We start from the raw sequence: 82,114 nt of genomic DNA, 5'->3' as shown, positions 1-82,114 counted from the left end.
GGCCCGCTTCACCTGGTCCGCCGCCGCCCGCCGCACCGCCGCGGCCTACCGCGCGGCCATCGCCGCCGGGCCGCGCCCGTACCGCATCGCCCCCTCTCCGCAGTCCCCCACGCAGGAGTCCTGAGTGCTGACCGTCGACTTCACCCGCTTCCCCCTCGCCCCGGGCGACCGCGTGCTCGACCTGGGCTGCGGGGCCGGACGGCACGCCTTCGAGTGCTACCGGCGCGGCGCCCGCGTCGTCGCGCTCGACCGCAACGGTGAGGAGATCCGCGAGGTCGCCAAGTGGTTCGCCGCCATGAAGGAGGCCGGTGAGGCCCCCGAGGGCGCCACCGCCACCGCGATGGAGGGCGACGCGCTCGCGCTGCCCTTCCCCGACGACAGCTTCGACGTCGTGATCATCTCCGAGGTGATGGAGCACATCCCCGACGACAAGGGCGTCCTGGCCGAGATGGTCCGCGTCCTCAAGCCCGGCGGGCGCATCGCGATCACCGTCCCGCGCTACGGGCCCGAGAAGGTCTGCTGGGCGCTCTCCGACGCCTACCACGAGGTCGAGGGCGGCCACATCCGCATCTACAAGGCCGAGCAGCTGCTGGCCCGCATGCGCGGGGCGGGACTGCGTCCGTACGGTACGCACCACGCCCACGCCCTGCACTCCCCGTACTGGTGGATCAAGTGCGCGGTCGGCGTCGACAACGACCAGGCGCTGCCCGTGCGGGCGTACCACAAGCTGCTGGTCTGGGACATCATGAAGAAGCCGGTGGCCACGCGGGCCGTGGAGCGGCTGCTCAACCCGCTCATCGGCAAGAGCTTCGTCGCCTACGCCACCAAGCCCCACCTGCCGAGCATCGACGGCGACGACACCCCCGCGAAGGCCGGCCGCGCGTGAGCCTCTCCGGTCCGGGCCGTACCGAGCGCCTCGTGCTGCCCGGCGTGCTCACCGCCGCGCAGGCCGCCGCCACCGTGGCGTCCATCGCCGCCGTCCAGCGCTCCGACGGCGCCATCCCCTGGTTCCGCGGGCACCACCTCGACCCCTGGGACCACACCGAGGCCGCCATGGCCCTGGACGCGGCCGGCGAGCACGAGCGCGCCGAGCGGGCCTACGAGTGGCTGCGCCGCCACCAGTTGGCGGACGGCTCCTGGTACGCCGCCTACGACGACGGCGTCGCCGCCGCGCCCACCGACCGGGGCCGCGAGAGCAACTTCTGCGCCTACCCGGCCGTCGGCGTCTGGCACCACGTGCTGTCCACCGGCGACGAGGTCTTCGCCGAGCGGATGTGGCCGATGGTGCACGCCGCCACCGAGTTCGTCCTCGGGCTGCAGCAGCCCGGCGGGCAGATCGGCTGGAAGCGCGAGGACGACGGTCGCGCCGTCACCGACGGCCTCCTCACCGGCAGTTCCTCCGTCCACCAGGCGCTGCGCTGCGCGCTGGCCCTGGCGGACGCTGTCGGCGAGCCGCAGCCCGGCTGGGAGGCGGCGCTCGGCAGGCTGGGCCATGCCGTCCGCCACCACCCCGAGCGCTTCCTCGACAAGAACCGCTTCTCGATGGACTGGTACTACCCCGTCCTGGGTGGCGCGCTCACCGGGGCCGCCGCCAAGGAGCGCATCGAGGACGGCTGGGACCGCTTCGTCGTCCCCGGCCTCGGTGTGCGCTGCGTCGACGACCGCCCCTGGGTGACCGGCGGCGAGAGCGCCGAACTGGCGCTCGCCCTGTGGGTGATGGGGGAGTCCGACCGCGCGGTGGAGATCCTGCGCTCGATCCGCCACCTGCGCGCCGAGGAGCAGGGCGGCATGTACTGGACGGGCTACGTCTTCGAGGACGACGCCGTCTGGCCCGTCGAGCTGACCACCTGGACGGCCGGCTCCATCCTGCTGGCCGTGGCCGCGCTCGGGGGGGACGAGGCGACCACGGCGGTCTTCGGGGGCGAGTCGCTGCCGGTGGGGGCGGCGTCCGACTGCTGCTGAGGGACGGGTGGTCGGGTCGGGGTGGTACCGGATCCTCAGCCGATCTTCCGTACGGAGCGCGCCAGTGCGTGCCCGACGAACAGGTACACCACCGCCGCGATGCCGTAGTTGAGCAGGACCCGCCACCAGTCCGGATCGACCGTGAACATGTCGCGCGACCAGCCGGCCAGCCAGTTCGCGCTGTCGCGGACGAACTCGACGAAGTCGTTGGTCCGGTTGGCGTCCAAGGCGTACATCATGATCCACAGGCCGATGACGAACGCGGCCAGATCGGCGACGACGGCGATGGCGGTCGACGCGGGGTTGCCTCCATAACGTATGGCCATAAGAGTCGGCTTACCGGAAAAACCCTGGCCAAACACGTGACCCCCGGCCCACTGCGGGCCGGGGGTCACGTCGGGTCCTGCGGGGGCGTCAGCCGCGCTGGATTCCGTTGGTGTCCTGCAGGAGGCCGCGGCGGCCGTCCTGGGTCTGGGCGATCAGGCCGTCGCCGCGCTGCTCCAGCGCCAGGTACCAGGTCCCCGGCGCCAGATCGGCCACCCGGGTCGGGCTGCCGTCCTCCGCGTAGAGGGGGCGCTGGGCCGGCACCGCGAACCAGAACGGGGCGAAGGCCGCACCGCCCGCACCCGAGGCCGCCTGGTGGGGCAGCGGCGTCTGCTGCACCGGGGGCTGCTGCACCGTCGGCGGCAGGGGCGAGGGCTGGCCGTAACCGGCCGGGGCCTGCTGGCCGTAGGGCTGCGGGGCGCCCGGGTAGCCGTAACCCTGCTGCGGCTGACCGCCGTACGGCTGGGGCTGCGCGGGGCGCGGCTCCGGCAGCAGGGGCGCCTTGAACGCCGGCGCCACGGAGCCCAGGACCGCGCCGGCGACCAGGAGCAGCGTGGAGAGCAGGGCGAGGTACAGGCCCATACCCGGGCTGAAGTCGCCCTCCGGGGTGTTGATCAGACCGGCCAGCGTGCTCAGCAGCGCGCTCGCCGCGAGGCCGACGCCGACCTGGTCCAGCGCCAGACCGGCCGGCTTGCGGCCCTCCGGCAGCAGCCGGCCGACGACGAGGAGGACGGCCGCGATGAGACCGGACAGGTAGATCGCCGTCACGGCGGTGAAGAGGTCGCCCGACCAGCCGCTGGGCGCCTTGTCGTTGAGGTTTGCGCACTGGTCGCCGGACATGCCGGAGGGGCAGTCGGCGACGTAGAAGTTGAGGAGCGAGGCGACGAACAGCAGCAACGCTGCTCCGATCACTACGCCGTCGCCCCGAGTGAGTGAGCGGATGTTCACTGATGGTCCTTTACAGGTCGTCGTGGTGCGGACACTGTTCGTGTGCCGGTCGCCGGGTGGGGGCGCCGCGGAGCGCGTCCATCGTACGGGCCGCTGCTGACACCGGTGTCACTGTCCCCCCAGGAAGGCCGCCACCCCGGCGGCCACCCCCTGGGCCGCCCGCTGCCGCCAGTCGGCATCCTTCAGGCGCGCGGCGTCCTGCCTGTCGCGCATATTGCCGCATTCGATGAACACTTTGGGCACGGTCGACAGATTCAGCCCGCCCAGATCCGAGCGCACCGTGAACCCGCTCCCCCCGCCGGTGTAGTTGCTCACCGGGCTGCCCGTCCGCCGGGCGAAGGCCGCCTTCAGCGCCTCGCCCAACTCCCGTGAGATCCCCACGACCGCCCGGTTGTCGGCGCCTCCCTCGTGCACCGGGGCGGGGAGGATCACGTGGAAACCGCGGTCGCCGGCGCCCGCGCCGTCCGCGTGGATGGAGACCACCGCGTCCGCGTGCGCCCGGTTGCCGATCGCCGCGCGCTCGTCGATGCACGGCCCCCAGGCCCGCTCGCCGTCCTGGGTGAGCCGCACCACGGCGCCCTGCGCGCGCAGCAACTCGCGGGCCCGGCGGGCGACATCGAGGGTGAACGCCGCCTCGCTGTAGCCGTCGTTCGTCGCCGTGCCCGTGGTGTCGCACTCCTTGGCGTGGGTGCCCACGTCGACCCTGCGGTTGATCTCCGCCGGGTGCCGCCGGTTGCCCGGGTTGTGGCCCGGGTCCAGGACGACGACCCTGCCGGTGAGGGGTTTGGCGTCGACTTGGGGGCGCTTGGCGTCGGGGGAGGGGCCGGGGCTTGTGGCACGCGGGGCATTCGGGGCACTCGGGGCAGGGGTACGGGCCGACGCGGCGCCCCGCGGCTCCTGCGCCGACGTGCTGCCCTGGCACCCCGCCAGCGCGGCGGCGGCACACAGCGCCGCGCCCAGACGCAGGGCCCGTATCCGACCGTTCGACTCCGACACGCCTGTGATCGTAGACCCGCCGATCAGAGCGCCGCTCCCGTACCGCGGCGCAGCACCCGCAGCGAGCCGGTGGCGGAGACCTCCTCGAAGGCCCCGGACTCCAGTGCGCGCAGGTAGATCCGGTACGGGGCCTGGCCGCCGTCCGCCGGATCGGGGAAGACGTCGTGGATGACCAGCAGCCCGCCGGGCGCCAGGTGCGGCGCCCAGCCCTCGTAGTCGCCGCTCGCGTGCTCGTCGGTGTGGCCGCCGTCGACGAAGACCAGCCCCAGCGGCGTCCCCCACAGCGCGGCGGCCTGCGGGGAGCGGCCGACCAGGGCGAGGACGTGCTCCTCCAGACCGGCGCGGTGCAGGGTGCGGCGGAAGGCGGGCAGGGTGTCCATCACGCCCAGCTCGGCGTCGACCACCGTCGGGTCGTGGTACTCCCAGCCCGGCTGCTGCTCCTCGCTGCCCCGGTGGTGGTCGACCGTGACGGCGCTCACCCCGGCGCCGCGCGCGGCGTCCGCGAGCAGGATCGTGGAGCGCCCGCAATACGTGCCGACCTCCAGCAGCGGCAGCCCGAGCCGCCCGGCCCCGACGGCCGCCGCGTACAGGGCGAGCCCCTCGTCGACGGGCATGAAGCCCTTGGCTTCGGTGAAGGCGGCCAGGATCCCGGGTGCGGGGACGGCGGCGGGTGCGGGGGCGGTGCGCTGCGACATGCGCGCCACCCTATGCGGCGGCCTCGGGGGGTCCTAGGTCGGAGGTCACAGGGGCCTACGCCGATATCCCGATGCGCACGCCGTACGCGCCTTGGTTGGATGGCCCCCATGGTCGACTCCTCCCACGCCCCAGCCGCCCCACCCCGCCCCGCGCTCCGTGCCGTCCGCGGGGGGACGCCCCCGCTGTGGGCGGTGGCGGCGGTGGCCTGCGCGGGGCAGTTCCTGATCGTCCTGGACGTGTCGGTCATGAACGTCGCGCTGCCGCAGATCCGCGCCGACCTGGGCATGTCCACCACCGGACTGCAGTGGGTGCTCAACGCCTACACCCTCACCTTCGCCGGGCTGCAGCTCCTCGGCGGGCGGGCCGGCGACCTCTTCGGCCGCAAGCGCGTCTTCCTCCTCGGGCTCGCGGTCTTCGTCCTGGCCAGCCTGGCCGGCGGGCTGGCGCAGCAGCCCTGGCAGCTCGTCGCCGCCCGCGCCGTGCAGGGCCTGGGCGCCGCCGTGCTCTCCCCGGCCACGCTCACCCTGCTCACCGCCGCCGTCCCCGAGGGGCCCGCCCGCTCGCGGGCGATCGGCACCTGGGTCGCGGTGGGCGCGGGCGGCGGCGCGGCCGGCAGCCTGGTGGGCGGGCTGCTCACCGAGGCGCTCTCCTGGCGCTGGGTGCTGCTGATCAACGTGCCGGTGGGCGCGCTGGTCCTGCTGGCCGCGGCGCTGTGGGTGCGCGAGAGCCGCGGCGAGCGGCGCCGGCTCGACGTGCCCGGCGCGGTGCTGGCGACCGGCGGGCTGGCGGCGCTGGCCTACGGCGTGGTGCAGACGGAGGCGGTCGGCTGGGGCTCGTACCAGGCACTGGCGCCGATCGGCGGCGGGCTGGCGCTGCTGGCGGTCTTCTGCCTGGTGGAGTCGCGGACCGCGGCGCCGCTGGTGCCGCTGGCCCTCTTCCGGCTGCGCCCGCTGGCCACGGCGAACGCGGCGATGTTCGGCATCGGGGCGGCGACCTTCTCCTCCTGGTACTTCTTCACCCTCTACATGCAGAACGTGCTGCACTACTCGCCGATCCGGGCCGGGCTGGTCTTCCTGCCCATGTCGCTGATCATCGTGGCCGGCTCCAAGCTGGCGCCCCGGCTGATGCTGCGCCTGGGCGCCAAGCGCACCGCGCTGGCGGGCTGCGCGCTGACCTTCTGCGGCTACCTCTGGCAGAGCTTCGCGCTGACCGAGCACGGCAGTTACGCCGCGACGCTGCTGGGCCCCGGCCTGCTGATGATGTTCGGCGCCGGCGTCCTCACCACCCCGCTGGTCAACGCCGCCACCTCCGGCGTCCCCGCCGCCGAGGCCGGACTGGTCTCCGGGATCTCCAACACCTCGCGGATGATGGGCGGTTCGCTCGGGCTCTCCGTGCTGGCGACCGTCGCCGCGGCCCGCACCGGAGCGGCCGAGACGGAGGCCGCGCTCGCCGAGGGCTACGCGCTTGCCTTCCGTACCGGCTCGATCCTGCTCGCGGTGGCGCTGGTGGGGATGGCGCTGCTGCTTCCGGGCGACCGGCGTCCGGTGCGTACGTCCGCGTGATCAGCGCCCCATGACCAGGCCGTCCTCCGCCGCGCCCCGGCTGAGGACGATGTCGGCGATGCGGTCGCGGATCTCCCCGTAGTACGCGGGGCCGTCCCCGGCCGCCGCCGCCAGGTTCACCACGCGCGGGCTCGGGCCGTCGAGGTCCATCAGCTGCGGCAGGAACTCCGCCCGGGACACCGGCCAGCGCCCGCCCCCGCGCTCGGGCGGGGCGAAGGTGAAGCGGGCCAGGGTGCCCCAGTTGCCGCGCGGGTCGGGCAGCCCCTCGTGGTTGACCATCCGGCCGGCGATCTGGTCGCCCATGCCGTAGACCACCCAGGTGCCGTTGACCTTCTCGTACGGCTGGGGCACGTGTGCGTGCGTGCCCAGGATCAGGTCGATGTCGGGGCGCCCCTTCGTGCGGGCGGCGGTGAGTCGGCGGGCGGTGCGCAGCTGCAGCTCGTCGGGGGCCTCCTGCCACTCCGAGCCCCAGTGCACCGAGACGACCACCACGTCCGCGCCCGCGCGGCGGGCCCGGCGGGCGTCGGCGATGATCCGTTCGGGCTCCAGGAGGTTGACCGCCCAGGGGCGGCCGGCGGGCAGCGGGATCTCGTTCGTGCCGTAGGTGTAGGCGAGTTGGGCCACGCGCGCGCCGGTGGGCGTCCGCAGCAGGGCGGGCTCGCGGGCCTCGGCGGCGGTGCGCGCCGAGCCGGTGTGCCGCAGCCCGGCCGCGTCCATGGCCTCCAGGGTCCAGCGGATGCCGTCGGTGCCGGCGTCGAGGGTGTGGTTGGAGGCGGTGGAGCAGGAGTCGTAGCCGGTGGCGCGCAGCCCGGCGGAGACCTGGGGCGGGGACGTGAAGGCCGGGTAGCCGGTGTACGGGCCGTCGGGGCCGCCGGAGACGGTCTCCAGATGGCAGATCGCGAGGTCGGCGGCGGTGACGGTGTCCCGGACGCCGGAGAGCATCGGCGCGAAGTCGTAGCCCTCGCCGCTGCCGCTGCCGGCGGCGTCGGCGGCGGCCTGGTCGATGATCGAGTCGTGGGGGAGGACGTCGCCGGTACCGAGGAGGGTGAAGGGGGCGGCGGGGTGGCCGTGACCGGCCGACACGCCCTTCCCCGCGGTGTCGGGGCCGTCGCCCGCGGCCGTAGGCAGGCCGCCGCAGGACGCGGTGGCGGCGGTGGCGAGGAGCAGGGCGGCGGCCAGGGCGAGGCGGGCGGGGGCCGGGCGGAGGCCGGGGGTGGGGGCGCGCATGGCGCCAATTCACTACAAACCGAAAATATGACCAAGCGACCGGCCGGGAGGGTCGCCCGTTCGGCGGCGGCACGCGCACGGGGCGCGGCTGCCGACCCGCGGCCACCGCGCCCCGTACCCGGGCGACGGGGGTTCGGCAACAGCCTCTCAGCCCCCCGCCGTGCTCTCCCGCGCCATCGGCGCCTTCCCCAGCGGCACCGGGCGGGCCGCCTTCTTGCGCAGGCTCAGCCCCCGTCTGCGCGCCGGGCGGCGGTCGGGGTCGGGGGCCTGCGCCGGCTCACCCGGCGCAGGCCCCGTCCACGCTGCCCGCTCGGGCGGGGCGGGCAGCGTCACTGCGGACCGGGGGCCCGGATCAGGCAGGGTGATCCTCGCCAGTCCGCAGAGCTGGTCGTCGGTGGCGCACGGCAGGCGCAGCTCGCCGGAGCCGGTCCACAGACCCGTCCCGGTGATCCAGCCCAACGGCGGCGCCAGATGGTGCAGTCCGCGCTCGCCCGGCCGCCAGACGCCCAGCCAGCTGCCCGCCGGGCCGTCCAGCCGCAGCGCCACCCCGCACCGCTCCGGCGTCAGCACCTGGCCGGGCTGGACGGCGAACGGCGTGAGCGCGGTGTCCGGCACCGTCAGCGAGAAGCGCACCGGGCGCGTACTGCCCAGCACCCCCCAGCCGAGCCGGTCGCCCACGCCGGGCGCGTCGGAGCGTACGAGCAGCAGACCGCTGTCCGGGTCGGCCAGCACCAGGTGGTCGTTGCTCTCGGCGGTGATCTGCAGCAGCGGGCTCACCTCGCCGCCGCGCCCCAGGTCCACCGCGACCGTCTTGGTGCGCCCGTCCACCTCGCGGTCCACGGCGAGCAGCCGCCCGTCGCGGTCCAGCCAGTGCCCGCCGGTGCAGCGGCCGGGCAGCTCCGCCGCCAGCGCGGGCCCCGGACCGCCCCCGGAGGAGTCGTGGACCAGCCACAGCCGCGTCGACTCCCCGGCGGGGACGAGCGCGAAGACCTCCGCGCAGCCGGGGGCCGGGGCGATCAGCTCGATCTCCCCCTCCGCGCCCGCACCGGGCGCCTCCAGCGCCCCGCAGGGCTGCTCGCCGGTGGCCGGGCCCGAGGGGTAGAGCAGCGAGAACCGGTGCCGCCCATCGACCCGCCGGCGGATCAGCACCCGGCCGTCGGTCAGCGGCAGCACCGTGCTGTCCGGCTCCTCGGGCTGCCGGCAGGGCAGCGGCACCGCGTACGGCTCGGGGCCGGCCAGGGTCCAGCGCTCCGGGTACCAGTTCTCCGCGCGGTCCGTCGCCAGACAGGCCGCGTACGAGCCGTCCGCGGCGACGGTGAATCCCGTCCGCCGGGCCGCCGTGCCCACGCCCGCTGTGTCCGCTGCATCCGCTGTGCCTTCATCGGCCGCTTCTGCTTCCACGGCTGCTGTCGTCGTCATGTTCGGCTCACCTCCCGGAGCCAGAACGTAGGCTTCGTACTTCCACACGAACAACGCGAGTCGGTGACCTTCACACATAAGGGTGGCCGTTTCGGCGTTTCGCTGAGCGAAATCGCGGGCTTGTGCATCGGTCGAGTACCAGTCGCGCTCGGGAGGGGAGCGCCCCCCGGGTGGCAGTACCCTTGGCCCGTGCCCGCTCTGCAAGAAGTCATCGCCGCCCTCGACGGGCTCTGGCCCGCCGACCGCGCGGAGTCCTGGGACGCCGTCGGCACCGTCTGCGGTGATCCGCAGGCGCCCGTGACGCGCGTCCTGTTCGCCGTCGACCCCGTCGGGGACGTCGTCGAGGAGGCCGTGAAGCTGGGCGCCGACCTGCTGGTCACGCACCACCCCCTCTATCTGCGCGGCACCTCCACCGTCGCGGCGGACACCTTCAAGGGCCGCGTCGTGCACACGCTGATCAAGAACGACATCGCGCTGCACGTCGCCCACACCAACGCCGACCGCGCCGACCCGGGCGTCTCCGACGCCCTCGCCGGGGCACTCGGCCTGCGCGTCACCGCCCCCCTCGTACCGGACGCGACCGACCCGGCCGGACGCCGGGGCCTGGGGCGCGTCTGCGAGCTGGACGCCCCCATGACCCTGCGCGCCTTCGCCGAGCTGGCCGCCGCCCGGCTGCCGCACACCGCCCAGGGCGTGCGCACCGCCGGCGACCCGGAGCGCGAGGTGCGCACCGTCGCCGTCTGCGGCGGCTCCGGCGACAGCCTCTTCGCCGAGGTGCGCGCGGCGGGCGTGGACGTCTTCGTCACCGCCGACCTGCGCCACCACCCGGTCTCCGAGGCCGTGCAGTCCGGCGGCCCCGCCTTCGTGGACGCCGCGCACTGGGCCACCGAGCGGCCCTGGTGCGACATGGCCGCAGCCCAGCTCGACCAGATCTCCGACCGGAAGGGCTGGGGCCTGCGCGTGCACGTCTCCTCCCTGGTCACCGACCCCTGGACGCAGCTCTCCCTTCCCTCCCCCGTCCCCACTCACTCCACGGAGCGATCAGTTTGAACGCCGCGCCCGCCGACCAGATCCGGCTTCTCGACCTCCAGGCCCTCGACGTACGGCTCACCCAGCTCGCGCACAAGCGCAAGAACCTCCCCGAGCACGCCGAGATCGCCGGGCTGGAAGCCGAGCTGAAGCAGCAGCGCGACCTGCTGGTCGCCGCCCGCACCCGCGACTCCGACACCGCGCGCGAGCAGGTCAAGGCCGAGCAGGACGTCGACCAGGTGCGCCAGCGCACCACCCGCGACCAGCAGCGCCTCGACTCCGGCGCCGTGACCTCCCCCAAGGACCTGGAGAACCTCCAGCGCGAGATCGTCTCCCTCGGCCGCCGCCAGAGCGACCTGGAGGACATCGTCCTGGAGGTCATGGAGCGCCGCGAGGCAGCCCAGGCCCGCCTGACCGAACTGACCGCGCGTGTCGGCGAGTTCGAGGCGAAGGCCGCCGATGCCGTCGCGCGCCGCGACGCGGCCGTCGCCGAACTCGACAGCGAGGCCGCCGCAGTGGACAAGGAGCGCGAGATCGTCGCCGCCTCCGTGCCGGCCGACCTGATCAAGCTCTACGACAAGCTGCGCGCCCAGCAGGGCGGCGTGGGCGCCGCGCGGCTCTACCAGAAGCGCTGCGAGGGCTGCCGGCAGGAGCTGGCCATCACCGAGCTGAACGAGATCCGCTCCGCCGCCCCCGACACGGTGGCGCGCTGCGAGAACTGCCGCCGCATCCTGATCCGTACGCCCGAATCCGGCATCTGAGGTCGGCGGTACGGGAGCAGGGGCAGGAGCAGGGGCGATGGGCATGCGGCTGGTGATGGAGGCCGACGGAGGCTCCCGGGGCAATCCGGGGCCCGCCGGCTACGGGGCGGTGGTCATGGACGCCGCGAGCGGCGGCGTGCTGGCGGAGGCCGCCGAGTACATCGGGGTGGCGACGAACAACGTCGCGGAGTACCGCGGCCTGGTCGCCGGGCTGCGGGCGGCGTACGCGCTCGACCCCGGCGCGCAGGTGCGGGTGCGGATGGACTCCAAGCTCGTCGTGGAGCAGATGTCGGGGCGCTGGAAGATCAAGCACCCCGACATGAAGCCGCTGGCCGCCGAGGCCAAGGCGGTCTTCCCCGCCGGGCAGGTCACCTACGAGTGGATCCCGCGCGAGCGGAACAAGCACGCCGACCGGCTCGCCAACGAGGCGATGGACGCGGGCAAGCGCGGCGAGCAGTGGTCGGCGCGCAACTCGGCGGCGGAGCTGGGGACTTCGGCGTCGGCATCGGCATCGGCTTCAGTCTCGGCTGGGTCCGCGGCTGCGGCTGCGATTCCGATGGAGGACGAGGACGAGACCGCGCCCCCCGCCGCCGGCTGGGGCGCCGACCTCGGGACGCCCACCACGCTCGTCCTGCTGCGCCACGGCGAGACGCCGCTGACGCCGCAGAAGCGCTTCTCCGGCACGGGCGACGTCTCCCTGTCCGACACCGGCCGCCGCCAGGCCGCGGCCGCCGCCGCGCTGCTCGGCGAGCGCGGCAGCGTCCAGGCCGTCGTCAGCTCGCCGCTGGCGCGCGCCCGCGAGACCGCCGAGGCGGTCGCCGGGCGGCTGGGTCTGGACGTACGGGTCGAGGAGGCCCTGCGCGAGACGGACTTCGGCGCCTGGGAGGGGCTGACCTTCGCCGAGGTCCAGGAGCGCCACCCCGACGAGCTGGCCGCCTGGCTGAAGTCCGCGCAGGCCGCGCCCAGCGGTGGCGGGGAGTCCTTCGCGGCGATCGCCCGCCGGGTGGCCGTGGCCCGCGACAAGCTGCTGGCCCGCTATGCGGGCAAGACGGTCCTCGTCGTCAGCCACGTCACGCCGATCAAGACGCTGGTACGGCTGGCGCTCCAGGCGCCGCCCGAGTCGATGTTCCGGATGGAGCTGTCGGCGGCGTCCCTCTCGGCGGTGGCCTACTACGCCGACGGAAACGCCTCCGTGCGGCTGCTCAACGACACCTCGCACCTGCGGTAGTCCAGCGGGGGCGGCCGTCAAGCCGCCCCCGTTCACCGCGAGTCGCGCAGCCCCAGCCGGGTCTGCACGTCGTTGTTCTGCGAGACGGCGTACGAGCACACGGCGTTGAAGCCGCCCACGCTGTGCCGCCGCGCGGTCAGCAGCAGCGTGACGGCCTGCTGGATCTGCGGGCGCCGCCCGCGCATCAGCTGCGGGGGGAAGGGGTCGGCCCTGTGCAGGTACCCCGCGGCCAGCGTCACCGCCCGGCCCCGCTCGAACTTGATCACGATCGACTCGTTGCCGTGCGCCTCCTGCAGCATCCGGCAGGCGTCCAGGCAGTCGTAGGCGCGGCGGGTGAACTCCGCCGCCTCCAGGGCCGTCGGCGAGGCGGGGCCCGGTGCGCTGCCCTCCACCTCTTCATGTCGGGTGACCAGGTGGCGGGCGCGGTCCAGGTAGAGCTTCCCCAGTCCGTTGAGCAGCTGCACGCTGGTGAAGTCCGCCAGCAGCAGCTCGCCGAGGAACTCCGAGGTGAACTGCCCCGGTTCCTGGTCGGCCGCCGTCGCCGCGGCCGGCGCGGGGACCGCCGCCGGCGGCTCGTCCCCGCCGGCCGCCTCCTCGTCCGCCAGGTACGTACGGAACAGGCCCCCCGCCGCCTCTGCGTCCTGGCCGTCCCGGCCGCCCCGCCCCCGTTTGACCGTGATGCGCGCCAGGTCCCCCAGCCGGGAGGGGGTGCGCTCGCCCCCGTAGTGGCGGCGGTCCAGGAAGCGGCCGACCGTGCCGGCGTAGTCGCCGCCGACCACCGACTCGAAGGCGGCGTCGATCGGCTCCCAGTGCACCGGCTCCCGCAGCCGGATGGCGACCCGTGCGCGCAGCACCGCCGCCAGCCCGACCCGGCTGTCGCGGCTGTCGATCGAGCCCAGCAACTCCCGCGCCCCCATGAGCCGTTCGTGCCAGTTGGGGCGGCGGTCGGCGGAGGTGTACTCCACCTCCGCCAGCATCGCCTCCGCCGCGGAGAGCTTCGCCACCCGCCGCACCTCGCCGTTGGGCGCCGTGCGCGCCAGGTGCTCGTACAGCTCGATGGACTTGCCGTAGCGCCACACGTAGCGGTGGAAGGCGGCCTCGGCGGCGATCAGCCGCGGGTCGCCCGGCCAGTGCCGGCGGGCGTCGGCGAAGAGGTCGAAGACGGGGTTGTTGTTGACCTGCGGGGCCCGGCTCACCGGGCCGGGACCGCCCTTCTCCTTCTTCTCCCGCAGGGCGATGTTGAACTCGAGCATCCCCGACCAGCGGCAGTGCTCGCGCTCCAACCGCGTCTCCAGCGCGCACAGTTCGATCGAGGGGCCGTAGCGGTAGCGGTGCTCCTTCAGCTTCTGGTGGCGCTCGCGGTAGATCGCGTCGATCTCCCGCTTCTGCACCACCGGGTGGATCGTGAGGAAGTCCGTGCCCGGCTGCTGGGCCGCGCCGCGCAGACTGCCCTGCGAGATCCAGTCCGACTCCAGGCAGGTGAGGTCGAGCAGCGCGTGGTGGTGGGAGTGCTCGTTCTCCTGCGAGAGCCAGGAGCGCACCGCCCGCACCGAGGTCCTGCGCCGCCGCTCGGCCGCCTCACCGGCCTCGCCCGTGCGCGCGGTGGTGCGCCAGATGTCCAGCACCTGCCGCAGCCACACCGAGTAGGCGAAGGTGCCCGGCGCCAACTCGATGGCCGCACGGGCCCGTTCGGCGGCCTTCGCCAGCCGGGCGCGGGCCGCGCCGTGGCGCTGGCTGTCCCGCAGCGCGCGGGCCTGGAAGCCCAGCGACTGGGCCAGGGCGCTCAGCACGTTCGCCGTCTCCTGGTGGGCGAGCGGGGGCGGCTGCGCCTCGGCGGCGGTGCGGGGCGCGGGGATCAGGTGCGGGGTGTCGCCCTGGGCCGCCTCCGCGACGCACGGCAGCTTCTCCAGCAGCTCCACCGCCTCGTGCGCGCCGCGCAGCACCGCCTCCGGGTCGGAGCTGCGGGCGTAGACCCGGCGCAGGAAGCGCGCCACCGCCACGCAGAGCGTCGCCGGCCAGCCGCGCCGCTCGCCCCAGCAGCGGTCCAGCGCGTCCATCACCAGCGAGCGCGCCTCCTCCAACTCCTCGGCGCTGGCGCTCTGCTGGATCAGCAGGACGGCCGACTCCAGCAGCCGCATCGACCACAGGGAGAGCGGCTCGTGGTTGTCGTACGTGATCTCCAGGCCGGCGACCGCGCCCCGTACCACCCCCAGCAGCTCCCGCCGGCTCTCCGCCGGGTCGGTCAGCAGCCGGCTGCGCACGCGCGAGACCCGGCCGTTGAGCTGCAGGCGGGCCTGGCGGTTGCGCGGGCTGTCGTCGTGGCGCAGGGTGTCGCCGACCAGGGAGGCGGCCTTGTCGGCGAACTCGCCCGCCTCGGGGAGGCGGTTGGCGTCGATGAGGCTCTCGGCGGTGTTGAGCAGCCACGACACGGCGAGCGTGATCCGCGAGGCCTGGCCGGGGCCGCGCCACAGCGCGCCCTCGTGGACCAGGTCCGCCGCCGCCAGCCGTACGTCCAGCAGGCGCACGCTCAGACCCAGCCGCTTGCCGGTGAGCGCGAGGGAGGTGTCGGCGGAGCGCAGCAGGGCGTGCGGGACCTGCTCGGGCCGGCAGTCGGCCAGCGCGGCGGCGAAGTCCGCGGCGGCGGCGGTGAACCCGTCCCCGCTCTCGGCCACGGCGCCGTCGACGCGGGCGGCGAAGGTCAGGGTGGCGACGGCGTGGTAGAGGCGGAAGAGGGAGTGGGTGAGGAGGGCGGGCTCGGGCACCGGCACGGGGGTGAGGACCGGCTCCTGGTCCTCCAACGGCTCCTCGGCGGCGGGGACTTGCGCCGGCTCCTCCTCCCGCCGCGCCGCCGCCCGCTCCTCGCGGGCCGCCCGCTCCTCCTCCGCCGCCCGCCTCCCCTCCGCCGAGCCGGAGAGGTACGGCACGTCGCCCTCCGGGGCGACCACGAGCGAGCAGACCACCTCGTGCAGCGCGGGCAGCCAGGCGGCGCCGTCGTCCTCGATCCAGCCGAGCGCCGAGAGCAGCTGCGCCTGGAAGGCGCCGACTGCCCGCTCGTCGTCGCTGTCCAGCGACCCGTCGGCGACGACGAAGAGGGTGCTGGCCGCCGCGGCGAGCCGGCTGTCGATGCCGTCGGGGCCCAGACCGGCGGGGAAGAGGGCGTCCAGGGCGGCGCGGGGTGGGACGAAGGGGTCGTCGTCGTCCGGCTCGTCCTCCGGGTCCGCCCGCCGCTTCAGCGCGGCCAGCAGCAGGGTGCGCAGCGCGTGCTCGCTGGCCCGGCCCAGCAGCAGCCGGCCGGACTCGTCGGTCGTCAGGACCCGGGCGTCCCCCAGCCGGCCGATGAGGCGGGAAGGGAAGCCGACCGCGGGGTCCTCCAGTACGGACTGGGGCAGCGCCAGCCGGTCGGCGAGGCTCCACACGGCGAGCAGCGCCAGCGGCTCCGGCAGGGCGGGCGACGTACCGGCGCTGGCGAGGGAGCAGCCCAACTCGCCCAGGATCCGGGCCAGGTTGGGCGCCGTGCCCTCCACCAGGGCGGCCGCCACCGCGCCCGGATCGGGTGCCCCGGCCGCCCCCGGGCCCTCCGCCCGGCTGATGAACCCCTGGGCGCTGCGGATCAGTTCGCCCGGGAGGCGCAGCCGGCCGTCCTGGACGCGGTCCAGCACCTGCGCGCCCTCGACGGTGATGTGCTCCGCCGCCAGCAGCCGGGTCAGCAGCTCGGCGGCCTCCTCGTCGCGCAGCTCCGCCAGCCGCACCGGCGCCTTCTGGACGAGCTGCTGGTCGCCCTCCACCTGGACGGGCACGCGGGAGATGACGATGTTCGCCGTGTCGCGGAAGTAGGGGTGGGCGAGCAGCTCCTCCAGCTCATCGCGGATGTGCCGGGAGTCGTAGCCGAGCCGGCCGCAGTCGATGACCAGCAGCAGCGTGCGCCCTTGGGCCAGCTCCCGCAGCCGGTCGACGACCAGCTCGCGGCGCGGGTCGCCGATGCCGCCGCCCGACTGGTCGACGTCGTGCAGGCGCACCTTGAGCGCGGAGGCCAGGGTGCCCAGGACCGGGGCCTCGCCGCTGCGGTTGCGGATGATCATCTCCATCAGCAGCCAGGGCTGCTCGGGCGGGGAGGCCGCCTGGATGTCCGCGGAGGCGAGCAGCTGGCGGATGAAGGCCGACTTGCCCGCGTAGCTCGGCCCGTAGACGGGCAGCACGGCGCGCTGGCCGAACCGGCGCGCGGCGGCCTCGAGTTCCTCCGTGCGGCCGGTGAAGCCGGGCTCCGGCTGGGGGAGACGGGAGAAGCCGTCGGGGATGGGCAGGGGGGCGGGGGAGTGCTCGGGGGTGGGCGCGGGCCCGTAGACGTGCGGCCGGGGCGGGGGGTCCTCGTGGAGCGCGTTGCGCACCCACGGGCGGTCCGCCCACAGGGCGGCGGACTGCTGGGGCTTGAGCAGCGCGCCGTCGGCGTCGGGGGACCGGGCGATGGCGTGGTGGACGGTCTCGAAGACCCAGCGCGGCGACAGGCCGGGCCTGTTCTCCTTCACCCCCTCCAGCGCGCCCAGGAGCGCGCCGGTGAAGAAGGTGTGCTCGCGGTCGGACTCGCCCAGCGCCGTGCGGTTCCTGGCGGCGGCGGCCATGATGTACCAGCCGCTCTCGTCGTCGATCGCCGAGGCCTCGGTGGGGGCGCTCTCCATCGCGCCGCCGGCGAAGCAGCAGTCGAGGATCAGCAGCTTCCTCGCCGCGGCGGGGGCCTGCTCCTCGATCGCGCGGACCGTGTCGAAGATGTCGGCGAGGGCCACCATGGAGTTCTGCGGGGAGCTGAGGCTGCGGGTGTCGGAGGAGGCCAGATAGAGCTTCCGCTCCCGCTTGTCGTAGTGGGCGTGGCCGGCGAAGTACAGGACGAACAGCCCCTTGGGGTCGCTCATCTTGTAGACGGCGGCGAGGGAGCTGAGGAAGGCGGCCCGGGTCAGGTTCTCCGCGCACTGCAGCCGGATGAAGTCCAGCCCCCACAGCCCGGGGTCCGCGAACCGCTCGCGCAGGCGGGCCAGGTTGCGCGCGGCGGCGGGCACGTCGGCCAGCTCGCTGCCGGGATAGGAGGTGCCGCCGACGAGCAGCGCGGTGGACAGGGCGGGGGAGACCCGGTTGTCGTCCCCGGGCCCCGGCTCCTGGCTCACTGCAGCTCCTTCAGCACCGCGGCCACGTCCTGCGCCTCCCCCTCCGCGGTCAGCTCGATACGGCGGGTTCCGTCCGGCAGGTCGGTCCGTACGAGGTGGAAGCGCAGCCCGGCGTGCTGGGGGCCGCGCAGCCGGGCCTTGACGTAGTCGTAGAGCGCGGTGAGGGTCACCGGCAGCAGCACGTTCGTCCCCACGAAGAGCAGGATCTCCTCGGCGCCCAGGGCGCCCGGCTCGACCTCGCCGGTGGAGCGCGCGGTGCGCACGCCCTCCTCGCGCAGCTCCTCCGCGACGGCCAGCTCCAGGGCCTCCAGCTCGTCGTCCCGGCCGCCCTCGACACTCAGCGCGATACGCATGAGCCCCCCTGTGATGATCCCGGGCGGGCCCCCGCCCCGCGACGGACCGGCGCCCGCATATGCAAGAACCTTGCCCCACAGCGTAGTTGACGGATGGTCATATCGGGGAGGATGCGGAGGGACGGGGGTCGGTTGGCCGGGTGGGGGTGGGCTGGTCGGGGCGGGGGAGCGGCCGGTGCCGGACGGGGCCCGTCAACCCGCCGGGAGCCTGCCGCCCTCCGCGCGCAGCCCCGCGCGGTCGGCCGCCGCCCGGCCGCTGGTCCAGCCCTCCCAGTCGGAGACGGCCGAGGCGCGCGAGCGGGTCACGGCCGGGAAGATCCGGTCGGCCTCCTCCTCGACGGCCCGGTGGCGGGCGGCCAGGACGGGCAGCAGCGGGGACCCGGCGGCCCCGGCGCCCTCGATGGCCGTCCCGTCGGCCGCCGCGCCGTCCGTCGTACCGTCCGCGCCCGCCGCCCGCGCGGTCGCCGCCGCGGTCGTCTCGCCGAGGCGCTCGCCGATCCGCGCCGCGTACGCGCTCAGGAACGAGGCGCGGAAGGCACGGCGGCGGCTGCCGCCACCCGCGCGGGCGCCCTCAGCCCCCAGCGCGGCCGTCGCCTGCACCAGCAGCGAGGTGTACAGCAGCTCCACCGCGTCCAGATCGGCCTCGAAGCCGACGACGGTCGAGAAGCCCAGCTCCTTGGACCACACCGCCCGGCAGCGGTTGGCCTCCGCCACCTCGTGCAGCAGCGCCGCCTTGGGCTGCTCGTACGGGCTCTCCACCCCCAGCCGGATCCCGGCCGGTGCGTCGTGCGCCGCTCCCCGCGCCGCCAACAGCGCCTCGCCGATGCTGTGTTCGGCCATCAGCTGCTGCGCCTTGGCCGTCAGCGCCTCGGCCTCCTCGGGGAACTCCGTCGACTCCGCCTTGGCCAGCAGCGCCCGGATCCGCCCCAGCGTCCGCGCCGCCCCGGGGGAGGCGGGACGGGCGGCGTGCACGGCGGCGCCAGTGCCGGGCGGCGTGCAGAGCACCTCCAGCGCGGGCAGCCGGAACAGCAGCCGCAGCAGCTCGAACACGGCGACCGCCAGCAGGAAGCGGTCGCTCCGCTGCCGGCCCGGCAGCGCCGGCAGCCACTCCTCGTCCGCGCCCCACCACGGCTCGGCGCCCGCCTCCGCGAGCTGCGCCGCCCAGCGGCGGTCCAGCCCGGCCGCCGGATAGCGCCGGGCCTCCGCGGCGATCAGGTCCACGGCCACCCGGGTGTGCACCGGCCCCAGCTCCCTGCGCGCGACGCGTACGACGTCGGCGGGCTGCCAGCCGCGCCGCCACAGCGCCTCCAGCCGCCGTTCGCCGTCGGCCAGCACCGCCCGGCCGAGCGGGCCGACCTGCTCCTCGGCGGCGAACAGCCAGGAGGCGGCGGCGGTGGTCTCGCGCTCGGCGCACTCCTCGGGGGCCTGGGCCACGGCGGCGATCCGGTACGCCAGCTCCTCGGCGAGGGAGCGGGTGCGCGGCGGCGCGGCGTCCTGGGGCGGCTGCCCGTGCGAACCGCGCGACCCGTGCGCCGCCGGTCCGCCGTGCTGCCCCTGCCGCGCCCTGCGGCGCTCCTGGCTGCGCTTGCCCATGGCTCCTCGGCCCGTCCTTCCCCCGCGTGATCCCTTCCAGTGTGGCAGGGGCGCGGGAATGCCCCGGACGGGCCCGGGGCGCGTACCCCCGGGCCCGTCCAGAGCCGCCCTGACGTGCGGGGCGCCGTGCTCAGGACTTGCTGACGCCGACGGCCTCCTCCTCGCCGGGCGGGGTGTCGGCGGGGAGCCCGGCGGGGGCCGCCTCCTGGGGGGCGGGGAGCCGGTTCGGCAGCTTCGCCGCGACGGCGACCGTCAGCACGGCGAGGGCCGCCGCGACGCCGAAGGCCAGCTTCATGCCGCTCACCTGCGCGGGCAGGGCGGCGACGCCCTCGGAGACCAGCCCGCTGGTGCGCGCGGACATCACGGTCACCACCAGCGCGGTACCGAAGGCCGCGGCGACCTGCTGCAGCGTGCCGAGGATGGAGCTGCCGTGCGAGTACAGGTGCGGGGGAAGCGCGCCCATGCCCAGCGTGAACACCGGCGTGAACGTCGCCGCCAGGCTCACCATCAGCAGCACGTGCAGGCCCAGGATCTGCCAGTACGGGGTCGCCATCGACAGCTGCGTGTACCCGGCGAGGGCCAGGGCGATGCCGGCGGTGCCGGGCAGCACCAGCGGCCGGCTGCCGAGGCGGTCGAAGAGCCGGCCGACGGTCGGCCCCAGCAGGCCCATCGCCAGACCGCCCGGCATGACCAGCAGCCCGGTCTCCAGCGGGCTGAGGCCGCGGACGTTCTGCAGGTAGATCGGCAGCAGGATCATCGAGCCGAGCATCGTCAGGAAGGCGATGGCCATCAGGAGCAGGGACAGGGTGAAGGTGCCCTGCCGCAGGGTGCGCAGGTCCATCAGCGGCTCGCCGGTGCGCTGCAGGCGCAGCTGGCGGAACACGAAGACGGCGATGGCCGCGATCCCCGCGGCGGTGATGCCCACGCCCAGCGTCCTGCGGTCGCTCTCGGCGAACAGGCTCAGGCCGTACACCAGGCTGCCGAAGCCGAGCGCGGCCACGCAGACGCTGAACCAGTCGATGGAACCCGCCTGCTTCTCCCCGATGTTCTCCAGCTTGCGCAGTCCGAAGAAGGTCGTCGCGGCCGCGATCGGCAGCATGACCGCGAACAGCAGCCGCCAGGAGCCGGCCTGCAGCACGACCCCGGACACGGCCGGGCCGAGCGCGGGCGCCACCGACATCGCCAGGGTGACGTTGCCCATGACCCGGCCGCGGTCCTGCTCCGGAACCATGATCATCAGGGTGGTCATCAGCAGCGGCATCATCACGGCGGTACCCGCGGCCTGGACGACCCGCCCCGCCAGCAGCACCCCGAAGGACGGCGCGACGGCCGACAGCACGGTGCCCGCGAGGAAGACGCCCATCGCGATCCCGTACGCCTGCCGGGTGGTGACCCGCTGCAGGAACCAGCCGGTGACGGGGATCACGGCGGCCATGGTGAGCATGAACGCCGTGGAGACCCACTGCGCCGCCTGCTCGGTGACGTCCATCGACTCCATCAGCCGCGGGATGGCGTTGATCATGATGGTCTCGTTGAGGATCACCACGAAGGTGGCCAGCACGAGCAGCCGCACCACCAAGGGGGTGCGGCCCTTCGGCGCGGCCGTGGGTTCGGGAATCGCAGCTGACACGTCGGTACCTCGCTGGGGAGTTCTGGTCGCGGCCGCCGCGCGGGCGGGGGCGTCGGTGGGTTGTACCGGTGGAGACCGGCCCTCCGGCGGTAACTCATCGGTCCCGGGGGATGTTTCCGCAACAGTGCGCGGATCTCCACGGGTTTTTCGGGTACGGCGGGGAGGGCGCCGGCCGCGGGTTACCGCCCGGGGCGCCCCCGAAGCATCGGAGAGACGTGGGCGGAACATCCACCATCGGGTGAAATACGGCAACTCGACTTGTGTGGACTTGGGTTGTGTTATGACGCTTGGCACATGGTTGTGCGTAAGAGATCGTTCGTCGTCCCGCAGCGGCTTCCCTACCTGCTGCCCGACCTGCGCAAGAAGATGGCCACGCTCGGCGACCTCCTCCACGAGTTGTGGGACGGCGCCCACGCGCTGCAGTTCGAGGCGCTGGCCGACGAGTTGTACGTGGCGTTCAGGCTCGCGAGCGACATCGCGCCCGACCGGAGCTACACCGGCTGCCCGGACCACCCCAACGGCGCGGTCGACCCCGAGGCCCCGGCGGACTGGGGGCTGTGCCTGCTGTGCAACGACCGCCGCCGGTTCGGCAGGCAGGTGCCCGCCCCGCGCCGGTCCGAGCCCCCGCGCCGGCTCGGCTATCCGCTGCCCGCGCCGCCGTACACGTTCACCTCGCTGTGCCGCCGCATGTACCTCGTCAACGAACGGGTCCACCTGCTGGAACTCACCTCCCCCGAGGAGGACTTCGCGGTGGTCGCGGACCTCCTCCACGAGGCGTTCATCGAGGCCCGCGAACTCTCCCGCGCCACCCCCGCCACCCACTGCGCGCGCCACCCGGGCACGTCGATGACCGCGATCGACGAGGGCCCGCCCCGCTGCCTGCTCTGCGAGGCGGAGTCGAGACGCGCCCGCCGCACGACCGCCCCCGCCCTACCCCCCGCCGCCCGCCTGGCCCGCGAGGGCCTGCGCCGCCGCCTACCCCGCCAGCTGCCACCGGCGGGATCTGCGGGGTCATCGACGGGCCCCTGATCCGAGCCGCCCGCACTCACGGACCCGCGCGGCCCGGCGGACACAAAGGGATGGACCGAATCCCGCCCGGTCACCACCTGGCCTTCATGGAGACAACCCCGATCACCGAAGCGAAAGCCCGACCCCCTGCTCTTCCAACCCCACACCAACGGGCGCAACCACCCAGTTCGCCACCCCCGGCAATGAGGCCCCGCCCCGGAAGACGAACTCCCCACGCACCCCGAGCGCACCCGCACCCGGCAGCCCGTGTGAGGGGCCCGGAGCGACGACTCCGAAAAGACGCACCGCAACGCAGGCCCCCGGCAGAGCAGCAAATCGACCGATGGCCAGTGAATCCCTATGGCTTTTCGGAGTTGTCGCGGAGAGGCCCCGCCCCAGACGAAGCAACCCCCGCAAACACCCGCAAACCCGGGGCGAAGCCCCACGTGCACCCCCCGCACCCCCACCGTACGGTGGACCCCGTGCCCCACCGCCGCATCCACCACCCCGCCCCCGCGGACACCCCCCTGACCCGCGCCCTACGCGACCTGCGGATCGAGTCGCACGTCCCCCCCGACTTCCCCCCGGACGTGGCAGCGGAGGCGGAGGCGGCAGCCAAAACCCCCACCCTTCCCGACCGCGACGCCACCGACATCCCCTTCTTCACCCTCGACCCCCCGGCCTCACTGGACCTGGACCAGGCGATGTACCTGACCAGAGCCTCGGCCGGCGGCTACCGCGTCCTGTACGCGATCGCGGACGTATCGGCCTGGGTGCACCCGCACAGCGCCCTGGACGAGGAGGCGCACCGCCGCCGCACCACCCTCTACTTCCCCGACACGAGGGTCCCCCTCTACCCCCCGCAGCTCTCCGAGGCCGCCGCCAGCCTCCTCCCCGACCAGCCGGTCCCCGCCCTCCTCTGGCAGATCGACCTGGACTCCACCGGCACGGTGAAGACCGCCTCCGTGGAGCGCGCCCTGATCCGCAGCCGGGCCCGCCTGGACTACGAGACGGCCCAGCGCCGGATCGACGAGAACACGGCGGAGGAGCCGCTCGCCCTCCTGCGCGACATCGGCCTGCTGCGCGAGGAGCAGGAGCGCACCCGCGGCGGCCTCTCCCTGGGCGTACCGGAGCAGGAGATCATCCGCCGAAACGGCCGCTACGAGCTGGAGTACCGCGCGCAGCTCCCCGCCGAGGGCTGGAACGCGCAGATCTCGCTCCTCACCGGGACGGTCGCCGCGGAGCTGATGCTCCAGTCCGGCACGGGCCTGCTGCGCACGCTGCCCACCGCCACCCCCGCCGCGGTGGACGCCCTGCGCCGTACGGCCCGCGCGCTGGACGTGGAGTGGCCGAGGGACAGCGAGTACGCCGACGTCGTACGCTCCCTCAACCCGCAGCGCGCCAACCACGCCGCCTTCCTCCAGCAGTGCACGACGGTCCTGCGCGGCGCCGGCTACACGGCCTTCGAGGGCGGCGCCCCGGCCGACCGCCTGCACGCCGCCGTGGCCGACGAGTACGCGCACGTCACCGCCCCCCTGCGCCGCCTGGCCGACCGCTACGCCGGCGAGCTGGCCCTGGCCGCCTGCGCGGGCACCGAGCCGCCCGGGTGGGTGCTGGAGGCGCTGCCCGCGCTGCCGGAGGAGATGGCGGCGGGCGCGAGGGAGGCGGCGCGGCTGGAGCGGCAGTGCGTGGACCTGGTGGAGGCGGCGCTGATGAGCGACCGGATCGGCGAGGTCTTCGAGGGCCAGGTCGTCGACGTCGCCAAGAACGGCCGCGGCACGGTCCAGCTGTACGAGCCCGCGGTCATCGGCCGCCTGGACCCGGCCGGCGGCGGCGCGCCGCCGCTGGGTCAGCGGGTGGAGGTGCGGCTGACGGCGGCGGAGCCCGGCGTCTCCCCGGTGCGCTTCGAGAGCGCGGCGACCACGGCGGCCGGCCGCTCGGCGTAGAAGCGGAACCCGCGTGCCTGCGCCCGGCCGCCCAGCGCCCGTACGAAGGCCAGCGGCTCGGTCAGCTCGACCGTGACGGTCGTCTGGCTCGCGACCGCCAGGTCCGCGACGCCGTTCTCGCCGACGCGCCCGAGCCTGCCCTCGGGGTAGGCGCGCTCGACCCGGGCGGAGGCGATGAGGCCGGCCGGGACGCGGATGTCGAGCAGCGCCCCGTAGCGCAGCCGCAGGGAGCCGTCGGCGCCCAGGACGTGCGGGCGTACGACGCAGGAGGCGTGCAGGGCGACGATGAAGTAGACGCCCCAGACGTCGAGCACGGTGACGACGAGGTGCACGGCCGGCCAGGGGATCAGGAAGAAGAGCGCGACGGTCTCCACCACGGAGACGAACAGGAAACCGAAGACGACAACCGTCTGCCCGGAGGCGTACGCCACCGCGGTGTCCCCCTCACCGACCCCGTGCGCCCCCCGGCGCGAGACCCAGCGCAGAAAGCTGGTGGAGAGGGTGACCTCGTGGACGGTGAGCTTGACCACCGAGGGCGGCAGGGTGTCCCCGAGGGCGGCGAGGAAGGCGGCGCGCGGGGGGAGCCCGGCGCGGTGGCGGCGGTAGTCGGAGACGAGCAGACCCACCGCGGCGGAAAGCACGACCGCCACAGCGGCCTCGACCACCACCCGTACCACCCCCGGAAGCGGCACGCCCCCCAGCAGGCAGACGAAGAGAACCACCTCGCCGGGAAGAAGAGCGAGGCATCCCCACCGGACGATTCTGCGGATGGCAGTCATCGGTCACGCTCCCTGAGCAGCTCGATCACACGGCGGACAGCGGCCTCCTGCGCGGGCGCGAAGTCGGCGAAGAAGGCGTCGGCGAAGGCTCCCGCCCCGGCCCCGTCGCCCTGCGGTACGGGCAGCGCGCCGGCGGGGACGGCCGCGACGACGGCGCGGGCGGTCTCCTCGACGCGGGGGTCGTCAAGAGCGGCGTTCTGGAGCTCGTCGAGCCGGTGGTAGACGTCGTAGGCGCGCTCCATCGCCTCGGGCCCGCTGTCGAAGGAGGCCAGCATTCCGGACAGCCAGCCGCTGTCGTTGCCGGCCGTCTCCAGGAGGGCGAGGAGCTCGCGCTCCTTGGCGGCCATGGCGGGCTCGGGGCCGGGCCGGGTGGCGCTGGTGCGGGCCATGTCGGCGAAGAGGGCGGCGAGTTGGGGCGAGACCGGCGACTCGGCGGGCAGCCGCTCGCCGGCCCCGGCCTGCGCCAGGAGCTGGGCGAGGCGGGCGCGGCGCTCGCGCAGGGCGGCCTCCTGGCGGGCCAGGTCGGCGTCCAGTTCGCCGAGCACCTCCACGAGGTCCTTGCCGGCGTCGTCGGCGAGCACCTCGCGGACCTCGTCCAGGCTCAGCCCCAGCTCGCTGAGGCGCCGCACCCGGGCCAGCTCGACGGCGTCGCGCAGGGTGTACTCGCGGTAGCCGTTGGGCAGGCGCTCGGGCTCGGGCAGCAGCCCGATGCGGTGGTAGTGCCGCACGGCGCGGGGGGTGATGCCGGCCAGGGCGGCCAGCTCTCCGATTCGCATGGCACCAGTAGAAACGTTGTCGCTGCGACAAGGTCAAGCGGTGGCGCCCGGCCTGCTCGTGACGTGGGGCTCGACTCGTACGGGAAAGCGCACGGAGTGGACGGCGAAGGACTGCTCCAGAGCCTGTTCATGCAGGTCATGGGCTTGCGCAAGGGTCTGGGAGTCGGCGACGACCACGCGGGGGCGCAGGACGACCTCCCGGAAGTGATCCGCCTCACCGCCCTCGGTGAGGACGCCGGTGGCGCGGTCCTCGTAGGACAGCACGGTGACGCCGTGCGCGGCACACAGGTGCAGGTACCACAGCAGGTGGGCCTGGGCGACGGCGGCGGTGAGCAGCTGCTCGGGGTTCCACCGCGCCCGGTCCCCGCGGAAGGTGCCGGTGTCCGCGCTGCCGGCCAGCGGCGGCGGTCTGGCGGCGCGGACCTCGTGGTCGCGCGAGTAGGCCGCGTGGGCGCTGGTGCCCGTGCCGAGGTCACCGGTCCAGGTGACGCGGATGTCGTACGGATACTCGTCAAAGGCCACGGGACCCGAGCGTAGGGCAGGTGCGGGGCGGGAAGGGGGAGAACGGACCTGGCGGCCGCCCCCGTGACGGCGGGTAGCATGGATCTACGGCGGACGAGTCGGCCGGGCGGTCGCGTCAGCCCCTCACGGGGCTGCCGAGGAACGTCCGGGCTCCACAGGGCATGGTGGTGGCTAACGGCCACCCGGGGCGACCCGCGGGACAGTGCCACAGAAAACAGACCGCCGGAGGCTTCGGCCCCCGGTAAGGGTGAAACGGTGGTGTAAGAGACCACCAGCGTCTGAGGTGACTCAGGCGGCTAGGTAAACCCCACCTGGAGCAAGGTCAAGAAGGGCGTTCGACAGAGCGCCTGCGCGAGCGATCGAGGGCGGCCCGCCCGAGTTCGCGGGTAGACCGCTGGAGGCCGTCGGCAACGGCGGCCGTAGATGGATGACCGCCTCCCCCGGGGCCGCGAGACCCCGGGGAGACAGAACCCGGCGTACAGGCCGGCTCGTCCGCCGCCAGTTGCGCTTCAAGCCGTGAAAGGGCCCCCGACCTGCGTCGGGGGCCCTTTCACGGCTTCCAGAGGCTTCCTGCTGCGCGGGGGGCCGCTCCTTACGGGGCGGGGAGGTGCCGTCGCGCTCGTGGCCTCCCTGTGCCCGGGGACGGGGATGGGTGGGGGAGACTCACAGGTGTGCTGGTGAGCGGAGGTTTGTGTGCTGGTGATGTTGCCGCCCTCTGAGGGCAAGGCCGGAGGGGTCCGGGGGGCCGCGCTGGAGCTGGGGGCGTTGGCGCTGCCCGGGTTGAGGGGCGCTCGGGAGGGGGTGCTGGGCGCTCTGGTCGCGCTCTGCGAGGGGGATGAGGGCAAGGCGCGCGAGACGCTGGGGCTCAGTGAGGGGCTGCGGGGGGAGGTCGCGCGCAACGCGGGGCTGCTGCGGGCGCCCGCACGGGCGGCGGGGCAGGTTTATACGGGGGTGCTGTACGACGCGCTTGATCTGGCGTCGCTGTCCGCTGCCGCCAAGCGGCGGGCGGGGGCGCAGCTGCTGATCTTCTCCGGGCTCTGGGGCGCGGTACGGGTGGGGGACCGGATTCCCGCCTACCGCTGCTCGATGGGCGTCAGCCTGCCGGGGATCGGTGCGCTGGGCGCGTACTGGCGTGCGGCCATGGCGGATGTCCTGCCCGAGGTCGCGGGGGAGGGGCTGGTGCTGGACCTGCGCTCCTCGGCCTACGCGGCGGCCTGGAAGCCGCAGGGGGAGGTCGCCGGGCGCACCGCCACCGTGCGGGTGCTGCACGCGCGGGTGGTCGACGGGGTGGAACGCCGTTCTGTGGTCAGCCACTTCAACAAGGCCACCAAGGGGCGCATCGTGCGGGCGCTGCTGTCCGAGGGGATCCGGCCGCGGGGGCCCGGTGAGCTGGTGGAGGCGCTGCGGGAGCTGGGGTACGTGGTGGAGGCCCGGCCGCCGGCGAAGGCCGGGCAGCCGTGGCAGCTGGATGTGGTGGTGGCGGAGCTTTGAGGTGGCTGCGGCGGCGGGGGCGGGCTGATCTGGAAGCCTGTGCCCAGGTGCTGCGTGCGGTCCACGAACGGGACGGCTATCCCGTCGACTTCCCTGCGGATCCTGTCGGCTGGCTGACTCCTGAGGGGGTGGTCGACGTGTGGGTCGCGGGGGAGGGGGATGTGCTGGGCGGGCATGTGGCGTTGACGCGGGCCGGGGCCGGGGACGTCGCGCCGGGGCTGCTGGGCGGGGGCGCGGTGCTGGTGGTCGGGCGGCTGTTCGTCGCGCCGCGGGCGCGGGGGCTGGGCCTGGGCGCGTGGCTGCTGCGGACCGCGTCCAGGGCGGCGCGGGAGCGGGGCGCGCGGGCCGTGCTGGACGTGGTGGCGTCGGATACGGCCGCCGTGGCGCTGTACGAGCGGGCCGGGTGGCAGGCGCTGGGCGGGGTGGAGCAGGACTGGGGCGGGCGGCGGGTGGCACTGCGGTGCTTCGCGGCGCCGCTTGATCCCGTTACTCCCGGTGTCCCGTCACCGCCACCGTCAGGCCGAGGCCGATCATCGTGACGCCGCCCGCGCCGCCCACCGTGGCGAGGCGGCGGGGGGAGCGGGCGAACCAGGTGCGGGCGGCGGAGGCCGCCAGGCCCCAGGCGCTGTCCATGGCCAGGGCGATGGCGTTGAAGACCAGCCCCAGCAGGAGCATCTGGCCGATCACGTGGCCGGCCCCGCGGTCGACGAACTGGGGGAGGACGGCCGCGTAGAAGACGATCGTCTTCGGGTTCGTCGCACCTACGGCGAAGCCCTCCCACAGGGTGCGCGCGGTGCTGTGCGCGGGCCCCTCGCCGGCGAACGCGGCCCGCAGGGCGCCTCGTTCGCGCACCGCCTTGACGCCCAGGTGGACGAGGTACGCGGCGCCGATCAGCTTCAGCGCCGTGAACACCACCACCGAGCGCTCCACCACCGTCCCGACACCCAGCGCCACTCCTGCCACCAGCACGTACGAGCCCAACGTGTTGCCCACCACCGTCACCAGCGCCGCCCGGCGGCCCTGCGCGAGCGCCCGGCCGACGACGAACAGCACGCTCGGGCCGGGGATGACGATCAGCAGGAACGACATGGCGGCGAAGGCGAGAAGCCGGTCGGTGGAGGTCATGAGGGGGAGGCTAGCGGGGGGTTGGGAGCGGGTGCGCGGGGTTTTTCGCCCGGTACGGGCGTCAAGGCGCCGCGTCGTGCGTCCTCCGGGCGTGTGAACAGGCGCGGTGGCGGGCGTGCGGGGCGCGCGGACGGGGGACGTGCCGCCGCATGACGGCGGTGAAGACCCCTGGCGGGCTGGTGGAGTTGACGCGCACGATGGCCGAGGCCGTGGCGCGTACGGGCGGCGCGGGCGTGCTGACCGGGCCCGCCGTGCTGGCGCTGCGGCGCTTCGCGGCGGTGCCGGCCGCGGCGTCCTTCCGCTCCGCGCACGTGCTGGTCCCCGGCGGCTGTGCGTACGGGGCGCACGGGACCCCGACGCGCCGGATGCCCCCCGCCGCGCCGCTGTACGGGCTGCCCACCGCGCCGGTGGGCCGCGCCGTGGCCGACACGGTGCCGCTGCTGGCGGACGCGGAGTGCCGGGCGCTGCTCACCGAGGCGGTGCGCACCCGGCGGGTGACCCGGCCGGCGCTCGTGCGGGAGCTGCGCGCGGGCGGGCACTACGCGCGTCCCGTCGTACGGCGGACGATGCGCGCCCTGCTGGACGGCGGGCGCGGCTGGTTCCCGCCCGAGGCGCGGCTGCGGCGGGTCACGGCGCTGCCCGGGCCGGTGGTGTGGGACGTGGAGCTGTGGGTGGCGGACGACCTGCTCGGCGTGGCGGACGCGTACTGGCCGCTGCGCGGCGTCGCGGTCGAGGCCGCCCCGCAGCCCGGCGAATCGCGCCAGCGCGACGCGCTGCGGGCGCTGGGGCTGTTCACGCTGCGGCTGGACCCCGGCTGTGCCCAGGCCCTCCACACCCTCAACGCCACGCTGGAGGGCGCGACGTATGGGACGGCCGCGGTGCGGGAGGCGGTGCGGGTGGTGTGGTGCTGACGCCCTAACCCAGGGGTTCGCAGGTCGCAAGTCTGGCTGCGGGACAGGGGCTTCCCGCTCGGGGGTTTGAGTCATGTGCATCGCGCTGACCTGCGCTTATGCGGCATAAGTGGCAGCTTGGGCCCATCGGGTCTTTCCTGGATTGGACATCCCAATCGGAGGGAGCTCGATCGTGGACATCTCGATACGCCGCTCTGCGGCCTCGCTGCTCGCGGCGGGCGTGTTCGCCGGCGGCGGCCTGCTGGGCCTCGCCGGCGGCGCGAGCGCCACGCCGCGGGAGGCGCCGGCCGCCGCGCAGTCGCCGCGCGGCGACTGGAACTGGAACTGGAACTGGAACACCGGCTCCGCGCCGCTGCCCGACGCGCAGCCGCCGACGTCGGGCTGGTCCCCCCAGGACTGGGCGCAGGGCGTGGTCGTCTCCGACTCCCGCCTCTACGTCCGCCAGCGCCCCTCGACCCACAGCCCGATCACCGGCGCCCTGCGCCCCGGTGACACGGGACCGGTCTACTGCGCGGTCAAGGGCGAACTCGTCAACGGCAACCCGTGGTGGCTGTGGATCGGCGAGGGCTGGGCCAGCTCCGAGTACATCGACGCCACGCGCGACGTCGACGACTGCTCGATCAGCTGACGCCGCCTGCCGGGGGCCGCGGGCCGGGGGGAGGCCTTATTGACGTGAGGTCGCCCCCCTAGGAACATCATGGGCACGTCAATTCCGACATCAGGAGTGCCCATGCCCCCACGTCGTGCGCACAGGCTCCGTACCGCGGCCGGAACGGTGACCGTTCTGGCCGCGGCCCTGCTTGTCCCCACCGCCGACGCCTCCGTCGCCGCGGCACCCGCCGCGCTCGCGGTGCCCGCCCCCGACATCCCGCTCGCCAACGTCAAGGCCCATCTCGCCGACCTCCAGGCGATCGCCAACGCCAACGGGGGCAACAGGGCGCACGGCAAGCCCGGTTACAAGGCGTCGATCGACCACATCAAGGCCAAGCTGGACGCCGCCGGGTACACCACCGCCGTCCAGCAGTTCACGTACAACGGCCTCACCGGCTACAACCTCATAGCCGACTGGCCCGGCGGCGACCCGGGCCAGGTCCTCATGTCCGGCGCCCACCTCGACTCGGTCGCCTCCGGGGCCGGCATCAACGACAACGGCTCCGGCTCGGCGGCCGTACTGGAGACCGCCCTGGCCGTCTCCCGGGCCGCGCTGCAGCCCACGAAGCACCTGCGCTTCGGCTGGTGGGGCGCGGAGGAGCTGGGCCTCGTCGGCTCCAAGCACTACGTCAACACCCTCCCGACCACCGAACGCGCCAAGATCGCCGGCTATGTCAACCTCGACATGGTCGCCTCCCCCAACCCCGGCTACTTCGTCTACGACGACGACCCCGCGCTGGAGAAGGTCTTCAAGGACTACTACGCCGGCCTCGGCGTCCCGACCGAGATCGAGACGGAGGGCGACGGGCGCTCCGACCACGCCTCGTTCAAGAACGCCGGCATTCCGGTGGGCGGCCTCTTCACCGGCGCCAGCCGGCTCAAGACCTCGGCCCAGGCGCAGAAGTGGGGCGGTACGGCCGGCATCGCCTTCGACCGCTGCTACCACTCCTCCTGCGACACGAGCGCGAACATCAGCGACACGGCCCTGGACCGCAACAGCGACGCCCTCGCCCACGCAGTCTGGACGATCGGCACCGAGGTGGCCCTCCCGCCGGGGCCGAGCTTCGAGAACACCACCGACGTCACCGTCCCGGACAACACCACCGTCACCTCCCCGATCACCGTCAGCGGCGTGGGCGGCAGCGCGCCGGCCACGCTCAAGGCCGCCGTGGACATCAAGCACACCTGGCGCGGCGACCTGGTGATCGACCTGCTCGCCCCGGACGGGACGGCGTACCGGCTGAAGAACTCCAGCTCCAGCGACTCGGCCGACAACGTCCTGGCGACCTACACCGTCAACGCCTCCTCGGAGGCCGCCGACGGGGTGTGGAAGCTGCGGGTGCAGGACGTGGCGACGTACGACACGGGCTACATCGACAGCTGGAAGCTGACGTTCTGAGCGGAAGGGGGGCGCGGGCCGCGCCCCCCTCTCCGTGCGGGTACGGGTACGGGCGCGGGCGGGGCTGTCCGCTTGCGGACGATGGGTCCCCATCCCGCACCCGACCTCACCACCGCGTTACCGGAATGTGGCGCACACGTCGGGTAGACGTTTTCCGCCGCCACTCCACTGGTCGCATGACGCATTCGCCGCACGACTCCGAACTCCGCGCCGCCGCCCGCCACATAGGCCGCCGCAGGTTCCTCACCGCCACCTCGGCCGCGGCGGCCCTGGCCTTCGCGACCAACCTGCCCACCGCGCAGGCCGCCGAGGGCGACCCCAGGTCGATCACCCGGGACCCCTTCACCCTGGGCGTCGCCTCCGGCGACCCGCGGCCCGGGAGCGTGGTGCTGTGGACCCGCCTCGCCCCCGCCCTGTTCGAGCCCGGCAACGGCCTGCCCGACCTCGCCCTCCCCGTCTCCTGGGAGGTCGCCCACGACGAGCGCTTCAGCCGGATAGCCGCCCGCGGTACGACCCTCGCGCACCCGGAGTTCAACCACAGCGTCCACGTGGACGCCGACCAACTGGACGCCGACCGCCGCTACTTCTACCGCTTCCGCACCGGCGGCTGGATCAGCCCCGTCGGCCGCACCCGCACCGCGCCGGCCACCGCCGCCGACAACGGCAGCCTCAGCTTCGGCGTCGTCGGCTGCCAGCGCTACGACCAGGGCCACTGGACCGCGTACCGCCACCTCGCCGACGAGGACCTGCACGCCGTCTTCCACACCGGCGACTACCAGTACGAGTACGCGGTGAACTCCACCGCCGGCGCCCGCGCCTACCCCGCAGGCACCCTGCCGCCGATCCTCAACCGCGAGACCGTCACCCTCGACGACTACCGCCTGCGCTACGCCCTCTACCACTCCGACCCCGATATGCGGGCGGCGCACGCGGCCCACCCGTTCATCGTCACCTGGGACGACCACGAGACCGAGAACAACTATGCCGGCGACCACTCGGAGAACAACGACCCGCCGGAGGAGTTCCTGATCCGCCGGGCCGCCGCCTACCGCGCGTACTGGGAGAACATGCCGCTGCGCGCCCCGCAGCAGCCCACCGGCCCCGACATGCGCCTCTACCGGCGCCTGCACTTCGGGCGCCTCGCGCAGTTCGACGTCCTGGACACCCGCCAGTACCGCTCCGTGCAGGCCCCCGGCCCCAACTGGCAGGCCCCGCACCCCGCTTCGGCCGACCCCGCGCGCACCATGCTCGGCGCCGGGCAGGAGCGCTGGCTGCAGGACGGCTGGCAGCGCTCGCGGGCGCTGTGGAACGTCCTGCCCCAGCAGGTCGTCCTCTCCGAGCGGCGCGACCAGCCCACCCCCGACTACCTGGTCAGCCACGACTCCTGGGACGGCTACGCGGCCCCCCGCGAGCGCCTCCTCGCGGGCGCCGAGGCCGCCGGGATCGAGAACCTGGTGGTCCTCACCGGCGACGTGCACGTGCACTACGGCTTCGACATCAAGCGCGACTTCGCCGACCCCGCCTCGCGCACGGTGGGCGTGGAGCTGGTCGGCACGTCCATCTCCAGCGGCGGCAACGGCTCCGACCGCCCCGCCAACCACGACCGCCTCCTCGCCTCCAACCCGCACCTGAGGTTCTACACGGCCCGGCGCGGCTATCTGAAGGTCACCCTCGACCGCGAGCAGGCCCGCGCGGACTACCGCACCATCCCGTACGTCAACGCCCCGGGCGCCCCGCTCGCCACGGCGGCCTCGTTTATCTCCCCGGTCGGCAACCCCGGCCTGCGCCCGGCCTGACGCACCTGCCCGCATCCGGCCCCGACCCGGCACGCGCGCCACGCGTGCCGGGTCGCCCGTAAACTCACCCCGGTGAGCGAGACCGAGGACGCACTGCGTACGACCCTGGCCCAAGCGCTGGCCGGGATGCCGCCCCGGCAGGCGGCGCAGGCCGTGGAGCGGCTGATCGAGAACTACCGGGGCGCCACCCCGACCACCGCCCCCGTCCTGCGCAACCCCGCCGACGTGGCGGCCTACGCGGCCTACCGGATGCCCGCGACCTTCGAGGCGGTACGCGACGCCCTCGAAGCCCTGCGCGCGGCCACCCCCGGCTGGACCCCGCTGAGCCACACCGACATCGGCGGCGGTACGGGCGCCGCGACCTGGGCCGTCCACGACGTCTGGCCCGCCGGCGCCCCGGAGCGCGCCACCACGGTCCTGGACTGGGCCGAGCCCGCCCTCGACCTCGGCAGCCGACTCGCCGCCGCCTCCGGCCTCCCGGCGCTGGCCGCCGCCCGCTGGAAGCGCCAAGTCCTCGGCGCCGCACTGGCGTTGGACCCCGTCGACCTGGTCACCGTCTCCTACGTGCTCGGCGAGCTGACCCCCGCCGACCGCACCGCCGTGGTCGCCGCCGCGGCCGCCGCCGCGCAGGCCGTCGTGGTGGTCGAGCCCGGCACCCCCGAGGGCTACCGGCGCGTCATCGAGGCCCGTACCCGGCTGGTGGAGGCCGGCTTCACCATCGCCGCGCCCTGCCCGCAGAGCGGCCCCTGCCCGATCCTGGCCGAGGAGGCGGCCGAGCCGGGGACGCCCGCCCGCGACTGGTGCCACTTCGCCGCCCGGGTCCAGCGCAGCTCCCTGCACCGGCAGGTCAAGGGCGGGGCGCTGAGCCACGAGGACGAGAAGTACAGCTACGTCGCCGCCGTCCGCCTCCCCGCCGACCCGGCCGCCGCGCGAGTCGTACGGCATCCGCAGATCCGCAAGGGCCTGGTGATGCTGCGGCTGTGCACGACCGACGAGGCGGGCGCCGGCGAGCTGGTCCAGGAGAACGTCTCCAAGCGCCACGGGCCGCTCTACCGGGCGGCCCGTGACGTGGAGTGGGGCGACCCCTGGCCGCCCGGGGGTCTGCCCGGGGACCCTACGCCCTGATCTCCAGCGTGCAGCACTTCACACTGCCGCCGCCCTTGAGCAGCTCGTCCAGGTCCAGCCCCACCGGCTCGTAGCCCCGCTCCCGCAGCGGCGCGAACAGGCCCGTCGCGGCCTGCGGCAGCAGCACGTTGCGGCCGTCGCTGACCGCGTTGAGGCCGAAGGCCAGCGCGTCCGCCTCGGTCGCGACGAGCGCCTCGGGGAAGAGGCGGGCCAGCACCTTGCGGCTGCCGGGGGAGAAGGCGCCGGGGTAGTACATGACCCCGGCGTCGGCGCCGTCGACCGCGTCGTCCAGCACGCACAGCGCCGTGTCCAGGTGGTAGAAGCGCGGATCCACCAGGTCCAGGCCGACCACCGGCCGGCCGAAGAACTCCTGGGCCTCGGCGTGCGACTCGGGGCTGGCGCGGAAGCCCCGCCCCGCCAGGACGAGGTTCGCGGTGACGGCGAAGTCCCCCTCGCCCTCGTTGACGTGCTCGGGCAGCCGGATGTCGGGGAAGCCGTGCGCGGCGAACCACTCGCGCGCGGCCGCCGCCTCGGGGGCGCGCTGCGGGTGGGCGAAACGGGCGCCGAGCACCCGGCCGTCGACGACGGTGGCGCCGTTGGCCGCGAAGACCATGTCCGGCAGCCCGGCGCGCGGCTCCAGCAGCTCGACGTCGTGGCCGAGGGAGAGGTACGTGCGCCGCAGCTCCTCCCACTGGGTGAGGGCGAGCCGGCGGTCGACCGGCTTCGCCGGGTCCATCCACGGGTTGATGGAGTAGGTGACCTCGAAGTGCGTGGGTGGGCACATCAGGTACCGGCGGGGCGAGGCAGTGCGCAATGAGGGCTCCTTACTGTGTCCGGTTGCTGCGTCCGGTTGCTGCGTCCGGTCACCGGGTCCGGTCCGCAGTCGCCTGCGGGTACGAGCATGGTCACCCGGCGGGGCCCGCGCGCACAGAGGCGGGGCGGCGGTTTCCCGGCGGTTCATCCCGAGGAGCGCCCCCGCGCGCTACCCGAAGAGGGCAAGAGTGGTCAAGGGCACCCGAAAAGCGTGGCAGCATGGGCCTATCTACCGGCTCCCCGGGGACGGGTCGGCCGCCGGTACGGGTAGAGCGCGTGTGAGGGGAGCCGGAACCTAGATGGCACGAGCGAGCAGACTCCCGCAGTGGTGGCAGCGACGGAGCAGGGCCCAGGATGCCCTGTCCGCCGAAGCGGCGGCGGCTGCCCGTGCCGAATCGGTTCTCTCGGCAGCCCGCTCCGGACTGCCGCTGGCGCCCGCCGCGCACCCGGAGGGCTACGGCTGCTCCTGCGACCGGGTGGGCTGCCCCACCCCCGGCCGCCACCCCGTCTCCTTCGCCTGGCACAGCCAGGCCAGCACCGACCCCGAGCGGGTGGAGCGCTGGCTCCTCGCGCAGCCCGAGGCCAACTTCGTCGTCGCCACCGGCGTCACCGCGGACGTACTGGACGTACCGCTGGAGGCGGGACTCGCCGCGCTGGAGCGGCTGGAGGCGGCCGGCGTCGAGGCCGGGCCCGTCGCCGTGGACGGCTCGCGGATGCTCTTCTTCACCGCGACGCGCGGCACCCCGCAGGACGAGGACGAGTGGTGGCCGTGCGAGCTGGACTGCCATCCCGAGACCATGGCCGAGCATCCGGGCCTGCGCTGGCACTGCCGCGGCAGCTACGTACTGCTGCCGCCCGCCCGGCTGCCCAGCGGTGGCACGGTGGGCTGGCACCCCTCGGGGCGCTACGGCCCCGAGCGCCCGCTGCCCGACGCGCTGACGCTGCTGGAGCCGCTGACGGACGCCTGCGCGGTGTACGCCGGCTCGCGCTCCGAGGACGACGCACCCGCGGCGGCCTGGTACTGAGGCCGCCCGACGACGGACGCGAGGCCGGGGCCCGTACACCGATTCGGTGTACGGGCCCCGGCCTTCGTCGGTCGTCGCGTACCGGCTACGCGCTCTCGGCCGCGACCGCCGGCGCCGGGGCGTCCTGCGCGGGCTTCCCCGGGGAGCCGGCCGGGCGCAGGAAGAAGAACAGCGTCGGCACCAGGTACAGCGCCCAGGCGCCGGTCTGCAGCCACGTCGGGTCGGGCTGGAAGTTGAACACGCCCTTCAGCAGGGTGCCGTACCAGCTGCCGACGTCGTACCAGCCGCTGATGTCGAACGCCTTGTCCGCCAGCCCCGGCAGGAAGCGGGCCTCCTGCAGATCGTGCACGCCGTAGGCCAGCACGCCCGCGGCGACGGCCACCAGCAGGCCGCCGGTCCAGGTGAAGAACTTCGCCAGGTTGATCCGCAGCGCGCCCCGGTAGAACAGCCAGCCCATCGCCACCGCCGTGACGATGCCCGCCACCGCGCCCAGCATCGGCTCGGTGGTGCCCTCGGTGCCGGTGCGCACGGAGGACCAGATGAACAGCGAGGTCTCCATGCCCTCGCGGCCCACCGCCAGGAAGGCGGTCAGCACCAGCGCGCCGCTGCCCAGTCGCAGCGCCGAGTCCAGCCGCCCCTGCAGCTCGGCCTTGAGGTGGCGGGCGGTGCGCCGCATCCAGAAGATCATCCAGGTGACCAGGCCGACCGCGACGATCGACAGGGTGCCGCCGAGGAGTTCGGTCGCCTCGAAGGTCAGCTCGTTGTCGCTGAGCTGCAGCGCCGCCTGGAAGAGCGCCGAGAGGGCGACCGCCAGCGCGATGCCGGCCCACACCGGGCGCAGCGCTTCGCGCCGGCCGGTCTTCACCAGGTAGGCGACCAGGATGCACACGACGAGGCTGGCCTCCAGGCCCTCGCGCAGGCCGATCAGATAGCTTCCGAGGAACATCGGTTACGCACCCTTCCCGTCCGTCTGGTCCGCCGCCTTCTCGAAGAGCCCGCGGCCCCACCAGTCGCCCGTGTCCACCACGCCGGGCGGCATGGCGAACACACCCGAGCCGACGTGCTGGAGGTACTCCATCAGCGCGTCCTTGCGGGCAAGTCGACCCTGGACGGGGATGAAGGCGTCGCGCACGTCGCGCTGGTAGGCGAGGAAGAACAGCCCCGCGTCCAGGCGGCCCAGGCCGTCGGTGCCGTCGGTGAAGGAGTAGCCGCGGCGCAGCATCATCGCGCCGCCGTTGGTGTCCGGGTGCGCCAGGCGTACGTGGGAGTCCGGCAGCATCGCCTTCAGCAGCGGCTCGTCGTGCTCCTTCTGCTTGCCGAAGGGCGCGCCCTCGCCCTTGTCGCGGCCGATGACGTCCTCCTGCTCGCGCAGCGAGGTGCGGTCCCAGGTCTCGATGTGCATCCGGATGCGGCGGGCGACGAGGTACGAGCCGCCCGCCATCCACGCCGCGGCGCCCTTCTCGTCGCGCCCGTCCACCCACACGTGCTTGCGCAGCTTCGCGGTGTCGGTGCCGGCGATGTTCCGGGTGCCGTCCTTGAAGCCCATCATGTTGCGCGGGGTCTGCGCGTCGGGCGTGGTGGAGGAGGTCTTGCCGAAGCCGAGCTGCGACCAGCGCACGGTGACCTTGCCGAAGCCGATCCTGGCCAGGTTGCGGATGGCGTGCACGGCGACCTGCGGGTCGTCGGCGCACGCCTGGACGCACAGGTCGCCGCCGGAGCGGGCCGGATCGAGGTTGTCGCCGGGGAAGTGCGGCAGTTCCACCAGCGCCTCGGGCCGCGCGGCGCGCAGGCCGAAGCGGTCCTCGCCGTCGCGCTCGAAGAGGGTGGGGCCGAAGCCGATGGTGAGGGTGAGCCGGGAGGGCTTCAGGCCCAGGGCCTCGCCGGTGTCGTCCGGGGGTGCGGCGTCGAGCGCGCTGATGGCGCCCTCGCCGACCTCGCGGCCGGCGCACATCCGCTCGGCGGCGCGGGTCCAGTCCTTCAGCAGCCGCACCAGCTCCGCGCGGTCCTTCGTCTTCACGTCGAAGGCGGCGAAGTGCAGCCGGTCCTGCACGGGGGTGGCGATGCCGGCCTGGTGGCCGCCGTGGAAGGCCACGGCCGCCCCGGACCCGGCGGCGTTGACCGTACGGTCCTCGCCGCCGCCGGTGGCCAGCGCGGCGCCGCCGGCCGCGGCGGCGCCCAGGGCCAGGCCCGCGCCGCCCCAGCCCAGGACGGCGCGGCGGCTCGGGGCCGTACCGGCCGACTCCTCCTGCGCGGGTGCCGGGGTGTCCTGCGTGCTGTCGTCGCTCATCGCGCCGCCGCCTCCTTCCGTGCCCTGCCGGCTACTTGACGACCGCGGCCGCGAGCTGCGACAGCGGCTCGGCGAGCGCGTTGACACCGTCGGACAGCTCCTTGCGGTCCGCCTTGCCGACGGTGTCGTAGGAGACGAAGGAGTCGCCCTTCCGGTACTTCTCCAGCAGCGTGAAGAGCGCCTCGAACTGCTTGTCCAGCTCGGCGGCGAGCGCCGGGTCGTTCTTCGCGGCGACCGGCTTGAGCAGCTCGTAGGACCTGAAGGCGCCCTCGACGTTGGCCTGGAAGTCGACCAGGTCGGTGTGGCTGTAGCGCTCCTCCTCGCCGGTGACCTTGCCGGTGGCGACCTCGTCCAGCAGCTCCTTGGCGCCGTTGGCCATGGAGGTGGGGTTGATGTCGGCCTTGCCGACCCGCTGCTGCCAGTCCTTCAGGTCCTTGACCAGCAGGTCGGCCAGCTTCCTGTCGGCGTCGGTGATCTTCTTGTCCTGCCAGAGGGACTTCTCCAGCCTGTGCCAGCCGGTCCACTCCTGGCCGTCCTCCAGGCCGTCCTCGCGGACGTCGACCTTCGGGTCGATGTCGCCGAAGGACTCCGCGACGGGCTCGGTGCGCTCCCAGCCGATGCGCGAGACGGCGTACGCCTTCCTCGCCGCTTCCAGGTCGCCGTCCTTGACCGCCTGGGCGAACGTCTCGGCGAGCGGCAGCGTCTCGTCGGCCTGCTGCTGGACGTAGGTGCGGTAGGCGGCGACGGCCTCGGCGAGCCTGGGGTCGAGCGCCTTGACGGCGCCCTTGCCGGTGGCCTTGACGCTCTGGCGGATGCCGTCGCCCTTCATGCCGGGCTTGCAGGCGATCTCGTACGAACCGGGCTTGACCTCGGCGGTGACCTCGGCCCTGGTGCCGGGGCCGATGTTCTCCCGCTCGGTGACGATGCGGTCGCCGGGCATCAGGAGGTAGACCTCGGTGACCTGGGAGCCCTTGTTCTCGATGTCCAGGCGTACGTGCCCGGCCTTGAACTCCTTGGGCGAGACCTCGCAGCTGTTGTCGCCGGCCGCGACCGTGACGGCGCCGTCGCCGCCGCCGCTCTTGCCGTCGCTCTTCTCGGCGCAGCCGGTGAGCCCGACGGTGGCGGTGAGCGCCGCGGCGGCGGCTATGCAGGCGGTGAGACGGGCGGGACGCATGGGGTCTCCAGGCTGGACGGGACATCAGAGATAAGGCGGCCCTAACTTAACTTAGCCTTGCCTGACTGGGTCTCCGATAATCCAGTGATTCCGCTCTCATTCGCGAAATCCCCTGTTCCGCACGCGCTTGCCCGATCATCATGCGCCTATGACCGTGGGGGAAGCACTGCAGGAACTACGTACAGCCCAGAAGTCGGCCAAGGGGGTCTCGCTCTACTCGCGTTACGTCAACCGCCCGCTCGGCCGCCTCCTGGCGGCCCTGTGCTACGGGCTGGGGCTGCGGCCCAACCAGGTCACCCTGATCTCCGCCGCCTTCAGCGCCGCCGCGCTCGCCCTGGTGGCGACGGTGCGGCCCGGCTGGGGGCTCGGACTGGGGGTGTACGCGCTGCTGGCGCTCGGCTTCGCCTTCGACTCCGCGGACGGCCAACTCGCCCGCCTGCGGCGCGAGAGCAGCCCGGCGGGGGAGTGGCTGGACCATGTGGTGGACGCGGGGAAGATCGTCGCGGTCCACGCCGCGGTGCTGGTCTCCTGGTACCGCTTCTTCGACCTGCCCTCGCACGCCTGGCTGCTGGTCCCGCTGGGCTTCCAGCTCTCGGCGGTGCTGATCTTCTGCGGCGGGCTGCTGGCGGACAAGCTGAAGCCCCGCCCGCCGGCCGGGACTTCCCCCCCTGCCGCCGCCCCCGTCTCGCGGGTGCGGGCGGTGGCGCTGCTGCCCGCCGACTACGGGGTCTTCTGCGCGGTGTTCCTGCTGCTGGGCGGCCAGAGCGCCTTCCGCGCCGGCTACACGCTGCTCTTCGCGGTGAACGTGCTCTTCCTCTGCGCGTTCCTGGCGAAGTGGTTCCGCGAGCTGAGCGCGCCGGCGACGGCCTGAGCAGCGGGCCGCGCGCGGACACGCAGGTCCGCGCGCGGGGCCCGTACCGCTACTGGAGTCCCGCCTCGTGCAGCCGGCCCGCGTCGCCCTCCAACAGGGACAGCGCACGGCGCAGTTGGGTGCTGGAGGTGTGGACCGTGTAGGGGAAGTAGACCACCTCCACGCCCACCTCCCGGAAGTCCCGCTCCAGCTTCTCGCCCTTGGCCGTGCCCCGCCAGTCGTCGCCCTTGAAGATCACGTCGAAGCGGACCTGCTTCCAGGTCTCCACCTTGTCCGGCACGGTCTCGACGAAGGCGGCGTCCACGAAACTGATGGACCGCACGATCTCCAGGCGCTCGACCAGCGGGATCACCGGCCGGCGGCCCTTGGCGAGCTCGGCCATCTCGTCCGAGACGACGCCCGCCACCAGGTAGTCGCACTGACTGCGGGCGTGGCGCAGGATGTTGAGATGGCCGACGTGGAAGAGGTCGTAGACCCCCGGCGCGTAGCCGACGACATGCGGCATGGATGAAATCCCCCCAAACTTCGGCGCAACCCCCAGCGCGCCACGAGTGTCAACCATAGCGGGCGCGCCCGGATAGGGTGCAAGCCGATCGGGTGGGGACAAGGGGGATGATGTCGGTGACAAGGCTGCTGCTTGTTTCGACCAACTACGCGCCGGAGCAGGCGGGAATCGGTCCGTACGCGACGCAGATCGCCGAGCACTGGGCGCACACCGGCCGGGGCGAGGTGCACGTACTGGCCGGCATGCCGCACTACCCGCAGTGGGAGACGGCGCCGGAGTACCGGGGCCGCTGGCGGCTGACGGAGGACCGCGCCGGCGTCTCGGTGCACCGCCGCCGCCACACCGTCCCGCGCCGCCAGAGTGCGCTCAAGCGCGCGCTGTACGAGGCGTCCGTCCTCGGCCACGGACTGATAGCCGGCCCCCGCATGGGGGCGCCGGATCTGGTGACGGCCCAACTCCCCAGCCTCGCCGGGGGAGTCCTCGGCGCCCGGCTGGCCAAGCGCTACGGGGTCCCGTACGTGCCCGTCGTCCAGGACCTGATGGGCGCCGCCGCCGCGCAGAGCGGCATCCGCGGCGGCGACCGGGCCGCGAAGGGCGCGGCCGCCGTGGAGGCGTGGGTGCTGGGGCGGGCCACGCTGGTCGGCGTGATCCACGAGAGCTTCGTCGAGCGCGTCGCCGCGATGGGCGTCCCCGAGTCGAGGATCCGCCTCGTCCCCAACTGGTCGCACGTCGCCCGCCCCGTTTGCCCGCGCGCCGGGACGCGCGAGCGCCTGGGCTGGCCCGAGGACCAGACGGTCGTCCTGCACTCCGGGAACATGGGCCTGAAGCAGGGCCTGGAGGTGCTGGTGGAGACCGCCCGCCTGGCGCCCGAGGTGCGGATCGTGCTGATGGGCGACGGCAACCAGCGCGAGCTGCTCCAGGAGGCGGGCCGCGACCTGCCCAACCTGGACTTCCTGCCGCCCGCCGACGACGCCGACTTCACCGATGTGCTGGCCGCCGCCGACGTGCTGGCCGTCACCCAGCGCGCCACGGTCAAGGACATGAGCGTGCCCTCCAAGCTCACCTCCTACTTCGCCACCGGCCGCCCCGTGGTCGCCTCCATCGCCGACGAGGGCGGCACGGCCGAGGAGATGCGCCGCGCGGGCGCGGGCGTCATCGTCCCGCCCGAGGACCCCGAGGCCCTCCTGGCGGCCGTCCGCGAACTGGCCGCGGACCCCGGGCGGGCCGACGGCCTCGGCGCGAGGGGCCCGGCGTACGTCGAGGCGCACCTCGGCCGGGGGGCCGGGCTGGCGCGGATCGAAGCGCTGCTGGACGAGGCGATGGGGATGGCGGAGGGGATGTCGGAGGGGACGGCGGAGGGACCGGGGGCGGGGAAAGCGTTTGTCCCCAGGCCCAGGTCCGTTCCGGAAGGTGTCGTTCATACTGGTGGCACGAACGGGGCGGACGCGGGGGAGCGGACCGGCACCGGCGAGGCCGAGGGGGCGCATTAGGCATGGCGGGTACGGGACAGGACGTCGTCGTCCAACAGCTTGACCAGGATGAGCCGGATCTGCTGCGGGACCAGTTCCGGCAGCTGCTGCGGTATCGGGGGATGCTCGCCCTGGGCGTCGCCCTCGGGCTGCTCGGCGGCCTGTGGACGGGGCTGGTCGGCGGTGAGTCGTATGTCGCCAGCAGTGAGCTCTCGGTCCGCCAGGTGACGTTGGACCCCTTCTCCACCGGCAGCTCGCAGCTCAACCGCGACGTGATGGGCACCGAGCGCCAGACCGCCGGCAGCAACTCGGTGGCGGACCTGGCGCAGCAGAAGCTGGGCGGCGGCCAGACCGAGGAGCAGCTCCTCAGCGGCCTGCAGGTCACCAACCCGCCCAACACCCTCGTGCTGCGCTTCACCTACACCTCCACCGACCCCGAGACGGCCGCCGAGCGCGCCAACGGCTTCGCCCAGGCGTACCTCGACTACCGCTACGCCCAGAACAAGAAGATCGTCGACAACACGGCCAAGAGCTACGACTCCCAGCTCCAGCCCCTGCGCGACCGGCGCGACTCCCTCCTCAAGGACATCGAGGGCGGCCGGCTGGCGGGCCGCGCCCTCGACCAGGCGCTCTCCGACAAGTCCTCGCTGGAGATCACCATGTCGCAGATCTCCGCCAAGAAGGCGGAGGTCGTCTCCATCGACCCCACCTCCGGCCGGATCTTCCGCGCCGCGACCGCGCCCAGTGAGCCCTCCGGCCCCGGTCTGCTGATGGTGCTCTTCCTGGGCGCCGCCGTCGGGCTCGGCTTCGGACTGGTCATCGCCTGGGTGCGGCTGATCTTCGACCCGACCGCCCGCTCCACCGCGGACGTGGTGCGCGCCCTGCGCGCCCCCGTCCTGGGCACGCTGCCCGGCCAGCGCCGGCAGGGGCCGCTGCTGGCCGAGGGGCGCACGGCCGAGGAGTACCGCTCGATGGCCTTCCGCCTCGCCTACGACCAGCGCTTCGCCGACCGGCGCCGGCTGCTGGTGGTGGCGCCGCGCGGGCGCAACGACGTGCCGGCCGCCGTCTCCGTCAACCTCGCCGCCTCCTTCGCGGAGATGGGCCACGAGGTGCTGCTCATCGAGGCCGACCTGCGCCAGCCCACCCTCTCCGCCCGGCTGAGCACCGCCGACGGCGTACGTCCGGGCTGGGCCCGTACCCCTGCGCGGGGCGACGGCGGCTGGCCGACCGGGCTGCAGATACCCATCGACGCGGGGGAGTCCGGCGCCTTCGACCTGGTGCCCGGCACCCGGGTGCGCAATGCCGCCCGTGCGCTGACCTCCGCCTCCGCCACCCAGCTCATCGCCGAGGCGGACGCGCCGGGTTCGGTCGTCGTGGTGGTCGCGCCGCCCGTCCTGTCCTACGCCGACGCGATCGCGCTCACCGACCGGGTGGACGGCGTGCTGGTCGTCTGCGACCCGCACGAGGTGCGCCGCGAGGACCTGGAGCGCATCCGCGAGCTGATCCGCGGCGCCGGAGGCACGGTGCTGGGCGCGGTCCTGCACTCCTTCGGCGGTGCGAAGGACGAGGAGAAGAGCGGCGGCAGCGGCGGCAACGGCCGCAAGAAGAACGGCCGGGGCAGGCAGCAGGACCGCAGGACTCCCGTGAGCGAGCCCTACGGACCCCCGCCCGCCCCCCGGTCGGGCGGGGACGACGGCCAGGGCCGCCAGCCGGGCAGCCGCGCGGGCGGGCGGTCCGCCAGCCGCTCGTCCAGCCAGTGACGGCCCGGTCGGCGCGCCGATGACCAGTCCGATACCGCCGGCCGCTCCGGCCCCCAAGGCCCGAGCGGCCATCGTCTGCTCCGTCGCGGACCAGGGGGTGGCCGCGCTCACCAACATCGCGGTGCTCGTCGTCGCCGCCCGGCTCTCCTCCGCGGCGGACTTCGCCGTCTTCTCCATCGTCTACCTGGTCTTCACGGTGCTGCTCGGCATCGAGACCAGCTATGTGGGCCAGGCGCTGGTGCTGGAGCGCGGGTCGGCCCAGCGCGACGGCTGCCGCTCGGCGCTGGCCTTCACCGCCCTGGCCGCCACCGCGCTCGGCGCCACCGGCGCGCTGGTCTTCGCGCTGCTGCCCGGCGAGACGGCCCGCGGGCTGCTCGCGCTGGGGCTGGTGCTGCCCGTCGCCCTGGTGCAGGACGCGACCCGCTACTGCTTCTCCACCCTGCGGCTGCCGCAGTACGCCCTGGCGAGCGACGCCCTGCGCTGCGCCGCGGTGGTCCCCGCTCTCGCCCTGCAGCCCGAAGGCGCCTCCGCCGCCCGGCTGATCGCCGTCTGGGGGCTCTCCGCACTGCCGGCGCTGCTGCTGGGACTGGCGCTGCTGGCGCCCCGGCTGCGCGGCGGGCGCACCGACTGGCGCCGCTACCTGCGCCGGGGCCATCTCGGGCGGCGCTTCGTCGTGGAGTTCGCCGTCGGCAACGGCTCCAGCCAACTCGCCGTCATGGGGCTGGGGTTGTTCGCCAGCCCGCTCGCCGTGGGCGCCCTGCGCGGCGCGGTGACGCTCTTCGGCCCTATGAACGTCCTCTACAACTCCGCCACCGCCTTCGGCCCCCCGCTGCTGAACAGGGTCGCGGGGACCCGGGCGAAGGTCCGTACGACCGCCGTACTCGCCGGCGCCCTCGCCGCCACCGCCGGTATCTGGGCGACCGTGCTGGCGCTGCTGCCCGACCGGGTGGGGCGCGAGATCCTCGGCGAGACCTGGACGGCGGCGGCGCGGCTGCTGCCCGCGACCGGCAGCCAGTACGCCGCCATCGCGCTGGGCACCAGCGCCCTGCTCACCCTGCGGGTGCTGCGTCCCAGGGCCACGATGCCGATCCAGCTCGTCTTCTCGACGGCCTCCGTCGCCCTGATGCTCGGCGGCTACGCCCTGGGCGGCGTCCTGGGCGCGGCCTGGGGCCTGGTCGCCGGCTCGGGCCTGAAGGCGCTGGCCCTGTGGCTGCGCATCCGCACGGAGTCGCGCGCGGCGCCGGCCGATCCCCTGCCGGCGCGCTGAACGCCTTCCCGGACCCTTCGGGTAGGGAACGCCCCCTCCCGCCGCACGGGAGAGGGCCCCCTCAGTACAGCCGGTGCTTCCGGTCCGTACGGAAGGTCGCCACCAGCAGCACGCACACCGCCGCGATGCCGATACGGCCCGTCGCCTGGAGCAGCGGGCCGCGCAGCATGATGAAGGTGTAGCCCGCGATGCAGGGGACCACGATCGCCAGCAGGTTGCCCGGCTCGCGCGAGACATGGCCGGACTCGGCGAAGCGGCGGTCCGTACGCGCCACCCAGTAGCCGACGCCGAGGAAGCCCACCGCCATCCCCAGCGGGCCGAAGTCCAGCCACAGCTCCGCCCACAGCGGGGAGGAGAGGTTGACGTTGGTGGTGCCCATCCACTGGCCCACCCGCACCCCCGAGTCCAGCGTCTTGGAGGTCCACACCGCGCGCGGGACGAAGAAGAAGGTCGAGGAGGCCAGTTGGCGGCCGTAGGTGTGGCCGGCGCCGGACTCCACCCAGGAGATGGTGTTGGCCAGCATCACCGTCTGGTCGTAGTCCTTGGTGACCAGCGGCTCCAGCATCGAGGTCTGCTCCTGCTCGTGGCGCCCGCCCTCGTCGTAGCGGAACTTGTCCGCGAAGGGGAAGACCAGCACGGCCGCGGCCACCCCGCCCGCCAGCGCGGTGCGGTAGACGGCGGGGCTGCGCGGGAAGACGGTGAAGAGCAGCGAGAAGGCCACCGTCAGGAACCAGTAGCGCGGATTGGAGACGGGGTTGTTGACCACGGCGTTGACGCCCACCAGCCCCAGCCACGGCAGCCAGACGGCCGGCGTGCGCCGGGCCCGGCGCGAGAGCCGCATCCAGCGCGTCAGCATCAGCAGGGCCAGCAGCGCCGGCATCGTGCCGAAGCCGCGCAGGAAGGCCGAGCCCACCTGCGAGCTGGAGGTGCCGCCCGCCGTGAGGTGGTCGCTGATCGCCTGGCGGCTGTTGAAGAACACCGCCGGGCCGCCCAGGCTGGCCACGAAGACCGCACTGGCCACGTAGGCGAGGGCCACCAGCAGGTACAGCCGGCGGCGGCTGACCGTCGCCGTGCGGCGCATCCGGTAGCGGCGCGGCGCCGGGCGGTGGCGCGCCAGCAGGGCGCCCACGTCGAAGGCGACGAAGCCCAGCAGCACCAGCGCCACCGCGTACGTCATGTCGCCGCTGGGACCCACCAGCGGTGTCGGGGTGCGGCCGAGCGAGATCTGTGCCAGCACCGCGACGCCCATCGCCACGTAGCAGAACAGCCAGATGGAGCCGGCGATCAGCCGCCGCCGGGCGGTGAGGATCATCGCCGAGAGCCGCGACCCCGCGTACACGGTCACCGCCAGCTGCAGCCAGAACGCGGTGCCCCGGGTGGCCGGCGGCGCCATGCCGGCCACCACCGCCGGGATCAGCACCGCCAGGGCGAGCACCAGCGGCACGGAGAGCGCGCGCGAGAGGACGGCACGGGGGGTGGAGTGCGCGGGGACCTCGAAGGGGAGGAACGGGCGCGGCGCGGTCAGCGTGCCCCGGCGGCGCGCGGAGGCGGCGGCCAGCGGCGCCAGGCGCATCTGGACGGTCTCGTCCGGCCGCGGGGCGCGCAGGGCGACCGTGTCCTGGGAGGTCCCCGGAGTGCCGGCCCCGCCCGGCGCCCCCGCCCTGCTCCTGCCCGGGGTGGCGCGCCGCAACTGGACGGTCTCGTCCGCGGGACGCTCCCCGCTGCCCCCGCTGCTGACGTCGTCGCTCATGGTGCCCCCGCCTTCCCCCGGCACAGTGTATGACCAGCGTGGGGGCGCGTTGGTTGTGCGGGCCGGTACGCTGATGCCTCACGCGCCGGGGGGCGCGTGGGGGGGAGTTTCCATGAGAGTTCTGCACGCCGTCACGCTCCATACGCCGACCAGCGACTTCGGCGGCCCGACCCGGGTGGCGCTCAACCTGTCGCGCGGACTGCGCGAACGGGGCGTCGACGCCCGGCTGGTGACGCTCGGCGACGGCTTCGAAGGGGGGCTGCCCGACGAGGTCGAGGGCGTGCCGTCCTTCGTCTTCCAGGCGCAGCACCTGCTGCCGAAGTTCGAGGTCAGCGGCATCACCTCGCTGCCGATGCTGGCGAAGGCGCGGGCGCTGGTGAGGTCCGCCGACGTGGTGCACGTCCATCTGATGCGCGATCTGGTGACGCTGCCGTTCGCGCTGATCGCCCTGCAGTGCGGCAAACCCTTGGTGCTCCAGACCCACGGCATGATCGACCCGACCGAGAAGCGGGTGGCGCGGCTGGTGGACGTGCTGGGGCTGCGCCGGGTGCTGCGGCGGGCCGACACCGTGCTGTACCTGACCGAGGTGGAGCGCGAGGGCGTCCAGGCGGTCGTCCCCGAGACGCCGCTGCGCTCGGCGCACCGCCTCGTCAACGGCGTATCCCCGCAGGAGCGCCGCCCGCAGCGCACCGAGGGGCCGCCGACGGTGGTCTTCATGTCCCGGGTGCAGGAGCGCAAGCGGCCGGAGGAGTTCATCCGCGCCATGCCCGCGGTGCTCGCCGAGTACCCCGACGCGCGCTTCGTGCTGGCCGGCCCGGACACCGGGGCGCTGGCGGCGCCGATGATGGAGCTGGCCCGCGAGCTGGGGGTGGGGGACTCCGTCACGTACATCGGCGCCGTGGAGCGCGAGGACGTGCTGGACTTCCTGCGCACCGCCGACGTGTACGTGCTGTCCGCGACCTACGAGCCCTTCCCGGTCTCCGTGCTGGAGGCCATGTCGGTCGGCGTGCCCGTGGTGATCACGAAGTTCTGCGGGCAGGCGCCCGAGGTCGCCGAATACGGCGCGGGGGTGGTGACCGACAGCCGGATCGACGCCGACAACAGCGCGCTGGTGGCGCGCGGCATCCTGGAGCTGCTGGAGCCGCAGGCAGGCGAGCGGGCCTCGCAGGCGGCCCGGCAGCTGGTGCGCGACCGCTTCTCGATCGACGCCGTGGTGGAGGAGCTGCACGGGGTCTACGAGTCGGTGCTGAAGGGGAGTTGACACCCCGCCGCCCGCCCGGGCGGCGCAGCCGTGGGGCCCGTACGCGCAGTGCGTACGGGCCCCACGGCTGTGTTCTCCCTCAGCGCCCCGGGACCCCTTCGCGGGTCTTCAGCGCGATCTGCCAGCGGTAGAAGGACATGGCCAGGGCGTAGTCCAGCCCCGCCCGGCCGTCCAGGAAGCCCCGCTTGAGGACGTAGGCGTAGGCGAAGGACACCAGCGGCTTGAACGGCGCCTTGTGGAAGAGCTGCCCCTGCCGCGTCTTCGCCACCCGGATCTCCTCGCGGACCTGCGGGTGGTGCTCCAGCCACGCCTCCCAGTCCGAGTACCGGTTGTGCCGGTCGAACCAGGTGCGCACCGGATCCAGGTCCTCGTGCTCGATGGGCGCCTTCAGCCGGACCACCGGGCCGTCCGCGAGCGGCTGGTAGTGCCCCTCCTGCTCACCCATGCCCGGCGCGTCCAGATCGCCCAGCTCCGGGAAGCGGCAGCGGCGGCGGTCCAGCAGGACGCGCTTGACGATGGTGTAGCCGTGCCGCAGCCGCCGGCCGGCGAACCAGTACCCGAGCGGGATGTCGAAGGCCGCCGGGGCCACCGTGCGGCCTTCCTCCCCGAAGATCCGGTGCAGTTCGGCCAGCAGCTCCGGGCTGGGCGTCTCGTCCCCGTCGAGGAAGAGCAGCCACGGCACGTCCGGGCGGACGTGGTCCAGGCACCACTGCTTCTTCTTGGGGTACTTGCCGTCCCACTCGTACGGCACGACCTCCGCGCCCTCCGCGGCCGCGAGGTCCTGCGTGCCGTCCGTGCTGTCGGAGTCGACCACGACGACGTACGCGACGTGGTCGATCACCGAGCGCACGGTGCGCACGATGTTCTCCGCCTCGTTCTTCGTCGGGATCGCGACGACTATCGGCAGCTTTTCCAGCGGCTTTTCCAACGGTGGCGCTCCTTGGCTTCGCGGGGGTTTCAGAGGAGGTCCCCGAACTTCGGGCAGAGGTGCTCGATCGCGTCCGCGGCGTTGGCGATCTCACCGGAGGCGATGGCCTCGCGCGCGCTGTCCTTGTCGACGGCGGCCACCGCCTCGATCTTGCGGCACGCCTCCTCGCCGGCCTCCAGGATCGCCGCGGGCTCCACGCCCTTGGGCACCCGGTCCTTGAGGTACTCCTTCTCCTTCGTGCCGAACGTGCCCGTCGCCGGGGTCAGCTCGGCCTCCGGCAGCTTGGGGCCCTCACTGACCGCGTCCTGCGGCCCCGGGTCCTTCGCCGCGCCCTGCGGGCCGGACGCCGCCGGGGTCTTCCCGCCGGCCGCCTCGGGCCCGTCCCCCTCGCTGCCGCATCCGCTCACCAGGAGCACGGCCGCGGCGAGGAGCGCCGCAGCCGTGCCCGTGACGCGGGCCTTGCGCCCGGTCACGGCTTTCCAAAGGTGAGAGTGAGCTTGGGGTCGAAGGAGGTCTCCCGCGACCAGAGCCACAGGGCGTCCGTCCCGGTGCTGGTGATCGCCAGGTTGGCGGTCGAACCGGGGGTGATCCCGGAGTTCAGCGTGACGGTCTTGTCGGTCTCGGTGGTCGCCGGGCCGGTGAAGGTGCCCAGCACGGTCGCGGAGAGCGCCGGCCGGTTGGCGTAGTTCGTCGTGGCCTCCGCCCAGCTGCCGGTCACCGGCACCACCGAGAAGGAGTCGGCCGAGCCGGCGCTGCTGGTGCTGCTGGTGCGCACCGTCAGCTTGGCGCTCTTGAGCACCATGCCGGAGGGCGCCGCCGGGACGGTGAACCGCAGGTAGCCCAGGTAGGCGGAGGTGCCGCGCACCGCGAGCTGCTGGTGGGTGCCGTAGAGGGTCGTCGGCGCGCCCGCGTTGACGTAGGTGTCCGCGCTCGCCGTCGCCTCCAAAGTGGTCTGCGTCGGCGTGCCCGGGGTGGTCACCGTGACCGTGGCCGAGCGGGCGGTGCAGTTGTTCGCCGCGTCGCAGGCCGCCACCTGGTAGTTGTACGTCGTCCCGGCCTCGGTCGTGGTGTCGTTGAAGGTGACCGTCGGGCGGGTCCAGAACTTCGAGTCGCCCTGCGCGGTCGCCGCCAGCTGGGTGCCGTTGCGGTAGACGCGGTAGGTGAGCCTGCTGTCGTCGCGGTCCCAGCTGGAACGCCAGGTCAGCTTCACGCCGCCGGTGACGTTGGAGCCGGCGAAGGTGTCCGGGACCGCCACGGGACTGCGGGTGTCGGGGCCGGCCGGCATCCGCACCAGGCCCTGCTGGAGGCGGTTGCCGTTGGAGGCGATCCGGGTGAACTCGCCCGCCACCCACATGTAGTCCTGGCCGCCGCCGGTGGCCGCGACGATCGCGCGCGGGCCGATCTGCTCGGTGCCGGAGGGGCCGTCGTCGGTGTCCGGGAACCAGGAGAGCAGCGGGCGGTCACTGCCCGTCGACTCGGCCAGCAGGTGCTGGCGCTCGTTCAGCTCGGGGAACTGGCTCTCGCTGCTGCAGTTGTGCGCGTGGCTGACGCTGTAGAGCACCGACTTGTAGACCGTCACGTCCTGGGTGGCACCCAGGCAGGTGTCCTTCCAGCGCACGGTGAAACCGGCGTCCAGGTTGAGCGCCATCCGGCCGTCGAAGACCCCGCCGCCCGTCCCCTCGTTGGCGGTGTAGATACCGGAGGAGTCCACGTACAGGTTCTGCACGGTGGACGTGGACGCCATCGCCGTGCCGCCGCTGCCGGCCGGCATCTGGCGCACCACGCTGCCACTGGCCGCGGTGACGACGGAGAAGGCGCGGGTGGCCTTGCCGTTGACGTTGTTGAAGTCGCCGCCCAGGACCACGTGCTGCCCGTCCGGGGTGGTCTCCACCGCCTTGCCGCGCTGGTCGGCGTTGGCCGTCCACGACGTCAGCGCACCGGTGGGGCTGACGGCGGCGAAGCGCTGGCGGCTCTGGCCGTTGACGGTGAGGAAGTCGCCGGCCAGGTACACCGTGCCGCCGTCGGGGGAGACCCCGATGCCGCGCACCATCGCGGAGACCGTCCCGGCGTTGAAGCCGGCCTTCACCGTGCAGGTCGGGATGTCGATCGCGGCCACCCGGCTGCGGCTGACGCCGTTGACCGTGCCGAAGTTGCCGCCCGCGTAGAGGGTGCTGCCGTCGGGGGAGACCGCCAGCGCCCGCACCGTGGCGACCCCGCTGCCGATGGTGAAGCTGAGCTTGCAGCTCGTCGGGGCGCCGGTCGCGGCGTCCAGCGCCACGAAGTTCACCGCCGGCGACTCACTCGTCCCGGCCGCGGCCCCGGGGGGTCGTACGGCCGAGAAGGTGCCGCCCGCGAAGACCTGCCCGCCGGACTGGGCGAGCGCCCAGACCACGCCGTTGGTCTGGTGCGTGGGCAGGTCGTCCGCCGTCATCGCCACCGGCGCGGTCAGCGCCTCGGCCTCGGGGGTGTTCCAGGACAGGCCCGCGGCCACGGCCCCGGTCGCGGCCAGAGCCAGCGCCGCGAGGCCCGCTCCCCACTTCTTCTTACGTCTGTGCTTCATGAGCCCCCCAAGGCTCTACCGTCCCCCTGCGGTGAACACCGCCGGTACGGGGGAAGGTGAGTGATCGATCCGATATGCGCGGTATGCGCCCCGTCGGCTCTGCGGCAGCCCTGTCACAGAGCCTGCCGCAGGGCCTTCGCCGGGAACTGTCCCGGGCGCCCCCCGACTTGGACCGTCGGGGGGCACCGTGGGTTGTACTGCGTCCCTGCTTTTCCTGTCTTCTCTTCCCCGGTGCCTCGGCCGGTGTCTCAGCCCGCCGAGCCGAGGGTGTGGTGCGCGGCGACCTTCGTCGCGTCCAGCACGGTCGGGTAGACGGCGGTCTCGTCCAGCTGCCCGTTGAAGTAGTCGCTCGCCGGGCGGTTCGGCCAGTTCGCCAGGTTGTCGCCGCCGGTGTGCCAGTACCCCAGGTAGTCCTGGCTGCCGGTGTAGAAGATGTTCGACGCCTTCTGCACCCCGTCCACGTACAGCCGCATGCCGCCGGAGCCCTGGGTGGCGACCACGTGGTGCCACTGGCCGTCGTTGTACGCGCCGGAGGCCGTGATCGTACGGGTATTGCCGCTGTTGACGCCGAAGACCAGCGAACCGCTGTTGGTCATGTAGATGTGCTTGTCGTAGCTGCTGCTCTTCTCCAGCCGGCGGTTGCCGAAGCCGACCAGCTTGCCGCCCGAGGTCGTGGTGGTCTTGAACCACGTCTCGACCGAGTACTGCGCGGGCCGCGGGTGGCGCCTGTCGCTGAAGCTGTACTTGGCGCTGGTGCCGTCGTAGCCGATGGCCTTGCTGCCACCCGGGACCGCGCCCGGGGTGACGCCCCGCTGCGGACCGCCGCGGTGCACCCCGTTGTTGAGGGTGCCGCTCGCGTCCGCCGCGAAGGTGCCGTCGGTCTCGTCGTAGCGCCAGTAGAGCGTGGCGCCGTCGGCCAGCACCTTCGCCGGATACGCCTCCTGCGCCGAGGCCGCCACGACGGTGGCCGTCGCCGACTTGGCGCTGGCGGTGGTGCCGTCGCCCGCCGTCACCCGGTAGGTGTACGTCTCGCCGGGCACCACGTCGGTGTCGGTGAAGGTCAGCTGCGGGCGGATCCACGGGATGGAGTCGCCCTCCACCGTGTACACCGGGGTGGCGCCGCCGTCGCGGTAGACCTGGTACGTCAGACGGCTGTCGTCGAGGTCCAGGGCGGACTGCCAGCTGAACGTCACCTTGCCCGGCTCGACGCTGGACGCCGAGGCCCACGGCACCGACGGCGCACCCGTGTCCGGGGCGTCGGCGAAGCGGGTGAGGCCCTGCTGGGGCTTGGTGTTGACGGTGGTGAACTCGCCGCCGACCCACATGTAGTCCACGCCGCCCACACTGGCCGTGGTGACGACGCGCGGGCCGATCTTCTCCCCGATGCCGTCGTTGGTGTCGGGGAACCAGCCCAGCTTCGCCGGATTGTCCACCGACTGCGCCAGCAGGTGCATCCGCGGCTGGTTGGGGAACTCGCCCATCGAGGAGCAGTCGTGCGCGTGGCTGCCGCTGTAGAGCACCGAGTGGTACTCCTCGACGAACTGGGTGGCCCCCAGGCAGGTGTCGCGCCAACGCTGGTTCAGATCACTGAGGTTGATCGCGATCCGGCCGTCGAAGCCGCCGGTGCCCTCGTTGGCGGTGAAGAACGCCGAGCCGTCCACCGTGAGGTCCTTGACCACGGAGGACTCCTGGATGAAGCCGCTGCCGTACGCCCTGAGGACCGCGCCGGAGGTGGGGTCCACCACCGCCAGAGCGTGCGAGGACTGGCCGTTGACCGCGTCGAACTCGCCGCCCAGCGCCAGCTTCGTCCCGTCGGGGGAGAGCGCGAGCGCCCGCCCCGAGCGGTAGTCGGCGGCGCTGGTGAGATCGGTGCCGTCGGCGGTGAAGTCCGTCACCTGCCCGGTGGTCGTCACCGCGGCGAAGCTTTTGCGCTCCTGACCGCCGACGGTGGCGAAGCCGCCGCCCAGATACACCGTGTCCGAGGTGGCCAGCAGTGCGTGCACGGTGGCGGAGACCGACACCGCGAAGTCGTCGCGCACCGTGCAGGTGGCGATGTCGATCGCCGCCACGTTGGAGCGCCCGACGCCGTTCACCGCGCCGAACGTACCGCCCGCGTACAGCGTCTGCTTGTCCGGCGAGACCGCCAGCGCCCGCACCGTCGCCGTGCCGCTGCCGACGGTGAAGGACAGCTGGCAGGAGGTCGGCGCGCCCGTGGCGGCGTCGAACGCGGCGAAGTTCACCGCCGGCTGCTCATCGGTGCCGGCCGCGGCGCCGGAGGGGCGGATCGCGGAGAACGTCCCTCCGGTGAACACCACCCCGTCCGCCTGGGCCAGCGCCCAGACGACACCGTTGGTCTGCCAGGTCGACAGCGCGTCCGCCGTCATCGCCACCGGCGGTGTGAGCGCCGCCGCCGGCGGGGCGAGCACCAGGCTCGCCGATCCGATCGCGAAGGCAGCGGTCACTGCCCCGAGTCGAGTACGCATAAAGCCCCCCAGGCCATGGAAGACGGCCCCCCGGCCATCTGTTGCGCGCAGCGTACCGCCCCCCACCGACACCCTGCGCGCGGGTCTCCCTTTCCGGGTTTTTCGCGCTACGGGTGCGGGAATGCGGATCATCCCGTGATGCCCGCACTCCCGCACCCGGCCGGCTCAGCGGTCTATCCGCACCCGCGCGCCCGACAGCTCCGCCGCCAGCTGCTCGATGTCGGCCGCGACCATGATCTGGGCCAGCTCCCGCCAGGTCGTCGCCGGCTTCCAGCCCAGCCGCGCCTCCGCCTTGCCGGCATCCCCGATCAGGGCGTCGACCTCGCTGGGGCGCTCGTACTTCGGGTCGAAGCGCACGTACTGCGACCAGTCCAGCCCCGCCGCCGCGAAGGACGTCTCCACGAAGTCCCGCACCGTCGCCGCCACCCCGGTCGCCACCACGTAGTCGTCCGGGGCGTCCTGCTGCAGCATCCGCCACATCGCCTCGACGTACTCGGGCGCGTAGCCCCAGTCGCGGACGGCGTCCAGGTTGCCCAGGTAGAGGCGGTCCTGCAGACCGGCCTGGATCCGCGCCACCGCCCGGGTGATCTTGCGGGTCACGAAGGTCTCGCCGCGGCGCGGGGACTCGTGGTTGAACAGGATGCCGTTGACGGCGAACATGTCGTACGCCTCGCGGTAGTTGACCGTCGACCAGTACGCGAAGACCTTGGCGCAGCCGTACGGACTGCGCGGGTGGAAGGGCGTGCGCTCGTTCTGCGGCGGCGGGGTGGCGCCGAACATCTCCGAGGACGAGGCCTGGTAGATGCGGGTGTCCACCCCGCTGGCCCGGATCGCCTCCAGCAGCCGCATCGAGCCCAGCCCCGTCACGTCACCGGTGTACAGCGGCGCGTCGAAGGAGACGCGCACATGCGACTGCGCGCCCAGGTTGTACACCTCGTCGGGGCGCAGGTCGCGCAGCAGGTTCACCAGCGCCACCCCGTCGGAGAGGTCGGCGTGGTGCAGGATCAGCCGCCGCTCGGCCTCCTGCGGCTCCTGGTAGATGTGGTCGATCCGCTCGGTGTTGAAGGAGGAGGAGCGGCGCACCAGCCCGTGCACCGTGTACCCCTTCTCCAGCAGCAGCTCCGCCAGGTACGAGCCGTCCTGGCCGGTGACGCCGGTGATCAGCGCGCTCTTCGAAGTACCCGTGGTCATTGGGTCGTTCCCCCCATTGCATGGTGATGGATGATGATTCTCATGTGTCTGTGTACTTATGCGGTGTACCTACGGGACCTGGCAGAATGCACGCCCATGACGGCATCCATAACGCCAGCGATCCCTTCCGGCGATCTCCTGCGGCCCGGCGCCCGGGTCTTCGTCGCCGGTCACCGCGGCCTGGTCGGCTCCGCGATCACCCGGCGGCTGCGCGCCGACGGCTACGAGGTACTCACCCGCACCCGGGCGGAGCTGGACCTGCGCGAGGCGCCGGCCACGGCCGCCTTCCTCGACCGGGAGCGGCCCGACGCGGTGGTGCTGGCCGCCGCGAAGGTCGGCGGGATCATGGCCAACAGCACCTGTCCCGTGCAGTTCCTCGAGGACAACCTGCGCATCCAGCTCAGCGTGATCGCGGGCAGCCACGCCGCCGGCGTGGACCGGCTGCTCTTCCTCGGCTCCTCCTGCATCTACCCCAAGCTCGCCCCGCAGCCGATCCGGGAGGACTCGCTGCTCACCGGTCCGCTGGAGCCCACCAACTCGGCCTACGCGATCGCCAAGATCGCCGGCATCGAGCAGGTGCAGTCCTACCGCCGCCAGTACGGGGCGTCCTACATCTCCGCGATGCCGACCAACCTCTACGGCCCCGGCGACAACTTCGACCTGGCCACCTCGCACGTGCTGCCCGCCCTCATCCGCCGCTTCCACGAGGCGAAGCTGCGCGACCCCGAGGGCGGCGGCGAGGTGGTGCTCTGGGGTACGGGCACGCCCCGCCGGGAGTTCCTGCACGTGGACGACCTGGCCGCCGCCTGCGAGCTGCTGCTGCGCACCTTCGACGGCGACGGCCCGGTGAACATCGGCTGCGGCGAGGACCTGACGATCAGCGAACTCGCCGCAACCGTACGGGACGTGACCGGCTACACCGGCCGCATCGCCTACGACGCCGGCAAGCCGGACGGCACCCCGCGCAAGCTGCTGGACGTCTCCCGCATGACGTCCCTCGGCTGGCAGCCGAAGATCGCCCTGCGGGACGGCATCGCCTCGGTGTACGCCGCCTGGCAGGCGGAGGAGGAGCGGGAGCAGGCGCGGAACTGAGTCGGCGGGCGGCCCCGGGGGGCGGCTCAATACGCCCCCCGGCCGTCCACGACCGCCCGCACCGTCCGGGCCATGACGCCCATGTCGTAGCCGATCGACCAGTTGTCCACATAGCGCAGGTCCAGGGCGACGGTCTCGTCCCAGGACAGGTCGGAGCGGCCGCTCACCTGCCACAGACCGGTCATCCCGGGCCGTACGTCCAGTCGGCGCAGCTCCGTCTCCGTGTAGCGCACGGCCTCCTCCGGCAGTGGCGGACGCGGGCCCACCAGGGCCATCTCACCGCACAGCACGTTGATCAGCTGCGGCAGTTCGTCCAGCGAGGTGCGGCGCAGCACCTCGCCGACCCGGGTCACCCGCGGATCCCTGCGGATCTTGAACAGCGGCCCTTCGTGCTCGTTGACCGCGTTCAGCTCGGCGCGCCGCTCCTCGGCGTCCACCACCATGCTGCGGAACTTCCACATGGTGAACTGCTCGCCGTGCCGCCCCAGCCGGGTCTGCCGGTGGAACACCGGACCCGGCGAGGTCGACCTGATGGCCACCGCGATCACCGCGAAGAGCGGTGAGAGCAGCAGCAGCCCGAGCGCGGCGCCGACCCGGTCGAGCGCCGCCTTCGCCACCAGCTGCGGACCGCGCCGCAGCGGCGGCGCGATGTGCAGCAGGGTCAGCCCGGCCGTGACCGACAGCCGCATCCGGCGCTCGGCGACCTCCGTGACCCCCGGCAGCACGGCCAGCGGCAGCCCGGCCTCGTGCAGCGACCAGCTGAGCTGGCGCAGCCGGACCCCGGCCAGCAGCGGGCCCGGCGCTATCAGCACCAGCTCCGCGCCGTGCTCCCGGGCGGCGCCCAGCACGGCGCCGGCGTCCCAGCTCGGGGAGTCCGCGGCGAGCGCGCCCAGGCGCGCCACCTCCGGCACTCCGCACAGGGAGCGGGCCTCACCGACGGGGACGACGCCCACGGCGACGTACGCATGGTCGGTGCGCGCCGCCAGTTGACCCACGACCACGTCGGCGGCGCCCGGCTCCCCGACCACCAGCACCCGGCGCACGGCGTGCGCCTCGCGCCGCGAGGCCACCAGGTGCCGGTGGAGCAGCAGCCGGCCCGCGTACGCCACGACCGGCGCGCTCAGCAGTGCCAGCAGCGCCGTGCGCGGATCGGAGGACTCGCCGGTGACCGTGCGCGTCACCGCCAGCAGCCCCAGCAGGATCAGCCAGTCCTGGAGGACCGGGGTGGGCGCGCGGGACTCGCCCAGGTTGCGCTGGTCGAAGCGGTGCCGGCCGGCCTGCACCAGCAGCCAGCCCAGCGTGGCTATCACCGCGCAGAGGAACGGATGCGCCTCCTGCGCGGCGGAGTAGACGAGGACGACGGGCAGTGCCACCCCCGCGGCGGACAGGCCCGTGGCCACGGGCAGGTACCAGACGGGCTTGTACCCGTTACGGCGTGGCCGGCCGGGCTGCCGCCGGCGTCTTACCTCAGTACGGTCAGGCGCCGCTGGCGCAGCGCTGGTCGTATCGGCGATTCCGATACGTCGCATGTTCCCCCCTGGACACATCGCGACTGTGTGGAGACGCAGCCGACCTCCCCGGTCAACACCCCTGTCAGGGCTGCGTCACAATGCCCGGAACTGTACGCCCATCCCATGATTTCTGCTGTCGTTTCCACACGGTCTCACCCTGGCTGTAGCCGGATTCACATGCGTGCGCGACGGCGCAAGGTCATGGCGTACGACCGTTCACCCCCCTTGACGGTTGTGCGAAATCCACAAGATTCTTTCACAAACCGCTCACATGGCGGCCTCCCCCGGTTCGCCCTCCGCTCTTGTCGCCGACACGAATTACCAGCGTGCCACCGCCGTGTGGATGCGCAAGTGCACGATCGGACAGGCTCTGTTAACACCTGGTCAGCTCATGCCCCATCCGTCCCACCCAGCTCCTCGAACACCGCCGTGTTGAGCGCGAAGGCCGCCCGGCACTCCTCGATCACCCGCTCCTCCTGCGCTGCGTCCAGCGGCAGCGCGTCCAGCAGCTTGCGGTAATCCCGCTTGTAGGCCGCCGGGTTGGCGATCCGCTCGAAGACGTAGAAGCGGACCCCGTCGCCCCCGGACGGGAAACCCCACAGCCGCTCGGCCCGCGAGCGGATGGCCTGCCCCCCGGAGAGGTCCCCGAGATAACGGGTGTAGTGGTGCGCCACCCAGCCCGCCGGCCAGTCGCGCGCGCACTCCTCGATCCGGGCGGCGTACGCCGCGGTGGCGGGCAGCGGTGCCAGCTCGCCGCGCCAGGAGCCGCCCCCGTGCAGGTGGTCGAGATCACGCTCCAGCTCCGGGGTGCGGGCCAGCTCCGGCCGGACGAAGGGCCCGGCCACCGGATCCTCCGCGAGCCGCTCCCCGCAGGCCTCCAGCGCCCGGTAGACGAACCAGAGCTGGCCGGTGTAGCGCGTGTAGTCCTCGACGCCCAGCCCGCCCCCGAGCAGGGCGGCCATGAACGCGGACCGCTCCGCCTCCTCGTGCCGCTCCCGCGTCCCCGCCCGCAGCCGCGCCGAGAACGGCGGTGAGGACGGTGGTGAAGACGTCCCTGAAGACAAGGCGCACCCCCCTTGGTCCGGCGCCCGGCCCGCTGCCTGGGCGACCGCGATCATTCTCACGCAGAAGATCGCGGCACGCAGAGCGGCGGGGCTCCGCTGTGGACAACCCGGCCCCTGTGCACAAACCGCTCACCCGATCGGCGGACGCGGGCCGGGAAAGCGCACCGGGACCGCGGGCCGGAAATGACCGAAACCCAACCCCGCCCCGGCTCAGGGCAGCGTCAGGACCTCCGCGCCCGACTCGGTGACGACGAGCGTGTGCTCGAACTGCGCCGTGCGCCGCCGGTCCTTGGTGACGACCGTCCAGCCGTCGTCCCACATGTCGTACTCGTGCGTCCCCAGCGTGAGCATCGGCTCGATCGTGAACGTCATCCCCGGCCGCATCACCGTGGCGTGGTGCGGGCTGTCGTAGTGCGGGATGATCAGGCCGCTGTGGAAGGCGGAGTTGATGCCGTGCCCGGTGAAGTCGCGCACCACGCCGTAGCCGAAGCGCTTGGCGTAGGACTCGATCACCCGGCCCAGGACGTTGACCGCCCGGCCCGGCTTGACGGCCTTGATCGCCCGGCTGAGCGCCTCGCGGGTGCGCTCCACCAGCAGCCGGGACTCCTCGTCCACGTCGCCGCAGAGGTAGGTCGCGTTGTTGTCGCCGTGCACGCCGCCGATGAAGGCCGTGACGTCGAGGTTCACGATGTCGCCGTCGCGCAGCACCGTGGAGTCGGGGATGCCGTGGCAGATCACCTCGTTCACCGAGGCGCACAGCGACTTGGGAAAGCCCCGGTAGCCCAGCGTGGAGGGGTAGGCGCCGTGGTCGCAGAGGAACTCGTGGGCGACGCGGTCCAGCTCGTCGGTCGTCACCCCGGGCGCGATGTGCTTGGCGGCCTCCGCCATCGCGCGGGCGGCGAGCGAGCCGGCGAGGCGCATCCGCTCGACGGTCTCCGCGTCCTGCACCTCCGGTCCCTCGTACGGCGAGGGTCCCGGCCGCCCCACGTACTCGGGGCGCGGGATGGAGCGGGGGACGGCGCGGGCGGGGGTGAGCGTCCCGGGGACGAGCAGTGACTGGCCAGACATGGCAGCGAGTGTATCGGGGCGACTTCGGGCACGATGGCGGCAGACGGCTGTCCCGACCATCACAGGGAGCGCTTGTGGCTCTGTTCAAGAAGAAGACCCCCGACGAGTCCGACGAGGGCTGGTACTACTGCATCGAGCACCGCGCGGTCGAGCAGGGCCCGCAGTGCCCGGCCCGCGACCGCCTCGGCCCGTACCCCACCCGCGAGGCCGCCGAGCACGCCATCCAGATCGCCGAGGCGCGCAACGAGAAGTGGGACTCCGACGACGACCGGTGGAGGGACGGGGACGACAAGTCCTGACCCCGTCCCCCGCCAGCCCCTCAGGCCGTCGCGGCGGCGGCCTCCCGTTGCGTACGCAGCCGCGTCGCGTGCTCGTTCGTACGCACGTCGTACGACATCAGAGCCGGGAGGCACGCCGCCAGCAGGCCCACGGAGGCCACGCACAGCAGCCCGCCCGACCAGATCGAGCCGCGCACGCCGATCAGCGCCGCCGTGCCGCCCGAGCGCAGCTGCCCGCTCATCGGGCCCACCGAGTACGACAGCAGCTCGATCCCGGCCAGGCGTCCGCGCAGCTCGTCGGGGATGGTCTGGTTCCAGATGGCGCCGCGGAAGATGCCGCTGACCATGTCCGCGGCCCCGCCCAGCACCAGGAAGAGCAGCACCAGCCACACGTGGTGCACGAGCCCCGCCGCCGCCGTGCAGACGCCGAAGCCCACCGCGGCCAGCACCACCATCCGCCCGTGCCGGTGCACCCGCGAGGTCCAGCCGCTGGTGAGGCTCACCAGCATCGCGCCGGCCGGCAGCGCCGCGTACATCAGCCCCAGCGACCAGGGCGCGTCCAGCTCGTCGGCGAGGAAGGGGAAGACGGCCAGGCAGAAGGCGAAGAACATCGCGGACAGGTCCACGGCGTAGGTGCCCAGCAGCTCCTTGCGGCTCCAGGCGTAGCGGGCGCCCTCGGCGATGGAGCGCAGCGAGGGCTTCGCGGCCTCGTGCGAGGCCGGCGAGGCGGCCAGCCCCACCGTCAGCGCGACGGACACCGCGTAGGTCACCGCGTCCGCCCCGTACGCCCACTCCGCCCCCGCGTACGCCACCACGAACCCGGCCAGCGCCGGACCCGCGACGCCGCCGACCTGCCAGCGCACGGAGTTCAGCGCGGTCGCGGCGGGCAGGTGGTCGTGCGCGACGATGCGCGGCACGAGGGAGGTCATCGCGGGCTGCTGGATGGCGGTCATGGTGGCCGAACCGGCGGCGATGACGTACAGCGGCCAGACCATCGGCTCCGGCAGCAGCGTGTTGGCCAGCAGCGCCGCGGCCAGGACGCCGCTGCCGACCTCCGTCCACAGGATCAGCCTGCGCTTGTCGAAGGCGTCCGCCATCGCCCCGCCGTACAGCCCGAAGACGAGCAGCGGGATCAGCTCGGCGGCCCCGATCGCGCCCACGGCGGCGACGGAGCCGGTCAGCTCCTTCATCTGCACCGGCAGCGCGACGAAGGTCAGGAAGCTGCCGAAGGTGGAGATCAGCCCGGCGACCCACAGCCGCCGGAAGTCCGCGGAGCTGTGCCAGGGCGCGAGGTCGGGCAGCAGGGCGCGCAGGCCGCGCGGTGGTGGGGGAGTGGGGGCGTCGGTCACGAGGAGCCATGCTGAGGCGCGTGCGTGTAGATGGCAACAGCTTTTCGCGGGAGTACGGGCCCGGCGCCCATACGGCCCCGGGGCTACCAGCGCGGCGGCGGCGGGACCGCCAGCTGCTCCGCCAGCCGCGCCAGCCGGTCGGTGAAGCGGCGGCGCCCGGAGCGTGCCGGGGCCGCGCCGGCGGGGGCGCCGGTCTCCCCGGCGGCGGCGCCGACCAGGTGCTGGAGGGTGTCGAGGTCCACGCCGCCCGCCGGGTCGGGGGCCAGCGCGTCGTGGGCGAGCGCGGCCAGCTCCCGCGAGCCGCCCGGCGGGCTGCCTCCCGGACCGGCCCCCGGACCGCCTCCCGGACCGACCAGCGCCAGCACCGTCGCACCGCCGCGCCGCGCGTCGCTGACCCGCTCCAGCAGCCCCGCCCCCGGCTCGCCCGGCGCCACCACCAGCACCGTCTCCCCGCGCCCGGCCGCCTCCAGCCGGCTGAGGTCGACGGCCAGATGCGCGGGCGCGGCGGGCGGCACCCGGTAGCGCACCAGCGTCGGGCACAGCTCCGGCTGCCCCGACCAGGCCGCCTCGTCGTCCAGATGCGCGGCGAGATGCCAGGGTTCGTACTCCCGCGTGCCCACCAGCAGCAGCCCGCCGCCCCGGCCGTGGGCGGCGGCGCGGGCCGCACCGCGCAGCGACATCCGCAGCGAGCCCGCGAACCGCCGGGTGGCCGGCAGCCACTCCGAACCGGCCAGCACTTCCCTCAGCAACGCCACCCGTACCGCGTCCATGGCGCCCGATCCTGCACGACCGGCGGCCCGGTCCGCAGCCGGTCGCGGAACTGTCCCCCGTACGATGCGGCCTATGACTTCGGACACCCCCGCCGCGGCGAAGCCCGCCCGCAAGGACCCCTTCGACCTGCCGGACGTCTCCGGCCTCACCGTCGGCGTCCTGGGCGGCACCGGTGACCAGGGCAGCGGGCTGGCCTACCGCTTCGCCAAGGCCGGCCAGCACGTGGTCATCGGCTCGCGCAGCGCCGAGCGGGCACGCGCGGCGGCCCGGGAGCTGGGGCTGGGCGTGGAGGGCGCGGACAACGAGGAGTGCGCCCGCCGTGCGGACCTCGTGATCGTCGCCGTGCCCTGGGAGGCGCACGCCGAGACGCTGGAGGGGCTGCGCGAGGCGCTGACCGGCAAGCTCGTCGTGGACTGCGTCAACCCGCTCGGCTTCGACAAGCAGGGCGCCTACGCGCTGCGGCCCAAGGAGGGCAGCGCCGCCCAGCAGGCCGCCGGGCTGCTGCCCGACTCCCGCGTCACGGCCGCCTTCCACCACCTCTCGGCGGTGCTGCTGCGCGATGCGCGGGTCGAGGAGATCACCACCGACGTGATGGTGCTGGGCGAGGACCGCGCCGACACCGACCTCGTGCAGGCGCTGGCCAACCGCGTCCCCGGGATGCGCGGGCTGTACGCGGGGCGGCTGCGCAACGCGCACCAGGTCGAGGCGCTGACGGCCAACCTGATCTCAGTCAACCGCCGCTACCGCACGCACGCCGGGGTCCGGCTGACCGACGTCTGAGAGCGGCCGGGGCACGGGGGGCGGCGGACCTCTGGGAGAATGGTCCGCGTACCCGCCGCCGTGAAGGAGCCCGAGATGTCCGCCCCCGCAGGCCCCGCCCGTCCCGCCGACTCCAGGCGCCTGGCCTACTTCGCCACGGCGGTCTGCGCGCTCGCGGTGACCGCGGCGGTGGTGTCGTTCGCCAACGGGCTGTGGATGGGCGCGATCTGGCTGCTGCTCGCGGGCCTCTCCTCCAACATGGCCTGGTACTACCTGCGCCGTGCCCGCCTCTCGGGCAGCAGGGGCGGCGCGGACTCCTAAGGTCTGTCCTGAGTCGTCCTACGCCTGAAGAAGCGGCGTCCGGTGCGTGCTCTCGGTGTGCGGTGGGCTTGGTCATGTGGCGGAGCCACCTGTCCAAGCCCACCGTGCAGCGAGAGTGCGTGCCGGGCGTCGCTCACGCGCCGGGAGCTCCGTCCCAGAAGCGGTACCAGTCCCAACCCCACCGCACCTCCGCCTCGTTGATGTCGAGCGCGCCGAGCAGTGCGTACACCGCGTCGAAGAACGCCCGGTTCAGCTCCGGGATCCACAGCAGCGCGAAGACCGCCAGCAGCCCCCACCCGGCCGCCGGTGCCAGTTTGGCGCGCAGCCGGGCGGGGAGCCAGGGCTCGACCACCCCGTAGCCGTCCAGTCCCGGTACCGGCAGGAAGTTCAGCACGGCGGCCGTGACCTGCAGCATCGCCAGGAACGCCAGCGCCGAGCGGAAGGCCGCCGGCGCCCCGTCGAGCAGGCCGAGCCAGAACGGGGCCGCGCAGGCCACGGCGAAGGCGGCGTTCGTCAGCGGCCCGGCGGCGGAGACCAGGCTGTGCTTGAGGCGCCCGTGGATGCGCCCGCGCTCGATGAACACCGCGCCGCCCGGCAGCCCGATACCGCCCATGACGACGAAGAGCAGCGGCAGCACGATGCTGAGCAGGGCGTGGGTGTACTTCAGCGGGTTGAGCGTGAGGTAGCCCTTGGCCGCCACCGAGATGTCGCCGCTGTGCAGCGCGGTGCGCGCGTGCGCGTACTCGTGCAGGCACAGGGAGACGACCCAGGCCGCGCTGACGAAGACGAAGACGACCAGCCCCGTCGCCGTCCCGGCGGCGAGCCCCCGGCCGCGCAGGAGCGCCCAGCCGGCCACGGCCGCCAGCGCGACGAGGGCCAGGAAGACGGGGCTGACGCGGCGCTCGCGCCGGCTGAGGACGCGCGCGTCGCGCTCGGAGAGGGCGCCGCTGGGGTCGCTGGGCGTCATACGGGCCTGCCTTCGCCGGGATCGGGCCGTGCACCAGGGGAACGCCCCGCCCGCGCCCGGGGTTCCGGCGGGCCGCTACCCCTTGGCGGGGGTGGCCGCCGGCTCGTGGCGCGGGGACCTGCGCCCCCAGCCGAAGACGAAGGCCGCGGCGCCCAGGGACATCGCGGCGAGCGCGGCGGCGGCCAGCGCGGGGGTGTCGTCCGAGTCGCCCTCCGGCGGCGGGGTGAAGGTGCCGAAGTCCGGGACGAAGGCCGGGGCGCCGCCGGGGTTCTTCCCGTCCTGGGAGGCATCCGGGGCGGCGTCCTGCGGGACGCCCTGCGAGTGGTCGTGCTCCGCGGGCCCCCCGTCGCTGTACGGGCGCGGCCCGTCCGGCGCCGCGCCGTCCTGGGCGGGGGCCGCGGCGAGCAGCAGCGGCAGGGCGGTGAGGGCGGCGAGCGCGCGGGGCAGGCGCCTCCAGCGGTGGCGGCGGTGACTCATGGGGTGGGCTCCCTCTCCACTCGGGCCCGGTTCGCAGGCCGGTCGTCGCGCGGCGCGGACTGCCGGTCGCGCGATGCGTATGCCGGTCCACGGTCGGTCTGGAGGGGGTTCGGGAGGCGGAGGCGCCCCGCCCGAGGGGTCCGTACAGTTAATAAGATCACCGCATTGGCCCTCACCGGCCGGCCGCCGGCCGCGCGGGCCCGTAAAAGCGACAAGGCGACAACCCGGGGCCGTGGAGCCCCGGGCCGCCGCCTCGGTGGGAGCACCTAGCGGAAGCTGTGCTCCGCCGCCGGGTACGCGCCGTCCACCACGTCCTGGGCGAACGCCTTCGCCGCGTCGCCCAGCACACCGCGCAGGTCCGCGTACTGCTTGAGGAACTTCGGCGTGCGGCCGGGCCACTTCGTCAGCCCCGCCATGTCCGTCCAGACCAGCACCTGCGCGTCGCAGTCCGGGCCCGCGCCGATGCCGACCGTCGGGATGTGCAGCGAGCGCGTGGCCTCGGCCGCCAGCTCCGCCGGGACCAGCTCCAGCACCACCGCGAAGGCGCCCGCGTCCTGCACGGCCTTCGCGTCCCGCAGCAGCTGCTGCGCCGCCTCCTCGCCGCGCCCCTGCACCACGTGCCCGCCGAAGGCGTGCACCGACTGCGGGGTCAGGCCGATGTGCGCCATGACCGGGATGCCGGCCTGGACCAGCAGCGAGATCTGCTCCGCCGAGCGCTCGCCCCCCTCCAGCTTCACCGCGCCGACCCCGGCCTCCTTCACCAGCCGGGTCGCCGAGCGCAGCGCCTGCACCGGGCCCTCCTGGTAGGAGCCGAAGGGCAGGTCGCCCACGATCAGGGCCCGGCTCGTGCCGCGGACGACCGCGGCGGAGAGCAGGGTCATCTCGTCCATGGTGACCGGCACCGTGGACTCGTATCCCAGATGGCAGTTGCCCATGGAGTCCCCGACCAGCATCACGGGGATCCCCGCCTCGTCGAAGACGGAGGCCGTCATCGCGTCGTAGGCGGTGAGCATGGGCCACCGCTCGCCGCGCTCCTTGGCGCGGGCGATGTCGCGGACGGTGAGGCGGCGGGAGGAGGCCCCCCCGTAGAGGCCGGGGAGGGCCTTCTCCCGGTCACCGGACGCGACGGGTGCGGTGTCGTGCGCGGGCGTGGTGTCGTGCGCGGGCGTGGTCGAGCCACGCTCGCCTGTGGCGTGCGTCATCGCAACGCTCCTGTCGTCAGCTGTGCCGTCTCGAGGCGCCCAGTCGGCGTCCCCGGATCACCTCCATGCTGACATGCCTTCGCACGCGCCGAAAGGGGGGTTCTTGAGCGGTACGCGTCACGCCGCGGCCCGGGCCCGCGCGAGCGGCGGCAGGCCGGGGAATGTGCTGGTTTCGCTACGGTGGTCCCTACGCCGGGCCGAAGTGGAACCCGGCGCCGGTCGGCGGTCGTCCTGAGCATCCTGAGTATTCGTGAGGCGGGACGACCGGTGGAAGAGCGAGGGCGGCGCATGGCGCAGGTGGACACGGCCGAGTCGGGACCGGAAGGCCCGGACGGCCCAGGAGGCGCGGACGCCGGGAACGGGCGGCGGGGGCGCCGCCGGGTGCGCGACATCCGGAACCTGACCGAGCTGAAGCGCCGGCTCTCCGCGCCCGGCCCCTGGCGGCGCGGACTGCTGACGGCCGCGCTGAGCCTGCTGCTCGGGCTGGTGATGCTCTTCCACGCCGGCATCCCCAACCGGATCGGCAGCCTCGGCAGCCTGGTGGAGACCTTCCTGCCCTGGCTGGGCCTGCTGGTCGTCCCGCTGGCCGCCGCCGCGCTGCTGCGCCGCTCGGCGAGCGCGGCGGCCGCGCTGCTGCTGCCGGTGTTCGTCTGGACCAGCCTCTTCGGCGGGCTGCTCACCGACAAGGCGGGACCCGGCGGGGACCTCACCGTCGTCAGCCACAACGTGGCCGAGCAGAACCTCGACTACGCGGCCACCGCCCGCGCCCTCATCGCCTCCGGCGCCGACCTCGTCGCCCTGGAGGAGATCACCCGCACCAACCGGGACGCCTACGCCGCGGCGCTGGCGAAGGAGTACCCGCACCACCAGGTCCTGGGCACCGTCGGCGTCTGGAGCAGGCTGCCGCTCTCCGACACCCGCCCCGTGGACCTGCGGCTCGGCTGGACGCGCGCGCTGCGGACGACCGTGGCCACCGGGGAGGGACCGGTCGCCGTGTACGTGGCGCACCTGCCGTCCGTACGCGTCAAGCTCGACGCCGGCTTCACCGCCGGGCGGCGCGACGCCAGCGTCCAGGCGCTGGGGGAGGCCGTCGAGGCCGAGCCGCTGAACCGGGTCGTGCTCCTGGGCGACCTCAACGGCACGATGAACGACCGCGCGCTGGCGCCCCTGACCTCCCAGCTGCGCTCCGCGCAGGGCGCGGCGGGCGACGGCTTCGGCTTCAGCTTCCCGGCGGACTTCCCGATGGCGCGCATCGACCAGATCCTGGTGCGCGGGGCCGAGCCCGCCAGCTCCTGGGTGCTGCCGGCCACCGGCAGCGACCACCGCCCGGTGGGGGCCAGGGTCACGCTGTGACCCTCGGGGGTACGGGCCCGCCCGTACCCCCGAGGCGTCGCGTCACCCCTGCTCGCGCCAGCGGTTGGTGATCGGCAGCCGGCGGTCCTTGCCGAAGCCCTTGGGCGAGGTCTTGGTGCCCGGCGGGTACTGCCGGCGCTTGTACTCGGCGGTGTCGACCAGCTTCAGCACCCGCTCCACCAGCGCCTCGTCGAAGCCCTCGGCGACGATCTGCGCGCGGCCGGCGTCGCGGTCGACGTACAGCTCCAGGATCCGGTCCAGCACGTCGTAGTCGGGGAGCGAGTCGGTGTCCACCTGGTCCGGGCGCAGCTCCGCGCTCGGCGGCTTGGCGATGGAGTTCTCCGGGATCGGCGGGGTCTCGCCGCGCGCGGCGGCGTGGGCGTTGCGCCACCTCGCCAGGCGGAAGACGCCGGTCTTGTAGACGTCCTTGATCGGGCCGTACGCGCCGACCGAGTCGCCGTAGAGCGTGGAGTAGCCGACGGCCAGCTCGCTCTTGTTGCCGGGGGCCAGGACGAGCTGGCCCTCCTGGTTGGAGACGGCCATCAGCAGTGTGCCGCGCAGCCGCGACTGGAGGTTCTCCTCGGCCAGCCCGGTCAACTTCAGGGAGTCCATGTACGCGTCGAACATCGGCGCGATGGACACGGTGCGCAGGTGCAGCCCGGTGCGGCGGGCCAGCTCGGCGGCGTCGTCGCGGGAGTGCTGGGAGGAGTAGCCCGAGGGCATCGAGACGCCGTACACGTGCGAGGCGCCGACGGCGTCGCAGGCGAGGGCGGCGACCAGGGCGGAGTCGATGCCGCCGGAGAGGCCGATCAGCACCGAGTCGAAGCCGTTCTTGGCCACGTACGCGCGCAGCCCCACGACCAGCGCGTTGTACATCTCCTCCGTGTCGTCCATCCGCTCGGCGACCTCGCCGGGGAAGCGCGGCTCGTAGGGGGCGAGGGGCTCGGCGGAGAGCGTGACGTGCTCGATGCGCATGCCGTCGTCCACCGTGCCGGCGGGGGGCCGGGGGGCGGCGGCGGGCAGGTCGAGGTCGAGGAGCACGCACTCCTCGGTGAACTGCGGCGCCCGCGCGATCACCTCGCCGTCCGCGCCGACGACGATGGAGTCGCCGTCGAAGACCAGCTCGTCCTGGCCGCCGGTCATGGCCAGGTAGACGGTGGTGCAGCCGGCCTCCTGGGCGCGCTTGCGCACCAGGTCCAGGCGGGTGTCGTCCTTGTTGCGCTCGTACGGCGAGGCGTTGACGGAGAGCAGCAGCCCGGCCCCGGCGGCGCGCGCGGCGGGCACCCGGCCGCCGTCCTGCCAGAGGTCCTCGCAGATGGCCAGCGCCACGTCCACCCCGTGCACCCGTACGACGGGGAGGGTGTCGCCGGGGACGAAGTAGCGGAACTCGTCGAAGACGCCGTAGTTGGGCAGGTGGTGCTTGGCGAAGCTGATCGCCACCTCGCCCCGGTGCAGCACCGCGGCGGCGTTCTGCGGGGCGCCGGCGGGCTGGCCGTAGCGGGGCCGGGCGGCGGCGCGGTCGAGGTAGCCGACGACCACCGGGATCTCGCCGAGCCCCTCCGCCCGCAGGCGGGCGGCCAGTTCGGCGAGGGCGGCGCGGGAGGCGTCGACGAAGGAGGAGCGCAGGGCCAGGTCCTCCACCGGATAGCCGGTGAGCACCATCTCGGGGAAGACGACGAGGTGCGCTCCCTGCTCCGCGGAGCGGTGGGCCCAGCGGACGATCGAGTCGGCGTTGCCGGCGAGGTCGCCGACGGTGGAGTCGATCTGGTTCAGGGCGAGTCGTAGTTGAGGCACGGGGCCAGTGTAATCGTCGCTCTGACGAAATTCCATTCGTCAAAGTGACGAGATCGGGGCGGGGGCCCGAATTCGGCCGAGGTGGTGCAAGTTCTTGCGGAAGTGCTTGCGGATGCGGAACGGCCCGCTGTTTCAGGTCCGTTGCCGGGATGTGTCCGCAGGGTTGACCGATGTGCGGCGGCCCCCTAGCGTCTGCTCCGCAGCAGCTCGGCTGAATCTTTCAGCAAGAACCTTCAATCCCTTGCGGAGCAGCTCCCCCCACCGCGCAGGAGGAGTCATGGCCAGCAGAACCACCGCCCTCGCCCTCGCACTCGCCGGCACCGCCGCCTTCGCCCTCGCGGCGCCGGCGACGACCGCGTCCGCGGCGCCGCCCGGCACCAGGGACGTCACCGCCGTCCTCTTCGAGTGGAAGTTCACCTCCGTCGCCAGGGAGTGCACCCAGACCCTCGGCCCGGCCGGCTACGGGCTGGTCCAGGTCTCGCCGCCCCAGGAGCACATCCAGGGCAGCCAGTGGTGGACCTCCTACCAGCCGGTCAGCTACAGGATCGCCGGCCGGCTCGGCAGCCGCAGCGACTTCCAGAACATGGTCAACACCTGCCACGCCGCCGGCGTGAAGGTCATCGCGGACTCCGTCATCAACCACATGGCGGCCGGCTCCGGCACCGGAACCGGCGGCTCCCCGTACACCAAGTACGACTACCCGGGCGTCTACTCCGGCTGGGACATGGACGACTGCACCTTTGCGGTGACCGACTACGCCGACCGCTGGAACGTCCAGAACTGCGAACTCGTGGGCCTGGCCGACCTCGACACCGGGGAGGGCTACGTGCGCGGGCGCATCGCCGCGTACCTCAACGACCTGCTCTCCCTGGGCGTCGACGGCTTCCGTATCGACGCCTCCAAGCACATGGCCGCCGCCGACCTGGCCGACATCAAGTCCCGGCTGGCCAACCCGGGCGTCTACTGGAAGCACGAGGCCATCTACGGGGCGGGCGAGGCCGTCCAGCCCTCCGAGTACCTGGGCAGCGGCGACGTCCAGGAGTTCCGCTACGCCTACGACCTCAAGCGCGTCTTCACCAGCGAGCGCCTGGCGTACCTGGACAACTTCGGCGAGGCGTGGGGCTACCTGCCCTCCGGGAAGTCCGGTGTCTTCGTCGACAACCACGACACCGAGCGCAACGGCTCCACCCTCACCTACAAGTCCGGCGCGAACTACACCCTCGCGAGCGTCTTCATGCTCGCCTGGCCCTACGGCTCCCCGGACGTCCACTCCGGCTACGAGTGGAGCGGCATCGACGCCGGACCGCCCAACGGCGGCACCGTCAACGCCTGCTACCAGGACGGCTGGAAGTGCCAGCACGCCTGGCCGGAGATCAAGGCCATGGTCGCCTTCCGCAACACCACCCGCGGCCAGGCGGTCGTCAACTGGTGGGACAACGGCTACCAGGCCATCGCCTTCGGCCGCGGCACCAAGGGCTACGTCGTGGTCAACCACGAGGGCTTTGCCCTCAGCCGCTCCTTCCAGACCCAGCTGCCGGCCGGCACCTACCGCGACATCCAAAGCGGCGCCTGCGTCGCGGTGAACAGCAGCGGCTGGTTCACCGCCACCGTCCCGTCCCAGTCGGCCCTCGCGCTGCGCGTCGGCGCGGGCTGCTGACCGCCGCCCCGCCTCCCGTACGACTCCTCCCGTACGACCGCCCGGCCCCTCCCCGCCGGGCGGTCCCCACGCTCCCCACACCCCCCACGCCCCACCGTCAGAGCCCCACCGCCAGAGAGAGACCCGTATGAGACCGCCCGCCCCACGCCGGACGGCCGCCCTGGCGGCCGCCTCCCTGGTGACCGCCCTGACCGCGGCCCTGATACCCGCCCTCCCGGCGCTGGCCGCCCCGCCGCCCCCGCCCTCCGACGCGCAGCTGGCGGCCGAGCCCGCCCGGCACGACCTGACGCGCGAGCAGTTCTACTTCGTGCTGCCCGACCGCTTCGCCAACGGAGATACGGCCAACGACCGCGGCGGCCTGGCCGGCAGCCGTACGGCCACCGGCTTCGACCCCACCGACAAGGGCTTCTACCAGGGCGGCGACCTCAAGGGCCTCACCGAGCGGCTCGACTACGTCAAGGGCCTGGGCACCACCGCGATCTGGCTGGCGCCGATCTTCAAGAACCAGCCCGTGCAGGGCGAGGGCGCCAACGCCTCGGCCGGCTACCACGGTTACTGGATCACCGACTTCACCCAGGTCGACCCGCACTTCGGCACCAACGCCGACCTGGCGAGGCTGATCGACAAGGCCCACGCCAAGGGCATGAAGGTCTTCTTCGACGTCATCACCAACCACACCGCCGACGTCATCGACTACCGCGAGCAGTCCTACGACTACCTCAGCAAGGGCGCCTTCCCCTACCTGACGAAGGACGGCGCCCCCTTCGACGACTCCGCGCACGCCGGCGGCGGTGGCTTCCCCGCCGTGGACGCCGACTCCTTCCCGCGAACCCCCGTGGTACGCAAGGACGTCAAGGTCCCCGCCTGGCTCAACGACCCGACGATGTACCACAACCGCGGCGACTCCACCTTCGCCGGCGAGTCCTCCGGGCACGGCGACTTCGTCGGCCTGGACGACCTGTGGACCGAGCGCCCCGAGGTCGTCGAGGGCATGGCGCGCATCTACCAGCGCTGGGTGCGCGACTTCGACATCGACGGCTTCCGGATCGACACGGTCAAGCACGTCGACATGGCGTTCTGGAAGCAGTGGGCCACCGCGCTGGACGACTACGCGGCCAAGCGGGGCCGCGAGGACTTCTTCATGTTCGGCGAGGTCTACTCCGCCGACCCGGCGATCACCGCCCCGTACGTCACCGAGGGCCGCCTCGACGCCACCCTCGACTTCCCCTTCCAGGAGGCGGCCCGCTCCTTCGCCTCCCGGGGCGCCGCCGCGGACGGCCTGCGCGGCCTCTTCGCGCAGGACTACCGCTACACCACCGACAAGGCCAACGCCTACGAGCAGGTGCCCTTCCTCGGCAACCACGACATGGGCCGCTTCGGCGCCTTCCTCCGGCAGGACAACCCCGGTGCGGACGAAGGGGAGTTGCTGAAGCGCTACCGCCTCGCCAACGAGCTGATGTTCCTCAGCCGCGGCAACCCCGTCGTCTACTACGGCGACGAGCAGGGCTTCACCGGCGCCGGCGGCGACAAGGACGCCCGCCAGAGCCTCTTCGCCTCCAAGACCGCCGACTACCTGGACGACGACCAGCTCGGCACCGACCGCACCCACGCGAGCGACGCCTACGACCCGGGCCACCCCCTCTACCGCCAGATAGCCGCCCTCTCCCGCCTCACCAAGGCCCACCCCGCCCTGCGCGACGGCATCCAGACCGAGCGCCTGGCCGAGGGCCCGCTCTACGCCTTCTCCCGTACGGACCGGGCCGACGGCACCGAGTACGTCGTCGCGGTGAACAACTCCACGGACGCCAAGTCCGCGCGTATCCCCACCGGTTCGACCTCGGCCGACTTCAGCCTCCTGTACGGGGGCGAGGGCGGCGTCCGCAGTAGCGCGGACCGCACGGTCGAGGTCTCGGTACCGGCGCTGGGCTCCGTGGTGCTCAGGGCCGCCGCCCCGGCGCCGCCGCCGGCCACCGCGCCGACGCTCGCCCTGCACGCCCCGGCCGCCGGCGCCCACGGCACCGTGGAGATCGCCGCGGGCGTGGACGGCGGCGGGCTCAACCGCGTCGTCTTCGCCGCCCAGCAGGGCGACGGACCCTGGCAGGTGCTCGGCTCGGCCGACCACGCCCCGTACAAGGTGACGCAGAAGGTCACCGCACCCTCCGGAACGGCCCTGCGCTACAAGGCCGTTGCCATCGACGCGGCCGGACGCACGGCGAGCGCCCGCGCCGCGAGCACTGCCGGGGCCGCGCCCGCCGAGGCGCCGCCCACCGCCGTGTCCCGCGACTACGCGGTCGTCCACTACAAGCGCGCGGACGGCGACTACGCCGACTGGGGCCTCTACACCTGGGGCGACATCGCCGACGGCGAGGGCACGAACTGGCCCGAGGGCAAGCCCTTCGCCGGCCGCGACGCCTACGGCGCCTTCGCCTACGTCAAGCTCAAGCCGGGCGCCTCGGGCATCGGCTTCATCGTGGTCGACAGGAACGGCGTGAAGGACGTCGACGCCGACCGCTCGATCGATCTGGCGCGCACCGGCGAGGTCTGGGTCGAGCAGGGCAGGCCCGAGGTGCGCGAGAGCGCGCCCGAGGGCGCCTACCCCCCGCAGGACACGGCGAAGGCCGTACTGCACTACCGCCGCGCCGACGGCGACTACACCGGCTGGGGCCTGCACACCTGGACCGGCGCCGCCCAGCCCACCGAGTGGGCCCAGCCGCTGCGGCCGGTACGGACCGACGCCTACGGCGCGGTGTTCGAGGTGCCGCTGACGGACGGCGCGACCTCGCTCAGCTACATCCTCCACAAGGGCGACGAGAAGGACCTCCCCGCCGACCAGTCCCTCGACCTCAGGGCGAGCGGCCACGAGGTGTGGCTGCTCGCCGGCCAGGAGAAGTACCTCCTGCCGCAGCCCAAGGGCGGCGGCGCGGCGCTCGACCTGGCGAAGGCGCAGGCCGTCTGGCTGGACCGCAATACGGTGGCCTGGAAGGGCAACCCGGCTGCCGCCTCGACCCAGTTGCTCTACTCCCGCGACGGAGGCATCAAGGTCGACGGCGGTGCGCTGACGGGCGACGCCCGCTGGCTGCGGCTGAACCCGGCCTCCCTCACCGACGCCCAGAAGGCCGCCTTCCCGCACCTGGAGGACTACCCGGCCTTCCGCGTCGACCCGCGCGACACCGACCGCGTCCGCACCGCCCTGCGCGGCCAGGTCATCGCCACCCAGCGGGCCGCCAACGGCGCCGTCCTCAGCGCCACGGGCGTCCAACTCGCGGGCGTACTGGACGACGTGTACGCACCGTCCGCGAGCGGCGCCAAGCTCGGCCCCGTGTTCCGCGACGGCCGCCCCACGCTCTCCCTGTGGGCGCCCACCGCCCAGCGCGTCACCCTCGACGTGGGCGGCGAGAGCGTCCCGATGCGCCGCGACGGCGCCTCCGGCGTCTGGAGCGCGACCGGGCCGGCGAGCTGGAAGGGCAAGCCCTACCGGTACGCGGTGTCGGTATGGGCGCCGACCGTCCAGCAGGTCGTCACCAACCACGTCACCGACCCCTACTCCCTTGCCCTGACGGCCGATTCGCAGCGCAGCCTCGTCGTGGACCTCGCCGACCGGGCCCTCGCCCCCGAGGGCTGGCGGACGCTGGCCAAGCCCAGGGCCGTACCCCTGCGCGACGCGCAGATCCAGGAGCTGCACGTCCGGGACTTCTCCGTCGCCGACAGCACGGTGCCCGCCGAACTCCGCGGCAAGTACGGTGCGTTCACCGACCGCGACTCCGCCGGCAGCAGACACCTGCGGGAGTTGGCGAAGGCCGGCACCACCTACGTCCACCTGCTGCCGGTCTTCGACATCGCGACGATCCCCGAGCGCGCCGCCGACCAGCAGACCCCCGACTGCGACCCCGCCTCCTACGCCCCCGACTCCGACAAGCAGCAGGAGTGCGTGGGCAGGGCGGCGGCCAAGGACGCCTACAACTGGGGCTACGACCCCTACCACTACACCGTCCCCGAGGGCTCGTACGCCGGCGACGCCGACGGCACCGGGCGCACCACCGAGTTCCGCGAGATGGTGCAGGCCCTCAACGGCCAGGGGCTGCGCGTGGTGATGGACGTGGTCTACAACCACACCACCGCCTCCGGCCAGGCCCCCACCTCCGTCCTGGACAAGGTGGTGCCCGGCTACTACCACCGCCTCCTGCCCGACGGCACCGTGGCCACCTCCACCTGCTGCGCCAACACCGCGCCCGAGAACACGATGATGGGCAAGCTGGTCGTGGACTCCGTGGTCACCTGGGCGAAGGAGTACAAGGTCGACGGCTTCCGCTTCGACCTGATGGGCCACCACCCCAAGGCGAACATGCTGGCCGTACGGGCCGCACTCGACGAGCTGACCGTCGCGAAGGACGGCGTCGACGGGAAGAGGATCATCCTCTACGGCGAGGGCTGGAACTTCGGCGAGATCGCCGACGACGCCCGCTTCGTCCAGGCCACCCAGAAGAACATGGCCGGCACCGGCATCGCCACCTTCTCCGACCGGGCCCGCGACGCGGTCCGCGGCGGCGGCCCCTTCGACGCCGACCCGGGCGTCCAGGGCTTCGCCTCCGGCCTGTACAACGAGCCCAACGGCTCGGCGGCCAACGGCAGTAGAGACGAGCAGCGCGCCCGCCTGCTGCACTACCAGGACCTCCTGAAGGTCGGCCTGGCGGGCAACCTGGCGTCCTACCGCTTCACCGACACGAAGGGACGCGACGTCACCGGCGCGCAGGTCGACTACAACGGCTCCCCGGCGGGCTACGCCGACGCCCCCGGCGACGCCCTCGCCTACGCCGACGCCCACGACAACGAGGCCCTCTTCGACGCGCTGGCCTTCAAACTCCCGGCCACCGTCCCCCCGGCCGACCGGGCCCGTATGCAGGTCCTCGCCATGGGCACCGCCGCGCTCTCCCAGGGCCCGGCGCTCTCCCAGGCCGGCAGCGACCTGCTGCGCTCGAAGTCCCTGGACCGCAACTCCTACGACAGCGGCGACTGGTTCAACGCCATCCACTGGGACTGCCGCGCCGGCAACGGCTTCGGCCGCGGCCTGCCCCCGGCGGCCGACAACGCCCCCAAGTGGCCGTACGCCGCACCGCTGCTCACCGCGCCCGCCCTGACCGTCGGCTGCCCGCAGATCGACGGCGCCTCCGCCGCGTACCGCGACCTGCTGCGCATCCGCGCCACCGAGGCGGACTTCAGCCTCGCCAACACGCAGGAGGTACGCGCCGCGCTCTCCTTCCCGCTCTCCGGGACCGGGGAGACGCCGGGTGTGGTCACCATGCGGCTGGGGAAGCTGGTCGTCGTCTTCAACGCGACCCCCGAGCGCCGCGAACAGCGCGTCGAGGCGCTGGCCGGTACGCCGTACACCCTGCACCCGGTGCAGGCCGGCGGCGCGGACGCGGTGGTGAAGGGGGCCTCGTACGAGGCGTCCTCGGGCACCTTCACCGTGCCGGGAAGGACGGTTGCGGTCTACACGAACGGGTAACGATGGCCCTCGGGGCGGGAAGGCGGGCGGCGCCTTCCCGCCCTCTTCGGGCTCTCCCGCCCCTGCGGAGGGTTCCGGCGGCCCGCACGGGGCACGCGCACAGTGTCAGCACTCTCCGCGGTGTCTGCGACAGGGGGCCACGTATGCCCGAATCCCGCACCACGCCCGAATCCCGCGCCCAGCCCGCCGGCCGGCGCCCGCCCAGAGCGCCCCGCCTGCGCGCCGCCCGCCGCATCCCCTGGTGGCTGGGGCTGCCCGTGGCCCTCGCCGTGCTGGTGGCACTGCTGGCGGCGCTCGTGCGGGTGGACCTGCTGCCCGGCCCCGGCGACCTGCTGGACGAGAAGACGACCGACCGCTCGGGCCCGGCGCTGCTGCGGTCCGTACGCGACCTGAGCCGCTACCAGGCGGCGGAGGGCAACTTCCAGGTGGTCGTCGACCTCGACAAGGACGCCGCGTTCCTCCCGGACTCCGTACGCGGCAAACGCACCCTCTACGTCGGCGCGGGCACCGTCCCCGCCTACGTCGACCTGGGAAAGGTCGCCGACGGTGGCGTCCAGGTCAACGACGACCGCACCGCCGCGACCCTCTGGCTGCCCCACGCCCGCCTCGGCTCCCCGGCGCTGGACCCGGACCGCTCGTACGCGGTCACCAAGCAGCGCGGCATCCTCGACCGCCTCGGGGACTTCTTCTCGGACAACCCCAACGACGAACGCGAGGTCAACCGGCTGGCCGCGCAGCACATCGCCGCCGCCGCCCGGGACGCCGGCCTCACCACCCGCGCCGAGCGCAACACGACCGCGATGCTGGAGGGGCTGCTGCACTCCCTGGGCTTCGGCGACGTCACCGTGCACTACGGCCGTACCCCGCCGTCCTCGGCCAACTCCGGTAAACCGCAGGCATGACGGGCCGCCCTCCCAGGGAAGGCTATCGACATGAACGAGGTACCTGTCTGCCCGCGCTGCGGCCGGGTGCGCTGCATCTGCCCGCCGCGCTGAGCCGCGCGCGGGGCACTGCCGAAAGGCCCGCCGAGGCATCTGCGGGCCCCACCGGGACGTCCGCCGGGACGTGGCCCACAATGGCGGGGACGGCTCGTGCGGGTGATCACCCCCTCCCGAAACACGCCGTTCACCCGCTAGCGTGATACTGAGTGCTCGCGCGCACCCGACCGGGGCGCGACCCGCACGCCCGACCGTCAAGGATGTGGACCGTGGAGAAGCAGCAGGAGTTCGTGCTCCGCACCCTGGAGGAGCGGGACATCCGCTTCGTGCGGCTGTGGTTCACCGACGTGCTGGGCTTCCTGAAGTCCGTCGCGGTGGCCCCCGCCGAGCTGGAGCAGGCCTTCGAGGAGGGCATCGGCTTCGACGGCTCCGCGATCGAGGGCTTCGCCCGGGTCTACGAGTCCGACATGATCGCCAAGCCGGACCCCTCGACCTTCCAGATCCTGCCCTGGCGCGCCGAGGCGCCCGGCACCGCGCGGATGTTCTGCGACATCCTCATGCCGGACGGCTCCCCGTCCTACGCCGACCCGCGCTACGTGCTGAAGCGGATCCTGTCGCGCACCTCGGACCTGGGCTTCACCTTCTACACCCACCCCGAGATCGAGTTCTTCCTGCTGAAGGACAAGCCGCTGGACGGCCGCGCGCCCGTCCCCGCCGACAACTCCGGCTACTTCGACCACACCCCGCAGAACGTCGGCATGGACTTCCGCCGCCAGGCGATCACGATGCTGGAGTCGATGGGCATCTCGGTGGAGTTCTCCCACCACGAGGGCGCCCCCGGCCAGCAGGAGATCGACCTGCGGTACGCGGACGCGCTCTCCACCGCCGACAACATCATGACGTTCCGGCTGATCATGAAGCAGGTGGCGCTGGAGCAGGGCGTGCAGGCGACGTTCATGCCCAAGCCCTTCTCCGAGTACCCCGGCTCCGGCATGCACACCCACCTCTCCCTCTTCGAGGGCGACCGCAACGCCTTCTACGAGTCGGGCTCGGAGTACGAACTCTCCAAGGTCGGCCGCTCCTTCATCGCCGGCCTGCTGACGCACGCGGCGGAGATCTCCGCCGTCACCAACCAGTGGGTCAACTCCTACAAGCGCATCTGGGGCGGCTCCCAGCGCACGGCGGGCGCGGGCGGCGAGGCCCCCTCGTACATCTGCTGGGGCCACAACAACCGCTCGGCGCTGGTGCGCGTCCCCCTCTACAAGCCCGGCAAGACCGGCTCCTCGCGCATCGAGGTCCGCTCCCTGGACGCCGGCTGCAACCCCTACCTGGCCTACTCGGTCCTGCTGGCGGCGGGCCTGAAGGGCGTCGAGGAGGGCTACGAGCTCCCCCCCGGCGCGGAGGACGACGTCTGGGCCCTCACCGACGCGGAACGCCGCGCCCTGGGCATCCAGCCCCTCCCGCAGAACCTGGGCGAGGCGATCACCCTGATGGAGAACAGCGAACTCGTCGCGGAAACCCTGGGCGAACACGTCTTCGACTTCTTCCTCCGCAACAAGAAGCAGGAGTGGGAGGAGTACCGCTCGGAGGTCACGGCCTTCGAACTGCGCAAGAACCTGCCGGTGCTGTAAGGGCGGGGTTCTGCGGCACCCCCTTATGGACGCGGGGCGTCGGCGGTAGATTGAACGCGTTCAATAACGTACGAGGGGGAGTCGCCCCACGGATCGTGGGGGGCGTATGGAGTCTGCGGGCCTGGCGGTCGTCGTTCTGGTGTACGGATCACTCTGCGGTGCCGCGCTCTGCGTGATCCTCGCCGCCGTACTGGTCCCCTACTGGGCGCGGCGCCGTATCGCCGCCCTGGCACAGGCCGAGCGGGAAGGCGCGTACGGAGAAGACCCCACCCCCGGGCCGGAGGAAACCCCCGCCCCTTAGAGTCCCCCACATGCCCCGTCTGAAGATCGAGATCTCCGTTCCCGCGAGTCACGTCGACGCCGTGCTCGACGCCCTGCACGCCGCCGGCGCCGGGCGCGTCGGCGACTACGCGCGGTGCTCCAGCGTGTGGCGGGTCGCCGGGACCTGGCAGCCCCTGCCCGGGGCGCGGCCCTACGACGGCGAGGTGGGCGCCGTACAGCACGGGGAGGAGTGCCGGGTGGAGTCCGTCTGCGAGGCGGAGCAGGCCCGCGCGGTGCTGGAGGCCGTCCGCGCGGCCCATCCGTACGAGGAGGCGGTCATCCACTTCCTGCCGCTGTACGAGCCGTGAGGCCGCCCGGATACGGGTCCGGAGCCCGCCTCGGCGCACAGCCGCCCGCGCGCAAGCCCTGAGCCGATCCGCCCCCGCCCGATATCCTCACCCCCATGGCCCTCCCCAGCGGACGTCGCGTCGACAGCCCCCTCAGTCGCCTCGTCCGCTACGGGTTCACCGATGCGGCCACCGCCGAGCGGCTCCTCAGCGGCGAGGCCCTCTCCGCCGTCCGCAGCGACCCCGTCCTGCTCGACGCGCTGGGCGCGAGCGCCGACCCCGACCAGGCGCTGCGCGCACTGGACTCCCTCGCCGAGGCCCTCGACCCCGTCGAGCGCCAGACCCTCCTGACCACCCTCACCGCCTCCAAGCCGCTGCGCGACCGCCTCCTGGGCGTGCTCGGCGCCTCCGAGGGCCTCGCCGAGCACCTCGCGCGCCACCCCCGCGACTGGCACTCCCTCCTCACCTACGAGTCCGCCGACCTCCACCCCACCCTCGACGAGTTCGAACGCGCCCTCGCCGAAGGCGTCTGGGGAGAGGCCGGCGAGGGCGTCCCCCGCCCCGACGCCCTGCGCACCGCCTACCGCCGCGCCCTGCTGGGCATCGCCGCCCGCGACGTCTGCGGCACCGCCGACGTCGTCCAGACCGCCGCCGAGCTGGCCGACCTGGCCACCGCCACCCTGCGCGCCGCCCTGGAGATCGCCGCCGAGGAGCAGCCGCTGGACGCCGCCGCCTGCCGGCTCGCGGTCATCGGCATGGGCAAGTGCGGCGGGCGCGAGCTGAACTACGTCTCCGACGTCGACGTCATCTTCGTCGCCGAGTCCAGCGGCGACACGGACGAGGGCGCCGCCCTGCGGGCCGCGACCCGGCTGGCCGCCCGGATGATGCGCGTCTGCTCGGAGACCACCGGCGAGGGCGCCATCTGGCCGGTCGACGCCAACCTCCGCCCCGAGGGCCGCAACGGCCCCCTGGTCCGTACCCTCGCCTCCCACCTCGCCTACTACCAGCGCTGGGCGAAGACCTGGGAGTTCCAGGCGCTCCTCAAGGCCCGCCCGGTGGCCGGGGACGCCGGACTCGGCCAGGAGTACTGCGCGGCCGTGGCGCCGCTGGTGTGGCAGGCCGCCCAGCGGGAGAACTTCGTCACCGACGTGCAGCAGATGCGCCGCCGCGTGGTGGACGCCATCCCCGCCGCCGAGGTCGAGCGCGAACTCAAGCTCGGGCCCGGGGGCCTGCGCGACGTGGAGTTCTCCGTGCAACTGCTGCAGCTCGTCCACGGCCGCACCGACGAGACCCTGCGCAGCGCCACCACCCTCGACGCCCTCGCGGCCCTCGCCGCCGGCGGCTACGTCGGCCGCGCGGACGCCGCCGCGATGGACGCCGCCTACCGCTTCCTGCGCACCCTGGAGCACCGCATCCAGCTGTGGAAGCTGCGCCGCACCCACCTGCTGCCCGAGAGCGCGCCCGAACTGCGCCGACTGGGCCGGGAGATGGGCTTTCGCAGCGAGCCCGTCGCCGAGCTGCGCAAGGAGTGGCGCCGCCACTCCCGCGAAGTGCGCCGCCTGCACGAGAAGCTCTTCTACCGCCCCCTGCTCGACGCCGTCGCCGGCCTCGCCCCCGGCGAGGCGCACCTGTCGCCCGAGGCGGCGCGCGAACGGCTGGAGGCCCTGGGGTACGCCGACCCGGGCGCCGCCCTGCGCCATCTGGAGGCGCTGACCGCCGGGATGAGCCGCAAGGCCGCCATCCAGCGCACCCTGCTGCCGGTGCTGCTCGGCTGGTTCGGCGACTCCGCCGACCCCGACGCCGGACTGCTCAACTTCCGCAAGGTCTCCGACGCCCTCGGCAAGACCCCCTGGTACCTGCGCCTGCTGCGCGACGAGGGCGCCGCCGCCGAGAACCTCGCCCGCGTCCTGTCCGCCGGCCGCCTCGCCCCCGACCTGCTGCTGCGCGCCCCCGAGGCGGTGGCGCTCCTGGGCGACGAGCAGGGCCTGCAGCCGCGCGGCCGCGCCCCGCTGGAGCA

At 73.6% G+C, this 82,114-nt stretch carries 67 protein-coding genes and 1 other RNA gene; 34 read left to right on the top strand and 34 right to left on the bottom strand.

Annotation, left to right across the window (positions count from 1 at the left end):
• The first annotated feature begins 124 nt into the window (after window positions 1-124).
• Both ACFQLX_RS18215 and ACFQLX_RS18210 read left to right on the top strand, forming a co-directional pair.
• Complete coding sequence (locus ACFQLX_RS18215; protein WP_386416486.1) at window positions 125-886, top strand: class I SAM-dependent methyltransferase; 762 nt, start codon at window positions 125-127, stop codon at window positions 884-886.
• A complete protein-coding gene (locus ACFQLX_RS18210; RefSeq protein WP_386416485.1) occupies window positions 883-1,962 on the top strand; it encodes a prenyltransferase/squalene oxidase repeat-containing protein in 1,080 nt (359 codons plus the stop codon). Before ACFQLX_RS18215 ends, ACFQLX_RS18210 begins: the two co-directional genes overlap by 4 nt.
• 35 nt (window positions 1,963-1,997) lie before the next feature.
• Here the strand turns inward: ACFQLX_RS18210 and ACFQLX_RS18205 are convergent, their stop codons facing one another.
• The 4 genes from ACFQLX_RS18205 to ACFQLX_RS18190 form a co-directional block, all read right to left on the bottom strand.
• Entirely contained in the window at window positions 1,998-2,288 is a 291-nt protein-coding gene (locus ACFQLX_RS18205; protein ID WP_386416483.1) for a hypothetical protein, read from the bottom strand.
• A gap of 88 nt (window positions 2,289-2,376) precedes the next feature.
• Window positions 2,377-3,234 (bottom strand): hypothetical protein, encoded by an 858-nt coding sequence (locus ACFQLX_RS18200; RefSeq protein ID WP_386416482.1) that lies wholly within the window; start codon window positions 3,232-3,234, stop codon window positions 2,377-2,379.
• A gap of 108 nt (window positions 3,235-3,342) precedes the next feature.
• On the bottom strand, window positions 3,343-4,230 hold the full coding sequence (locus ACFQLX_RS18195; RefSeq protein ID WP_386416480.1) for an N-acetylmuramoyl-L-alanine amidase: 888 nt from the start codon (window positions 4,228-4,230) through the stop codon (window positions 3,343-3,345).
• A gap of 23 nt (window positions 4,231-4,253) precedes the next feature.
• Window positions 4,254-4,925, bottom strand: a complete 672-nt coding sequence (locus tag ACFQLX_RS18190) for a class I SAM-dependent methyltransferase (RefSeq protein WP_386416478.1) — start codon at window positions 4,923-4,925, stop codon at window positions 4,254-4,256.
• A 99-nt stretch (window positions 4,926-5,024) separates the two neighbouring features.
• On the opposite strand from ACFQLX_RS18190, the gene ACFQLX_RS18185 reads away from it, so the two are divergent.
• The gene (locus ACFQLX_RS18185) at window positions 5,025-6,488 is read left to right on the top strand and encodes an MFS transporter (protein ID WP_386416476.1); all 1,464 of its coding nucleotides are present in this window, start codon (window positions 5,025-5,027) and stop codon (window positions 6,486-6,488) included.
• On the opposite strand, the gene ACFQLX_RS18180 is transcribed toward ACFQLX_RS18185, so the two are convergent.
• Together ACFQLX_RS18180 and ACFQLX_RS18175 are read right to left on the bottom strand one after the other, a co-directional pair.
• Complete coding sequence (locus ACFQLX_RS18180; protein WP_386416475.1) at window positions 6,489-7,715, bottom strand: CapA family protein; 1,227 nt, start codon at window positions 7,713-7,715, stop codon at window positions 6,489-6,491.
• A 147-nt stretch (window positions 7,716-7,862) separates the two neighbouring features.
• Window positions 7,863-9,134 carry a hypothetical protein gene (locus ACFQLX_RS18175; protein ID WP_386416473.1) on the bottom strand — a complete coding sequence of 424 codons (1,272 nt, stop codon included), beginning with the start codon at window positions 9,132-9,134 and terminating at the stop codon, window positions 7,863-7,865.
• A gap of 189 nt (window positions 9,135-9,323) precedes the next feature.
• On the opposite strand from ACFQLX_RS18175, the gene ACFQLX_RS18170 reads away from it, so the two are divergent.
• The 3 genes from ACFQLX_RS18170 to ACFQLX_RS18160 are packed head-to-tail and all read left to right on the top strand — an operon-like array spanning window position 9,324 to window position 12,152.
• Window positions 9,324-10,184 (top strand): Nif3-like dinuclear metal center hexameric protein, encoded by an 861-nt coding sequence (locus ACFQLX_RS18170; protein ID WP_386416472.1) that lies wholly within the window; start codon window positions 9,324-9,326, stop codon window positions 10,182-10,184.
• On the top strand, window positions 10,181-10,924 hold the full coding sequence (locus ACFQLX_RS18165) for a zinc ribbon domain-containing protein (protein ID WP_386416470.1): 744 nt from the start codon (window positions 10,181-10,183) through the stop codon (window positions 10,922-10,924). Before ACFQLX_RS18170 ends, ACFQLX_RS18165 begins: the two co-directional genes overlap by 4 nt.
• Window positions 10,925-10,961: 37 nt before the next feature.
• Window positions 10,962-12,152 (top strand): bifunctional RNase H/acid phosphatase, encoded by a 1,191-nt coding sequence (locus ACFQLX_RS18160; protein WP_386416468.1) that lies wholly within the window; start codon window positions 10,962-10,964, stop codon window positions 12,150-12,152.
• 32 nt (window positions 12,153-12,184) lie between these two features.
• Here ACFQLX_RS18160 and ACFQLX_RS18155 read toward each other — a convergent pair whose 3' ends face one another.
• The 4 genes from ACFQLX_RS18155 to ACFQLX_RS18140 form a co-directional block, all read right to left on the bottom strand.
• Window positions 12,185-17,305: a hypothetical protein gene (locus ACFQLX_RS18155; protein ID WP_386416467.1), complete on the bottom strand. Its 5,121-nt coding sequence runs from the start codon at window positions 17,303-17,305 to the stop codon at window positions 12,185-12,187.
• Window positions 17,302-17,658 carry a hypothetical protein gene (locus tag ACFQLX_RS18150; RefSeq protein ID WP_386416466.1) on the bottom strand — a complete coding sequence of 119 codons (357 nt, stop codon included), beginning with the start codon at window positions 17,656-17,658 and terminating at the stop codon, window positions 17,302-17,304. Before ACFQLX_RS18150 ends, ACFQLX_RS18155 begins: the two co-directional genes overlap by 4 nt.
• A 192-nt stretch (window positions 17,659-17,850) precedes the next feature.
• Window positions 17,851-19,251: a DUF2786 domain-containing protein gene (locus ACFQLX_RS18145; protein ID WP_386416464.1), complete on the bottom strand. Its 1,401-nt coding sequence runs from the start codon at window positions 19,249-19,251 to the stop codon at window positions 17,851-17,853.
• Window positions 19,252-19,381: 130 nt separating this feature from the next.
• The gene (locus ACFQLX_RS18140) at window positions 19,382-20,881 is read right to left on the bottom strand and encodes an MDR family MFS transporter (protein ID WP_386416462.1); all 1,500 of its coding nucleotides are present in this window, start codon (window positions 20,879-20,881) and stop codon (window positions 19,382-19,384) included.
• A gap of 294 nt (window positions 20,882-21,175) precedes the next feature.
• Between ACFQLX_RS18140 and ACFQLX_RS18135 the strand changes: the two genes are divergently transcribed.
• Together ACFQLX_RS18135 and ACFQLX_RS18130 are read left to right on the top strand one after the other, a co-directional pair.
• Window positions 21,176-21,910: a hypothetical protein gene (locus ACFQLX_RS18135; protein ID WP_386416461.1), complete on the top strand. Its 735-nt coding sequence runs from the start codon at window positions 21,176-21,178 to the stop codon at window positions 21,908-21,910.
• 461 nt (window positions 21,911-22,371) lie between these two features.
• On the top strand, window positions 22,372-23,835 hold the full coding sequence (locus ACFQLX_RS18130) for an RNB domain-containing ribonuclease (RefSeq protein ID WP_386416459.1): 1,464 nt from the start codon (window positions 22,372-22,374) through the stop codon (window positions 23,833-23,835).
• Here the strand turns inward: ACFQLX_RS18130 and ACFQLX_RS18125 are convergent.
• The 3 genes from ACFQLX_RS18125 to ACFQLX_RS18115 are packed head-to-tail and all read right to left on the bottom strand — an operon-like array spanning window position 23,739 to window position 25,912.
• Window positions 23,739-24,614, bottom strand: coding sequence for a hypothetical protein (locus ACFQLX_RS18125; protein WP_386416458.1), 876 nt, complete (start codon window positions 24,612-24,614; stop codon window positions 23,739-23,741). The two genes, ACFQLX_RS18130 and ACFQLX_RS18125, sit on opposite strands and share 97 nt — an antisense overlap.
• Window positions 24,611-25,390: a MerR family transcriptional regulator gene (locus ACFQLX_RS18120; protein ID WP_386416456.1), complete on the bottom strand. Its 780-nt coding sequence runs from the start codon at window positions 25,388-25,390 to the stop codon at window positions 24,611-24,613. Before ACFQLX_RS18120 ends, ACFQLX_RS18125 begins: the two co-directional genes overlap by 4 nt.
• Before the next feature lie 33 nt (window positions 25,391-25,423).
• The gene (locus ACFQLX_RS18115) at window positions 25,424-25,912 is read right to left on the bottom strand and encodes an OsmC family protein (protein WP_386416455.1); all 489 of its coding nucleotides are present in this window, start codon (window positions 25,910-25,912) and stop codon (window positions 25,424-25,426) included.
• Between the two features lie 94 nt (window positions 25,913-26,006).
• On the opposite strand from ACFQLX_RS18115, the gene rnpB reads away from it, so the two are divergent.
• The 3 genes from rnpB to ACFQLX_RS18100 all read left to right on the top strand — a co-directional run bounded on the left by rnpB (window position 26,007) and on the right by ACFQLX_RS18100 (window position 27,942).
• Window positions 26,007-26,407, top strand: an RNA gene (gene rnpB / locus ACFQLX_RS18110) — RNase P RNA component class A.
• 198 nt (window positions 26,408-26,605) lie between these two features.
• A complete protein-coding gene (gene yaaA, locus ACFQLX_RS18105) occupies window positions 26,606-27,403 on the top strand; it encodes a peroxide stress protein YaaA (protein WP_386416454.1) in 798 nt (265 codons plus the stop codon).
• 47 nt (window positions 27,404-27,450) lie between these two features.
• Window positions 27,451-27,942: a GNAT family N-acetyltransferase gene (locus ACFQLX_RS18100; protein WP_386416452.1), complete on the top strand. Its 492-nt coding sequence runs from the start codon at window positions 27,451-27,453 to the stop codon at window positions 27,940-27,942.
• Here the strand turns inward: ACFQLX_RS18100 and ACFQLX_RS18095 are convergent.
• Window positions 27,890-28,528 carry a LysE family translocator gene (locus tag ACFQLX_RS18095; RefSeq protein ID WP_386416450.1) on the bottom strand — a complete coding sequence of 213 codons (639 nt, stop codon included), beginning with the start codon at window positions 28,526-28,528 and terminating at the stop codon, window positions 27,890-27,892. The genes ACFQLX_RS18100 and ACFQLX_RS18095 overlap by 53 nt on opposite strands.
• A gap of 149 nt (window positions 28,529-28,677) precedes the next feature.
• Between ACFQLX_RS18095 and ACFQLX_RS18090 the strand changes: the two genes are divergently transcribed.
• The 5 genes from ACFQLX_RS18090 to ACFQLX_RS18070 all read left to right on the top strand — a co-directional run bounded on the left by ACFQLX_RS18090 (window position 28,678) and on the right by ACFQLX_RS18070 (window position 34,410).
• Window positions 28,678-29,439 carry a hypothetical protein gene (locus ACFQLX_RS18090; protein WP_386416448.1) on the top strand — a complete coding sequence of 254 codons (762 nt, stop codon included), beginning with the start codon at window positions 28,678-28,680 and terminating at the stop codon, window positions 29,437-29,439.
• Between the two features lie 172 nt (window positions 29,440-29,611).
• On the top strand, window positions 29,612-30,067 hold the full coding sequence (locus tag ACFQLX_RS18085; protein ID WP_386416447.1) for an SH3 domain-containing protein: 456 nt from the start codon (window positions 29,612-29,614) through the stop codon (window positions 30,065-30,067).
• A 102-nt stretch (window positions 30,068-30,169) separates the two neighbouring features.
• Window positions 30,170-31,489: a M28 family peptidase gene (locus ACFQLX_RS18080; RefSeq protein ID WP_386416446.1), complete on the top strand. Its 1,320-nt coding sequence runs from the start codon at window positions 30,170-30,172 to the stop codon at window positions 31,487-31,489.
• 176 nt (window positions 31,490-31,665) lie between these two features.
• Window positions 31,666-33,285, top strand: a complete 1,620-nt coding sequence (locus ACFQLX_RS18075) for an alkaline phosphatase D family protein (protein ID WP_386416444.1) — start codon at window positions 31,666-31,668, stop codon at window positions 33,283-33,285.
• Window positions 33,286-33,411: 126 nt separating this feature from the next.
• On the top strand, window positions 33,412-34,410 hold the full coding sequence (locus tag ACFQLX_RS18070) for a small ribosomal subunit Rsm22 family protein (RefSeq protein WP_386416495.1): 999 nt from the start codon (window positions 33,412-33,414) through the stop codon (window positions 34,408-34,410).
• Here ACFQLX_RS18070 and ddaH read toward each other — a convergent pair.
• On the bottom strand, window positions 34,400-35,293 hold the full coding sequence (gene ddaH / locus ACFQLX_RS18065) for a dimethylargininase (RefSeq protein ID WP_386416493.1): 894 nt from the start codon (window positions 35,291-35,293) through the stop codon (window positions 34,400-34,402). The two genes, ACFQLX_RS18070 and ddaH, sit on opposite strands and share 11 nt — an antisense overlap.
• A gap of 229 nt (window positions 35,294-35,522) precedes the next feature.
• On the opposite strand from ddaH, the gene ACFQLX_RS18060 reads away from it, so the two are divergent.
• Window positions 35,523-36,248 carry a bifunctional DNA primase/polymerase gene (locus ACFQLX_RS18060; protein ID WP_386416442.1) on the top strand — a complete coding sequence of 242 codons (726 nt, stop codon included), beginning with the start codon at window positions 35,523-35,525 and terminating at the stop codon, window positions 36,246-36,248.
• Between the two features lie 85 nt (window positions 36,249-36,333).
• On the opposite strand, the gene efeU is transcribed toward ACFQLX_RS18060, so the two are convergent.
• From efeU to efeO, 3 genes are read right to left on the bottom strand one after another with little or no spacing between them, the layout of a single operon-like run.
• A complete protein-coding gene (gene efeU, locus ACFQLX_RS18055) occupies window positions 36,334-37,194 on the bottom strand; it encodes an iron uptake transporter permease EfeU (RefSeq protein ID WP_386416439.1) in 861 nt (286 codons plus the stop codon).
• Between the two features lie 3 nt (window positions 37,195-37,197).
• A complete protein-coding gene (gene efeB / locus ACFQLX_RS18050; RefSeq protein ID WP_386416438.1) occupies window positions 37,198-38,535 on the bottom strand; it encodes an iron uptake transporter deferrochelatase/peroxidase subunit in 1,338 nt (445 codons plus the stop codon).
• Between the two features lie 31 nt (window positions 38,536-38,566).
• Window positions 38,567-39,709 (bottom strand): iron uptake system protein EfeO, encoded by a 1,143-nt coding sequence (gene efeO / locus ACFQLX_RS18045; protein WP_386416437.1) that lies wholly within the window; start codon window positions 39,707-39,709, stop codon window positions 38,567-38,569.
• Window positions 39,710-39,857: 148 nt separating this feature from the next.
• Between efeO and ACFQLX_RS18040 the strand changes: the two genes are divergently transcribed.
• On the top strand, window positions 39,858-40,580 hold the full coding sequence (locus tag ACFQLX_RS18040) for a CDP-alcohol phosphatidyltransferase family protein (RefSeq protein WP_386416436.1): 723 nt from the start codon (window positions 39,858-39,860) through the stop codon (window positions 40,578-40,580).
• 49 nt (window positions 40,581-40,629) lie between these two features.
• Here the strand turns inward: ACFQLX_RS18040 and ACFQLX_RS18035 are convergent, their stop codons facing one another.
• On the bottom strand, window positions 40,630-41,085 hold the full coding sequence (locus ACFQLX_RS18035) for an FAD synthase family protein (RefSeq protein ID WP_386416435.1): 456 nt from the start codon (window positions 41,083-41,085) through the stop codon (window positions 40,630-40,632).
• A 110-nt stretch (window positions 41,086-41,195) separates the two neighbouring features.
• Between ACFQLX_RS18035 and ACFQLX_RS18030 the strand changes: the two genes are divergently transcribed.
• From ACFQLX_RS18030 to ACFQLX_RS18020, 3 genes are read left to right on the top strand one after another with little or no spacing between them, the layout of a single operon-like run.
• Entirely contained in the window at window positions 41,196-42,575 is a 1,380-nt protein-coding gene (locus tag ACFQLX_RS18030; protein WP_386416491.1) for a glycosyltransferase, read from the top strand.
• A gap of 2 nt (window positions 42,576-42,577) precedes the next feature.
• The gene (locus tag ACFQLX_RS18025) at window positions 42,578-44,314 is read left to right on the top strand and encodes a lipopolysaccharide biosynthesis protein (protein ID WP_386416434.1); all 1,737 of its coding nucleotides are present in this window, start codon (window positions 42,578-42,580) and stop codon (window positions 44,312-44,314) included.
• 19 nt (window positions 44,315-44,333) lie between these two features.
• Complete coding sequence (locus ACFQLX_RS18020; protein WP_386416432.1) at window positions 44,334-45,581, top strand: MATE family efflux transporter; 1,248 nt, start codon at window positions 44,334-44,336, stop codon at window positions 45,579-45,581.
• Between the two features lie 61 nt (window positions 45,582-45,642).
• Here ACFQLX_RS18020 and ACFQLX_RS18015 read toward each other — a convergent pair whose 3' ends face one another.
• Window positions 45,643-47,154, bottom strand: coding sequence for a hypothetical protein (locus ACFQLX_RS18015; protein ID WP_386416490.1), 1,512 nt, complete (start codon window positions 47,152-47,154; stop codon window positions 45,643-45,645).
• 289 nt (window positions 47,155-47,443) lie between these two features.
• On the opposite strand from ACFQLX_RS18015, the gene ACFQLX_RS18010 reads away from it, so the two are divergent.
• Window positions 47,444-48,592, top strand: a complete 1,149-nt coding sequence (locus ACFQLX_RS18010) for a glycosyltransferase (protein ID WP_386416430.1) — start codon at window positions 47,444-47,446, stop codon at window positions 48,590-48,592.
• A gap of 79 nt (window positions 48,593-48,671) precedes the next feature.
• Here the strand turns inward: ACFQLX_RS18010 and ACFQLX_RS18005 are convergent, their stop codons facing one another.
• From ACFQLX_RS18005 to gmd, 5 genes are all read right to left on the bottom strand, one after another.
• Window positions 48,672-49,508, bottom strand: a complete 837-nt coding sequence (locus ACFQLX_RS18005) for a glycosyltransferase family 2 protein (protein WP_386416488.1) — start codon at window positions 49,506-49,508, stop codon at window positions 48,672-48,674.
• 41 nt (window positions 49,509-49,549) lie between these two features.
• Window positions 49,550-49,993 carry a hypothetical protein gene (locus ACFQLX_RS18000; RefSeq protein ID WP_386416428.1) on the bottom strand — a complete coding sequence of 148 codons (444 nt, stop codon included), beginning with the start codon at window positions 49,991-49,993 and terminating at the stop codon, window positions 49,550-49,552.
• Complete coding sequence (locus ACFQLX_RS17995; RefSeq protein WP_386416426.1) at window positions 49,990-52,080, bottom strand: CBM96 family carbohydrate-binding protein; 2,091 nt, start codon at window positions 52,078-52,080, stop codon at window positions 49,990-49,992. Before ACFQLX_RS17995 ends, ACFQLX_RS18000 begins: the two co-directional genes overlap by 4 nt.
• A 248-nt stretch (window positions 52,081-52,328) precedes the next feature.
• Entirely contained in the window at window positions 52,329-54,563 is a 2,235-nt protein-coding gene (locus ACFQLX_RS17990) for a LamG domain-containing protein (protein WP_386416424.1), read from the bottom strand.
• Window positions 54,564-54,728: 165 nt separating this feature from the next.
• Window positions 54,729-55,754: a GDP-mannose 4,6-dehydratase gene (gene gmd / locus ACFQLX_RS17985; protein ID WP_386416422.1), complete on the bottom strand. Its 1,026-nt coding sequence runs from the start codon at window positions 55,752-55,754 to the stop codon at window positions 54,729-54,731.
• Window positions 55,755-55,850: 96 nt separating this feature from the next.
• On the opposite strand from gmd, the gene ACFQLX_RS17980 reads away from it, so the two are divergent.
• Entirely contained in the window at window positions 55,851-56,846 is a 996-nt protein-coding gene (locus ACFQLX_RS17980) for a GDP-L-fucose synthase family protein (RefSeq protein WP_386416420.1), read from the top strand.
• 26 nt (window positions 56,847-56,872) lie between these two features.
• On the opposite strand, the gene ACFQLX_RS17975 is transcribed toward ACFQLX_RS17980, so the two are convergent.
• From ACFQLX_RS17975 to map, 3 genes are all read right to left on the bottom strand, one after another.
• Window positions 56,873-58,375, bottom strand: a complete 1,503-nt coding sequence (locus ACFQLX_RS17975; protein ID WP_386416419.1) for a sugar transferase — start codon at window positions 58,373-58,375, stop codon at window positions 56,873-56,875.
• Between the two features lie 371 nt (window positions 58,376-58,746).
• Window positions 58,747-59,421: a biliverdin-producing heme oxygenase gene (locus ACFQLX_RS17970; protein ID WP_386416417.1), complete on the bottom strand. Its 675-nt coding sequence runs from the start codon at window positions 59,419-59,421 to the stop codon at window positions 58,747-58,749.
• Between the two features lie 210 nt (window positions 59,422-59,631).
• On the bottom strand, window positions 59,632-60,489 hold the full coding sequence (gene map, locus ACFQLX_RS17965; RefSeq protein WP_386416416.1) for a type I methionyl aminopeptidase: 858 nt from the start codon (window positions 60,487-60,489) through the stop codon (window positions 59,632-59,634).
• 74 nt (window positions 60,490-60,563) lie between these two features.
• Here map and ACFQLX_RS17960 point away from each other — a divergent pair, with 74 nt between their 5' ends.
• Window positions 60,564-60,788, top strand: a complete 225-nt coding sequence (locus ACFQLX_RS17960; protein WP_386416414.1) for a hypothetical protein — start codon at window positions 60,564-60,566, stop codon at window positions 60,786-60,788.
• Between the two features lie 20 nt (window positions 60,789-60,808).
• Here the strand turns inward: ACFQLX_RS17960 and ACFQLX_RS17955 are convergent, their stop codons facing one another.
• Both ACFQLX_RS17955 and ACFQLX_RS17950 read right to left on the bottom strand, forming a co-directional pair.
• Window positions 60,809-62,116, bottom strand: a complete 1,308-nt coding sequence (locus ACFQLX_RS17955) for an MFS transporter (protein ID WP_386416412.1) — start codon at window positions 62,114-62,116, stop codon at window positions 60,809-60,811.
• Window positions 62,117-62,199: 83 nt separating this feature from the next.
• Entirely contained in the window at window positions 62,200-62,886 is a 687-nt protein-coding gene (locus tag ACFQLX_RS17950) for a hypothetical protein (protein ID WP_386416411.1), read from the bottom strand.
• Window positions 62,887-62,959: 73 nt separating this feature from the next.
• Between ACFQLX_RS17950 and npdG the strand changes: the two genes are divergently transcribed.
• The gene (npdG, locus tag ACFQLX_RS17945) at window positions 62,960-63,667 is read left to right on the top strand and encodes an NADPH-dependent F420 reductase (RefSeq protein WP_386416409.1); all 708 of its coding nucleotides are present in this window, start codon (window positions 62,960-62,962) and stop codon (window positions 63,665-63,667) included.
• 75 nt (window positions 63,668-63,742) lie between these two features.
• Window positions 63,743-63,967 (top strand): hypothetical protein, encoded by a 225-nt coding sequence (locus tag ACFQLX_RS17940; protein ID WP_386416407.1) that lies wholly within the window; start codon window positions 63,743-63,745, stop codon window positions 63,965-63,967.
• A gap of 133 nt (window positions 63,968-64,100) precedes the next feature.
• Here ACFQLX_RS17940 and ACFQLX_RS17935 read toward each other — a convergent pair whose 3' ends face one another.
• From ACFQLX_RS17935 to panB, 3 genes are all read right to left on the bottom strand, one after another.
• Complete coding sequence (locus tag ACFQLX_RS17935) at window positions 64,101-64,934, bottom strand: site-2 protease family protein (protein WP_386416405.1); 834 nt, start codon at window positions 64,932-64,934, stop codon at window positions 64,101-64,103.
• Window positions 64,935-65,009: 75 nt separating this feature from the next.
• Window positions 65,010-65,411, bottom strand: a complete 402-nt coding sequence (locus ACFQLX_RS17930) for a hypothetical protein (RefSeq protein WP_386416403.1) — start codon at window positions 65,409-65,411, stop codon at window positions 65,010-65,012.
• 266 nt (window positions 65,412-65,677) lie between these two features.
• Window positions 65,678-66,613 (bottom strand): 3-methyl-2-oxobutanoate hydroxymethyltransferase, encoded by a 936-nt coding sequence (gene panB, locus ACFQLX_RS17925; protein WP_386416402.1) that lies wholly within the window; start codon window positions 66,611-66,613, stop codon window positions 65,678-65,680.
• A gap of 288 nt (window positions 66,614-66,901) precedes the next feature.
• Between panB and ACFQLX_RS17920 the strand changes: the two genes are divergently transcribed.
• Window positions 66,902-67,966 carry an endonuclease/exonuclease/phosphatase family protein gene (locus tag ACFQLX_RS17920; RefSeq protein WP_386416400.1) on the top strand — a complete coding sequence of 355 codons (1,065 nt, stop codon included), beginning with the start codon at window positions 66,902-66,904 and terminating at the stop codon, window positions 67,964-67,966.
• Between the two features lie 42 nt (window positions 67,967-68,008).
• On the opposite strand, the gene ACFQLX_RS17915 is transcribed toward ACFQLX_RS17920, so the two are convergent.
• Window positions 68,009-69,760, bottom strand: coding sequence for an NAD+ synthase (locus ACFQLX_RS17915; RefSeq protein WP_386416397.1), 1,752 nt, complete (start codon window positions 69,758-69,760; stop codon window positions 68,009-68,011).
• A gap of 277 nt (window positions 69,761-70,037) precedes the next feature.
• Between ACFQLX_RS17915 and ACFQLX_RS17910 the strand changes: the two genes are divergently transcribed.
• The 7 genes from ACFQLX_RS17910 to ACFQLX_RS17880 form a co-directional block, all read left to right on the top strand.
• Window positions 70,038-71,417, top strand: a complete 1,380-nt coding sequence (locus ACFQLX_RS17910; protein WP_386416396.1) for an alpha-amylase — start codon at window positions 70,038-70,040, stop codon at window positions 71,415-71,417.
• A gap of 127 nt (window positions 71,418-71,544) precedes the next feature.
• Window positions 71,545-76,920 carry a pullulanase-type alpha-1,6-glucosidase gene (pulA, locus tag ACFQLX_RS17905; RefSeq protein ID WP_386416393.1) on the top strand — a complete coding sequence of 1,792 codons (5,376 nt, stop codon included), beginning with the start codon at window positions 71,545-71,547 and terminating at the stop codon, window positions 76,918-76,920.
• A gap of 143 nt (window positions 76,921-77,063) precedes the next feature.
• Window positions 77,064-77,822 carry a DUF4230 domain-containing protein gene (locus tag ACFQLX_RS17900; RefSeq protein WP_386416391.1) on the top strand — a complete coding sequence of 253 codons (759 nt, stop codon included), beginning with the start codon at window positions 77,064-77,066 and terminating at the stop codon, window positions 77,820-77,822.
• Window positions 77,823-78,127: 305 nt separating this feature from the next.
• A complete protein-coding gene (locus tag ACFQLX_RS17895; protein ID WP_386416389.1) occupies window positions 78,128-79,489 on the top strand; it encodes a glutamine synthetase family protein in 1,362 nt (453 codons plus the stop codon).
• A 106-nt stretch (window positions 79,490-79,595) separates the two neighbouring features.
• Window positions 79,596-79,790 (top strand): hypothetical protein, encoded by a 195-nt coding sequence (locus tag ACFQLX_RS17890; protein WP_386416388.1) that lies wholly within the window; start codon window positions 79,596-79,598, stop codon window positions 79,788-79,790.
• Between the two features lie 10 nt (window positions 79,791-79,800).
• Window positions 79,801-80,118: a YqfO family protein gene (locus tag ACFQLX_RS17885; RefSeq protein WP_386416386.1), complete on the top strand. Its 318-nt coding sequence runs from the start codon at window positions 79,801-79,803 to the stop codon at window positions 80,116-80,118.
• Between the two features lie 95 nt (window positions 80,119-80,213).
• Window positions 80,214-82,114 (top strand): bifunctional [glutamine synthetase] adenylyltransferase/[glutamine synthetase]-adenylyl-L-tyrosine phosphorylase (locus ACFQLX_RS17880; RefSeq protein ID WP_386416384.1); only part of this gene is annotated, 1,901 nt, incomplete at its 3' end.

The organism is Streptomyces polyrhachis (assembly GCF_042663125.1).
Lineage (GTDB): Bacteria > Actinomycetota > Actinomycetes > Streptomycetales > Streptomycetaceae > Streptomyces > Streptomyces polyrhachii.
Note: the sequence above shows the minus strand (reverse complement) of the source record. Positions and strands in the feature narration are given on the sequence as shown.

What these genes read in the sequence shown, in the direction of transcription:
- ACFQLX_RS17995 (WP_386416426.1), bottom strand. Translation starts at nt 52,080, where the DNA reads ATGAAGCACAGACGTAAGAAGAAGTGGGGAGCGGGCCTCGCGGCGCTG.
- ACFQLX_RS18015 (WP_386416490.1), bottom strand. Translation starts at nt 47,154, where the DNA reads ATGCGCCTGGCGCCGCTGGCCGCCGCCTCCGCGCGCCGCCGGGGCACG.
- ACFQLX_RS18025 (WP_386416434.1), top strand. Translation starts at nt 42,578, where the DNA reads ATGGCGGGTACGGGACAGGACGTCGTCGTCCAACAGCTTGACCAGGAT.
- ACFQLX_RS18030 (WP_386416491.1), top strand. Translation starts at nt 41,196, where the DNA reads ATGTCGGTGACAAGGCTGCTGCTTGTTTCGACCAACTACGCGCCGGAG.
- efeB (WP_386416438.1), bottom strand. Translation starts at nt 38,535, where the DNA reads ATGAGCGACGACAGCACGCAGGACACCCCGGCACCCGCGCAGGAGGAG.
- efeO (WP_386416437.1), bottom strand. Translation starts at nt 39,709, where the DNA reads ATGCGTCCCGCCCGTCTCACCGCCTGCATAGCCGCCGCCGCGGCGCTC.
- ACFQLX_RS18120 (WP_386416456.1), bottom strand. Translation starts at nt 25,390, where the DNA reads ATGCGAATCGGAGAGCTGGCCGCCCTGGCCGGCATCACCCCCCGCGCC.
- ACFQLX_RS18040 (WP_386416436.1), top strand. Translation starts at nt 39,858, where the DNA reads ATGACCGTGGGGGAAGCACTGCAGGAACTACGTACAGCCCAGAAGTCG.
- ACFQLX_RS17885 (WP_386416386.1), top strand. Translation starts at nt 79,801, where the DNA reads ATGCCCCGTCTGAAGATCGAGATCTCCGTTCCCGCGAGTCACGTCGAC.
- ACFQLX_RS18070 (WP_386416495.1), top strand. Translation starts at nt 33,412, where the DNA reads ATGCCGCCCCGGCAGGCGGCGCAGGCCGTGGAGCGGCTGATCGAGAAC.
- ACFQLX_RS17890 (WP_386416388.1), top strand. Translation starts at nt 79,596, where the DNA reads ATGGAGTCTGCGGGCCTGGCGGTCGTCGTTCTGGTGTACGGATCACTC.
- ACFQLX_RS17900 (WP_386416391.1), top strand. Translation starts at nt 77,064, where the DNA reads ATGCCCGAATCCCGCACCACGCCCGAATCCCGCGCCCAGCCCGCCGGC.
- ACFQLX_RS18090 (WP_386416448.1), top strand. Translation starts at nt 28,678, where the DNA reads ATGACGGCGGTGAAGACCCCTGGCGGGCTGGTGGAGTTGACGCGCACG.
- ACFQLX_RS17920 (WP_386416400.1), top strand. Translation starts at nt 66,902, where the DNA reads ATGGCGCAGGTGGACACGGCCGAGTCGGGACCGGAAGGCCCGGACGGC.
- ACFQLX_RS18060 (WP_386416442.1), top strand. Translation starts at nt 35,523, where the DNA reads ATGGCACGAGCGAGCAGACTCCCGCAGTGGTGGCAGCGACGGAGCAGG.
- ACFQLX_RS17940 (WP_386416407.1), top strand. Translation starts at nt 63,743, where the DNA reads ATGTCCGCCCCCGCAGGCCCCGCCCGTCCCGCCGACTCCAGGCGCCTG.
- ACFQLX_RS18010 (WP_386416430.1), top strand. Translation starts at nt 47,444, where the DNA reads ATGAGAGTTCTGCACGCCGTCACGCTCCATACGCCGACCAGCGACTTC.
- ACFQLX_RS18020 (WP_386416432.1), top strand. Translation starts at nt 44,334, where the DNA reads ATGACCAGTCCGATACCGCCGGCCGCTCCGGCCCCCAAGGCCCGAGCG.
- ACFQLX_RS17975 (WP_386416419.1), bottom strand. Translation starts at nt 58,375, where the DNA reads ATGCGACGTATCGGAATCGCCGATACGACCAGCGCTGCGCCAGCGGCG.
- ACFQLX_RS18135 (WP_386416461.1), top strand. Translation starts at nt 21,176, where the DNA reads ATGGTTGTGCGTAAGAGATCGTTCGTCGTCCCGCAGCGGCTTCCCTAC.
- ACFQLX_RS18180 (WP_386416475.1), bottom strand. Translation starts at nt 7,715, where the DNA reads ATGCGCGCCCCCACCCCCGGCCTCCGCCCGGCCCCCGCCCGCCTCGCC.
- ACFQLX_RS18160 (WP_386416468.1), top strand. Translation starts at nt 10,962, where the DNA reads ATGGGCATGCGGCTGGTGATGGAGGCCGACGGAGGCTCCCGGGGCAAT.
- ACFQLX_RS18150 (WP_386416466.1), bottom strand. Translation starts at nt 17,658, where the DNA reads ATGCGTATCGCGCTGAGTGTCGAGGGCGGCCGGGACGACGAGCTGGAG.
- panB (WP_386416402.1), bottom strand. Translation starts at nt 66,613, where the DNA reads ATGACGCACGCCACAGGCGAGCGTGGCTCGACCACGCCCGCGCACGAC.
- gmd (WP_386416422.1), bottom strand. Translation starts at nt 55,754, where the DNA reads ATGACCACGGGTACTTCGAAGAGCGCGCTGATCACCGGCGTCACCGGC.
- ACFQLX_RS18095 (WP_386416450.1), bottom strand. Translation starts at nt 28,528, where the DNA reads ATGACCTCCACCGACCGGCTTCTCGCCTTCGCCGCCATGTCGTTCCTG.
- ACFQLX_RS18075 (WP_386416444.1), top strand. Translation starts at nt 31,666, where the DNA reads ATGACGCATTCGCCGCACGACTCCGAACTCCGCGCCGCCGCCCGCCAC.
- ACFQLX_RS18205 (WP_386416483.1), bottom strand. Translation starts at nt 2,288, where the DNA reads ATGGCCATACGTTATGGAGGCAACCCCGCGTCGACCGCCATCGCCGTC.
- ACFQLX_RS18035 (WP_386416435.1), bottom strand. Translation starts at nt 41,085, where the DNA reads ATGCCGCATGTCGTCGGCTACGCGCCGGGGGTCTACGACCTCTTCCAC.
- efeU (WP_386416439.1), bottom strand. Translation starts at nt 37,194, where the DNA reads ATGTTCCTCGGAAGCTATCTGATCGGCCTGCGCGAGGGCCTGGAGGCC.
- ACFQLX_RS18190 (WP_386416478.1), bottom strand. Translation starts at nt 4,925, where the DNA reads ATGTCGCAGCGCACCGCCCCCGCACCCGCCGCCGTCCCCGCACCCGGG.
- ACFQLX_RS17980 (WP_386416420.1), top strand. Translation starts at nt 55,851, where the DNA reads ATGACGGCATCCATAACGCCAGCGATCCCTTCCGGCGATCTCCTGCGG.
- ACFQLX_RS17950 (WP_386416411.1), bottom strand. Translation starts at nt 62,886, where the DNA reads ATGGACGCGGTACGGGTGGCGTTGCTGAGGGAAGTGCTGGCCGGTTCG.
- ACFQLX_RS18125 (WP_386416458.1), bottom strand. Translation starts at nt 24,614, where the DNA reads ATGACTGCCATCCGCAGAATCGTCCGGTGGGGATGCCTCGCTCTTCTT.
- ACFQLX_RS17990 (WP_386416424.1), bottom strand. Translation starts at nt 54,563, where the DNA reads ATGCGTACTCGACTCGGGGCAGTGACCGCTGCCTTCGCGATCGGATCG.
- pulA (WP_386416393.1), top strand. Translation starts at nt 71,545, where the DNA reads ATGAGACCGCCCGCCCCACGCCGGACGGCCGCCCTGGCGGCCGCCTCC.
- ACFQLX_RS17910 (WP_386416396.1), top strand. Translation starts at nt 70,038, where the DNA reads ATGGCCAGCAGAACCACCGCCCTCGCCCTCGCACTCGCCGGCACCGCC.
- ACFQLX_RS18175 (WP_386416473.1), bottom strand. Translation starts at nt 9,134, where the DNA reads ATGACGACGACAGCAGCCGTGGAAGCAGAAGCGGCCGATGAAGGCACA.
- ACFQLX_RS18145 (WP_386416464.1), bottom strand. Translation starts at nt 19,251, where the DNA reads ATGGGCAAGCGCAGCCAGGAGCGCCGCAGGGCGCGGCAGGGGCAGCAC.
- map (WP_386416416.1), bottom strand. Translation starts at nt 60,489, where the DNA reads ATGTCTGGCCAGTCACTGCTCGTCCCCGGGACGCTCACCCCCGCCCGC.
- ACFQLX_RS18185 (WP_386416476.1), top strand. Translation starts at nt 5,025, where the DNA reads ATGGCCCCCATGGTCGACTCCTCCCACGCCCCAGCCGCCCCACCCCGC.
- ACFQLX_RS17930 (WP_386416403.1), bottom strand. Translation starts at nt 65,411, where the DNA reads ATGAGTCACCGCCGCCACCGCTGGAGGCGCCTGCCCCGCGCGCTCGCC.
- ACFQLX_RS18080 (WP_386416446.1), top strand. Translation starts at nt 30,170, where the DNA reads ATGCCCCCACGTCGTGCGCACAGGCTCCGTACCGCGGCCGGAACGGTG.
- npdG (WP_386416409.1), top strand. Translation starts at nt 62,960, where the DNA reads ATGACTTCGGACACCCCCGCCGCGGCGAAGCCCGCCCGCAAGGACCCC.
- ACFQLX_RS17935 (WP_386416405.1), bottom strand. Translation starts at nt 64,934, where the DNA reads ATGACGCCCAGCGACCCCAGCGGCGCCCTCTCCGAGCGCGACGCGCGC.